This is a genomic window from Microbacterium sp. CFBP 13617, from assembly GCF_014839445.1.
GTDB lineage: Bacteria > Actinomycetota > Actinomycetes > Actinomycetales > Microbacteriaceae > Microbacterium.
Genome location: NZ_JACYNW010000001.1, coordinates 344132 through 457418, shown reverse-complemented (window position 1 = coordinate 457418; position 113287 = coordinate 344132). Strand labels below are relative to the sequence as shown.

Here is a 113287-nt window from a genome sequence, read left to right as displayed (position 1 = left end):
GCTTGAACAGGTCGACGCTCGACATGTCGCTGGCCCAGACCGTGCTTCGCGACATCATCGATCAAGACGATGCCAACGTCATCTCGCCGACCGACATCATCACGGCGACGGCGCAGTACTTCAAGCTGTCGGTCGACGATCTCTACGGCTCGAGCCGTTCGCAGGCCGTCGCCACGGCTCGACAGATCGCGATGTACCTGTGCCGCGAGCGCACGAGCCTGTCACTGCCGAAGATCGGGCAGCTCTTCGGAAACCGCGATCACACCACCGTCATGTACGCCTACAAGAAGATCAGCGACCTCATGAAGGAGCGCCGCTCTATCTTCAACCAGGTGTCGGAGATCACCAGCCAGCTCGGCCGTATGCGCTGAGCGCTCCTCTCCCGTCAGGGCTCGTCCACCATCGTGGGCGAGCCCTTCGCGCGTTTTCGGGCCGGAAAACCGCGCACACGCCTCCGTACGAGTGGTTCGCGACACAGTTCTACACAGTGTGGAAAACCTGTGGATAACTCTGATTTGCTGCGGATGACTTGTGTACGAACGGGGCTTGCCTGTGGAGGAGGGCTCGACCGCACTCCCTCCCGTCGCTGTTAACTGCCCAGGCTGTCCGCAGCGCGTCCACAGTTAACAACGGTGTAGTTCCCAGCTGTTAACACGCATGTCGGAAGTTATCCACAGTCTCCACAGTGGTTAACAAGATGAAGATCCTTTTCCCTTTGTTAAGAGAGATTCGATGACCTTGCCGTGCCAGGCCCGTCGTCGGCTCGCCGGAAGCGTGGGGCTAGCATGGGTAAGCCGTACCCGCCATCAAGGGAGCATCCGTGAAGTTCCACGTCAATCGTGATGTGTTCAGCGAAGCCGTCTCGTTCGTGGTCAAGCTCCTGCCCCAGCGAAACCCGCAGCCGATCCTGGCCGGTGTGCTCATCGAGGCCGGGGACCAGGGTCTGACCCTCGCCGCCTTCGACTACGAAGCCTCCGCGCGCACCACCATCGAAGCCACCGTCGACGAGCCGGGCACGATCCTGGTGCACGGCCGGCTTCTGAACGACATCGCCAGCCGGCTCCCCAACGCTCCGATCCAGATCACCGTCGACGACGACGGCGGCATCCTGCTCACCTGCGGCTCCGCACGATTCACTCTCGCCTCCATGCCCGTGCAGGAGTACCCGGCGATTCCCGAAGTGAGCGGAGAATCGGGCCTCGTCCCGGCCGACGAGTTCGCCACGGCCATCGCACAGGTCGCCTTCGCCGCCTCGCGCGACGACGTGACCCCGGTGCTCACGGGCGTACAGCTCGAGGTCACGGGCACCCGCCTGAGCCTCGTCGCCACCGACCGCTACCGCGTGGCCCTGCGCGAGATCCCCTGGGACGGCGGTTCGGCGGCCTCCGACGAACCCACGTCGGCCCTGGTGCCGGCCCGCACGCTGCAGGAGGTCGGAAAGACCTTCGCGCACGCCGGCGACATCTCGATCGCCTTCTCGGGCTCGGGAGATCGCGAGATCATCGCGTTCTCGTCCGGCAACAAGACGGTGACCTCGCTGCTCATCAAGGGCAACTTCCCCCCCGTGCGCCGCTTGTTCCCCGCGCAGACCGAGCACCACAGCGTGGTCAACACCGCCGAGCTCGCCGAGGCGGTGCGCCGCGTGGCGCTCGTCCTCGACCGCTCCGCTCCGCTGCGCTTCACCTTCGGTCCCGAGGGCGTCTCGATGGATGCCTCCGGCACCGAGCAGGCGCGCGCGACCGAGTCGGTCGACGCCACCCTCGTCGGCGACGAGGTCACCCTGGGTCTCAACCCCCAGTACCTGCTCGAGTCGCTCGGCGCCGTTCGCAGCGAGTTCACGCGCATCACGTTCACCTCGAGCGACAACGCGAACAAGCTCAGCCCCGTGCTGGTCACCCCGCAGACCTCGGTCGACAAGGGTGGCGAGGGTTCGTTCAAGTACCTTCTCCAGCCGAACCTGCTGCTGCGCTGAGATCGGGCTCCGGTCGTCGTGTCGGAGGCGACGGGTAGTCTGACTCGGTGATCGTGGAGCAGCTGGGACTGAAGGACTTCCGCAATTACGCGGTCGCCGATGTCTCGCTCTCCGCGGGCGCGAACGTCTTCATCGGTCGCAACGGGCAGGGCAAGACGAACCTCGTCGAGGCGGTCGCCTACCTCGCCATGCTCGGCTCGCACCGCGTGTCTCACGACGCACCGATGGTGCGCGACGGAACGGATGCTGCGATCGTGCGCGCTCGTCTGGCACACGGTGAGCGCACGGTGCTCCTCGAGCTTCAGCTCAACCGCCAGGGTGCGAACAAGGCTCGGGTCAACGGCGTCAACGTCCGCACCTCGGAGTTGCCCCGGTACGCGCAGGTGGTGCTGTTCGCCCCCGAAGATCTGCAGATCGTGCGCGGTGACCCGTCCGCCCGGCGTCGGTTCGCCGACCAGCTCATCGTGCAACGGACTCCTCGCATGGCCGCGGTGTTGGGCGACTACGACCGCGTCCTGCGGCAGCGCAGCGCCCTGCTGAAATCGGCGCGCGCCCGCGGGGTGCGCGGCGACGCCCTCAGCACCCTCGACGTATGGGACGACAAGCTCGTCACCCTGGGCACCGAGGTGATCGAAGCGCGCATCGCGCTGGCATCCGCCCTCTCCCAGCCCGTGGCGCACGCCTACGAGGCCATCGCGGGCGACGACCACCGACCGCGGCTCACGTGGGCGCTGTCGGTGGGCGGGGGTGACCCCGAAGAAGACGACGCCGTCGAGACCGCGGGCTCGGCCCTTCCTCTGGCAGAGCAGTTCCGAGCCTCGCTGGCCGCACGCCGTTCGGCCGAACTCGAGCGCGGACTCACCCTGGTCGGCCCGCACCGCGACGACCTCGTACTCGAGGTGCGCGGCCTCCCGGTGAAGGGCTACGCCTCGCACGGCGAATCCTGGTCGATCGCGTTGGCGCTCCGACTCGCCTCGGCCGAGCTCCTGCGTGCCGAGTCACGGCTCGGAGACCCCGTGTTGATCCTCGACGACGTCTTCGCCGAGCTCGACGCCGGCCGCCGCGCCCGCCTGGCCAAGTTCGCGGCGGGCTACGAACAGGTCATCGTGACGTCGGCCGTCGAAGAAGACGTCCCGCCCGAGCTGCGCGCCCACGTCGTGCGGGTCGAAGCCGGTCAGATCCGTGAGCCCGGCGATGAGTGACGAGGGCGAGCTGCCCGAGACGGTGGCGACCTACCTGCGGCTGCGCGGACTCGAGCCCTCGCCCTATCGCAAGAAGAAGCGTCGGCGCCGGGTGGACGACGGCGAGAACGCACCGTTCACGCCGGGCCGTGATCCCCGGGGACTCGGCGATGTGCTGTCGGGCCTCACTCGATCGGCGGGCTGGGAGCCCCAGCTGTCGCGAGAGGACCTCGTGCGCAAGTGGGACGAGGTCGCCGGTGCCGAGACGGCGGCGCATACCCGCCCGGTGGCTCTGGATGCCGGCACGCTCACGGTCCAGGCCGATTCGACGGCGTGGGCGAAGCAGCTCCAGTTGATGCGGGCGCACATCCTCTCGGAGATCATCCGACGCTTCCCCGACGCGGGGGTCGAAGCCATCCGGTTCGTAGGGCCGGACGTCCCCTCATGGAAATGGGGCCCCAGAGCCGTTCCAGGCCGCGGTCCGCGCGATACCTACGGCTAGGCCATGGTCGATCCCGCCTCGGTCCGATTTATCGCCGTGTAGGGGCGTACACGCCATTTTCGCGAGCCCCACGCGGTAGGATGGAGCTTCCGACGAACCGATCTGGAGCGCACGTACCCATGACGTCCGAAAACCCCGACAGCGTTTCCGAGGAACCTCCCGTCGCATCGACCAAGGTTCCCAACGAGTACGGGGCAGACGCCATCCAGGTGCTCGAGGGTCTCGAGGCCGTCCGTAAGCGCCCCGGCATGTACATCGGCTCCACCGGTGAGCGGGGTCTGCACCACCTCGTGCAAGAGATCGTCGACAACTCCGTCGACGAGGCCCTGGCCGGCTACTGCGACACGATCGACGTCACGATCATGAGCGACGGAGCCGTCCGCGTGATCGACAACGGTCGCGGCATCCCGGTCGACATGCACCGCACCGAGGGCAAGTCGACGGTCGAGGTCGTGCTCACCGTGCTGCACGCCGGTGGAAAGTTCGGTGGCGGTGGCTACGCCGTCTCGGGCGGCCTGCACGGCGTGGGCTCGTCGGTCGTGAACGCGCTGTCGACGCGCCTCGAGGTCGAGGTGCAGCGTCAGGGACACGTGTGGCGTCAGTCGTTCCGCGACGGCGGTACTCCCCTCGCCCCTCTCGCGAAGGGCGAAGAGAGCGACAAGACCGGGACGACCATCACGTTCTGGCCCGATGCGACCATCTTCGACACCGTCGACTTCGACTACGACACCCTGCGGACGCGGTTCCAGCAGATGGCGTTCCTGAACAAGGGCCTGCGCATCAGCCTGCGCGACGAGCGGCCCGACGCGGTCGTGACCGAGGGCGACCCCGGAGCAGAGGTCACCCAGGGCCGCCACGACTCGTTCCTGTACGAGCGCGGCCTGGTCGACTACGTCGAGCACCTCAATCGCGTGCGCAAGGCCGACGTCGTCAACGACGTGATCATCGAGGTCGAGTCCGAAGACACCGACCGCCACATCGCACTCGAGCTCGCGATGCAGTGGACGACGGCGTACACCGAGAACGTCTTCACCTACGCGAACACCATCAACACGCACGAGGGCGGAACGCACGAGGAGGGTTTCCGCGCGGCGCTGACCACTCTCGTGAACCGCTACGCGCGGGCGAACAACCTGCTGAAGGAAAAAGACGACAACCTGACGGGCGACGACATCCGCGAGGGTCTCACCGCCGTGATCTCGGTGAAGCTGTCGGAGCCGCAGTTCGAGGGTCAGACCAAGACCAAGCTCGGCAACACCGAGGCCAAGGCATTCGTTCAGAAGGTCGTCGGCGACAAGCTCGGCGACTGGTTCGACCGCAACCCCACCCAGGCCAAGAACATCATCCGCAAGGCGTTCGACGCGGCCACCGCCCGCCTCGCCGCGCGAAAGGCGCGCGAGACCGCGCGTCGCAAGAGCGTGTTCGAGTCGGCGGCGATGCCCGACAAGCTCAAGGACTGCACGTCGAAGGATCCGTCGATCAGCGAGATCTTCCTCGTCGAGGGCGACTCGGCCGGTGGGTCGGCCGTTCAGGGTCGCGACCCCCACACGCAGGCGATCCTGGCGCTGCGCGGCAAGATCCTCAACGTCGAGCGCGCCCGCCTGGACCGCGCGCTGGGCAACAAAGAAGTGCAGGCGATGATCCAGGCCTTCGGCACGGGCATCGGCGAAGACTTCGACATGACCAAGGCGCGGTACCACAAGATCGTGCTCATGGCCGATGCCGACGTCGACGGTCAGCACATCACGACGCTGCTGCTGACGCTGCTCTTCCGCTACATGCGTGGGCTCATCGAGGCCGGCTACGTCTACCTCGCGCAGCCGCCGCTGTACCGCCTGAAGTGGTCGAACCACGCGCACGAGTACGCGTACAGCGACCGTGAGCGCGACGCGATGCTGATCGACGGTCAGGCCTCCGGTCGCCGCATCCCCAAGGACAACGGCATCCAGCGGTACAAGGGTCTCGGTGAGATGAACGATCACGAGCTGTGGGAGACCACGATGGACCCGCAGACGCGCACGCTGAAGCAGGTCACGATCGACGACGCGGCCGCGGCCGACGAGATCTTCTCGGTCCTCATGGGCGAAGACGTCGAATCGCGCCGCAGCTTCATCCAGCGCAACGCCAAAGACGTCCGCTTCCTCGACATCTGATCTCGTCCGGCACGACGACGATCGACGACGACGCACTACGAAACTGAGAAGACATGGCTGACGACTCCACTCCCGAGCCCGACGACGTCCGCGCCGAGCCCGCCCACGACCACGGCAGGATCGACCAGGTCGACCTGCAGCTCGAGATGCAGCGGAGCTATCTCGACTATGCGATGAGCGTCATCGTCGGCCGTGCGCTGCCCGATGTGCGTGACGGCCTCAAGCCGGTGCACCGCCGTGTGATCTACGGCATGTACGACGGGGGATTCCGCCCCGACAAGTCGTTCTCGAAGTGCGCCCGCGTGGTGGGCGAGGTCATGGGGCACTACCACCCCCACGGCGACGCCCCCATCTACGACGCCCTCGTGCGTCTGGTGCAGCCGTGGTCGCTGCGATACCCGCTCGCACTCGGACAGGGCAACTTCGGTTCGCCCGGAAACCAGGGAGCGGCCGCGCCCCGGTACACCGAGACGAAGATGTCACCGCTCGCGCTCGAGATGGTGCGCGACATCGAAGAGGAGACCGTCGACTTCCAGGACAACTACGACGGCCAGACGCAGGAGCCGACGGTCCTGCCGGCGCGGTTCCCGAACCTGCTCGTGAACGGCTCGGTCGGCATCGCGGTCGGCATGGCGACGAACATCCCGCCGCACAACCTGCGTGAGGTCTCGGCCGGCGCGCTGTGGGCTCTCGAGAACCCGGATGCCACCCGCGAGGAGCTGCTCGAAGCGCTCATGGAGCGCATCCCGGGCCCCGACTTCCCGACCCGCGCGCAGATCCTCGGTACTCGCGGAATCAAAGAGGCCTACCGCACCGGTCGCGGCTCGATCACGATGCGCGCCGTGGTCAACATCGAAGAGATCCAGGGCCGCACGTGCCTGGTGATCACCGAGCTGCCGTACCAGGTCAACCCCGACAACGTCGCGGTCAAGATCGGCGACCTCGCTCGCGAGGGCAAGATCACCGGCGTGGCCGACATCCGCGACGAGAGCTCGGGCCGTACCGGTCAGCGCCTGGTCGTCGTGCTCAAGCGCGACGCCGTCGCGAAGGTCGTGCTGAACAACCTCTACAAGCACACCCAGCTGCAAGAGAACTTCGGCGCGAACATGCTGGCGATCGTCGACGGCGTGCCGCGCACGCTCGCGCTCGACGGCTTCATCAGCCTGTGGATCGACCACCAGGTCGAGGTCATCGTGCGCCGCACGCAGTACCGCCTGCGCAAGGCCGAAGAGCGCATGCACATCCTGCGCGGCTACCTCAAAGCACTCGACGCCCTCGACGACGTCATCGCGCTCATCCGTCGCTCTCCGACGGCACAGGATGCCAACGAGGGCCTGCAGAAGCTCCTCGACATCGACGATGTGCAGGCGCAGGCGATCCTCGACATGCAGCTCCGCCGCCTCGCGGCGCTCGAGCGGCAGAAGATCGTCGACGAAGCGACTGAGCTCGAAGCCCGCATCGCCGACTACAATGACATCCTCGCCACGCCCGCGCGTCAGCGCACGATCATCCGCGACGAGCTCACCGCCATCACGGACCGCTTCGGCGATGACCGCCGCACCGAGATCCTGCACGGGTTCGACGGTGACGTGTCGATCGAAGACCTCATCGCCGAGGAGGAGATGGTCGTCACCGTCACGCGCGACGGTTACATCAAGCGCACGCGCAGCGACAACTACCGCTCGCAGCACCGCGGCGGCAAGGGCGTGAAGGGCGCGCAGCTGCGCGCCGACGACGTCGTCGAGCACTTCTTCGTCACGACGACGCACCACTGGCTGCTGTTCTTCACGAACAAGGGCCGTGTGTACCGCTCCAAGGCGTACGAGGTGCCTGAGGCCGGTCGCGATGCGAAGGGCCAGCACGTCGCGAACCTGCTCGCGCTTCAGCCCGACGAAGAGATCGCCCAGATCCTCGACATCCGCGACTACTCGGTGTCGACCTATCTCGTCCTGGCCACACGCGGCGGTCTGGTCAAGAAGACCCGGCTTGCAGAGTACGACACCAACCGTCAGGGCGGTGTGATCGCCATCAAGCTGCGCGGTCAGGTCGCTGAAGACGGTGACGAGGCCGAGCAGGGCGCCGCCGACGAACTCGTGAGCGCGATGCTGGTCGATGAGGGAGACGACATCCTGCTCATCAGCCGCCTCGGCATGTCGCTGCGGTTCGCGGCCACCGACGACACCCTGCGCCCGATGGGTCGTTCGACCTCGGGTGTGAAGGGCATGGAGTTCCGCGAGGGCGACAGCCTGCTCTCGGCATCCGTCGCGCAGGACGACGAATTCGTCTTCGTCGTCACCGAGGGCGGCTACGCCAAGCGCACCGCCGTGACCGAATACCGCATGCAGAACCGCGGTGGTCTGGGCATCAAGGTCGCGCGTCTGACCGAGGATCGCGGCATCCTCGCGGGCGGAATGATGGTGTCCGAGGGCGACGAGGTCCTTGTGGTTCTTGCCAGTGGCAAGGTGGTACGCTCTGCCGTGGCTGAGGTGCCCGCCAAGGGACGCGACACGATGGGTGTCGTTTTCGCCCGCGCCGGAGGCGATGACCGCATCATCGCCATCGCGCGCAACGCCGAGCGCAACCTTGCCGAGACGACGGAGACAACCACGGAGCCCGCCGCATCCCCTGCGGACGAGGCCGATGCCTCCGCTCCCGAGACCCCCGAGGAAAGTACTGACGCATGAGCACGGTAGCCGACAAACTCGCCAAGAAGTCGACTCACAAGACCCCTGCCAAGCAGGTACGTCTGCGCCTGGTGTACATCGACTTCTGGTCGGCCGTGAAGCTGTCGTTCCTGGCAGCGGTGGCCCTGGCCATCGTCACGGTCGTGTCGTACTTCTTGATCTACCTCGTGGTGTCGGCGACCGGCCTCATCACGAAGCTCGATGAGTTCTTCACGAGCTTCACAGACGGCGGGGCGACGCTCTCGCAGTACGTCGGACTGCCGCAGGTCATGGCTTTCGCGGCCATCGTGGCGATCCTCAACCTCGTCGTGGTCACCGTTCTGGGCGCCGTCATGGCGGGGATCTACAACCTCGCCGTCAAGGTCACGGGCGGTCTGCTCGTCGGCTTCACGTCGAACTGACGTCGATTCGGAAAAACCTCGGTGATCCGGTAAAGTCTTCGAGGTTGACGTGATCACGTCACCGAGACGGGGCTATAGCTCAGGCGGTTAGAGCGCTTCACTGATAATGAAGAGGTCCCAGGTTCAAGTCCTGGTAGCCCCACCCTTCTCCCTCACGGGGCCTTAGCTCAGCTGGTAGAGCGCCTGCTTTGCAAGCAGGATGTCAGGAGTTCGAATCTCCTAGGCTCCACAACGGTGCAAGAGCCGGTCCACCAGGACCGGCTCTTCTCGTTTCCGGCCGCGGCGCTCGCGCCGGGACGTGCCGCCGCCTCGGCTTCGCTAGAGTTCGGTCATGGACATGCGGGTCGCCGCGTACGCCGTCATCACCGACGGCGAAGACCGCGTGCTGCTCGCCCACTGGGTGCACGGGCGACGCGCGGCGTGGACGCTGCCGGGCGGCGGTCTGGAAGACGGTGAGGACCCCGTGAGCGCCGTGCGTCGCGAGGTACGCGAGGAGACCGGGTACCGGGTCGGCATCGACGAGCTTCTCGGCATCCATTCGCGGGTCATCCCTGCCGAGTCGCGCGCTGCCGAGGGCAAGACCGGACCCCTCCACGCCCTGCGGATCGTCTACCGCGCGCACGTCGTGGGCGGGCGCCTGCGCAACGAGGTCGACGGCTCCACCGACCGGGCGGAGTGGTTCACCCTGCCGACCGCGCGGAAGCTGCGGCGCGTGCAGCTGGTCGACGTGGCGTTCCGGATGGCGGGCCTCGCTCGGCCGTGAGCCCGGTCAGGCGCGTTCGGCGCTGATGTCGGCGACCACGGCGCCGTACGACGAGATGAGATCGTCGGCGTCGACGAACAGGCTGTAGCCATGGGCTCCGGCGCCCATGGCGATGCGCTCGCCGACGATGCGTTCGTCGGCGTAGATGGGCCAGTCGGTGGTGCTGCCGACCGGAACGATGGTCCCACGCTCGTATCCGGTGGCCGCGAGCGCCAACTCCGGCTCGGGGAGGCGGAGTTTGTTGACGCCCACGACCGCGCGGAGCTTCGGCCACGAGATCGCCCGATCGCCGGGGATCAGCGCGAACAGGTAGGTGTCGTCGGATCGCTTGACGACGAGCGTCTTCACGATCGAGGCGGCCGGGATGCCGAGAAGCGCGGCCGCCTCGTCGAGGCTCGAGGCCGCGGGGCGTTCGCGTATGACGACAGAGAGGCCGCGCTCACGCGCGGCCTCTCTGTCTCTGATGGTGGGGTCGCTCACGCGTCCGGTGCACGCAGCGGGTCGTCGGCAACCCACAGCTCGTCGTCGGCGCGCAGCGTCTGCCAGGCGGCGTAAGCCACGCCGGCCGCGGCGACGACACCGAGGATGATGGCGATGACACCGCCGGCACCGATTCCGTCGTGCTGCGACGGCAACTTCTTGGCGAGACGCTTCGAGGCCTGCTTGCCGTACTTCTCGGCACGCTTGGCGTACTTGTGAGTGTCGAGCTCGAAGCCACGGCCCTTCGCGAGGCGGTCGCGGGTGTCGCCCGCGGCGTCCCACACGGACATGGCTCCGCCGACCACGGCACCGGCGGCCGGGACGACCTTGGTGCTGAGGAAACGGTTGCTGTACTTCACGCTCTTGTCGACGTACGGGGCGGCGTACTTGCTGTACCCGTCCTGCACGGCGGGGACGAGGTCTTCGCGGCTGAAGCGACCGAGCTGGTGGCCGGCTTCACGAGCGACCTTCCCGCTCTCGCCCAGCAGCACCTGCTGCGACTCCCACACCTTGGCGGCGTGCTTCTGGAGCTTGCGCAGTTCCTTCTTGCTCTTGCGGCTGAGGCCCACGGCTCATCCTCCCTATCGATGGGATGTACGTTGCGTTCATCTTGCCAGAAGGGGCCGCCTGCGCCGCCGACCCTTGCAGATAACTCTGAGAGAATGTACCCATGGCCAACCACACTGCCGTCGCGACCCTCCACACCAACCACGGCGACATCGTCGTCAACCTGTTCGGTGACCACGCTCCGCGTACCGTCCGCAACTTCGTCGGGCTCTCCGACGGAACCCAGGAATGGACCAACCCGGCTACGGGTGCCCCGGGCGAAGGTCCCCTGTACTCCGACGTGATCTTCCACCGCATCATCCCCAACTTCATGATCCAGGGCGGCGATCCCCTCGGCCAGGGCATCGGTGGCCCCGGGTACAACTTCGACGACGAGATCAGCCCCGAGCTCGACTTCACGGCGCCCTACAAGCTGGCCATGGCCAACGCGGGACTGCGTCGCAACGCCATCACCGGCAAGGCCGAGGGCACCAACGGGTCGCAGTTCTTCATCACCACCGACCCGACCCCGTGGCTCCAGGGCAAGCACACGATCTTCGGCGAGGTCGCCGATGACGCCTCCAAGGCCGTCGTCGACGCCATCGCCGCGGTGCCCACCGGTGCGCAGGACCGGCCGAAGGCCGACGTCGTCCTTCAGTCGGTCGACGTCGTCTCGGTCTGAGTCCCACGGGCGGCGGGGGTGTCTACGACCGACGAGTTCCGTCGCAACAGCGACAACTTCTGTTACCGGCACCCTGACCGGCAGAGCTTCGTTCTGTGCCAGCGGTGCATGCGCACCGTGTGCCCGGATTGCCGTACCCCCGCCGCCGTCGGAGTCATCTGCCCGGAGTGCATTGCGCAGCAACGCGCCTCGCAGACTCCGGCGCAGAAGAAGGCGCAGCGCCGCTGGGCTTCGCGCCCGATGGCGATCGTGTCGTCGGACCGCCCCCGCGTGACCCTGGCGATCATCGCTGTGACGGGGCTGGTCTACATCATCGGGTTGATCCCCGGTGTGGGTCCCCTGCTCACCAACCTGCTGGCGTTCAACAGCGTGTACCTGCTGCCGCAGGCCGGTGTCATCCAGCCGTGGCGGTTGCTCACCGTCGCGCTGGTGCACGGCGGGTTCTTCCACGTGGCGTTGAACATGCTCGCGCTGTGGTTCATCGGTCGCAATCTCGAGCCGCTGCTGGGTCGCGCGCGCTTCCTGACGCTCTACGTCGTCGGCGCCCTCGGCGGCTCGGTCGCTGTGGCCCTGCTCGCTCCCGGGGTGTGGACGGTCGGTGCGTCGGGGGCGATCTTCGCGCTCTTCGGTGCCCTGCTCGTGATCGGCCGCCACATCGGTGCCGACATCCGGGTGATCGGCGTCATCATCGCGATCAACTTCGCTTGGCCGTTCGTCGCGGCCGGCGTGCAGTCGATCGGGAGCGGTGACTTCGCCGGGGCACTCGCCGCGGTGGGTATCTCGTGGCAGGCGCACCTCGGTGGGCTCGCCACGGGAGCCGCCGTGGGATTGATCTACTCCCGCACGCGCGCGCCGCGCCAGCGCGGTCTGCAGATCGGTCTGCTCGTGGCGCTCACCGTGGTGCTGGTCGGCCTGCTGGCCATACCCGCGATCGCCTACGTCTGAGAGTTATCCACAGATCCATCCACAACCTGGGGATGAATTACACGGGTGTAACTTTCGGGCGAGTCAGCGCCAGCGCGTCGTCATGAGGAAGCCGACGAAGGCGATGCCGAAGCCGATGACGAGGTTCCACGGACCGATGCCCGGGATGGGGAACTGCGAGTTGCTGAGGTAGAACACCAGCACCCACACGAGGCCGACGAGCATGAGTCCGACCATGAGGGGCAGGAACCACACGGGGTTCGGTGCCGATCCGCCATCATTGCGTTCGGCGATCGGGTCGTCGCCTTTACCAGTTCGCGCCATGCGGTCAGTCTAACGGCCAGGTGACCACGGACCCACGGAACTAGACTCGCCTGGTGCAGACCGTGCAGCAACCACCGACCCGCCGCAGCCGACGTGGTGGCCGCGGCGACCGGCGACGTCTGTCTTTCGTCGGCGTGCTCGGCGACCTCCTGGTGACCGCCGGCGTGGTCGTGCTGCTGTTCGTGGTCTGGCAGCTGTGGATCGGCGACGCCATCATCGGCGCGCAGTTCAAAGACGAGGCCAGCAACCTCACCGACGAATGGGCCAACAGCGCCCCGGCCGCGCCCGCACCGTCGGTCACCCCGACGCCGGGAGCGACGGGTCCTGCCACCGCAGAGCCCCCGGCTCTGGATCAGCCCGGTGACGGCGAGGTGTTCGGTGTGCTCCGCGTGCCGCGTCTGGGCGCGGATTGGCAGTTCAAGCTGGCCGGCGGGGTGAGCGCGTCGGTGACTCTCGACCCGATCGGTCTGGGGCACTACCCCGACACCTCCATGCCGGGTCAGGTCGGCAACTTCGCGATCGCCGGCCACCGCGGCAGCCACGGCGCACCGTTCGCCGACCTCCCGTCGCTGCGCGTCGGAGACGCCGTGGTCGTCGAGACCGAGGGCGGGTGGTACACCTACCGGTTCCGTAACCTCGAGTACGTGCGCCCCGACGGTGTGGAGGTGCTGCTGCCGTTCCCCCAGGCGCCGCAGATCGAGGCGACCGACCGCGTCATCACCATGACCACGTGCAGCCCTCGCTACGGTTTCTCGGAGCGCGCCATCGCCTACGGCGTCTTCGAGTCGTTCACCCCCCGCACCGACGCCGGCCCGCCGGTGTCACTGACCTCCGGAGCCGCCTGATGTACGGAGCCCTCTGGCGCGTTCTGCCCGGTCCGTGGTGGGTACGCCTGCTCATCGTCCTCGTGCTCGCGGCCGCCGTGCTGTACGGACTGTTCTTCTACGTCTTCCCCTGGGTGAGCGACATCGTCTATCCCCAGGAGGTCACGGTCGAGTGACCGACTGGCGCGTCGTCGTCGTCGACAACCGCGACAGCTTCGTCCACACTCTCGCCGGGTACGTCCGCGACCTCGGCGCCATCACCGTGATGATGTCGGCCGATGACCCGGCCCTGCTCGAGACGACGTCGGGTGCCGACGCGATCCTGGTCTCACCCGGACCCGGTCATCCCCTCGACGCCGGTCAGTCGGTGGCGGTGGTCCGCGCCGCGTACGACACCGGGGTTCCGCTGCTCGGGGTCTGTCTCGGGCACCAGGCGATCGCCGCGGCGTTCGGCGGACGGGTGGGGCACGCACCCGAGCTGCTGCACGGCATCACGAGTGTCATCCACCACGACCGCGAGGGCGTGTTCGCCGACCTGGCCGACGGGTTCGTCGCGACGCGGTACCACTCGCTCGCGGTCGACCCGTCGTCGGTGCCGGGCGACCTCGAGATCACCGCGCGCACGGATGGCGGGGTGATCATGGGTCTGCGGCACCGTACCGCCCCGATCGAAGGCGTCCAGTTCCACCCCGAGAGCGTGCTCACCGAAGGCGGCCACGCCCTGCTGGGTCGCTGGCTCGAGAACGCCGGCCTGCGGGGCGCCGCGCTGCGCGGCGCCCGACTTCACCCGCGGCGGCTCAGGAGCCCGAGCACGTCGTGAGGGTGATCTCGCTGTGCACCGGCACTTCGCCCGGGGCCAGCGACTGCGTCTTCACCGTCGCCGGCGACGAGGCACGGCATCCGGGATCCTCGGTCACCTGCACCGTGAGCTGCTTCGCGTCGGACTCGAGCTCGCGCTTGGCCGCATCGACGGTGTAACCCGTGTAATCGACGATCACGATCTGACCGCTGGCCACGACGAGGTTCACCGTCGTGCCCTTCGCCACGTCGGAGCCCGAGGCGAGACTCGAGGAGATGACGGTCCCCCCGGCCAGGGCGGGATCGGTCTGACGACGGATGGAGCCCACCGACAGACCGGCGGCTTCGAGAGCGGTGCGGGCCTCGGTCTCGGTGATGCCGTCGAGGGTCGGGACCTTGGCCGTGTCGGGGCCCGTCGAGACGTAGAGCGTCACGAGCTGCCCCGCGGCGACCGAGGTGTCGGCCTCGGGCGTCGAGCGCGTGACGTTGCCCGCGGCGATCGTCTCGCTGGACTCGTTCACGCGGCTCGTGGTCATCTGCTCGGCCTCGAGCGTCTCGACGGCGCGTTCGTACGACATGTCGACGACGTTGGGGACGGCGAGCGAGGTGGTGGGCACGTCGTCGGTCTGCTGGATCTGCATGACCCAGATGAGGACGGCGACCAGCAGCACCGCGAGGACGGTCACGCCGGCCCAGATCCACGCGACCGGGGGCCCGGCCTGCGTGCGCCGCATGGTGGTGTCGGTGCTCAGCTGACGCAGGGAGCGCGCGGTCTCGGCGGCCTGGCGCGGGTTCGGACCGTAGAGCTCGTTCGACAGCGCCGACATCTGGCGCTTTGTCGGCGCCTTGCCGTCGACGGTCTCGTCGAGCGCTTCGCGGAAGCTGGCGGCATCTTGCGGACGCTGGAACGGATCCTTCGCCAGGGCGCGGAGCACGATGGCATCCAATGCCCGCGGGATGGTGTCGTTGATCTCGCTCGGCGGGAGCGGTGCCTCGCTCACGTGCTGATACGCGACGGCCACGGGGGTGTCGCCGCGGAACGGCGTGCGCCCCGCGAGCAGCTCGTACAGGACGACTCCGGCCGAATACAGGTCGGCGCGCGCGTCGACGGATTCGCCCTTCGCCTGCTCGGGGGAGAAGTACGCCGCGGTCCCCACGATGGCCGTGGTCTCGGCGACGGTCGACGAGGAGTCCGACACCGCGCGAGCGATGCCGAAGTCCATGACCTTCACGCGCCCGGCCTCGGTGATCATGACGTTGCCGGGCTTGATGTCACGGTGCACGACGCCGGCCCGGTGCGAGTACTCCAGAGCCTCGAGGATGCCGTCGACGTACCGCAGAGCGTCGTCGGTGGGCACCGGCCCCTCGGCGATCACGTCTTTCAGCAGGCGCCCCTGGACGAGTTCCATCACGATGTACGGGACCGGGCGATCGTTGCCGTCGAGACCCGTCTCGACGTCTTCACCCGCGTCGAACACCCGCACGATCGTCGGGTGCGCCATGCGCGACGCGGCCTGGGCCTCGAGACGGAAGCGCGTGCGGAACGCGGCGTCGCCGGCGAGATCGGTGCGCAGGATCTTGATCGCCACCGTGCGGCCGAGCGTCTGATCGTATCCGCGGTAGACGCTGGCCATGCCGCCGCGACCGATGAGGTCGTCGACGCGATAGCGCCCGGACAGGACGCGCGTCTCAGTGGTCACGAAGGAACTCCTGGCGTGGGGGGATGACGGAGGTCAGGGCTTGGTGTTGCTGCCGTTGTTGCCGCCGTTACCCGTGATCGTGGGGCTCGGGGTGTTGCCGCCGGTGATGCTCGCGGACGCTTCGCCCGAGGGCCCGGCCGTACGATCCGTGCCCGAGCAGCTGACGGTGTAAGTGACCCGCAGGGTCTGACCCACGGAGTTGCTGACCTTCAGCGATGCGGTGCGCGCGTCGGGCTCGAACGACGCCGTGGACTGCCCGTTGGTGTCGAACGTTCCGTTGACGGCGGTGAAGTTGTACGACGCGACCGATCCGGTGCCGGAGGGGCAGGTGTACTGCTGCCACGAGACCTGCACGTCGGCGCCGGCGGTCACCGTCGACCCGGGGAGGGTCGGCGTACCGGGCGCGGTCAGCGGCGTCTCGTCGGCGTACGTCGTGACGGTGATCGTCGTGCCCTCGTCGACGCGACCGGTCGGGTTGACGTCGTAGATGAGGCCGACGTCGGCCGTGGTGGTCGCGGCGTTGCCGACGCGGCAGTCGGCCACGAGACCGTTGGACTCGAGGATGGCGCGCGCGTCGTCGCAGGTCTTGCCGTTCAGGCCGAGAGACGCCACCTCGACACGCGTGGTGGTGGGGCTCGGGGCCGGCGAGGGGGTCGAGGGTGCCGGTGCGGGCGTCGACGCCGACGGTGCGGCGCTGGTGGGCGCGGGCGCCGGGGCGTCTTGGTTCGACAGCAGGCCGACGACGGTGGCGCCGAGGATCAGCGCGAGCAGGGCGATGAGGGCGACGAGCGGCCACGTCCAGCGGCTCCGCGCCTTCTTCTGCGGCTGCACGTCTTCTTCGGTGTGCTCCTCGGTGAGGAGCGACGTCGCCGCCGCTCCCGCTCCGGCTGACGGCAGCAGACGCGTCGCCGCGGAGGTCTGCCCCGCCGTGAGCAGCTGCGTCGCGTCGTCGGCGACGGCGGCACCCGCGGCGATGGCCGGGACCGCTGCGGCGGCCGCGACGAGATCGCCGCGACGGAGGGCGGTGGCTGCGCGCGAGACCGCGGCCGAGGAGGCCGGTCGGTCATCGGGCTTCTTGGCGATCATCGCCATGACGAGGTTCTGCACCGGCACGGCCACCGTGGGCGGCAGGGGTGCGGGCTGCTCGTTGATCTGCGCCATGGCGATCGCGACCTGCGACTCGCCCGTGAAGGGGCGCTTACCGGCCAGGCATTCGTACGCGACGATGCCGAGCGAGTAGGTGTCGGTCGCGGGCGACGCGGGGTGACCCGACGCCTGCTCGGGCGAGAGGTACTGCACCGTGCCCATGACCTGGCCGGTCGCGGTCAGCGGTACCTGGTCGGCGATTCGGGCGATGCCGAAATCGGTGATCTTCACGCGCCCGTCGGGCGTGATCAGCAGGTTGCCCGGCTTGATGTCGCGGTGCACGAGGCCGGCGGCGTGCGCCGCCTGCAGGGCCGCGGCCGTCTGGGCGACGATGTCGAGCGTCTTGTCGGTCGACAGGGACCCCTCGCGCTCGAGGATGGTCGAGAGGGCCTCGCCGGGGACGAGCTCCATCACGAGGAAGGCGCTGCCGTCTTCTTCGCCGTAGTCGAAGACGCTCGCGATGCCCTCGTGGTTGACGAGGGCCGCGTGACGGGCCTCGGCGCGGAAGCGCTCGAGGAACCCGGGGTCGCCCATGTATTCGTCTTTGAGGATCTTGATGGCGACGGTACGTCCGATGACGTGGTCGTTGGCTTCCCAGACCTCGCCCATCCCGCCGATCGCGATCCGCGAATCGAGCTCGTACCGCCCGCCGAAGGTCACACCTTGTGTCGGTCTCATTTACCCAGCACCGCCTCCATGACCTTCTTCGCTATCGGGGCGGCGATCTCGTTGCCGCTCCCGCTCTGCCCCTGGCCTCCACCGTTTTCGACCACCACGGCGACGGCGACCTGGGGGTCGTCCGCCGGGGCGAAACCGGTGAACCAGAGAGTGTAGGGACGGGAATCGTTCTCCGCGGTGCCGGTCTTACCCGCCACCTGAACCCCGTCTATTCTTGCATTCGATGCGGCGCCGTCCTGGACGTTCGCCGTCATCATGGTGACCATCTGCGCGGCGATGGTGCTCTCGAGGGCACGACCGAACTCGCTGCTGCTGCTCTCGTCCTTGACGGACAGGTTGGGCTCGATGACCCGGTCCACCATGCGCGGGTTCATCACGACACCGCCGTTGGCGATACCCGCCGAGACCATGGCCATCTGCAGGGGCGTCGCGCGCACGTCGCCCTGTCCGAAGCCGCTGAGCGCGGTCTGCGGGGCGTTGGGCGACGAGGGGTAGGTGGATGCCGTGGACTCCAGCGGCATCGTGAACTGCGCGTTGAAGCCGTACTTCTCGGCCTCGGCGCGGATCGCGTCATCACCCAGGTCGACGGCGAGCTCGGCGAAGGGGATGTTGCAGCTCAGGCGCAGGGCGGTCGCGATCGTGACGGTGTCCCCACCGCCGCACGTTCCGCCACCCGCGTTGCTGACGACGTTGGTCGACTGCGGCAGCGTGTACGCGGCGAGGTTGGGGAAGGCGGAGTCGGGGGTGTAGCGGCCGGATGCCAGGGCAGCCGAGGCCACGACCAGCTTGAACGTCGACCCCGGAGGGTTGAGGTTGCCGCCGATGGCGCGGTTGTCGAGGGGGCGCGACGAGTCGGCGACGAGCTGGTCGTACGCCGCGTTCACGGCATCCGTGTCGTGCGAGGCGAGGACGTTCGTGTCGTACCCGGGCTTGGACACCATGGCGAGGATGCGGCCCGTCGACGGTTCGATCGCGACGACGGCGCCCTGCTGGTCGCCGAGGGCGTCCCACGCCGCCCTCTGCACGTTCGCGTCGAGAGAGAGCTCCACGTTCGAGCCGCGCGGGGCCTGGCCCGTGATCGCGCGGTCGATCCGTGAGAAGAACTGGTTCGAGTCCGAGCCGCTCAGCACGCTGTTCTCGGCGGATTCGATCTGCGTCTTGGCGTCGAGCACGGGGTTCATGTAGCCGGTCACGGGCGCCCACATCTCGGCATCCGCGTACTGGCGCTGCCAGCTGTAGACGTCGTCGGACGGCACCGACGAGGCGATGGCCGTGCCGCTGGCGATGATCGATCCGCGCTGGATCTGGTACGAGTCGTACAGCGCGCGCGTGTTGCCGGTGGTGTTGGTCAGGTCGTTCGCCTGCACGACCTGGATGACGCTGGTCGAGGCGAACAGGGCGATGAACATCGCGAGCATCACGATGCTGAGGCGTCGGAGTTCTTTGGTCACGGTGCCTCCTTCGAGATCGGGGCGCCGGGGCGCGGGGTCATCGGGGTCATCAGCCGATCACCACTCGCGGGCGGCTGCGGACGGCATCCGAGATGCGCAGGAGGAACGCGACGATGATCCAGTTGGCGATGAGCGAGGAACCACCCGCCGCGAGGAACGGGGTGGTGAGGCCGGTGAGCGGGATGACGCGCGTCACGCCGCCGACCATTATGAACACCTGCAGGGCGATCGTGAACGAGAAGCCCGTGGCGAGCAGCTTGCCGAAGTCGTCCTGACCGGCGAGCCCCACGCGCACGCCGCGGCTGGCGAACACCATGTACAGCGCGAGGATCGCGAACAGGCCGACGAGGCCGAGTTCTTCGCCGAGGCTGGGCACGATGTAGTCGCTCTGCGACAGCGGCGTGATGTAGGGCCGCCCCTGACCGAGGCCCGTACCGAACAGTCCTCCGTGCGACAGGCCGAAGATGCCCTGCACGAGCTGGTAGCTGCCGCCGTCGCGATTGACGACCTCGGGGTCGAACGCGTTCAGCCAGTTGGCGAAGCGCCCGTTCACGTACGGGAGGAACCGGGATGCCAGGAACGCGCCGACGCCGACGAGCACGAGACCGATGAACACCCAGCTCGTCTTGCCCGTGGCGACGTAGAGCATGGCGACGAACATGCCGAAGATCAGCAGCCCCGTGCCGAGGTCGCGCTGCAGGACGATGATGCCGAGCGAGACCAGCCAGATGATCAGCACGGGTCCGAGCTCGCGGGCGCGCGGCCAGGTCATGAAGAGGAAGCGCGTGCCGGTGGAGGTGAGGCTCTCGCGGGTGCGCACGAGGTAGCCGGCGAAGAAGATCGCGAGGCAGATCTTCGCCAGCTCGCCCGGCTGGAACGACACGAAGCCGAGCGAGACCCAGACATCGGCGTTCTGGTCGGTGCCCAGGCCCGGCACGAACGGCAGCAGCAGCAGCAGGATGCCGACGAGACCGAAGAGATAGGTGTAGCGGAACAGCACGCGGTAGTTGCGCACGAAGATCAGCACGGCAAGGGCGATGACCATCGCGATGACCGCCCAGGCGATCTGGCGGTTGCCCGTGGCATCCCATCCGCTCGCCTCGTCGGCCAGGTCGATGCGGTAGATCATCGCGATGCCGAGGCCCGTGAGCACGGTCGCGATCGGCAGCACGAACGGGTCGGCGTCGCGGGCACGCAGGCGCAGGACGACGTGCATCACGAGGGCGAGGAACGCCGGAACGCCCGCCAGCAGGAGGAAGGCCGGGTCGACGGCGCCGTTCACGCCCAGCTGAACGAGGGCGACGGCCGAACCGTAGACGGCGACGGCGAAGACCAGCAGGCCCAGCTCGCGGTTGCGCTGCGTGGCGGGGACGCGGATCTTCTTCAGCGCGCGCATGACCGCGGTGTCGGTCGAGACGGCCTCGCCGCGGGTGAGCTTCTGATCGGTCATCCGCCGGCCTCCTCGGTCGGGCGCAGCCGGTCGACGATGAGCTCGGCATCGGAGAGCGATCGCGCCGAGATGGTGGCCTCGACGGTCTGCCGGTCGAAGTCGGACAGATCGGCCAGCACGATGTTGGTGTCTTCGTAGACGGTCGACAGCGAGACCGGGCCGATGGACTGCTGGATGCCGCGATAGATGACCACGGAGTTCTCATCGGCGCCGACGTAGTAGCGCGTCTGCGTCCAGTTGTACCCCGCGAACAGCGAGACGCCGATCCCCGCCAGCACGATGAGCAGGGCGGCGAGCCAGCCCAGTCGACGACGGCGGGCGCGGCGACGGTCTTCTTCGATGAGCTCCTCGAGGAACTCGGCCGCGGGTTCGAAGTGCGTGGGCTCGTTGGCCGCCTGTCGGGCGGGGTGCAGCCACCCCGAGCGACCCGGACGAGCGGCGGGAACGACGACACCGCTCGGGTTCGAGGCGGATCCGACGATCGTGGGAGTGCCGATGAACACGGGGTGCTGTCCGCCGACGTCGACGAGCACGACCGTGACGTTGTCGGGTGCTCCGCCGTCGAGCGCCTGCTTCAGCAGGGCATCGGCGGTGCGCCCCGGCGGCAGGCCCAGGCCGAGGGTGCGCGCGGTGTGCGGGTCGTCGACGACGCCCGACAGGCCGTCGGAGCACAGCAGCCACCGGTCGCCGTCCTGCGTCGGCATGATGAACGTGTCGACCTCGGGGTCGGGGTCCATGTCGCCGAGAACGCGCATGAGCACCGACCGGCGCGGGTGGTACCGCGCCTCTTCGGGCGTGATGCGGCCCGAGTCGACGAGGCGCTGCACGAAGGTGTGGTCGGCGGTGATCTGGGTGAGCGTGTCGTCACGGTAGAGGTAGATGCGCGAGTCGCCGATGTGCCCGATGACGGCGTAGGCGTCGACCATCACGAGCGCGCTGACGGTGGTTCCCATGCCGGCCAGCTCGGGTCGGCGGGCGACGGTGTCGATCAACTCGGCGGCGGTGTCGGCCAGAGCGTCGCGGATCGCGTGCTCGGCCTCGGACGGCGTCGTGAAGGGCTGATCGAGGTCGGTGAGACGGTGGATCGCGAGGCTCGAGGCGACGTCACCGCCCGCGTGGCCGCCCATACCGTCGGCGACCACGAAGAGGTTGGACCCGGCGTAGCCGGAGTCCTGGTTGTTGGAGCGCACCTTGCCCGTGTGGGAGATGGCGACGCTCGAGCCCTGGAAGACCATGGAGGAGGGTTACTTCCTCAACTCGAAGGTCGTGGCGCCCACCTTGATCGGTGCCCCGACCTTGACCTGGACCGGGGAGGCCACGCGCACACCGTCATGGGAGGTGCCGTTCGTGGAGTCGAGGTCCTGCAGCATCCACTGCTCCCCCCACAGCACGAGACGCGCGTGGTGGCTGGAGGTGTAGTCGTCGCGCACGACGAGGCCCGACTCGCTCGAGCGGCCGATCGTGAGGGGCTCGGTGCCGAGGGGCAGCTCGAGGCCGGCCTTCGGACCGCTCGTGATGACGATGCGCGAGACGCTCGCGGTGGTGGCGAGGCCCCCGGCCGGTGCGGGGACCGGGGCCGCGGGGCGCTTGACCTGAGTGGTGACCGCGTCGGGCGAGGCGGTGGGGGCCGCGGCCGCCGGAGCTGCGGCGGCGACCGGCTCGGGGAGCTTTCGCACCTTCACGCCGAACAGGTCGGCGCGCAGCGAGTAGACCACTCCGAAGACGAAGAACCACAGCAGGACGAGGAACCCGCCCTGCAGCAGGAGGAGAGTCAGCTGACTCATGAAAGGGGTCCCCGTTCCCGGACGTCGAAGATGCGCGTGGCGTCGGACGCCGAGGGGCGCCGCGGCGGTTGCGCCTGCGCCACCACTCGGAACACGATATTGGTCCGACCGATCGAGATCGTCGAATCTGGCGGCAGAGCGGCCTCGGTGACCTTGTGGCCGTTGAGCGTGGTGCCGTTGGTGGAACCCAGGTCACGGACCATCGCGCGCTCGCCGTCCCAGAGGATCTCGACGTGCTTGCGGCTCGTGCCGGCGTCGGGGATGGTGATGTCGGCGTCGCTCCCGCGCCCGATGACCGTGCGGGCCGAGGAGAGCGGATGACGCTTGCCGTCGATGTCGACGACGCCGCGCCACGCGACCTGGCCCTCGGTGGTCTGCGAGTCGACGCGCAGGGTGCCGGTGGACAGCGACCCGTCGCGCTCGATCGAGATGGCGACGGGACCGGCGAAGGAGTACCCCTGCGTGCGCGCGTGCTTCTTGACCAGGGTGTCGAGTTCGGTGACCAGGGTCGACCCGAGCGCGCTCATCTTCTCGTCGTCGGCGGGAGAGAGGCGCACCGAGAACGAGTTGGGCGCGAGGATGCGGTCGCGGGTGACCACGACGGCCTTCTTGTCGAGCTCGCTGCGGAGGGCGGATGCGATCTCCACCGGCTGGATGCCGCTGCGGAAGGTCTTCGCGAACGCACCGTTGACGGCGCGTTCGAGACCCTTCTCGAAACTGTCGAGTAGTCCCACAAGACTCCTTCAGGCAGGCAGACCAGTAGGCACATCGTAGCCAGGGCTGCTGTGCAGGTCATGGACGCGCCTCTCGGGGCCTGCGTTTCGTCGTGCGGGCGCGACCGTGATATTCTCGGGAAGTTGGTCGCGTGGCATCCTCGATGCCGCGCACGCGCGAGTGGCGGAATAGGTAGACGCGCTGGCTTCAGGTGCCAGTGCCTTCACGGGCGTGGGGGTTCAAGTCCCCCCTCGCGCACACAACACAGAAGGCCCCGGGTTCATCCCGGGGCCTTTCTCGTTCTCGGGGGCGGGTCGGCCCATTCGACCCCGGCGCCACGCGACAGCGTGAAAATGCGGGAAACCCCGGTGCGAGGCATGACGATGGAGTCATGGTGGGGGAAACGCAGACGGTGCAGGAATCCGCGGGTACCGGGCAGGTGATCCAGGCGATGCGCTCGCCCGTCTTCACGGCGGTGGTGTTCCTCGCGACCGTCGTGCAGGTGTGCGCAGACCCGCTGGTCGCCCTGTGGACGGGCGCGGGGGAGTGGGGGCACCAGCTGCCGCCGGCCGTCGTCATCGGCCTCGCCGCCCTCGGATGCCTCGCCCAGGCGCTCTGCGTCACACAAGCGGCCCACCGCCCCGTATCGGCCATGCTGGGGGCCCTGGCCTGCTACCTCGCGATCGCTCTGTGGTTGGGGGTTCCGACGTGGGCGTCTCCGATGCAGTTGGTCGTCGCGGTGGCGATGTTCGCCGTCGGCAGCGCGCGGTCGATTCCCGTCGCCGCGGCGTGGGCGGGGGCGAGCGTGCTCGTGGCCGTGGTGGGGCTGGGCCTCTGGGCCGCGGCGGCCGGAGCGCCGACCGGCGCCGTCGTCAGCTTCGTCCTCACGGAGGGCACCGCCCTGGCATCCGTGTGCTTCGCCGGCGTGGCCCTGGGGATGCTGTGGGCGGTGCTCGAGCGGCGCACGCAGCGCGCCCGTCGACGCGCACTCGCCTTCAAGGCTCAGCAGGCCGAAGCCGTCGAGGCGTCGCGCAACGCCGAACGCGGCCGCATCGCCCAGGAACTGCACGACGTCGCCGGTCAGCACCTGGCGGGGCTCGTCTCGCTGTGCGACGCGTCGGTGGAACTCGCGCCGGAGCACCCGCAGCAGGCACTGCACCTCATCGAAGAGGTGCGCGCCGAGGGACGCTATGCCGCCGCGAGCCTCTACGGCGCGCTCGGCGACCTGCGGGCCGTCGACTCCTCGGCCCAGACGCCCACGCCGGATCTGCGGAGCCTCTCCGTGCTCGTCGCGTTCTGGCGCGAGCGCGGCATGGACGTGCGGGTGACGACGACCGGGGATCTGCAGTCGCCGCCCGTGGTCGTCTCGACCACCGCGTACCGGGCCATCTCGGAGGGGCTCTCGAACGCCGCCAAGCACGCGGCGGGAGCCGCCGTCGACATCGGGGTGCACGTCGACGCCGACCGGCTGACCGCGACGGTCGCGAACGGACCGGCGAGACGGGTGAGGGCCGACGAGGACGACCTCGGACTCGGCTGGGGGTTGGATAGCCTGCGCCAGAAGCTCACTCTCGTCGACGGGTCCGTCGACGCGTCGGCAGACGACCAGGGGGGCTGGCACCTGGGGGTGGAGATCCCCTTCCCGAGGACGACGGAGGCGGAACGTGATTGACAGTGCACCCATCCGGGTTCTCATCGCCGACGACAACCGCCCCTTCCGACGCGGCGTGCGCCTGCGCCTCGAGCACGCCGACGGGATCTCGGTCGTCGGAGAGGCCGCCACCGGTCGCGACGCGCTCGCCGGGGCGCTCGCCGCGCACGCCGACGTCGTGCTGATGGACCTCGAGATGCCCGAGATGAACGGCATCGACGCGACGCGCGCCGTCGTCGAGGAGTCGGGGGGCTCCACCCGCGTGATCGTGCTCACCAGCCACGGCGAGGACCGCCTCGTGATGCGGGCTCTGCGCAACGGAGCGGCGGGCTACCTGCTCAAGACGCACGACAGCGCCCAGCTCATCGACGCCATCCACGCCGCGCACCGCGGTGACGCCCTCGTGTCGACGCACGTGACGGCCCCCCTGCTGCGCGACATCGCCGAGCGCCGCCTGAGCGCCGACGACCGGGCCAAGGTCGCCTCGCTCAGCGCGTCGGAGAGCCGCGTGGTGCGGCTGCTCAGCGAGGGAGTCACGTCGAACGAGCAGCTGGCGGCGCAGTTGGTGGTCTCGGTGAACACCGTGCGCACCCACATCCAGTCCTCGCTGCGCAAGGTCGACGTCTCGGATCGCACGCAGCTCGCGCTGTGGGGAGTGCGGGTGGGCTCCGAGCTCACCGCTCGTCCGGATGGACGAATCTGATCGTCGTCATCTGACGCCCCCGGTCGCGCTCGGAGCGTGGCTCGACCCCCGGGATTGCGCGCGTGACCGGCGCGAATCCCCCCGCGAAACACCCTCGATCCCGCCGTCGGCCCCTCCGCGGTGAGGAGCCGCTCCGCTCGCGCGAGAACACCATGGCTTCGCGCCGCGTCAGTCCGGCGTCTCAGGCGGCGTGGGCGGGGGCATGGACGCGATCTATCCGGTGTTCGCCCGCGCGGACCAGACCTTCTACGACCATCCCTCGCGACGCCCGCCGGCAGCGGACGACCGCCGATTCGTGGTCGACGCGACCGAGGGCTGGAGCCGCGTCGACGACGGGATCTGGACGTACCTCGAGCCGGCCGGGGTCGTGCTTCCCGAGCAGGGCTGGAAGATCCACCTCAGCAGCACGGCGGACACCGCCGACACGGTGCTGCGCGAGGTCGCCGCCCACTGCCTGCGCGCGGGAATCGCCTTCAAACACCTCTCGACCGAGGGCGTGCGGGCGTCGTCGAACGCGAAGGACGCCGGTCGTGAGGGCTCCGGCAAGTTCGTCACGATCTACCCGACGTCGATCGATCAGCTGCACCGCACGTTGACGCACCTCGGGCGGCGCACCGCGCGCCTCGCGGGACCGCACGTGCTCTCGGACCTGCGATGGCGGGAGGGGCCGGTGTTCGTGCGGTACGGGGGCTTCCACCGGATGTTCGTGGACGTCGAGGGAACCGCGGTGCCGGCGATCCGGCATCCGTCGGGGCACCTCGTCGCCGACGTGCGGCGGCCGGGGTTCGACCCGCCGGCCTGGGCACCCGTTCCGCCTTTCCTGCGGAACTTGATCGATGAGCTGCGTGACCGCCAGCCGCCCCCGGGCTTCCCCGAGATCACCGGGGTCGTGCAGTTCTCGAACGCCGGCGGCGTCTACACCGCGCGCGATGACGGGCGCGAGGTGATCGTGAAAGAGGCGCGCCCCCACGCCGGGGTGACCCCCGATGGTCTCAGCGCGGTGCAACGCGCGGATCGCGAAGCCCGGACGCTGCGGCGACTCCAGGGAACCGGCACCGCGACCCTGCTGCGCGAGTTCACCGTTCTCGAACATCGCTACCTCGTTCTGGAACGCGCACGCGGCCTGCCGCTGCACCAGGCGGTCGTGGCCCGGCATCCGCTCGTGTCGGCCGAGGTCGACGCCGACGCCGTCGACGCCTACCGGACCTGGGCCCTCAAGGTCGCGCGACGTGTCGAGCGGGCGCTGACCGCGGTGCACGCGGCGGGCCTCGCGCACGGCGACGTGCATCCGGGCAACTTCCTCGTCGACGACGACGACGAGGTCACCCTGATCGACTTCGAGATGGCGCGCCCCGCGGCCGACGACGTCCCCGCGGTGATCGGCGCGCCGGGCTTCGTCGCCTCCGACGGTCGCGGCGGGGTGGCGGCGGACGTCTTCGCGCTGCGGCGCGTGCAGCTCTTTTTGTTCGCGCCGATGACGCCCGTCTTCGACCTGCACGCGGGGAAAGAGGCCGAGGTGCGCGCCTGGGTGAGCGAGAGGTTCGAGCTGAGAGACGAGGACGAACGCGCGCTCGGGTTCGCCCGCGTGTCGCCTTCGGCGCCCGACGACCTCGCGGATCCCCTCGCCGCCGTCGCCCGCCAGCTGATCGCGGATGCCACGCCCGAACGCACCGATCGCCTCTGGCCGGGCGACCCGGCGCAATTCGACGAGCCCCCGTACGCCCTCGCGCACGGAGCGCTCGGCCCGCTGATCGCGCTGCACGCGGCCGGGGGTCGGGTGCCGCCCCCGCTCGCGGAGTGGTGCGAGCGCGCGGTCGAGGCGGCCTCCGCCCGCTCAGGACTGTTCGACGGGTTGGCGGGGGCCGCCGCGGCGTTGCAGGCACTCGGGCGGGTCGACGCGGCCGACCGCGCCGCCGAGCGATGTCTCGACGCTCCGCTGCGGTGGGACGCCCCGGGGCTGTACGGGGGACCGGCGGGAACCGCGCTCGGACTGCTCCGCCTGGCGGACCGACACCCCGAGCTGGTCGGCCGGGCGCGCGGCATCCTGGACGAGATCGCCGATCGCGCGAACGGGTGGAGCGAGCGTTCGACCGACCCCGTCGCCACGGGGGCGGGCGGTCTGCTGCGCGGCCCCAGCGGGATCGCCCTGCTGGCGATGGCCCTCTTCGACCGCGACGGCGACTCGGCGCTGCTGCAACTGGCCGATGCGGCGATCCGGGCCGACCTCGCACGGTGCACCGAGGCCGCCGACGGCTCGCTGCAGATGAACGAGGGATGGCGGCTCCTGCCGTACCTCGGCTCGGGATCGGCCGGCGTCGCCCTCGCCCTCGCCGCGCTCGTGGAGCGGGACCCCGCGCACCCGCTCACCGCCACTCTCTCGGCCCTCGAGCGCGCGAGTCTGCCCGAGTTCGTGCTGGAGTCGGGTCTGTTCCAGGGGCGCGCGGGTCTCATGCTCCTGCTGGCGCGAACACCGACACCCGAGAAGAGCCGCGCGCTGCAGCGCCATCGGCGGCTGCTGCGTCTGCACGAGATCCCCCGCCCCGACGGCGTGGGGTATGCGGGTCGCGCCTTGCTGCGTCTGTCGTGCGACCTGGCCACCGGCTCGGCCGGCGTGCTGTGGATGCTCGCGAGTCTTCGTGACGGTCAGCGGTTGGCGCTGCCGTTCCTCGACCTCCCCCCGGTCGACTCCGCCCGACACCGGGCGCCGAGCCCCGGGGGGAGGTGACATCAATGGGATACCTGCTTTCTCTGCAGACGCTCGAGCGCGGTGAGACCGAGCGCAGCGCGGTCTTCGCCAGCTCCTGGAGCACGTCGATCTGCTACAGCAGCACGTCGACCGGCCTCTGCCGCTAGGCGGTGGCACTCGACCGGTGCGGGTGGGACCAGGGGGTTGGGGCTCCTGCCCGCACCGCCGTCTGATCCCCGGGGAGGAGGCTGGGCGGAAGCCGCCCCCAATTGCGGCATCCGCCCAGCATCGGTGTGCAGACCCGAACTGACACCGAGAGCGAGACGGGGAGCGCGAGCCCCACGCGAGCGCGAACGTCTCGCTTCTGCCGACGCTAATCGCCCCCGTCGCCGCAGATTCCGCGCCGACGGCGTGCTTTCTCGCGCCATACCTCGTCGGCCGCCGTGAACAAGCGGATAAGTGCCGCGGGGCCTCGACGAAGTCGCCGTGTTTTCTCGTCTGAAAAGACGACGGCTCCCCGGGACCGCCCCGTCAGACCGATTTCATCGACCCCGAACACCATGTTCGGCTCGAACGCAACCCACCCCCCGAGAATCGAACCTGGGAGCAAGCTGGATGAATCGAGGGACCCGCGAGAGCGGTCTTCGGTTCACACTCGCGAAAGGGACACATCATGGGATTCTTCGGATTTCTTCTTCTCGGCCTGCTGGCCGGCGCCATCGCCAAGCTCATCCTCCCCGGCAAGCAGGGTGGCGGCTGGCTCATCACGCTGCTCCTCGGCGTCGTCGGCGCGCTGCTCGGTGGTTTCCTGGGTGGCCTGATCTTCAACGCGCCCCTGCAGGACTTCTTCTCGATCCAGACCTGGCTGCTGGCCATCGGTGGGTCCATCATCGTGCTGCTGATCTACGGCTTCATCACGAGCCGCCGCTCCGCACGCTGAGGTGAAACGAAGGGCCCGGGGCGGTGGAACCGCGCCCCGGGCCCTTCTGCGTGCACGGGGATCCGCTTTACTGTCCGGATGCCGAACACCCGACGCCGCCCCTTCGTCATCGCGCTGGTGATCGGGGTGCTGCTGGCGGTGATCTGCGTGTGGCCGCAGGCCCTCGGTCTGCACCGGCTGCCCCTCGTGTCGAATGCGATCCCGTTCCGCGGCATCCTGGCCCTCGTTCTCGGTGCTCTTGCGCTCGTGGCCACCGTGGTGGCGGTGCTGCGGCGACGATGGAGCGTGGCAGCGGCCCTCGCGATCGCGCTCGCCGCGGCGACGGTCGGTCACGGTGCCGTCCTGCTCGCGCGGGGCGGAGGCAGTGCGATCGCGGAGGGTGATCTGACCGTCGTCGCGTGGAACACCTACGGCGGCGGCGCGTCGCCCGAGAGCATCGCGCGGCTCGTGCGCGAGACGGGGGCCGACGTGGCGAGCCTGCCCGAGACCGATGCGATCGCGGCGGCCGCGGTGGTCGGCATCCTGGCTCGGGATGGTATCGAGATGACGCACGACACCGTCGTGTCGGAGCCGGGCGATGATCCCGTGCCGACCTCGATCCTGATCGCGACCTCGCTCGGCCCGTACGAACGCGACGCGTCGGCGGGATCGACTCCCGGCGTACCGAGCGGCGTGTGGCGGCCGAGCGATGGCGACGGCCCCGTGCTGGTGGCCGCTCACCCTCTGCCCCCGTTGACGCTGATCATGACCGAGTGGGTCGAGGGGCTGGACTGGGTCGCCGCGCGATGCGCGGAGCCCGACGTCATCGTGGCGGGGGACCTGAACGCGACGCTGGACCACTTCTCGGGGCTGGGTCGCGACGGAGGGGTGATCGGCGGATGCCGCGACGCCGCCGCCGACCGGGGTGCCGCGGCCGTGGGCACCTGGCCCGTGCGGTTGCCAGCCGCGCTCGCCGCACCGATCGACCACGTGCTCACCGGTGGCGACTGGGAGGCACGCGGATTCGCGGTCGTCACCGGCTTCGACGACGCCGGGAGCGACCACCGCCCGGTCGTGGCGACGGTGTCGCGTCGGTGAGGGATCTTCCGCCGCGGGATCGTCGACCCTAGGTTGGTCGGACGATCGATCACCGAGGGGACGTTCATGTCGGAGAAGCGCCGCGTCGAAGAGGCCTACGCCCGGGCCGAGCAGCAGGCGGAGCGAGCCGAACAGGCCAGCGCCACCGACGACTCGTCGATCGAGGTCGACGAGTCACTCGAGGAGTCGGAAGAGCCGAACTAGCGGGCGCGGCGAACGTCCGCGGCGGGCGACGGCGGGTTCTGGCCGCGGGAGGTAGAAGCGCGCTCCGGGGCGGGGGAGTCGGGTGCGCCGATCGCGGTGATCCGGCGATTGTGCGCGGCGATGGCGACCACGTAGGGCACCCAGATGAGGACGATGATCGCGCCGCCGGCCACGAGGGCCGCGGCCCATGGCTCGGTCTCGACGAGCCGAGGCATCATGCCGACCCCGAAGACCGTCAGCCCGATTCCCACGGCGCGCGACGCGACGGCTCGACGGGGCGCCTTTCGCGGGTTCGCCCAGTACGACACACGCTCCCGCGGGTACGCACCCAGGGTCAGGTGGATCGACCACCACCACAGCGCGGCTCCGACGACCGCGAAGGCGGCCCACCACCATTCGCTCACCATGACTCCAGCCGAACACGGATGCCACGGGAGGTCAACGTCCCGGCCTACTCCAGGGTCGGCGGCAGGACGTAGACGATGTCGGCGCCGTCGCGCTCGTGCTCGACGAAACCGAGGCGGGCGAGAACGGCGTGCGAAGGATCGTCGTCGGCGGACACGCAGGCGTACAGCGGGCGCTCCGGTTCGCGGACGGTGAGCAGACGCAGCGCCTCGGTGGCGGCATCGTCGCCCGCGTGCGGCGACACCGCGAGCAGGATCTCACGGTCTTCGTCGACGTCGAGTGCGGCGGCGACCCCCACGACCGCGGCGTCTTCGACGATGGCGTGCACACTCGCGCCGTCGCCGTCGACCCACCGGTCGAACGAGGCGCGGTCGTCGATCGACACCCGTGGCCACGTCGAGGTACTGTCGCGGAGCGCCGCGAAGGCGGCATCCCGATCCTCGTCACGAAGGTCGCGCAGCTCGATGTGGGGCATGGCGCCACGCTAGCGAAGGGCTCCCTGTGCCCCGCCGGCCTTGCGCCGTCAGGCGAAGCCGTGCAGGGCGAGGAACGTCCAGGTGGCACCGTTCGCGTCGCGCGCCGACACCTGCCCGCGCAGGTGTCGGAACAGGGGGCCGCGGGTGTCCCCGTCGATGCTCGTCCAACCGTCGAGATTGCGGCGGAGCACCAGCTGGGTCTGGGCGAGTGCTCTTGCGAAGACGATATTGCGCGAACCGGCCACCACGTGGGCGTACAGGGCGAGCACGGCCGTCACGTACGACGGCGAGGTCTCCGCGTCGCGCATGGCGTCGACGTGCCGGACGGCGGTGTCCATATCGGTGGCGGTGAGGCGGGGGAGGGCCACCCGCATCGCCCCCGCGATGGTGTGCGCGGCGTACTCCCGCATGTCGATCCGCGCGCGGTCTGTCAGCTCCGAGACGCGGGTGTAACGGTTGGCGGCGACCTCCACGAGGCCGATGCGCTCGAGTTTCTGCAGGGCCTCGCGCACGGGGGTGCGGGAGATGCCCATGAGCTCCGCCAATTCGACGTCGCGCAAACGGTCACCGGGTCGCAGGCGCCCGTCGACGATCGCCTCGCCGAGGGCGGAATACGCCTCCTCGACGAGCGCAGAAGCGCGTCTCCGGGTGTCCATCACGCGGATCATACGACTCCCGGATATCACAGAACATCGCCATAACTACCTGATTCTTCGTTTTCTTGTCGCGCAGAGGCTCGCGCGACCGGTAATGTCATCACGTCACGCCTCGCGTGACATATCCGGGGGGATCCGTCGACGCCCGGGCTTTGAGCAATGCTCAGCCCGGGCGTCGTATGGGCTCCGGAGCGATTCCCTCTCGCGCACCGGCCGGTCTACCGCGCATGGGGACACCACCACCCCGGCGATCGACGCAACGTTTGTGTCACGGACCTGTGCGCCGGGCGATCCCGCCCGTTACCGTGGGGGCACAGTCCGGCGCGCACGGTGCCGGCTCAAGCGGAAAACGGCATGACGATGAGCACGCAGGGCACGGTCAAGTGGTTCAACTCGGAAAAGGGCTTCGGCTTCATCGCCCCCGATGACGGCGGTCAGGATGTCTTCGCGCACTACAGTGCGATCCAGTCGGGCGGCTACCGCTCGCTCGAAGAGAACCAGCGCGTCGAGTTCGAGGTCGCCCAGGGCCCCAAGGGCCTTCAGGCCGAGGACATCCGCGTCATCTGATCTTCTCGGGCACGTCCCGGATCGGCCTCGGCCGCGCTCGCGTCACTCGACGATCGTGCGCGGCCGGGGCCTTCACTGTTCGTGGCGCACGAGATCGACGCCCGCGGAGGCGAACTGCCGGATCGTGGCGTGCGGCAGGAACGCCCGCGTCAGAGCGGCACCGATGCGCGCGAGGTCGGCCTCGTCGCGGTAGAGGAGCGAGAGCGTCTCGTACCGCGGGTGGAACTTCTGCTTGAAGCGGTGCAGCGAGGCGAACCCGTACACGGGCTCCAGCATGCTCGCCATGCGCGCCTGCAGGTCGACGATGGCCCCGGCGTCGGCGGGGTACTCGTGCGCCAGCGGCGCGCCGGACAGCGACATCACGGCCGCCCCCTCCGTGGAGAACTGCTGCGCCGACGAGCCGATCAGGTACTCCATCACCGGCCCGAACCCGCCTTCGCGTCGGCGCATGAGATCGAGCGTCCACCCGCGCACCGCCCCATCGCCGTAGATCGGCAGCCACGACAGGAAGCCGTCGACGTCGCCGTGCGGCGAGACGGCGAGGGCGATGCGGACCTCGGGGTCGGCCGCCTCGTGCAGGGTGCCGAGCGTGAACCCCATCTCGGGCAGGTCCTTCTCGTCGACCCAGCTCTCGGAGATGGCACGCAGCTGTTGACGCACGCCCCAGGTCTCGTCGGCGAGGCGCGAGAGACGGAACGTCATCCCCTCGCGCTGTGCGCGGTTGAGCGACGTGCGCACGTCGCCCCAGGCCTTGCCGGTGAAAGCCAGACCCGGCAGGTCGACGACGGTGTCGTCGGCCACCACGATGCTGCGCCAGTCCGAGGGCACCGCCGCACGCGTCGCGTCGTCGGCGCTGAAGAAGCAGGGCGCGAGCCCGGCGGCCTCGGCGCTCTCGATGAACGCCCGCACGGTGGCGGCGCGCGTCTCGACCGGACCGAGCGGATCGGCCAGGGCGAGCGCCACGCCCGAGCGCCGCTGGTAAGCGACGATCCCCCGGCCGAATCGCGCGTACGACATCCCCTCCCACGTGGTCATCCACGACAGGGTCCCGCCGCCCGAGGCCCGCAGCTCGGTCTTCACGTCTTCGACCCCGGGGGCGGGCGCGTCGCCGAGGGCCGCGCGCGGGCGGGCGCGGAAAGCGGCGCGCACGAGCACGAAATACGCCGCCGCCAGGATCCACAGCGTCGACGAGGCGAGGATGCTGGTGAGGTCGGCATCCAGGTCGGCTTCGAGCTCGGTCACGCCCACGAGCAGGGCGAGGAGCAGCGTGAGCAGAACGAGCACGAGGTTCAGGGCGCTGTAGGTCAGGAGCACGATCCACGCCCAGCGCCGACCGCGGTGGAGCGCCAGGGCGACGACGAGCACGAGCACGGTGTTGACGGCGACGTCGAGCCACGAGCCGTCGGCGGGGCCCGACGAGCCGAACGGGCCCGTCATGGGAGCGACGTAGCCGATGATCTCCATCGCCCCGAGGGTGCACACCAGAGCGAACGCGATCAGTCGCTGCTCGCGCACACTCACGCGTTGCGGGCGCAGGGAGCGGTCGACGCCCAGCACCAGCGTGGCGGCGAACACGTGCTGCAGGTCGGACAACGTTCCCCAGTACAGGAATGTCACCGACAGGACGGCGATCAGCGTCGTGCCGGCCCGCAGGCGCCAGGGTGAGGGCAGGACCCCGACGGCGGCCGCGAGGCAGGCGACGATGCCGCCGGAGGGTCCCACGCCGAGGGCCATCGCCTGCTCCTGGGCCCACGCCCACGGGAGCAGGGCGGCGCCCCACAGGAACGCGGCCGCGGCGAGAACGGAGAAGAGCTGGCCGGTGCCGAAGTAGGCCAGTGCCACGCGACTGCCCCGACGGAACTCCAGCAGCGCCATGCCGGCCAGACCCGGAACGACGAGCGCGTAGACCCAGGGGGCGCCGATGAAGAACGAGCCGGTGAGCGGCGTCCACCAGCGGCCCGCCTCGAGCGCCGGCAGGCCGTAGGCCACGCTCGAAAACAGGGGAGACGCGGTGAACGGCTGCCACAGCGCACCCACCGCGACGCCGACGAGGATCAGGATGCCGACGAGTGCGAGCGTGGCCGGGATGCGGCGCGCGACCGCGCTCACGCGGCGGGTCGTGGTGTTCTCCCTCATGCCGCTAAAGATAGGGCACGGCCGCTCTCGGCCTCTCGCTCAGAGCTCGGCCGAGGATACGGCGTGCCAGGCGGCGCGCGCGTTGGCCAGGGCGACGACCGCGTCGGTGGCCGCCCGGGCCGCTGCCAACTCGCGACGCGCGGTCTCGAGGCGCAGTCGGGCGTCGATGGCCAGAACGCCCTCGCGCGCGTCGGCCGCGGCGAGGGCGGCACGCGCGCAGGCGAGGGTTCCGGGCAGGGCCGTGCGGGCGACCTCGAGCCGATTCCGGGTGCTCGGCGCCTCGCCGAGGGCGTCGTCGCGCATCTCGCGCACCCGCGCCACGGTTTCGACGGCGGTGCGCGGGCGACGGGGAGCGTGGGCGGCCGCGTCGTCGAGGTCGCGGACCGCGGAGCGCAGACGCGCCTGCGCGCCGGGCGCGCACGCGTCGGCGCGGGCGGTCGCGAGCTCGATCGCCGCGCCCAGTTCGGCGCGGGCCGCAGCCAGCTCGGCGGTGACGTTGTCGGCGGCCTGCAGGGCGATGCGGTGGGAGTCCTCCACGGCACGCAGGTGGCGTCCGGCTCGGCGGGTGGCGTCGGTCGAACGGTGCAGGTGCATCATCACGGTTGCGACATCGGCGGCGCGTGCCGCAGCGCGGTCGATCTCGGTATCGGCCTCGATCAGCGCGGCATGGCCGGCCCGCGCCGAGAGGGCGGCGTCGCGCCAATCGTCGGCGTCGAAGCGGTCGCCCAGTGCCGCGAGCAGCGGGGCCGGGTCGCCCGCTGAGGTGACGGCCTCGTCGCGGCGCCGACGTGCGGCTGCGACGAGTGCGGCCGGGGTGCGATGCGCCGTCGACCAGGCGGCGAGCTGCGTGCGCGTCGCCTCGACGCGGGCGAGCTGCGACACGAGCCCGGCGCGCAGCCGCTCGGCCTCGACACGTCGTCGCGCGGGGACGACCGCGCCCCGTCGCAGCGACGAGACGTCGGAGAACCCGCGGTCGCGAGCGCGTTGGGCGGCGGTGTACGCCCGACGCAGATCTGCCGGGGCATCGCCCGCGGGCAGGGCGTCGGCCGCTTCGAAGGCGATGTCGAGGGAGTTCACCGCATCGTCGAGGTCGAGCAGGGCGGCTTCGGCGGCGATGACGGCCTCGGCCGCCGCCGCCTGCGCACGCGGTGAGCGATGACGCACCCGAACGACCAGCACGACGATCGCCGCGACGAGCAGACCGCCGGTGAGCGCGATCGCCGCGGGGATCGCCCAGGCGACGTCAGTCACGGTCGGCGGGGGCGTCGTCGACGAGCAGCAGGGCCCGCAACTGGTCGACGTCGTCGACGGCGGCCTGCGCGCCCTCGGACTCGTGCGGCCAGCTGAACCCCCAGCGCACGAAGATCACGGGCACCTCGGCATCCCGACCGCCCTCGACGTCGTGGTGACGATCGCCGATCAGCACGGGGCGCGAGACGTCGACACCCTGTGCCTCCAGTCGCCGCAGGGCCTCGCGGACGACGTCGGACTTCGTGCTCAGGGTGCGTTCGTCGAGCGACGCGCCGACCACGGCCTGGAGGTCGGGGGCGAGACCGAAGTGGTCCATCAGGGCCACGACCTGCACCTCGGGCTTCGAGCTGGCCGTCGACTGCGGCACACCGGCGGCGTGCAGGTCGTGCACGATCTCGCCCACGCCGGGATACAGCCGTGCGCTGACGGTGTAGCCCTCGCTGCGGTTGAGACCGCGATAGAACGTGACGGCCTCGGTGGCCTGCTCGGGCGTCATTCCGACGTTCACCTGGAAGGACTCGAACATGGGCGGCCCGATCCAGTGCGACAGTTCTCCCCGCGTCGGCGGAGTGCGTCCGAAGTGCTCGAGGGTGATCGTCAGGCGACGGAGGATCCCCTCGGACGCGTCGACGAGAGTGCCGTCGACGTCCCACAGGACACACGAGAAGGGGGAGCGTACGGGCATGTTCCCACGCTACCGGCGCGGCATCGGCCCGGCTCGCTCCCCACGCGTGGAGTGCGTCAGAACAGCCGCGGCGCCCCCGACTGCACGCCCTTCATCTCGTCGTAGTCGAGGGTGAGGCAGCGGATGCCGCGGTCGGTGGCGAGCACGCGGGCCTGGGGCTTGATCTCCTGGGCCGCGAAGATGCCGGTGACCGGAGCGAGCAGGGGGTCGCGGTTGAGCAGCTCGAGGTAACGCGTGAGCTGTTCGACGCCGTCGATGTCGCCGCGGCGCTTGACCTCGATCGCGACGGTGCCGCCGGCGTCGTCGCGCAGCAGCAGATCGACCGGACCGATCGCCGTGGGGTATTCGCGACGCACGAGTCGCAGGCCCTCGCCGACGACCGAGACCTGCTCGGCCAGCAGACGTTGCAGGTCGGCCTCGACGCCGTCCTTGATGAGGCCGGGGTCGACGCCGAGCTCGTGCGAGGAATCGTGGACGACCTCGTGGATGCGCACCAGCAGCGCGTCGCCCGTCTTGGCGTGGGTGACACGCCACCGCTCGATCACGCCGTCTTCGACGTCGGCCTCATCGGGCTGCTCGAGCGTGAGACTGCACGGCGGGCTCATCCAGTTGAGCGGCTTGTACGAGCCGCCGTCGGAGTGCACGAGCAGGCTGCCGTCGCCCTTGTGCACGAGCAGGCGGGTGGCGAGGGGGAGATGCGCGTTGAGTCGGCCGGTGTAATCGACGGAGCAACGGGCGATGACGAGACGCACCCGTCGAGCCTAATCGCGCTCGCCGCCGGGTGTCAGCGACGGGCCTTCTCGGCCTCGGCGCTCTCGACGACGAGCGGCTTGGCCGCGCCAGAGAAGAGACCGGATGCCACGATCAGGCCGACCACGATGAGCAGCGTGTTGAGCAGCCCGATGTGGTCGCCGATCCACCCGAGGATCGGGGGACCGCAGAGGAATGCGACATACCCGATGGTCGCCGCGGCGGCCACGCGCGAGGCGGCCTTGGCGGGGTCGTCGGCGGCGGCCGACATGCCGATCGGGAAGCCGAGGGAGGCACCGAGACCCCACAGTGCCGCGCCCACGAACACCCACGGGCCGAACGGCGCGAGGATGAACAGCAGCAGGCCCGCGGCCGCGGTGGCCGCCAGCACCCGCAGCACCAGCACGCGACCGAGACGATCGACCACCGGTCCGCCGGCGATGCGTCCGACGGTCATCGCGACCGAGAACACCGCGAGCACGGCGGGGCCGGCCTCTTCGGGTGCTCCGTGACCGTACACGACGGCCGAGGGGAGCCAGTCGTTCGCGCTGCCCTCGGCGAACGCCATGCCCAGCATGATGACGCCGAGCGTGTAGGTGCGCGGCTCGCGCCAGGCCTGCAGCGAGACCGCGAGGCGCTCGCGCCAGTGAGCGCGCTCCTCGGCGACGGGGGCGTCCATCGCGGCCTCGGCGCGGGGAACGTTGGCGACCGAGACGAACGCCACCACGACGATGACCACGCCCATGGCCACGCAGTGCGCGACGACCGGGATGTCGAAGCGCACGGCGACGAAGCCGAGGGCGGCGCCGATCACCGTTCCGAAGCTGAAGAAGGCGTGCAGCAGGGGCATGATCGTGCGGCCCGTGGCCTTTTCGAGGGCGGCGCCCTCGACGTTCATCATCACGTCGACGGCGCCGTTGCCGAACCCGAACAGGGCGAGGCCCACGAGCGCGACGGCGAAGAGCTGCAGGGAGTCGGTGCCGAAGCCGATGATGGCCAGGCCCACGCCCACGAGCACCAGCGCGACGAGCATTCCCGTGCGGGCGCCGATGCGGGCCATGACGGCGGGGGCGATGGAGAGTCCGATGATGGATGCCACGCCCATGCCGAGCAGCAGGAGCCCGACGCCGGAGTTCTCGATGCCGAGCGACTCGCGGATCGCCGGCACGCGGGAGGCCCAGGTCGAGATGCTGAGTCCGCTCGCGAGGAAGATGGCGCAGATCGCGACGTGCCAACGCACGAGTTGGGACCGGGTCAGCGTGGAATGCATGGCGCCACTGTACCGAATCGATTCGACGTCGATCGAATCGATTCGGAAGCGCGCGTGTCGCGGGTTACGATCGGCCCGTGAGCACCCGACGCGCCACCATCAGCGACGTCGCCCGCGAGGCGGGCGTCTCGCCGTCGACCGCCTCGGTGGTCTTCAGCGGCAAGACCCCCACCTCGGAGGCCACCCGGGCACGCGTGCTCGCCGCGGCGCAGAGTCTCGGGTACACCGGGCCCGACCCGCGCGCGGCCTCTCTGCGGCGCGGACGGTCGGGCATCGTCGGCGTCGTCTTCGACCAGCACCTCGGAACCGCCTTCCTCGACCCGGTGACCACGCACATGATGGACGGCCTCGCCGACGGGGTCTCGCGCCTGGGTGCGGCCTTGCTCCTGCTGCGCGACGACGGTGAGACGGTGAGCGAGCCGTCGCTGCACACCGCGCCCATCGACGCCGCCGTGCTGATCGGGTGCAGCCCCCGCATGCGCGACTCGCTCGAGATCGTCCGCGGACGCGGCATCCCGGTCGTCGTCGTCGAGGGCGACGCCGGCGAGGGGATCCCGCGCGTGCTGCTCGACAACATCGAGGCGCAGTCCGCCGCCGCCGAACACCTGGCCGGCCTCGGGCACAGCGACGTCGTTCTCGTCACCCTGCCGATCGACACGTCGCGGCGGCGGGGCTGGATCGCGTCCGACGAGGTCGTTCGCGTCGACGTCACCGCCGATCGACTGGCCGGGGCCCGTCGCGTGTTCCCCGACGCGCCCGCTCTGGCCGCGGCCACCAGCTCGATCGACGAGGGCGCGATCGCCGGGCGCACGCTCTTCGCCGACCCCGCGAATCGCCCCACCGCGGTGATCGCGCAGAGCGACCTGCTGGCGGCCGGGGTCATCCGCGCCGCCGAAGAGGCGGGCCTCCGGGTTCCCGACGACGTCAGCGTGACGGGGTTCGACGGCGTCGTCGTCGACGGCCTGGCGCCGCACGTCCTCACGACGCTGGTGCAGCCGGCCACCGCCAAGGGCCGCGCGGCCGGCGAGGCCGTCGCCGCGATGCTCGAGGATGCCGTGCCCTCGGGTCTGCGGTTGTCGTGCACGTTCCGCGAGGGCACGACGACCGCGCCGCCGCGTACCACATGAGGTCGCGGGCAGCGACGAGTCTCATGCTCCGCATAGAATAGTCACGACACCCCGAGAGCCCGGGCACTCCGCCCGTCGACACCCGAGGAGGCCCGACCATGCTGATATTCCTCGGCGCCTTCGCGGCTCTCCCGCTCCTGCTCCCGTGGCTCGTCTCACGCATCGGAGCTCGGGCGTTCTACGTCGCGGCGGTGCTTCCGGCACTCGCCTTCGCCTTCGCCATCGTGCAGGCCGCGTCGGTCTTCGGCGGAGACATTCCGTTTGAGGAATACCAGTGGATTCCCGCGCTGGGCGTCTCGCTCTCGATGCGCATGGACGTGCTGGGCTGGCTGCTCACCCTCGTCGTCACGGGCGTCGGCGCGCTCGTCATGCTCTACTGCCGCTGGTACTTCCGCGGCAAGACGCAGGGCGTCGGGCAGTTCTCGGCCGTGCTGCTGGCCTTCGCCGGCGCGATGTACGGCCTCGTGCTCACCGACGACATCGTCGTGCTCGTCATGCTGTGGGAAGCCACGAGCGTGCTGTCGTACCTGCTCATCGGCTACTACCACGGTCGTGCGGCGAGTCGCCGTGCCGCCCTCCAGGCGCTGCTCGTGACGACCCTCGGCGGCCTGGTCATGCTGATCGGCGTGGTGCTGCTGGTGGTGCAGGCGGGCACCTCGAGCCTGTCGGCGATCCTCGCCGATCCCCCCGTGGGGACGGTCGTCGACATCGCCGTGCTGCTGCTGCTCGTGGGCGCGCTGAGCAAATCGGCCATCTTCCCCTTCCACTTCTGGCTCCCCGGCGCCATGGCCGCTCCCACCCCGGTGAGCGCCTACCTCCACGCCGCCGCCATGGTGAAGGCCGGCATCTACCTCATCGCGCGGCTCGCCCCCGGCTTCGCCGACACCCCGTTCTGGCGCCCGACGCTGATCACCCTCGGTGTCTTCACCATGCTGCTGGGCGGTTTCCAGGCGCTGCGCGAACGCGACCTGAAGCGCATCCTGGCCTTCGGTACGGTCAGCCAGCTCGGCTTCCTCACCGTCATGCTGGGCTACGGAACGCGCGATGCCGCCCTCGCCGGCGTCGCCCTGCTGCTCAGTCACGCTCTGTTCAAGTCGTGCCTGTTCCTCGTGGTCGGCGTCATCGACCGTCAGCTCTCCACGCGTGACATCGGCGAGCTCTCGGGTGTCGGACGCCAGGCCCCGGTCATGGCCACGGCTTCGTTCATCGCGATCGCGTCGATGGCCGGCGTCATCCCCACGTTGGGCTTCGTCGCGAAAGAGACTGCTCTCACCGCCCTGCTGCACGAGGCCGAGGGCGGCGCCGGATGGGGTCTCGTCGCCCTGATCGGCATCGTGTTGGGTTCCGCTCTGACGGCGGCGTACGGCATCCGGTTCCTCTGGGGTGCGTACTGGACCAAGCGCGACGTCGAGAAGACCGAGTGGCCCGACCCGCCCATCGGCTTCCTCTCGGCCCCTGTGCTGCTGTCGGCGGCCTCGCTCGCGCTCGGTTTCCTCGCTCCGATCGTCGACCACTGGCTCGCGCCCTACGCCGACGAGCTGCCCGAGGCGACGGCCGGCGTTCCCGCGCCCGAGTACCCGTACCACCTCGCGCTCTGGCACGGTCTGGAGCCGGCGCTGTTCATCTCGCTGGGCACGCTCGCGCTCGGCGCCGGGGTGTTCTGGGTCGTGCGCAAGACGCAGCTGCACAAGCGCCGCCGCGTGCTGCCGTTCACGGCGAACGACGTCTACAACGCCACCCTGCGCGGCATCGACCACACGTCGGAGTGGGTCACCGCGCGCTTCCAGCGCGGCTCGCTGCCGTTCTACGTGGGCACGATCTTCGTCGTTCTCGTGGTGGCCGAGGGCACCGCGTTGCTCGCCTCGAGCGAGTGGCGCGCGCAGCTCGACGCGTGGCAGTCGCCGGCGCAGCTGATCTCGGCGCCGATCATGATCGCCGCGGGCATCCTCGCCGTGCGGGCGCGCAAGCGCTACACCGGCGTCGCGCTCGTGTCGGTCACCGGCCTCGGCATGGTCGTGCTCTTCGCCACCAGCGGTGCCCCCGACCTCGCCCTCACGCAGGTGCTCATCGAAACCGTGACCCTGGTCGTGTTCGCGCTCGTGCTTCGGCGTCTGCCGGCCCGCATGGGCGAGCAGAACGAATCGGTCGCCCCCCTCGCGCGCGCCGTGCTCGGCGCCGGCGTGGGTCTCACCATGGCCCTGGTCGCCGTCGTCGCGACCGGCGCGCGGCAAGACCTCCCCATCTCGCTCGAGTGGCCGGCGCTGGCGTACGAGATCGGCCACGGGCGCAACGTCGTCAACGTCGCGCTGGTCGACCTGCGCGGGTGGGACACCATGGGCGAGCTCTCGGTGCTCGTGCTCGCGGCCACGGGCGTGGCATCGCTCGTCTTCATCACCGACCGCAGCGACAACCTGTCGCGGCGCTCGGGCACGGCCCGCAGTCGCACGGGTCTCGGTCGCCGTCGCCCGCTCGTCGAGACCGACAGCGGAGTGCGGGCCCAGCGCGTGGGCGAGACCGATGCTCCGCGGGCCTGGCTCATCTCGGGCTCGAAGGTGCAGCCCGAGAACCGGTCGATCCTGCTCGAGATCATCATCCGGGTGCTCTTCCACTCGATCATGATCGTGTCGCTGTACCTGCTGTTCGCCGGGCACAACCTCCCCGGCGGCGGCTTCGCCGGCGGTCTCGTCGCCGGCATGGGCCTGGTCATGCGCTACATCGCCGGGGGGCGATGGGAGCTCGGCGCCGCCGCCCCCACCGACGCCGGCCGGCTGCTGGGCGCGGGCATGGCGATCGCCGTGCTGTGCGCGCTGGTGCCGATGGCCTTCGGGTTCGCGCCTCTGCAGAGCTTCACGTTCGAGGGCGAGCTGCCGCTCATCGGTCACTGGGAGTTCGTCACCAGCACGATCTTCGACGTGGGCGTCTACCTCGTCGTCATCGGCCTGGTGCTCGATGTGCTGCGCAGCCTCGGCGCCGAGGTCGACCGGCAGTCCCTGCATCCCGAAGACGCGGAGGTGGTGGGCCCGTGACCATCTCTCTCGTCCTCGTCATCGTGATGGCCGTGCTCTTCGCGTGCGGCGTGTACGCCATGCTCGAGCGCAGCCTGACCCGCGTGCTCATCGGCTTCCTTCTGCTGGGCAACGCCGCCAATCTGCTGCTTCTCATCGTCATGGGCGCCCCGGGTAGGGCGCCGTTCTACGACGGGCAGACCGACCCCGCCGACATGTCCGACGCGCTGCCGCAGGCGCTGACCCTGACGGCCATCGTCATCACGTTCGGCATCTCGGCGTTCCTGCTCGCGTTGATCTACCGCTCCTGGCAGCTGGGTCAGGCCGACACGGTCATCGACGACGCCGACGATGTGGCTCTTCGCACGCGCACGGCGACCGAGCCCGAAGACGCCATGGACGAAGAGTCGCGTTCCGACGACGACGACGTCACCACCGACTTCGTGGGCGACGTGGCCTCGCCCATCCGGGTGCTGCACCAGGGCGACCTGTCGCAGCTCGTCGACGACGCACCGGTCGACCGCGTCGCCGTGCAGCGCGACGACGACGACGCTCCCACCCCCGACTCCCGCGACCCCCAGGATGGTGATCGCGCGTGAGCGCCCTCGTTCCCCTGCTCGTCGGCATCCCGCTCATCGGCGCCGCGATCAACCTCGTGTTCGGCCGTCGCAAGAAGACGCAGATCGTCGTGTCGGTGGCCTCTCTCGCGGCCGTGCTCGTGCTGGGCGCCGTGCTGCTCGTCGAGGTCGACACGAACGGCCCCCTCGCCGTGGCCATCGCCGCGTGGGACATCCCGTTCGGCATCGTGCTGTACGTCGACGTGCTCGCCGCGCTCCTGGTGGTGGTCACCAGCATCGTGCTGCTCGCCGTGCTGCTGTTCTCGATCGGTCAGGGAGCCGCCGACAACGACGAGGACACCCCGGTCTCGATCTTCTACCCGGCCTACCTCATCCTCGGCGCGGGCATCTTCAACGCCTTCATCGCGGGCGACCTGTTCAACCTCTACGTGGGCTTCGAGATCCTGCTGGTCGCCTCGTACGTGCTCATCACCCTCGGCGGTACCGAGTCGCGCATCCGCACAGGGGTCGTCTACATCGTCGTCTCGCTGGTGTCGTCGATCCTCTTCCTCGCCGCGATCGCGATGGTCTACGGCGCGCTCGGCACGGTCAACATGGTGCAGATCAGCGAGCGCATGGCGCTGCTGCCGCAGGACACCCAGACGATCCTGCATCTCATGCTGCTTCTCGCGTTCGCCATCAAGGCGGCCGTGTTCCCCCTGTCGTTCTGGCTGCCCGACTCGTACCCCACGGCTCCGGCGCCGGTGACCGCGGTGTTCGCCGGGTTGCTGACCAAGGTGGGCGTCTACGCGATCATCCGCACCGAGACGCAGCTGTTCGTCGACAACGACCTCAACTTCCTGCTGATGATGGTGGCGCTGTCGACGATGATCGTCGGCATCCTGGGCGCCGTCGCGCAGGCCGAACTCAAACGCATCCTGTCGTTCACGCTCGTGAGCCACATCGGCTACATGATCTTCGGCCTGGCCATCAACACGCCGCTGGCGGTGGGGGCGACGATCTACTACATCGTCCACCACATCATCGTGCAGACCACGCTGTTCCTCGCGGTGGGCCTCATCGAGCGCCGCGCGGGCAGCACCTCGATCCTCAAGGTGAAGGGCCTCATGCGGGCCGCGCCCCTTCTGGCGGTGCTGTACTTCATCCCGGCCATCAACCTCGGCGGTCTGCCGCCCTTCTCGGGCTTCATCGGCAAGTACGCGCTGTTCGACGCGGCGGCCCAGGTGGGGACGCCGGTGATGATGGTGCTGATCGTGGGCGGGATCGCGACGTCGATCCTGACGCTCTACGCGCTGATGCGCGCGTGGAATCTGTCGTTCTGGCGCGAGAACGAGGATTCGCCCGAGACGATGGAGCGCGTCGCCTACCTCGGCAACGCCCCCGCCGCGACGATCTCGACCGAGCGTCGCGCGATCCCGCGCATCATGACCTCGGCGACCGTCGGCATGGTGGCCGTCACCCTGGCGCTGACGGTGTTCGCGGGCCCGCTGCTCGACATGTGCCTGCGGGCGGGCGTCACCATCACCGACGGCGTGAGTCTCGTGCAGGTGCGGGAACAGGCGGGTCAGCAATGAGCCCGTCGCGCCGGTCCCAGGTGGGGCTGTTCCTGCACCAGCTGCCGTTCCTGGTGTGGCTGGTCGCCCTGTGGATGCTGCTGTGGGGCCAGTTCACGTGGCTGGCGTTCCTCACCGGTCTGGTGGCGGCGATCTTCGTCACGCGGGTGTTCCGCCTGCCCCCGGTCGAGCTGTCCGGCCGCATCAACCTCTGGTACGGGCTCGTCTTCGTCGTCACCTTCCTCGGCGCGGTGATCCGCGGCTCGCTCATCGTGGCGTGGCAGGTCGTCGATCTCCGGCGGCAGCCGGGGGCCGCGATCATCGCGGTGCCGCTGCGTGTCGACGACGACGTGATCATGGCGCACACCGCCGTCACGGCATCCCTCATTCCCGGCTCGCTCATCGTCGACGTCGATCGCGAGAACCGCACCCTGTTCCTGCACACCATCGGCGTGCGAAGCGATGCGGATGCCGAGCATCAGCGCCGCGTCGTGCTCGGCTGGGAAGCCCGCATCACGCGGGCCGTCGGCTCGAAGGAAGAGCTGCAGGAGCTGCGGGCCAAGATCGCCGAGTCCGATGCCGATGCCCGGCACGGAGCCGAGACCCCGCGCGACGGGAGGACCCTGCTGTGAACCCGCTCGTCGTCGTCATCGTCGCCGTCTTCGCCGCCGCCGCGGTGCTGGCGCTGATCCGCCTCGTGATCGGCCCGTCGATCCTCGACCGCGCCGTGGCCGCCGACGTGCTGCTCACCGAGGTGCTCTGCATCCTGGGCGCCGACATGGTGATCAACAAGCACACCCAGTCGCTGCCCGCGATGCTCATCATCGCCGCGGTCGGCGTGTTCGGCTCGATCGCGGTCGCCCGTTTCGTCGCGCGCAAGGAGAACCCGAGATGACCCTCGACTCCGTTCTCGACACCGTCGCGCTCGTGCTCGTGCTCATCGGCGCGGTTCTGTGCCTGACCGCGACGATTGGCCTGCTGCGCTGGCGCGACGTGCCGACCCGTCTGCACGCGGCCACCAAGCCGCAGGTGCTCGGCGTACTGCTCATCGTGTCGGCGGTCGCGCTGTCGCTGCGCACGTGGGAGGCCCTCGCCTTCGGCATCCCGATCGTGCTCATCCAGTTCGCGACCGCTCCTCTGGCCGCCCACATGGTCGGACGCGCCGCGTACCGCAACCGCACGACCGACGAGAAGAACCTGTACATCGACGAACTGCACCACAGCACCGAGCAGCCCGGAGCGACGGGCGCGCAGTCGCGCCCCGAGAGCTGAGGTCAGACGCCGGCGTCGCGCACGTCTTCGCGTGCCTGCGGCGACGGGGTGCCGTCCTGCGGGTCGGGCGTCTCGGTGCGGTGATCGAGTTCGCGTGCCTCGCGCTCTTCGCGGCGGCCTTCGGCCAGGAACGCCAGGCGGTTGAGGCACTCGTGGTTGCGCAGGACGAGCATCGGTTTCCACAGGGCCGCGGGCAGCAGTGACGCTGCGCCCGAGACGGGCTCCTCGAGGATCGTGACCGCGGTGCCGTCGGCGTGCGGACGGGCGTCGATGCGGATCACCCCGCGACCCAGGATGCCGGCCTTCGGCCGCAGCCGCAGCCGGTGCGGCGGAGACCACTCGACGATCTCGGTCTCGTCGTGCATCATGACCGGCCAGATGCCGAGGGAGTGGTGGATGCGCGCGCCCTCGCGCGGCCAGTGCTCGTCGACGTCGCGCATGCGCGCCGCCCCGACGACCCACACGGGGTACAGCCAGCCGTCGGACAGCACGGCGAACAGGTCGTCGGGCGTGCAGCGCATCAAGCGAGTGTTTCGGGCGGCCATGGTGTCCCCTCGGTCGTCGTGACTCGACTTTACGGCGCGGGCGGCTCGGCGGCCTCGGGACTTGACGAGGGGGGAGCTGCGGAGCCGTCGACGGGGACGGCGAAGCGACCGGGCGTCGAGGAACGCCCGGTCGCTTCGGTGGGCTCAGCGGCCTCGGGGTACCGAGGTCGAGCCTGGCCGAGTCAGCCGGCCGTGATGTCGGTCACCACGCCCTTCGCCAGGCGCAGGCGGCGGCGGGCTCGCCGCGCGACGGCGGAGTCGTGGGTCACAACCACGAGCGTCAGGCCCTCGGCGTTCAGTCCCTCGAGCACCTCGAGGATCTCGTCGCGCATGCTCTCGTCGAGGTTGCCCGTCGGCTCATCGGCCAGCAGCACCCGGGGCTGCTTGGCGATCGCCCGCGCGATCGCGACGCGCTGCTGCTGCCCGCCCGACAGCTCGCCCGGGCGGTGGTCGCGGCGATCGGCGAGCCCCACGCGTTCCAGGGCCTCGGTCACGCGCCGTCGCCGCTCGTCGCCGTCGAGACCGAGCGGTTCGAGGCCCATGTCGACGTTCTCGGCGGCGGTGAGCGTGGGAATGAGGTTGAAGCCCTGGAACACGAAGCCGATCTCGGCGGCGCGCACGCGGTTCAGGTCGGCGTTCGAGGCGCGCGCGATGTCGAGGTCGCCGAGCGTCACCGACCCGGCGGAGGGGCGATCGAGAGCGCCGAGCATCTGCAGCAGCGTCGACTTGCCGCCGCCGGTGGGGCCCTGGATGGTGACGAAGTCGCCCGCGGCGATGTCGAGGTCGACACCGGCCAACGCCTGCACCGTGGTGTCGCGTTGGCGGTAGGTGCGGGTGACGCCCCGCAGGCGGTAGGCGGTCGTCGTGTCGGTGGGGGCGGTGAGGGTCATGATGTCTCCTTCGAAACGGGATGCCGGTCACGCGACCGAGCGGAGGGCGGCGGCGGGGCTGAGGCGCGCGGCACGCCACCCGCCGAAGGCACCGGCGAGCACGCCGCCCAGCACGGCGATGCCGACGGCCGCCACCACGACCACGGGGGTCACGGGAGCGCTGAGCACGATGTCGGTGGCCTGCGCGGCCGCCTGGCCGAAGCCGCCGCCACCGCCGGGACCGCCCTGACCGCCGGGGCCACTCGTGGGGGTGCTCGACGTCACCGAGACGGTGGGCGAGATGACGTTGATCAGCAGGATGCCGCCGAGGCCGAGGATCAGACCTGCGACGCCGCCGATGAGCCCCTGCGCGAGCGATTCCCCGGCGACCTGGCGGACGATCCGGCCGTTGGACCAGCCGATGGCCTTGAGGGTGCCGAACTCCCGCGTGCGGCGTGCGACGCCGGAGATCGTGAACAGCACCGCGAGCGACAGAGCCACCAGCAGGACCACGATCGACAGCCAGGTGCCGAGGTTCGAGATGAGCGATGACGCGCTGGACAGCGAGCCCGAGACGGTCGAGGCGAGCTCCGACTGCGAGCTGACCGTGGCGTCGGGCAGCGCGGTCGAGACCTCGCTCTGCACCGTGTCGATGGCATCCGCGGAATCGGCCTGCACGTAGACGGTCGAGACCACGTCGCCGACGCCCGCGAGACTCTGGGCGACGTCGAGCGGCAGGTACACGTTCGCCGCGGTGTCGGCATCGGACGACGCCGAGGCGACGACGCCGACGATCTGCATCGTCGTTCCGCCCAGGTCGATCGTTCCGCCCACGGCCAGCCCGGCGCTCGCCGCGTACGTGGCGTCGATCACGGCGACGTCGGTGCCGGCGTCGGCAGCGGTGAGGCCCCGGCCGTCGGTGACCGTCACCGACGACAGCGGACCGACGGTGGCGGCGGGGTCGACGCCCAGCACGCTGAACGAGTCGACGCCGAAGGCACTGCCGCCGTCGCCGCCGGGGCCGCCGGACGGCGGCTGGCCCGCGCCGCCGCCCATGCCGCCTCCGGTGCCCGTGCCCGCGTCGGTGGTGGCGCTGCGGTCGGGCATCTGACCCGAGAACGTCGTGTTCGTCAGGGCCAGGGCCCCGGTGGCGGCGGACACGCCGTCGAGACCGGTGACGGTGGTGACGGTCGAGGCGTCGAGGGTCGCGCGCATCCTGTCGGTCATGAGACGCGACTGGCTGAGGGTGGTCGTGCCGTCCTGCGTCGAACCGGCGTCGGCGCCGAAGTCGAACCGCGGCCCGCCCCCGTCTTCGCCGGGCTGGGCCTGCGCCCCGGTGACGGTGAGGTCGGTGCCGACCCCGTACACCGACGAGAGGGCCTGCGACTGCGCGTCGCGCACGCCCGCCGAGAGCGCGTTGACGATGATGACGAGCGCGATGGCGATCGCGAGTCCGACCGCGACGATCACGGTCTGTTTGGTGCGGCCGGCGAGTTCGCGCCGCAGGTAGGTGCCGTACATGTCTCTCCTCTCGGACGCGGGGTGCGGCCGTGTTCCCGAAGGTAGGAACGACGCCCTCACCGTTCCCTCACCGTTGCTATGAAGCGGGTATGTCGCGTGACTCCGGGGCCCGTGAGGCTGCATGCTGGCTCTCGTGACCTCCCGCCCCGCACCCCTGGCCCGCCCCGACGGCTCTCCCATCCGTGCCGTCGTCGTCGACGACGAAGCGAACCTCAGCGAGCTGCTGCGCATGGCGCTGCAGAACGAGGGCTGGGACGTGCGCACGGCCGCGAACGGACAGGAGGCGTGGGGTGTCATCCGCGAGTTCTCGCCCGATCTGCTCGTGCTCGACATCATGATGCCGGGCGTCGACGGCAGGGAACTGCTGTCGCGTCTGCGCGCGGCCGGCAACGACGCCCCTGTTCTGTTCCTCACCGCGAAGGACGCGGTGGAGGACCGCATCGCGGGGATCTCGGCCGGGGCCGACGACTACGTCACGAAGCCCTTCAACCTCGAGGAGGTCATCGTGCGTCTGCGCGGGATGGCCCGGCGCCACGTCGCCGCCGTCGCCGACGCCGACCCGCGGCTGCGCGTGGGCGACCTGTCGCTCGACGAGGAGTCCTACGAGGTCGAGCGCGGCGGCATCCCGATCAAGCTCACCGCGAGGGAGTTCGAACTGCTGCGCTACCTCATGCAGAATCCGCGGCGGGTGCTGAGCAAGGCGCAGATCCTCGACCAGGTGTGGAGCTACGACTTCGGCGGCAACGGCAGCGTGGTCGAGATCTACATCTCGTACCTGCGGAAGAAGATCGACACCCTCGGCGAGCCCCTCATCCACACGGTCCGCGGGGTCGGCTACACGATCAAGACGCCATGACGCACGGGCGATGGACCCGGCGCCGCTGGACGCTGCGGCGCACGCTCGTGGCGGGGACGAGTGTGCTCGTGGCCCTCGCCTTCGTCGTGATGAGCGTCGCGACGATCCTGTCGCTGCGCTCCTTCGCGTTCGACCGCCTCGACGAACAGGTGCGCGAGGGACTGTCGTTCGCGGCCGGACGGGGCGGCTTCGACGGGCGGAGCGATGCCGACCGGCCCCCGGGAATGGATGCCGCGAGCCCCGCGCCGCGGGTCGGCACCCTGCTGGTGGTGATCGCCGGCGACGGCTCGGTGCAGACCTCGGAGTACACGCGCGCCGACGGCACCGAGGTCACGGTGAGCGACGATCAGGTCGCCCAGCTGCGCTCTTCGGTCGCGACCGACCGCACACCGACGACCGTGGATCTGGGGGGAGACCTCGGCGCCTTCCGCATCGCGGCGGCCGAGAACGACGGCATCACGGTCATCGCCGGCAACTCGGAGGCCGATGTGACGGCGACCACCTCGGCGCTGACGGGGATCCTCGTCGCGGTCTCGGCGGTCACCCTGCTCATCGCGGTGCTCACCCTGTCGCTCTTCGTGCGGAGGAGCCTACGGCCGCTCGACCGGGTCGCCGACGTCGCCCAGCGCGTGTCGACGCTGTCGCTCGACGCGGGGAGCGTCGACATCCCCGACCGGGTCGCCGCGGCCGACACCGACGCCGATACGGAGGTGGGCCGGGTGGGCTCCTCGCTCAACGATCTGCTGGGGCACGTGCAGTCGTCGCTGGCCGCGCGTCAGCACAGCGAGGAGCAGCTGCGGCGGTTCATCGCGGATGCCAGTCACGAACTGCGCACGCCGCTGTCGAGCATCCGCGGCTACGCGCAGCTGTCGCTGGGCGAAGCCGGTCCGATGACCCCGACGCAGGCCCGCTCGTTCGACCGGATCGAGTCGGAGGCCGAGCGCATGGCATCCCTCGTCGACGACCTGTTGCTGCTGGCGCGTCTGGACGCCGGCCAGCCGCTGCGCCGCGAAGAGGTGGAACTGACCCTTCTCGCCGTCGACGCCGTAAGCGACGCGCAGGCGGCGGACGCCACGCACGAGTGGCGCCTCGACGTCACCGACGACCTCATATCGGTGCCCGGCGACGAGAACCGCCTGCGCCAGGTCGTCGCGAACCTGCTGCGCAACGCCCAGACGCACACGCCGGCCGGAACGGTGGTGACGCTGTCGCTCGCACGCGCGGGCGGCGAGGCCGTTTTGCGCGTCGCCGACACCGGCCCGGGGATCGACCCCGGCATCGCGGAGCGGCTGTTCGAGCGCTTCGCCCGCGGCGACGACTCGCGCAACCGCGACGCCGGCAGCACGGGCCTGGGCTTGTCGATCGCCCAGGCGATCACGGCGGCGCACGGGGGCTCGATCGCGGTCGAGAGCGCGCCGGGCCGGACGGTGTTCGAGGTGCGGCTGCCTGCGGCGTGAGTGGCCAGAGTTCGTCGCCGTCGCGCTGTTCCCCGCGACGAATTCTGGCACCTCACGCGATCGCGGGTCAGCCGATCAGGCTCGGCTGCAGATCCCGCAGCGTGCGGTGATGCGTCATGCGCGTCACGCCGATCGCGGCGAGCAGCACCCCGCCGACCATCCACGCGCCGAGCACGAGCAGGTCGTAGCCGACGCGGCCGACGTCTCCTCCGTACATGACCTGCCGCATGGCATCCACCACGTATCCCATGGGCAGCACGTGGTGCAGCGCCGCGAGGGGAGCGGGGAGGGTCTGCCAGGGGAACGTGCCGCCGGCCGTCACGAGCTGCAGCACCATCAGCACGAGGCCGAGGAACTGTCCCACCGATCCGAGCCACACGTTCAGCGCCAGCACGATGGCCGCGTACGTCGCCGAGGCGAAGATCAGGATGCCGAGGGCCGCCCACGGGTTCGCGAACGAGAACTGCAGCGCGACGGCGAGCACCGTGAACAACCCGACCATCTGCAGGGCGCCGAGGCCCGCCGGTGTCAGCCACCCGGCGAGGGTCACGCGCACGGGGGAGCGCAGCGCCGTCACCGCGCGCTTGGACACGGGCTTGACGATGAGGAACAGCGCGTAGATGCCGATCCAGCCGGCCAGGGCGGCGAAGAACGGGGCGAGACCGGCACCGTAGTTCTGCGCCTTCGTGACCGCGCTGGTGCCCACGGCGACCGGGTCGGAGATGGCCGAGGCCTGCGCCTGCCGCGTCGTCTGATCGTTGTCGGGGATCTGCTGCACCCCCGAGGCCAGCCCGTCGCGCAGCTGCGTGGCGCCGGTCGCGAGCTGGGCGAGGCCGGCGTCGAGCTGGCTCGCGCCGTCGCGCACCTGCGCGGAGCCGTCGCGCAGCGAGGCGGCTCCGGATGCCGCCGAGCCCGCGCCGTCGGCGAGGGCCGAGGCTCCGTCGGCCGCGGTCGCCGCGCCCGAGGCCACGGACGCACTGCCCGAGGCGACCTGTCGGGCGCCATCGTCGAGCTGATCGATCTGATTCACCGTGTTCTGGACGCGACCGTTGGCCTCGGTGAGCCGCTGACCCACGGGGTCGAGTCGCGACAGGATCTCGTCGATGCGGGCCTGGTCGAGCCCGGCGTCGGCGAGGGCCTTCGCGATGTCGGCTCGCGCCTCGGGCAGGCGGGCGGCGGCGTCGGAGGCGACCGAGCCGACCTCGCGCGCGGCGGCGTCGATGCGATCGACACCCCCGGCGACCTGCTGCGCACCGTCGGCCACCTGCGCGGCCCCATCGCGCAGCTGGGCGGTTCCGTCGCGCAGCTGGCTCGCCCCGCTCGAGAGCTGAGCGGTGCCGTCGGCGAGCTGCGACGAGCCGTCCGCGAGCTGCGACGAGCCCGAGACGAGCTGCGACGAGCCCGCCTTCGCCGAGTTCAGACCGTCGACGACCTGCGTCGCCCCGGTCGTGGCATCCACGAGACTGACCCGAACCGTGTGCAGGGCGTCGAGCAGCGTGAGTCCCGCCTCGTCGACGACCTTCTTCGCCACCGACGCCTGGATGCGGGCCACGGCCTGCGTGCCGATGGTCGAGGCGAGGTAGTTGTTGGCGTCGTTGGTGCGCAGCTCGATGTCGGCCTGGCGCGGGGTCGCGCTCGACAGCGACGCGACCGCCTCGGTGAAGTCGGCCGGAAGCGTCACGATGAAGTCGAAGTCGCCCGCCTGCAGCCCGGCGTCGGCGGCGTCGGAGCTGACCCGGTGCCACTCGAACGTGTCGCTGTCGAGCAGTTGATCGGCCGCCTCGTCGCCGAGGTTGCGTTGCTGTCCGTTGACGTCGGCGCCCTGATCGTCGACGACGAGCGCGACGGGGACGCTGGACAGGTTGCCGTAGGGGTCCTGGTTGGCCCAGAGGTACAGGCCGCCGTAGAGGATGGGCACGGCGAGCAGCGCCACCAGGGCGATCACCGACATGCGAGTGGAGGTCAGTCGGCGCAACTCCGCCGCGATCATCTGCGGGATCTTCATCGGACCTGTTCTCCTGCGTTCTCGATCGCGTCGATGGCCGTGCGAGAGGCCTGTCCCGCGATCACGAGCACCGCGTAGCCGCGCTCGGCGAACTCGCGGGCGATGGCCCACCAGGCCGTGGGCTCGCCGCCGTGACGGTCGGGGGCGACGAGCACCAGCGCCTCGACGTCCTTGCGCAGGGCGGCGAGTTCCAGCAGCAGGCGGATGCGGGCGGCCGGCTCCACGTTGCCGATCGGCAGCCCGGCGATCTCGTCGAGCCCGATGCCCTCCAGCCAGCGCGCGGCGGCGAACGGCGTCGGCGCGTGGCCGGCGAACATCAGTTCCTCGGCGACGACGCCGGTGACCGTGACGTTCGGTTCGGGTTCCGAGACGACCGGCGCATCGACCAGGGCGACGCGACGGCGCAGGGTCCTGGCATCGGCGTGCCCGTCCACCAGTACCGAACCGCTGTCGATGTTCATGCGGCCGGATGCCACGAGGCCCAGCACCGTGGGACGCTGCTCGGTCTCGGCGACGACCAGGGTCGCGCGCCCGGTCTCGTAGGCGGTCGACGTCGCGGGCAGCGCGCGCTCGGCGCGACCCTTCGCGACCGCGTTCAGGACGATTCTCACTGCGCCTCCAGTTCGGGGTACTGCGCCACCAGGTCGCGTGCTTCTGTCCACGAGAGTCCCGCGATGCCGAGCACGGCGCGCACGGCGATGGACCGGGCGGTGCTCGATCCGGCATCGACGCGGGCGACCACGGTGCGCCCGGTCTCTTCGAGCAGGCGCGAGAGCGTGGGCGCGGGAAGGTCGGTGCGCAACTCGCCCGACTCCTGGCCGCGACGCACGATCGCGTCGATGCGGCGGCGGAGCGGCGCGAGGGCGGCCGAGGTCTCGGGCAGGTGCGCGTCGTCGAGCGCGAGGGCTGCGGCGGCCTGCACGTGCGCGGCCTCGGCCCACAGCTCGGATGCCAGACGGGCGAGCGCGACGCGGGAATCGGCGTCGTCGACACGATCGGCGATGGCGTTGAAGCGGGCGGCGCCCGCGGCGATGACCTCGCGCACGATGGCGTTGCGGTCGTCGAAGTGTCCGTACAGGGCGCGCCGCGAGAGACCGGCGCGCCGCGCGATCGTGTCGATCGACGCGCGAGGGTCGTGGCCGATGACCGCGGTGGCGGCGTCGACGATACCGGCGCGGTTCTCGACGGCGTCGCGGCGGGTGGAAGTGGTCACGGTGCCTCAGTGTACGCCGAAAGTGCACGGTCGTGTGCAACTTCTTGAGCGGCGGCACCCCGCCCCCCGAATACACGAGAGCCCGCGACGTCGAACGCCGCGGGCTCTCGGGAGGACGTGCGGTCAGTCGGTGCCGGAGTCGAACGCGGCGGCTTCGCCCGCGGCATCCGTCGCCTCGGCGAGCCGCTCGCCGGCGGCGTCGAGGGGCGAGGCCGACTCGATGATCTCGTTCGCGCCGCCCGCGGCGACGTCGCCGACGAGCTCGCCGGTCGGACCGCCGAGCAGGCCCATGCTCGCGTACTGCTCGAGGCGGGCGCGCGAGTCGGCGATGTCGAGGTTGCGCATGGTGAGCTGGCCGATGCGGTCGACCGGGCCGAAGGCCGCGTCGCCGACGCGCTCCATCGACAGCTTCTCGGGCGAGTACGACATGCCCGAGGCCACCGTGTCGAGGATCGTGTAGTCCTCGCCGCGGCGCAGGCGTACCGTGACCGAACCGGTGATGGTCGAACCGACCCACTTCTGGATCGACTCGCGCAGCATGAGCGACTGCGGCTCGAGCCACCGGCCCTCGTACATCAGGCGGCCCAGGCGGCGACCCTGCTCGTGGTAGGTCGCGAGGGTGTCCTCGTTCAGGATGCTGTTGACCAGGCGCTCGTACGTGAGGAACAGCAGCGCCATGCCCGGGGCCTCGTAGATGCCGCGCGACTTGGCCTCGATGATGCGGTTCTCGATCTGGTCGCTCATGCCCAGACCGTGGCGGCCGCCGATGGTGTTGGCCTCGCGGACGAGCTCGACCGGGTCGTCGAAGCGCGTGCCGTTGATGGCGACGGGGCGACCGGCCGCGAACTCGACCGTGACGTCTTCGGTCTCGATCTCGACCGCGGGGTCCCAGAAGCGCACGCCCATGATCGGCTCGACGATCTCGAGCGAGACGTCGAGGTGCTCGAGGGTCTTGGCCTCGTGCGTGGCGCCCCAGATGTTGGCGTCGGTCGAGTACGCCTTCTCGACGCTGTCGCGGTACGGGAAGTCGTGGGCGACGAGCCACTCGCTCATCTCTTTGCGCCCGCCGAGCTCGGTGACGAAGTCGGCGTCGAGCCACGGCTTGTAGATGCGCAGCGACGGGTTGGCGAGCAGGCCGTAGCGGTAGAACCGCTCGATGTCGTTGCCCTTGTAGGTGGAGCCGTCGCCCCAGATGTCGACGCCGTCTTCTTTCATCGCGCGCACGAGCAGGGTGCCGGTGACGGCGCGGCCCAGCGGCGTGGTGTTGAAGTAGGTGCGCCCGCCCGAGCGGATGTGGAACGCGCCGCACGCGAGGGCGACGAAGCCCTCTTCGACCAAGGCCGTCTTGCAGTCGACCAGGCGCGAGACCTCGGCGCCGTACTGCGTGGCGCGGCCGGGGATCGAGGCGATGTCGTCTTCGTCGTACTGGCCGAGATCGCCGGTGTACGTGCAGGGGACGGCGCCCTTGTCGCGCATCCACGCGACGGCCACCGAGGTGTCGAGACCACCCGAGAAGGCGATGCCGACGCGCTCGCCGACGGGAAGGGACTGCAAGACCTTGGACATGCCCTCGATTCTATTGCGCCCCGCCCGCACACCCCGATTCGTGGGCGCCGCGGCGCGCGGGCGGCGCGGGTCAGCCGACCGTGACGTCGGAGATCGTGACGGGGGTGGCGGGGGCGCCGTCGCCGGCTCCGCCGGCCGTGCCCGCGGCGGCGATCGACTTCACCACGTCGAGGCCCTCGGGCGACATGGTGCCGAAGACCGTGTAGTCGGGCGCGAGCTGCGTGTCCTCGTAGACGAGGAAGAACTGCGAGCCGTTGGTGCCGGGGCCCGCGTTGGCCATGGCGACGGTGCCCGCGGGGTAGGTCTCGCTGCCGTCGAGCTCGTCGGCGAAGCGGTACCCGGGGCCGCCGCGGCCGGTGCCCGTGGGATCGCCGCACTGCAGCACGAAGATGCCCGACGTCGTGAGGCGGTGGCACTCCGTATTGGAGAAGTACTGCTGCTGCGCGAGCGAGACGAAGCTCTCGACGGTGCACGGGGCGCTCTCGCCGTCGAGGGCGATGGGGATGTCGCCGGCGGAGGTCGACAGGACGACGTCGACCTGCCCCGTCGGGCGGTCGGTGCCCGCGGCGGGCGGCGTGACGTCGACCGCCGGCTGACCCGAGGCGGCATAGGAGCATTCCCCGGCGGAGGCGCCCGCCGACGGAGCGGCCCCGTCGGACGCGCCTCCGGAGCAACCGGCGAGCAGGAGCAGGGCGGCAGCGGCCAGGGCCGCGGACATCGATCGCATACGCACGCTCCCAGGGTAGGTCGTCGGCGCGGCCCGCCCTGCGAGAACGCGTCGGTCTAGTTCGGGCGGATGCCGCGCGCCCGACCGATCGCCACGACGCCGACGGCGAGAGCGACGATGGCGACGGCGATGACCACGATGTACCCCGCGACGCTGCCCCACCCGCCGGTGCTGGGGTCGAGGAAGGGGTACGGATACCAGAACGGGGCGCCGGTGGTCGGGTTCGTCACCAGCGGCGCCCGCAGGAGCGTGTAGACGATCCAGGCGATCGGGAAGACGGCGGCGCCCAGGGCGGCGGTCCAGCGGAGACGGCGCCGGTTCGGCCCGAGGCACACGTCGAGGAGCAGGAAGAGCGGCCCCCACACGTGCAGGATCTCGTTGGACCAGCCCACCGTCTCGGGCTGCAGGGGGAGGCCGCGCAACAGCAGGTTGTAGACGATGCCCGTGACGATCATGTAGGTCGACACCCACGCCAGCACCGTCGCGAGCGCGGGCGGATCGACCTCGAGACGGCGACCGCGCACGAGGAAGCGCACGCCCAGCAGCACGAGCACGACCGCGGCCGAGACGTTGGAGAGGATCGTGAAGAAGCTGAAGAAGTTCGCGATCACGGTCGTGGTGTCGCGGCCGCGGGCGACGGCCTCGCCGAGCGTCGAGACGAATTGCGCGACGACGGCGACGACGATGAGCACGGCCACGGCGATCCGTGCGAGGTTCCATCCGGTGGCCCACCCGCGCGATCGTTGCATCGCCCCAGGCTAGCGGCGGTCCCCGTCGGTCGAGGGGGCTTGCGAGGGCGGTGTCGGACCCGCTCGGTAGGATGGGGTGACCGCCGGAATCAGACGCGAGGAGCGCACATGCCCGGAATTGTGATCGTCGGAGTCCAGTGGGGCGACGAGGGCAAGGGCAAGGCCACCGATCTGCTCGGTGAGCGCACCGACTGGGTGGTGAAGTTCAACGGCGGCAACAACGCCGGCCACACCGTCGTCATCGGCGACGAGAAGTACGCGCTGCACCTGCTGCCCAGCGGCATCTTGTCTCCCGGGGTGAACGCGGTGATCGGCAACGGCGTCGTCGTCGACCTCGAGGTGCTCTTCGCCGAGCTCGAGGCGCTGAACGCTCGAGGCCTCGACACCAGCCGACTGAAGATCAGCGCCAACGCGCACCTCATCACGCAGTACCACCGCACGCTCGACAAGGTCACCGAGCGCTTCCTCGGAAAGCGCATGATCGGTACGACCGGTCGCGGCATCGGCCCCGCCTACGCCGACAAGATCAACCGCGTCGGCATCCGCGTGCAAGACCTCTTCGACGAGAACATCCTGCGCCAGAAGGTCGAGGGCGCCCTCGACCAGAAGAACCACCTGCTGGTGAAGGTCTTCAACCGTCGCTCGATCACCGTCGATGAGATCGTCGACGACCTGCTCTCGTACGCCGAGCGCGTGCGCCCCATGGTCGCCGACACCTCGCTGCTGCTGAACGAGGCACTGGATGCCGGTGACGTCGTCGTCTTCGAGGGCGGCCAGGCCACCATGCTCGACGTCGATCACGGCACCTACCCCTTCGTCACCTCGTCGTCGGCGACCGCGGGCGGTGCCTCCACCGGATCGGGCGTGGGGCCGAACCGCCTCGACCGCATCGTCGGCATCGTCAAGGCGTACACGACGCGCGTCGGCTCGGGGCCCTTCCCCACCGAGCTGTTCGATGAGAGCGGCGACTGGCTGCGCTCGCGCGGATTCGAGTTCGGCACGACCACGGGCCGTCCCCGCCGCGTCGGCTGGTACGACGCGCCCATCACCCGCTACGCCACGCGCATCAACGGCATCACCGACCTGGTGCTGACCAAGCTCGACATCCTGGGCGGTCTCGACGAGATCCCCGTCTGCGTCGCGTACGACGTCGACGGTGTGCGCTACGACGACCTGCCGGTCAATCAGACCGACTTCCACCACGCGAAGCCGATCTACGAGACCTACCCCGGCTGGAGCGAGGACATCTCGACGGCCCGTACGTTCGACGATCTGCCGCAGACCGCGCAGGAGTACGTGCTCGCCCTCGAGAAGATGAGCGGCACCCGCATCTCGGTCATCGGCGTCGGCCCGGCGCGCGACCAGGTGATCGTGCGGCACCCCCTGGTCGACTGACGTGCGGTTCTGGGTCGGGGCCTACGCCGCCGACAGCGGAGCGGCCGAGGGCATCGGCCTGCTCCAGGCCGGCGAGGCCGACTCGCCGGCGGCCTCGGGCCCTCTCGGCATGGTCGGGACGGCCGTCGCCGCGCCCGGTTCGCCCTCGTGGGTCGCCGCCCACCCCACCCTCGACGTGCTCTATGCCGCGCTGGAGTCCGACGGCACGGTGCAGGCCTACCGCCGCAGCGCCGAGACGCGGCTGGCGCCGCTCGGCAGGCCGATCGACGCGGGAGCGGCGGTCTGCCACGTGGCGGTCGCCCCCGACGCCTCGCACCTGGTCGCCAGCTGCTGGGGCGACGGCCGGGTCGTGAGGATCGACCTCGATGCCGCGGGTCGTCCGTCGCGCCCCGTGATCGCCGCCGACGCGTCGGACCCCTACGGCGCCGGTCCGACGGGCGAGACGATCTCGACCGGCGCACGCGTTTCGGGTGCGGCGGTGCCCGATCTGGCTGCGGCCGCCCGGGCGCTGCGCGAGGCCGTGGGTGAGCAGTACGCGCACTTCGTGCCCGCGTACGACGACGTGCCCGTGACCGACGCCGAGTCCGAGGAAGCCGCGGCGGGCGAGCGCGTGTCGCGCGCGCACCAGGCCATCTTCCTTCCGGGCGGCCTGGTCGCGACGACCGACATGGGCCTCGACCTGGTGCGCTTCTGGCGCTCGGGCGCGGCGGGCCTGCGACCCGTGCAAGAGGTCGTTCTGCCCCAGGGCAGCGGCCCCCGGCACGGGCTGTGGCACCCCTCCGGGCACCTCTACGTCGTGACGGAGCTCAGCCGGGAGGTCTTCGTGCTGGCCGCCGACGTCTCGGGACGGTGGAGCATCGTGTCGGGGCAGCCCCTGATCGGCACCCTCGACGCCGACACGGCCGCCGAGCTGTGCGCGAGCCGCGACGGGGCGACGCTGTACGCCGGGGTGCGCGGGAGCGACACCGTCGGCGTGCTGTCGGTGCGCGGCGCCGGTGAGCAGCTGCAGCTCCTCGCGCTCGCCGACACCGGCACGCACTGGCCGCGCCACCACGTCGTAGTCGCCGACACGCTGCTGGTCGCCGGCCAGCTCGCCGACGAGATCGTCTCGCTCCCGCTCGATGTGCGCACCGGCATCCCGGGCCGCGTCCGTCACCGCACCCCGTCGCCCTCGCCGACCCGGCTGCTGCCGCTGCGCTGAGCCGCCCCAGCGGTCCGGCCCGCGTGCCGGTCCCGCCCGCTCAGAACGATTGCGCGGCGGGCTTGAGCGCCCACGCCTCGCGGTAGGCCTCGGCCTGCGTCAGCTTCTGCGCGGCGCCCTCGTCGGCCAGCACCGTGACGTGCGGGTGCAGCTGAATGGCCGAGCCGGGCAGGCTCGCCGACACGGGACCCTCGACGGCGCCGGCCAGCGCGGTGCTCTTGTCAGCACCGAACGCCAGCAGGATGAGGTGCCGTGCCTCGCGGATGGTGCCGATCCCCTGGGTGATGCAGTGGACGGGGACGTCGCGGGGGTCGGCGAAGAACCGCGCGTTGGCATCCCGGGTCGAGGCGGCCAGCGTCTTGACCCGCGTGCGCGACCCGAGCGACGAACCCGGCTCGTTGAAGCCGATGTGTCCGTTGCGCCCGATGCCGAGGATCTGGATGTCGACGCCGCCGGCCGCGTCGATGGCGCGGTCGTACGCCGCCGCGGCCGCGAACGGATCGGCGGCGCGGCCGTCGGGCACGTGCACGTGCGCCGGGTCGAGACCGAGCGGCACCGTCACGGTGCGGTCGATGACGGCGGCGTAGGACTCGGGGTGGTCGGCGGGCAGCCCCACGTACTCGTCGAGCGCGAAGGCCCGGACGCCCGACGTGTCGGTGCCCTCTGCGGCGAGGCATCGGGCCAGGTGACGGTAGAAGCCCTCGGGGGTGGAACCCGTCGCGACCCCCAGCACGAGCCGTGGCCGGGCCGCGATCTCGCGTGCGACGTGGGCGGCGGCGAGGGCCGAGGCCTCGTCGGCGGTTCGGGTGAGCACGACCTCGGCCATCAGACCATCTCCGTTCGCTCGAGGCGGCGTTCGCCGCTCGTCCGGTGCCCCGCGGTGACCGCCGCGCCCCACGCCCCCGCCCAGGAGCCCAGCTGCGCCCGGACGATGGGGGGAACGGAGTGGAAGGTCGCCTGGCGGTGGGCCTTGTCGACCGCGGGGTCGATGATCCAGGTCGGCGAGTTCGACAGACCGCCGCCGATGACGATCACGCCGGGGTCGATCATGGCCATCACGCTCAGCAGGCCGTTGGCCAGGGCCGTCGTCGCCTCGTCGAGGATCGCGCGGGCGGTGCCGTCACCCCGCTCGGCGGCGAGCACCACGTCGAGGGCGGTCGATGCCGCACCGACCCCGCGGGCGCGATCCCAGCGTGCGCCGAGGCGCGTGCCGCCCAGCACCGATTCCAGGCAGCCCGACTGTCCGCACGTGCACCTCTCCCCGCGCCCGGTGGCGAGGTGTCCGATCTCTCCCGCGCCGCCGTGGGCGCCCTTGCGGACCGCCCCGTCGACGACGTGGGCACCGGCGATGCCCGTGCCGAGGGCGAGCACGAACACGTCGTCGGCTCCGCGTCCGGCGCCGAGGACGGCCTCCGCGATCGCGGTGGCGACCCCGTCCTGCACGGCCTCGCCGGGGAGGTCGAGGCGGTCGGCCAGCTCGCGGGCGGGCGCGAGCCCCTCGAGCCAGCGCATGTTCGCACTGGTCGCCACGACGCCGGACGCCTCGTCGAGGATCCCGGCGACCGTGATGCCGAAGGCGTCCGCGCGGTCGTCGGCGAGGAACGCCCGGGTGAGGGCGGCCAGTTCGTCCATCGCGGCGGGTCCGCGGGGGGTCGGCGCATCGTCCGTGCGCACGTGCTCGAGCCTCCCGCCCACCTCGCGCGCGAGCAGCAGCTTGACCCGCGTGCCCCCGTTGTCCACACCCAGAAGAAGCGTCATCTCGCCCCCTCGGTCGACCGCAGGATGCCGAACAGGCGACGAGCCTCGTCGGGATCGACGGTCTCGTACCCACCGCCGTCGATCGCGGCGGAACCGAGCGCGACGCCCGGACGGCCGGTCACGGACCGCTTGGCCGACGCGTGGACGGCGTCGACGCCGGTCGCGGCGATCCGCGCAACGTTGTCGGAGCGCACGCCGCTGCCCGCCATGATCTCGATCCCGCCCCCCGCGCGGCCCACCAGCCGCCGCAGAACGTCGAGCGCCTCGTGCGCCCGAGCCGCGCCGCCCGAGGTCAGCACGCGCGTGACGCCGAGCTCGGCGAGGCGGTCGAGACCGGCATCGAGGTCGGACAGGTTGTCGAACGCGCGATGGAACGTGACGTCCGCGCCGCCGGCGACGGCGACGACGCGGTCGACGAGCTCCTCGTCGATCCCGCCGTCGCGCAGACCGCCCACGACGACACCCGCCGCGCCCAGGGAGTGCGCCCACCGCACGTCGTCGACGATGAGGGCTCGCTCGGCGTCGTCGTACTCGAAGTCGCCCCCGCGCGGGCGCACGAGGACGTGCGTCGGGATGCCGGAGGCGGCCGCCGCCTCGATGAGTCCGACCGAGGGGGTCAGCCCGCCGAGCGACAGGGCGGCGCACAGCTCGATGCGGTCGACGCCGAGCTCGGCCGCGACGGCGATGCCCGCGGCATCCTGGACCGCCATCTCGAACGCGGTCATCGCAGCACCGTCGCGCTCAGGTCGGGAGCGGCGTCGAACGCGTCGAAGGGGAACATCGGTCGCTCGATGCGGCGGTGACCCAGCCGGCCCAGGTCTTGATCGACCGGGCCGGGGGTGAGGGCGAGCGTCCAGCCCGCGGCGATGTCGTACAGGGTGGGCTCGAGGTAGCCGATCTTGGTCACGACGATGTCGGTGGCGAGCGGGTCGATGCCGACCGCCCGGAAGTGGTCGGCGGCGTGGAACGCCTTGCGCCGCTCGGTGACGATCACCCGCAGGGCGCCGACGCCGATGACGACGACGCGGCCCGCGACCGGATCGTCGTACCGCCCACGCAGCACCCCGGCGATGCGCACCGGTCCGCTCACGCGGTCGTCGACGCGGGCACCGGCCTCGACCTCGACCGACGAGCCCACTTCGGCGCCGTCGAGCGAGGCGACGGCCGAGGCGTCGAAGATCGAGGCCACGGCCACCGTGAGGTCGTCGTCGGCGCCGGTGAGACGCTGGTCGCGCAGCAGTTCGTGCAGGGTCCACGTGACGTCGCCGGAGCCGCCCGCGCCCGGATTGTCGCCGGAGTCGCTCACGAGATACGGCCGAGCGCCGCCGGCGGCTCGATGCGCGAGACCCGCCGACACGCCCTCGGCCAGCGAGCCGGGCGGTCCGACGAACGAGAAGTCGTCGCGGGCGTCCCACAGTGTTTGGGCGAGCGTCTCGGCCTGCTCGACGATCGTCGACGCGTCGGCGCCGCTGACGATCACCGTCGCGTGACAGCGGGGTTCATCGGCCCACGCGTAGCCGATCCAGATCGACGCGTCGGTGACGCCCGGCATCCGCTCCACCTGATCGAGACGCGCATAGAGGCTCCGGGCGGGCTCCACACGGGTGGACGTCTTCTCGCCGGGGAGCAGGATCGGCACCCGCACCCAGGCGCGTGCCGGGCGTTCGTCGCGCCCCACCCACTCCAGAAGCGTCCGCGCCGCGCGCTCGCGGGTGTCGTCGGCGTCCTCGTGCGGGGCCAGGCGGAAGCACGTCGGCAGGTCGACCGCGCGTGCGAAGCGCTCCGAGACGTTCCCGTGCAGATCCATGGGTGCGGCGATCAGGGGCTCGGCCCCGACCACCGCGCGGACGGCCTCGACGAGGTCGCCCTCGGCGTCGTCCATCCCCTCGACGCCCATCGCTCCGTGCACGTCGAGGTACACGGCATCCACCTCGCCCGCGTCGGCGAGGCCGGAGACGATGCGAGCGCGGAAGTCGTCGTACACGTCGCGGCGCACCCGGCCGCCGGGGATCGAGCGGGCGTAGAAGACGCCGATCCAGTCGGCCGCATCGCCCAGGGGCCTGCCCGCCGCGAGGAACGGGTACCGCGTGAGGACCTCGTCGCCGCGCAGCACGACGAAGTCGTCGTGGCCGGCCCGGTGGGCAGCGTACGCGCTGGACTCGATGGCCATGCCGGCGATGACGATCCGGGGGAGTCGCGCGGTCATCGCCCGCCCAGACCCGACGTCGCGATGCCCTTGACGAGGTGCTTCTGCAGCGCGATGACGAGGATCGTGGTGGGGATCATCGAGATGATCGTGGCCGCCATCTGCAGGTCCCACCGCGTTCCGCTCTGCGTGGCGAAGCTCGCGAGGCCGATCGGCAGGGTGCCCAGGGCGTTGTAGTCGTTGACGGTCACGAGGGGCCAGAGGTAGCTGTTCCAGTAGTTGAGGAAGGTGAACACGGCCAGCACCGCGAGCGCCGAGCCGGCGAGGGGCAGGATCACCTGCAGGAACGTGCGCACGGGGCCCGCGCCGTCCATGCGCGCGGCTTCTTCGAGCTCGAACGGGATGCCGCGGAAGAACTGCCGCATGAGGAACGTGCCGAAGGCGGTGAAGGCCCAGGGCAGGACGAGCGACTGGTACGTGTCGACCCACCCGAACCACTGCATGACGACGAACATGGGGATGACCAGCACCTCCTGCGGCACCATCAGCGTGCCGAGGAACAGCACGAACACGACGTCGCGCCCGGGCCAGCGCAGGCGCCCGAAGGCGTAGCCGGCCGTCGCCGACACCGCGAGCACGACGAGCACGCCGGCGACCGAGACGATGAACGAGTTCGCGATGTAGGTCGTGAACGGCGCGAAGCTGAAGACCTCGACGAAGTTCTGCCAGCGCACCTCGCTGCCGATCAGCGTCGGCGGCGCCAGCAGCACCTCGTTCGAGGGCTTGAGGGCCGAGAAGAACGCGTAGATCAACGGGGCCGCGAAGATCACGGCCGCGACGATCACCGCGAGGTACGCGGCGATCAGGCCGACGCGCTCGCCGCGGGAGACCGGCTGGCTGCGCCGGCGACCGCGTCGGCCGCCGCGGGGACCCTCGACGGCGGTCGCGGGCGACAGCGGCGTGGGGCGGTGGGTCTGTCGTAGGGTCTCAGTGCTCATAGTGCACCCACCTCTTCTGCGCCCGGAACTGCAGCGCCGTGATGCCGATGATGATGACGAACAGGATCCACGCGCCCGCGGCGGCGAGACCGAGGTCTTGGAACTTGAAGCCGGTGTTGTAGATGAACATCACCAGCGGCACCGTGGAGGTGCCGGGGCCGCCGCCGGTGAGCAGCTGCGGCTGCGCGAACACCTGCATCGACGAGATGATCGTCATCACCGCGGCGAAGAAGATCGCCGGGGAGATGAGCGGGATGATCACCTGGGCGACGAGGCGGATGCCGCGGGCCCCGTCGATCTGGGCGGCTTCCACCACCGAGGTGGGGACCTGCTCGAGCGCCGCGGTCAGCACGAGCATGTTGTAGCCCATGCCCGCCCACACGCTCATCGCGACGACGGCGAGCATGGCCCAGTTCTGGTCGACGAGGAAGTTCGGCAGCTCCCACCCGAAGAGCGAGACCGTCATGCCGTTGAGCAGCCCGTCGGGCTGCAGCACCAGACGCCAGATGAGCGCGCTCGCCACGATCGGCGTGACGACGGGGATGAAGAACAGCACGCGGAACAAGGCGCGACCGCGGATGCGGGGTCCGAGGAGCAGCGAGAGCCCGAGCGCCACGATGAGGTTCAGCGGCACGTAGAGCAGCGTGAACACCGCGGAGTTGCGCAGCGCGGGCCAGAAGTCGGGCGACGAGGTCAGCAGCGTCACGTAGTTGTCGATGCCGACGAACGCGCGCTTGCCGAAGATCGGCCAGTCGAACAGGCTCATCACGATTGCGAGTCCCACGGGGAGGACGGTGAAGACCGCGAGACCGAGCACGGCCGGGGTGATGAAGCCGAGCGCCTGGCGGCGTTCCCTCGTCTCGATCGTGCTGCGGCGCCGTCGCCGCGGGGCGATGGAGGATTCGGTGACCATCCGGTGGCCTTTCGTCAGGAGGAGGCCCGCAGTCGCAGCTCGATCACGGGGAGTGCGACCGACGGCGGCTGGACGGGGAGCTTGAGCGTCAGGGTTCCGGGCGCGGGCGCCGCGGGCAGGAGGTTGAAGGCCTGCTGATCGGCGGGGATGCTCTCGAACAGCACCTCGGACCCGTCGTCGAGGAAGCGCGCGAACTCGACCCGGTCGGCGAGGTCGGGCAGGTGCAGCAGGCCGAAGGGCCAGTCGAAGAGGTGGGCGTAGAGGCGGTCGCCGCGCTGGGTGTAGACGACGCCCGACGGTGCGACGAAGCGCGAAGCGCCGGCCCCGCGGATGGCATCCGCGTGTCGGGTCATCCACTCACCCACTTCCGACAGCAGGGCGGCGTCGCGCGGCGCGATCTCGCCGCGGCCGGTCGGGCCCACGTTGAGCAGCAGATTCCCGCCGAGCGCGACGGAGCTCGCGAGCATGCGCACGAGCAGGGCCGCGCTCTTGCCGTCGTGGTTGTCGCGGTGGTAGCCCCAGCTGCCGTTGATCGTCTGGCAGGCCTCCCACACGAGCGGGACACCGTCGCGCTCGAACGGGCGGACCGGCTGGTACTGCTCGGGGGTGACGAGATCGGCGGGAATGCCGAGGCGATCGTTCACCACCATGTCGGGCTGCAGCTCGCGGCACATCGCCAGCAGGGTCTCGGCATCCCAGTCCTCGGGCGACTTGCCGGGCAGGCCGTCTTCTTCGGCGGGCTCGGTGAAGTCGAAGAAGAGGTAGTCGAGCGGACCGTAGTCCGTGAGCAGCTCCCGCACCTGAGCGTGCAGGTACTCGCGGTAGATCGCCATGTTGCGCTCGGCGTTGCGCTCGGCGACGTCGGCGGCGCCGCGCTGGGGGTGGTGCCGGTCGATCGTGTAGTGCGGGTGCGACCAGTCCAGCAGCGAGAAGTAGATCCCGACGCGCAGGCCCTCGGCGCGCAGCGCGTCGACGTACTCGCGCACCAGGTCGCGGCCGCAGGCCTCGACCGCGTTGAAGCCGGTCGTTGCGGTGTTCCACAGGCAGAAGCCCTCGTGGTGCTTGGCGGTGAGCACGACGTAGCGGGCGCCGGCCTCGCGGGCCTGGCGCGCCAGGGTCGGGGCGTCGAAGAGGTCGGGCTCGAAGAACCGCGCGTAGCGGGCGTAGTCCGCGGCCTCGATGCGCTCGTAATTCTGCACCCACTCGTGGCGGGCGGCCACGCTGTACAGACCGAAGTGGACGAACATCCCGAAGCGATCGTGGACGAACCAGTCGGTGCGGTCGTCGGTCATGGCGGTGCTCCTGCGTGACGAGGGGGACGGGATGAGAGGGAGGCGGCGCCCGGCGGACGCCCCCTCCCGGGGGACTCAGTTGCCGAAGCGCGACTCGAGGTTCTCGAGCACCGACGACATGGTCGCCTGGCCGGTGTAGACGCTCACGAGCTCGTTCGGCGTCGCGGTCGCCACCTGCGTCCACTGGTCGGTCACGCGCTGCGACACGGCGCCCTCGAACGCGGCGGTGAAGGCCTGCGTGAGGTTGTCGCGGGTGGCATCCGGAAGGGCCGTGAAGAACTCCGGCTGGCTGGCGAGCTGGGCCGGGTAGCCGCCCTGCTCCGCGATCACCGACTGCACGTCGGGGCTCGACAGGGCGCCGAGCACCTTGAGTGCGGCCTCCTTGTCCTCGCAGTTGGCGGCGATGCCGTAACCGGAGCCGAGGGCCACGCCGTACGCGCCGTCGTCGCCGCGCGGGATCCGCACCGCACCGGCCGAGAATCCGAGGTCGGGACCGGTGAGGGTGGATGCCATCCAGGTCCCCTCGATGATCATCGCGGCCTTGCCGTTCTCGAACTGCGTGGTGGTCCACGCCGAGTCGGAGGCGGAGGGGACGGCGTCGGAGACTCCGAGCTTGGTGACGAGGTCGCCGTAGCGGGTGGCCGCCTCGACGAAGCTCGGGTTCGTGAGGTCGAGTGCGCCGGAGTCGTCGACGGGCTGCAGCCCCGTCTCGGCCATCGGGAGCGAGAGCCACTGGAACTCGTCGACCGAGACGGCGAAGCCCTTCGCGCCGGCTTTCGCGGTGATCTCGCTCGCCGCCTTCTCGAAGTCGTCGATCGTCCAGTCGTTGGTGGGGAGCGGGGCGCCGGCCTGGGCGAACAGATCGGCGTTGTAGAAGAGCAGCATCGCGGCGGTGTCGTAGGGAAGGCCGTAGAGCGTGCCGCCGTTCTCCATGACGCTCAGTGCGCCCGGGTTGTACGCGTCGCGCGAGATCCCCATCGTCGACAGGTCGTCGTCGGTGAGCTCGTCGAACACCTCGGTGTATCCGGCGAGGCGCTGGCCGTTCATGCCCGTGACGCAGGCGACCTTGCCCGACGCCATGTTGGTGTTCAACTTGGTGAAGTAGTCGGCCCAGGGAGCGGTCTGCAGCTCGATGGTGATGTCATCGCCGACGAGCTTCTGGGCGACGGCCATCTGGTCCTTGAGCTTCTGCTCCGAGGCGGTGTCACCCGCCCACATGTTCCAGACGATGGTGGTCTTGCCGCCGTCGGCCGCGCCGCCGCCGGAGGCGCAGGCGGTGAAGCCCATCGCCGTGACGGCGACGAGGCCCGCGAAGGCGATCCGTTTCGTGTGCATGGGGGTTCCTCTCGGGTGCGGGCTGCGGAGTTCGGGTCCGGCGAATCAGCCCGGGACATCGGATGATTAGGTCTTGGGGGGAGGCTAGCGGCGCGGACGAGCACCGCTTCATTCCTTAATCGACCTGTTACATACATCGGATGAAGTCACCATTTCGACTTCAATCCGTGAAATAAGTCAGGCGTTCGACCGCGTCAGGTTGTCGATGGAGGCGGCCGAGAGCAGCTCGTCGCGCACGAGAAGAGCGGCTCCGCGCGCTCCGATGTCCCAGCCCTCTTCCGACGCCGAGACCTCCAGAGACGAGGTCGACAGGGGGAGGCACAGGTCGTAGATGCTCGAGCGCACGCCGGCGACGAAGGCGTCGGTCGTGGCGATGATGCCGCCGAGCACGAGCCGCTCGGGGTTGAAGAAGCCCACGACGGTGGCCAGCACGCTGCCCGTGCGCAGACCCGCTTCGCGCAGCAGACGCGTGGCGAGGGGGTGCCCGTCGTGAGCGAGCTCCGACAGCTGCGCCACGTCGTCGATGCGGATGCCGCCCGCCGTCATGGCCTCGCCGATGGCGCGCCCGCCCGCGATGGCGTCGAGGCAGCCCACGCGACCGCAGACGCAGGCCACGGTGGAGCCGGCCACGGCGATATGGGTGATGTCGCCCGCCACCCCCGTCGCTCCGCGGTAGAGCGCGCCGTCGACGATGATGCCGACGCCGATGCTCGAGCCCGCTTTGACGACGAGCATGTTGCGCGATCTCCGGCCTCCGGCGATGTGCTCGCCGAGAGCCATCGCGTTCGCGTCGTTCTCGCAGCGCACGGGAACGCCGGCGATGCCGCCGAGGATCGCCGAGGCATCGATGCCGTTCCATCCCGGCATCCGCGAGGGCGAGATGATGCGGCCGTCCGGCACGCCGACGGGTCCGGGAACCGCCAGGCCGATGCCCGCCAGGGTCACGGGCTCGGCGGCCGCCTCGACGAGCGAGAGCACCTCGCGATGGATGCCGCGCAGCACCACCTCGGGCGCCCGCGAGATGTCGAGGGTCATGCGATGACGGGCCACGCGGGTGCCGCGCAGGTCTTCGAGGATGATGGTGGCGTGCGCGGCGCCGAGGTCGATCCCGGCGACGACGCGTCCATCGCGTGCGAGGGCGAGGTTGCGCGGGCGACGGCCCCCACGCGACGCGGTCTCGCCGGCCTCTTCGACGACGCCGAGGGTGAGCAGTTCGTCGACGCGCAGCGTGATGGTCGAGGGCGCCAGCCCGGTCAGTCGCGAGAGGTCCGACCGGGAACGAGCCAGGCCGTCGCGGATGAGCGAGAAGACACCGCCCGTCGAGGCGAGGTGGCGATAGGGGGCGCTCATGGGTGTGCTCCGGTCATGTCGACGTCGGTGACGAGATCATCGCACGCGTCGGCGCCGACGGCGCGCACGTTCCGGAGCCGGGTGAGCGCGCAGACGTCGGACATCTCCGCCCGCCGGGGATGGGTGCGCGCCGGCTTCGACCGGGTCAGCGACGGACCGGCTCGGGATGCCGCTATCCCCGCGCACCCGTCATGCGCACGCTCGCGAGCACCGGGGCACGCCCCGGCGGCGACCCCCGTCGGTGCCTACTTCTTGGCATCCTGACGCGGGATGACGATCTGCTTGATGATGAGCAGCACCGAGGCCGTGACGGGGATCGCGACCAGCGCACCGAGGAGCCCCAGGAGGGTGCCGCCGACGAGCGCGCCGATCACCACGAGCGAGCCGGGAACCGAGATCGTGCGGTTCATCACGCGGGGGGTCAGCAGATATGCCTCGACCTGCATGTACACGAGGTACACGATCGCGAAGATGAGGCCGGCGCTCGGGCTGACGATGAGCGTGAAGACCGTGGCGGTCGCCCAGAAGAGCACCGAGCCGACGAGCGGGATGAGCGTGATCCCGAACGCGAGGGCCGCCAGCAGCGCGGCGAAGGGCTGCTGCAGGATCGTCAGCACGATGAACGCGAAGACGGCGTTGCACAGCGCCAGCACGACCATGCCCGCGAGGTACCCACCGACCGAGTCGGTGATCTGGCCCGTCATGTCCGAGACGGTCGCGCGGCTGCGCGCGGGCGTCAGACGCACGAGGCTGTTCTTCATCTTGGGCAGGGACGCGAGGAAGTACAGGCTCAGCACCAGCACGATGATCGCTCCCGAGACGAACGTGCCGATGGTGATGCCGACCTGAAGAAGACCGCCGCCGATCGCCGCGATGTTCGTGGGGTTGGTGGCGAAGCCCTGCACCTCTTTGAGCACGTCGCCCAGGCTGTCGCCGAAGTTCGACTCGACCCAGTGCACGGCGTCGCTGTCGATGAGGTCGTTGACGAAGTTCGGGATGTCGCGGACGAACTGCTCGACCTGACGGACGACGGGCGGGATCAGCAACCACAGGGCACCGGCGAGGATGACGGCGAGGCCGCCGAACACGATGACGATCGACCACGCGCGCGACAGGCCGCGGCGCACCAGCAGGCGCACGAGGGGGTCGAGGGCGAGGGCCACGAAGAGGGCGATCGCGATGTAGATGAGCACCGTGGAGATGTTCGAGAGCGCAGCACCCAGCAGGAGCGCGGTGAGACCGCCGAGGGTGAGGAAGAAGCCGGCGGCGTAGGGTCGCGAGACCGCGGACCAGACCGGCTTGTCGCGGGAGGTGGGGGTCCCCGCCTCGGCGCCCTCGGAGGTGGGGTCGGGGCGCGTCGATCGGCTCATGCTCAACACTGTAAGGGTCTGCGGGGAGCGCGTTACGTCGACCCTCGCGCGCGGTATCCTCGGAGCGATCTGGGAGGACATATGACCGACGCCGACCCCACCACGATCCTGCAGGGCCTGCGGGGCAGCATCGACAACATCGACGCCGCGCTGATCTTCCTGCTCGCCGAGCGATTCCGCTGCACCAAGCAGGTGGGTGTGCTCAAGGCCCAGCACGGCATGCCGGCGTCCGATCCCTCGCGCGAAGAGCAGCAGATCGCCCGGCTCATGCGGTTGGCGGAAGACGCCGACCTCGATCCCGCGTTCGCCGAGAAGTGGTTCAACTTCGTCGTCGCCGAGGTCATCCGTCACCACCGGTCCGCCGCCGCGCACCCCGGGACCGACTGAGCGGCAGTCGCCTCGGCGCGACGGTTTCGGGATGCCGGAACGCCTCCGCCGACGTTGTGCGACACGCCCGGGCTCGCTTTCAGGGATGCCCGCGGGGGAGCGCCCGTGAAGCATCGGGCACGCGCACGCGCGTGCCACAGGGTGCTCGAGAGCGCAATGCGGCGGGCGATTTGCCAGCCGATCCATCACCGTGAAACCTTGGTGGAGGCCCGAATTCGGGCCGCCCACCCGACCAGTCCGCGGTCGCCGGTGACGACTCGGGGGAGTCGACGCCGCGAGCGTACGGTCGGCGGCCTGGGCGTCGGATCCGACATTCGACGCCGACGCACTCCACCCCCCGAAGAGTGCTGACGGCTGCCACCCGGGCGTGACCGCTGCGGCCACCCGAGGCCGCTGAGGTGCACACAGTGACCCATCCGCCTGCGTTCGAGGCGCCTGCCCTCGCGGCGAAGAACCTGTTCAAGGTCTTCGGCCGCGCCCCCCAGGCTGCCGTCGAGAAGCTCCGCTCCGGCGCCCGTCGCGACGAGATCGCCGACCACGGGACCGCCGCCGTCATCGACGCGAGCTTCGAGGTCCACCCCGGTGAGATCTTCGTCATCATGGGGCTCTCCGGCTCCGGCAAGTCCACCATCATCCGCATGCTGAACGGCCTCCATGAGGCCAGCGCCGGCACCGTCGAGGTGCAGGGCGACCCCCTCACGGGCGTCGGCACCGCGCGACTCCGGTCACTGCGGCGCGATCGTCTCGCGATGGTGTTCCAGCACTTCGCGCTCCTGCCGCACCGGACGGTCGCGGCCAACGTGGCCTACCCGCTCGAGATCCGCGGCGTCGGCAAGGCCGAGCGCCTGGCCAAGGCCGACGAGATCCTCGCCCTCGTCGGACTCGAGGGGTGGGGCGACAAGCTCCCCTCCGCGCTGTCGGGCGGTATGCAGCAGCGCGTCGGCATCGCCCGCGCTCTCGCCGCCGCCACCGACATCCTGCTCATGGACGAGGCCTTCAGCGCCCTCGATCCCCTCATCCGTCGTGAGATGCAGGAGCAGCTGCTCGAACTGCAGCGGACGCTGAAGAAGACGATCGTCTTCATCACCCACGACCTCAACGAGGCCATGTTCCTCGGCGACCGCATCGCGGTCATGCGCGACGGGCGCATCGTGCAGATCGGCACGCCCGAAGACATCCTCACCGACCCGGCCAACGACTACGTCGAGCAGTTCGTGCAGGACGTCGACCGCGCCCGCGTGCTCACGGCCGGCAACGTCATGGAGCGTCCCCGACCGCGCGTCGACGCGTCGGCGGGCCCCCGGACGGCGCTGCGCCAGATGCGCGACGCGTACATGTCGGCCGCCTACGTCACCGACCGCGACCGCAAGCCGCTCGGGATCATCACCGACCGCGACGCCATCAAGCTCGTGCGCGCGGGAGAGAACTCGCTGCTCGGCATGCTCCGGCCGCTGCCGCAGAGCGTGCGCGAAGAGGACGTACTCATGAACCTCTTCGTGCCGTCGGTCGAGTCGCCGCTTCCGCTGGCCGTGCTCGACGCCGAGGGACGCCTGGCCGGCGTCATCCCGCGCGTCACCCTGCTGGCCGCTCTCGGCCCCGGCCCCACCGCCACCGAGGAGATCACCGTGCTTCCGAACCCGCTCCCGTCGGCAGAGATCGACGCGGTGCTCGACGCGACCTCCGCCGACCCCGGGGTCCCGGCATCCGAGACCGGAGGGATGCGCTGATGGATGGTTTCCGCATTCCGGTCGGCCAGTGGGTCGACGCCGGCGTGGACTGGCTCCGCGACAACCTCTCGGGTCTCTTCGGCGTCATCGCCGTGACCGTGCGCTTTCTCGTCGGTGGCCTCAGCGATGTGCTGCTGGCCGCCCCGATCATCGTCGTGATCGTCGTCGCGGCGCTGCTGGCGTGGCTCCTGCGCTCGTGGAAGCTCGCCCTCGGCACGGTGATCGGCTTCGCCCTCATCCTGGGCATGGGTCAGTGGGTCACGGCGATGCAGACGCTCGCGCTCGTGCTCGTGGCGACGATCGTGGCCGTGGCGATCTCGGTGCCGCTCGGCATCTGGTCGGCGCGCAATCCCACCGTGCGCGCCGTCATGAAGCCGATCCTCGACTTCATGCAGACGATGCCCGCCTTTGTCTACCTGATCCCCGCGATCACGTTCTTCAGCATCGGGGTGGTGCCCGGTGTCGTCTCGACCGTCATCTTCGCGCTGCCCCCGGGCGTGCGTCTGACCGAGCTCGGCATCCGCGGGGTCGACTCCGAGACCGTGGAGGCCGGGCACGCGTTCGGCGCGACGCCCGGACAGATCCTGCGTGGCATCCAACTGCCGCTCGCGATGCCCACCATCATGGCGGGCGTCAACCAGGTCATCATGCTCGCCCTGTCGATGGCGGTCGTCGCCGGCATCGTCGGCGCCGACGGCCTGGGCAAGGAGGTCGTGCAGTCGATCTCGACCGTCAACCTGCCCAAGGGCGTCGAGGCGGGCCTCAGCGTGGTCGTGCTGGCGGTGTACCTCGACCGCCTCACCGCCGCTCTCGGCAACCGGTCCGACAACGCCTCGTCGCTGCTCGCGGCGCTGGGCCGACGTCGCGCCCCCGCCGCCCCCACCCCCGCGTGAGTCTTGGCGCCTCACGCGCGCGCACACACGGAAACGCATACGAAAAGGAAGAGAACACAGCGATGAACAAGCGACACCTCACCACCACCCTGGCCCTCGGGGCCGTCAGCGCCCTCGCGCTCGCCGGCTGCGCGAGCGGCAACCAGGCCGAGGGCGGAGACGGCGGCGGCGGCGACAAGGGCACGATCACGCTCGGGTTCCTGCCGTCGTGGACCGACGGTCTCAGCACCGCCTACCTGCTCGAGGACCAGCTCGAGAAGCTCGGCTACACCGTCGAGATGCAGACCCTCACTGAGGCGGGCCCGCTCTACGCCGGCCTCGCCCAGGGCGACGTCGACATCTACCCGTCGGCGTGGCCCGAGCTGACGCACGCCGACTACATGAACACCTACGGCGACAAGATCGAAGACCTCGGCGCGTACTACGACAACGCCAAGCTCACGATCGCGGTGCCCAGCTACGTCGACATCGACTCGATCGAGCAGCTGCAGGCCAACGCCGACCGCTTCGAGGGGCGCATCTACGGCATCGAGCCGGGTGCCGGCCTGACGAAGCAGACGCAGGAGACCATGCTGCCCGGCTACGGCCTCGACGGCGACTTCGAACTCGTCACCTCGTCGACCGCGGCGATGCTCACCGAACTCGACAACGCCATCGCGGCGCAGAAGGACATCGCGGTCACCCTGTGGCGTCCCTTCTGGGCGAACGACGCCTACGACGTGAAGGACCTCGAGGACCCCCAGGGTCTGATGGGCGACCCCGAGGCGCTGCACTTCCTCGCCACCTCCGGCTTCGCCGAGAAGTACCCGGATGCCGCCGAGCTCATCGCCGGCATCCAGCTCGACGACGAGCAGTACGGCTCGCTCGAAGACCTCGTGGTCAACGAGTACGGCGAGGGCAAGGAGCCCGAGGCCGTGCAGGCGTGGCTCGAGCAGTACCCCGACGCGTTCCCGACGCAGCGCGACTGACATTTCTCACGCCAGAAGGGTCCCTCCGTGCGCGGAGGGACCCTTCTGGCGTCGGTCGCGCTCGTCGTCTCTCAGCCGACGACGACGGCGTCGTCGATGAAGGATCGCTCGAACACGAGAGCGAGGATCTGCCCGGCGATCTGCACGCCTACGATGGCGCCGACCACGACAACGACGGCCGCCGCGATCGATCGAGCCGCTCGACCCCGGACCACGCACAGCACCACTACGCCGAAGACGAGGGTCAAGATCTGGACCGTGAGCCTCCATTCGTTCGGCAGCGGCGCGGCCAGTGCGACGGCGGCTGCCGCGACGGCCCACCAGTGGAGAGAGGAAGCCCGCGATCGGGCCCGCGTGTGTGAAGGGATCGTCATGCCGAGCCGCTCATGAATAGTCCTTTCGGCGCAAGCGCCGTGGGGTGGAACGACGTTGGTCACGCCCACTCGCAAGGTAAACATGAGCACGCATACATGAAAAGATGAAATCGCACCGCATTCGGGTGAGCGGTGTCTTCGGCGCACCGGCGGCTCTTCTTGGCGAGACGGACCGCATCCTCCGCCCGACTCAGGCGATCGCGCGCGCCGTCGTGAAGCGCGTGATAAAGCCGGGGTGGCCCGCGGGCATCGCCAGCACCGAGTCGGGCGTGCGGCCGGCGAGCTGGGGGAAGCCGGCGTCGGCGACGAGGTCGTCGTCGAGCACGTCGAGCTGCGCCTCGACCAGGGGCCACGGTTCGTGGCTGTTCGCGGCCCAGATCGTGCGGCCCAGGTGACGCTCGTGGAAGCCCCATCGCGCGGTCAGGAACCGCGAGAGGGGGGTGTCGACCGTGTCGGTGCCGAGGGTGGCACGCACGTGGGTTCCCGGATGCCGACCCCCGTGACGCCGCGAGCGGTACTCGATGCGCGCCCCGTCGGTGCGGACTCCGGCTCGAGCCCATCGGTAGGGCAGGCCGAACAGCGCGCGGGCCCCGAGGACGGGGGCCAGATGCTCGGCCTCGAGCGTGCGGAACACGACGCCGCGGCGGCCCTCGTCGTCGATCGCGTAGGTGCGCACGTTGATCTCGGTGAACGTGCCGACGAAGGGCACGGGCGGCAGGGGCAGGAAGCGGAACTCACTGAGCACGAAGGGCACGAGCCCCACCCACGCGGAGCCGTCGTGCACGTCGGGACGGGTACCGGCCGGGAGCAGCGGCGCGACGTCGGCCGCGTCCACCCGCCAGTGCACGAAGACGGCGCGGTTCCACCGCTGCTCGATGACGGCGCGTCCGGGCAGATCGGGGGCATGGCGGTCGGTGATCACCGGCTCATTCTGACCCCGGCACCGCCGCGCGGAGGGACACTGGACAGATGACCCCGGCATCTGGTGCGGATCCTCGGCTCGTGGCATCCATTCGCGAACTGCTCGCCGCGCGCGACGCCGACAAGACGATCTGCCCGTCGGAGGCGGCTCGCGCCGTCGGCGGCGACGACTGGCGAGACCTCATGCAGCCGGCACGCGACGCCGCGCACGAACTCGTCGGCCTGGGCGAGGTCGAGGTGACGCAGAAGGGTCGCGTCGTCGACGTGACGACGGCGCGGGGGCCGGTGCGGATCCGCCGCAAGAGCTGACGACTCCGCGCGGGAGCCGTCGCGTCAGACCGCGGGCTCGGGCGGGATGAGCGGAGTGCGGGGTGTGTCGCCGCCGCCGCGGGGCAGTTCGAGCGCGACCTTCTTCTCGAGCACGTCGACGGCCTCGTCGGACAGCCAGATCAGACCGTTCAACTCCTCGCGCACGCGGCGGTAGGCGACCTGCCGCTCGTTGGGGGTGGCGGCCTGGTCGGTGGCGACACTGAGCAGCTGCTTCGCGGTGTCGAGGCGCTTGCGCTCGTCGGCGGTGAACGCGGCGTCTTTGACCCGTCGGGCATCGCGCTCGGCGACCTCGAAGGCCACTTCGTAGTCGGTGACGGCCTCGCGGTACTCCTTGAGCCGATCGGGCGACAACACCTCATCGGTGCGGGGGCGCAGATTGTCGGCGACCTTCTTCGCGCGCAGGAACGCCGCCGTGAGCGGCTGGCGGCCGTCGCTCATCGCCGGGTAGGTGATGAGCTTCGACGCGTCGAGCTCGTACTCGAGCCAGCGGTGGGTGACGGCGTCGTGCGCGTCCACGGCGCGCAGCTGGGCGTCGGCGACCGGGGCGCCCACGGTCGGAGCGGAGATCGACGCCGGAACGGCCCCGCCCTGCGCGCGGATCAGCTCGATCTGCTCGCGGTGGCGCCGACGGGCGGCGACCTCGCGGTGCTTCACGCGCGCGTTGACCGCCCCCATGGTCATTCCGAAGACGGGGAAGACCAACCACCAGTACTGGCCGGCGAAATTCCAGAACTCCTGCACGGCGCCATGCTACGCCGCTCGCCCGACGGCGGCTCAGGATGCCGGCGGTCGCGGCTTCTCGCGCGCGGGCGGCGGCCACACGGGGCGCTCGTTCGGCGTCGGGGGAGCGGCGTCGGGGCCCTTCTTCTGCGCGCGCTTCGCGCCCCGTTCGCTCCAGTTGCGGGCCGCTGCACGGCCCATCGACTCCATCGAACGGGCCAGCGCGCGCTGAGCCGTCTCGGCGAGATCGGAGGCCACGCGACCCCACGCGTCGGTGCCCTCGACGCTGGGCTGCTCGCCGCCGCGCCGCGCGGCGCGCTCCGCGCGGTCGAACGCGTGCGAGACGTGACGCACGGCATCGCGGTACGCGAGGAACTCGGCGGGCTCGAGACGCGTCGTGGTCGAGGCCGGACGCAGCCACTGCGCGCGTTCGTGCGCGCGCAGGAAGTCGGCGAGCAGGGGGGAGCGCGAGTCGGTCATGGCGGGGTAGTCGATCGCCAGCGCGGGGTCGGTCTCGTACGACATCCAGCGGGCGAGGATGGCGTCGTGCTCGGCCAGCAGGCGCGCGACCGGAAGGGGCGCGCCACCGGAGCGGATCGCCGGGAGCATGGCCTTCGCCGCTTTCACTCCGGCGCGGCTGGCCCGCACCTCGGCGGTCGCGGCGCGCAGGTCGCGTTGGGCGTCGACGAGTCGACCGCGGGCGGCGGCGACCACGTCGGCCGGAACGCGGGACGCCGCGCGCTCGGCCTGAGCGCGCACCACCTCGGCGTCGGCGACCTTCACCTCGGCGCGTCCGCGCATGACGGCGTGCCGTGCGCTCTGCAGATCGAGCTGCGCGGCGTCGAGCTCGAGACGACGGGCGGCGTTCTTGCTCAGCGGACGAGAAGCCCAGGCCCGGGCCGCTCGGTCGCCGGTGGTCGTGGTTCCCGCGGGGAGCGCGCGTTGCCGTGTGCGGCGCACGCCGACCCACCCGAGTGTGCCGGCACCGGCCGCTGCGGGGCCGATCCACCACCACTCGGTGAGAAAGATCACCAGCGGTTCCACACCCCCATGCTACGGGCGGTGTCTGACATCACGCCGGGCATTCGGCCGGAACGCGCAGGGGAAGCACCCCCGACGCCCGAGTCGGTTCGACGCGAGAGGGGCCGCGCCGTCGCCGGGACGCACCCTCGGCGACGTGGAACGACCCCTCGCGCGGGACGCGCGTCAGCCCAGAATCAACGTCAGCACGGTCGCGCCGCCACCGGTGAGGATGAGCGCACCGATCACGACCCACGCGGTGAGCTTCACCCGCCGCTGGCGCTTGTCGCTGAACACCGTCATGTCGTCGTCGTCGCTCATCGCACTTCTCCTCTGGGCGGGCGGGGTGTCGGGGCCGAGGGCCCGAACCCTCAGGCCACGGGCTCCGCGACGGTGGGACCGAAGACGGCGGGCAGGGTCTCGTTCGACAGGCGGCGCAGCTCCGGAACCGTGACGGTGAAGACGTCCTGGATCTCGAGGGATGCCACCGTGCCGGGCTCGACGTCGGTCACACCGATGCGCAGCACCGGGTAGCCGCGGCCGTTGCACAGGCCTCGGAACTTGACGTCTTCTTCGCGGGGGACGCTGACCAGGACGCGGCCGGTCGACTCGCTGAACAGGGCCGCCGTGGCATCGACGCCGTCGCGCTCCATGAGCTCGGTGAGCCAGACGCGCGCACCCACGCCGAAGCGCATGACGCCCTCGGCGAGGGTCTGCGCGAGCCCGCCCGACGACAGGTCGTGCGCGCTCGACACGAGCGACTGCGAACCGGCGGCCTTGAGCAGCTCGGCGAGCTTGCGCTCCTGCGCCAGGTCGACCCGGGGCGGGCGGCCGCCGAGGTGGTCGTGGATCGTGCCGGCCCACTGCGAACCGTCGAGCTCGTCGGCGGTGGTGCCGAGCAGGTAGAGGTTCTCACCGGCATCCTGCCAGCCGCTGGGAATGCGAGCCGCGACGTCGTCGATGATGCCCAGGACGCCCACGACGGGGGTCGGGTGGATCGGCTGGTCACCGGTCTGGTTGTAGAACGAGACGTTGCCGCCCGTGACCGGGATGCCGAGCTCGAGGCATCCGTCGCTCAGACCCTCGACGGCCCGGCTGAACTGCCACATGACCTCGGGGTTCTCGGGGCTGCCGAAGTTGAGGCAGTCGGTGACGGCGGTGGGCACGGCGCCCGTGACCGCGACGTTGCGATAGGCCTCGGCGAGGGCGAGCTTGGCGCCCTCGTACGGGTCGAGCTGGTTGTAGCGGCCGTTGCAGTCGGTCGCGATCGCGAAGCCGAGGCCGGTCTCTTCGTCGACGCGGATCATGCCGGCGTCGTCGGGGAAGCTCAGGGCCGTGTTGCCGAGCACGTAGTAGTCGTACTGGTTCGTGATCCACGAGGTGTCGGCGAGGTTGGGGCTCGCGACCAGGGTGGTGAACTGCTGGCGGAGGGTCTCGGCATCCGTCGCCCGCGCGAGGGTCGTCGCCGTGTCGTCGTTCAGCGCGTCGATCCACGTGGGGTACGCGACGGGACGCTCGTACACGGGGCCGTCGACCGCGACGGTCGAGGGGTCGACGTCGACGATGCGCTCGCCGTACCAGTCGATGACGAGGCGACCGTCTCCGGTGACCTCGCCGAGCACGCTGGTCTCGACGTCCCACTTGCCGACGACAGCGAGGAACGCGTCGAGCTTCTCGGGCGCGACGATCGCCATCATGCGCTCCTGCGACTCCGACATGAGGATCTCTTCGGGCGTGAGCGAGGGGTCGCGCAGCAGCACCTTGGAGAGCTCGACCTTCATGCCGCTGTCGCCGTTGGCGGCGAGCTCGCTCGTGGCGCACGAGATGCCGGCGGCCCCGAGGTCTTGGATGGCCTCGACGAGGTCGTCTTTGTACAGCTCGAGGCAGCACTCGATGAGCACCTTCTCGGCGAACGGGTCGCCCACCTGCACCGCGGGGCGCTTGGTGGGGCCGCCGTCGGCGAAGGTGTCGGATGCCAGGATGCTGGCGCCGCCGATACCGTCGCCGCCCGTGCGGGCACCGAACAGCACGACCTTGTTGCCCACCCCGGTCGCGTTGGCGAGCTTGATGTCTTCGTGGCGCATGACGCCCACCGCGAGGGCGTTGACCAGCGGGTTGCCCTGGTAGACGGCGTCGAAGACGGTCTCGCCGCCGATGTTCGGCAGGCCCAGGCAGTTGCCGTAGAACGAGATGCCGCTGGTGACGCCGTGCACCACGCGCGGGGTGTCGGGGTGGTCGATGGCGCCGAAGCGCAGCTGATCCATGATGGCGACGGGGCGCGCGCCCATCGAGATGATGTCGCGGACGATCCCGCCGACGCCGGTGGCCGCGCCCTGGAACGGCTCGATGTAGCTGGGGTGGTTGTGCGACTCGACCTTGAAGGTGACCGCCCAGCCGTCGCCGACGTCGACGACGCCGGCGTTCTGGCCCATGCCCACCATGAGGCGGGTCTTCATCTCGTCACTGACCTTCTGGCCGAACTGGCGCAGGTAGATCTTGCTGGACTTGTAGGAGCAGTGCTCGCTCCACATGACCGAGTACATCGCCAGCTCACCGCTGGTGGGGCGGCGGCCCAGGATCTCGCGGATTCGGGCGTACTCGTCGCTCTTGAGACCGAGGGCGCCGTAGGGCTGCTCTTTCTCGGGCGTCGAGATGGCGTTCTCGACGGTGTCGGCGAGTGCCGTACGGGCGGCGGATTCGGGTGAAGTGGTCACGCGGCTGAGCTCCAGAAATCGCAGGGGCCGGACGGAGTCAGTCTAGTTGGGTGGTCGGACATCGCCGGGGCCGTCGGCGGGCGGCCCGCTCGGGGCGTTCGGGCGCACGGTCAGTGATTCTCACAACGTCGGTTCGATTCGGGCTCGATCGGCTGAGGTTGCGCGAATCGCTGAGGTTTCGTGCGGGCGGGGGCTCGTGGCATCCGGGCTGAGGGTGCGCGGATCGCTGAGGGCGTGCGGCGGCCGCCCGGCCTCGCGATGCCCGGCGGTAGGGTGCAGACACCCGCCCCGACCGAAGGTGCCCATGCGCGTCGTGATCGCCCCCGACAAGTTCAAGGGCACGCTCACCGCCCAGGAGGCGGCGGATGCCATGGCCTCGGCGGTCCGCGAGCGGTGGGCCGCGGCCGAGATCGTCGTCCTCCCCATGGCGGACGGCGGTGACGGCACGCTCGACGCCCTCGGCGGCCCGACCCGTCACGACACCGTCACGGGGCCGCTCGGTCTGCCGGTCGCCGCCGCCTGGCGTCTCGACGGTGACAGTGCCGTGATCGAGTCGGCCGCGGCATCCGGGCTCGTCCTCGCCGGAGGTGCGCGAGGCAACGACCCGTGGGGCGCGACGAGCCGCGGCGTCGGCGAGTTGCTGGCTCTCGCCCTCGACGCCGGGGCGACGCGGATCGTCGTGGGAATGGGCGGATCGGCGATGACCGACGGCGGGCGCGGGGCGCTCGACGCGCTGGGCGCTCGCGTTCCTTTCCCGCCCGGAGTCATCGTGCTGACCGACGTCACCGCCGCGTTCGGCGATGCCGCGCGCGTGTTCGGCCCGCAGAAGGGGGCCGACCCGGCGATGGTCGAGCGCCTTACGGCTCGACTCGCGACGGATGCCGCGGAGTGGACCGCACGGTTCGGTCGCTCGCTCGACGGGGTGGCGCGGACGGGCGCGGCCGGGGGTCTGTCGGGCGCACTGTTCGCCGCCGGCGCGGAGCTCGTCGACGGCGCCGCCTTCGTCGCCGCCGCGCGGGGGCTCGACGCGGCGATCGCCGGAGCCGACCTCGTGCTGACGGGGGAGGGCGCGTTCGACGCGACCACCCTCGAGGGCAAGGGGCCGGGTCACGTGCTCGCGCTCGCCGCAGGGCACGGCGTGCCTTCGGCCCTGATCGCCGGGAACGTGGCCCCGGGAGTCGACGGCCCCCACGTCTTCTCGATGACCCGGATCGTGGGGGCGGACCTGGCCTGGCGCGACCCGGTCGTCGCCCTCCGCGCGGCGACCGCGGAGGCCCTGTCGCGGCTCGATCGCTGACCGCCCTGGAGCGGATGGCGGGCGGAACGCGGCACCGACCCGGGTGTCGGGGAGGGGGCCCGCCGTCGTACCCGGCGGGCCCGGCGGTCAGGACGCGGTTTTCGCGATCCGCACCCGGATGTCCTTCATCAGCGGCTGGTCGCTCTGGCGGCTGTAGTCGTCGGGACCGAGCAGCACGTTCAGCTCGGGGAAGTAGCCGGCGGCGCTGCCGCGCGGGGTGTCGTACTCGAGCGCGCGGAACGCCGTGACGCTGCGGACCGACCCGTCGCGCGAGGTGGCGACGATGTCGACCAGGTCTCCCTCGGCGATGCCGCGCTCCTTCATGTCGCGACGGTGCATGAACACCAGCTCGCGGATGTTGCGGACGCCGCGGTACCGGTCGTCGGCCGAGTAGATCGTGGTGTTCCACTGATCGTGCGAGCGCATGGTCTGCAGCACCAGCACGTCGGCTTCTTCGGGGATGACGTCGGGCAGCTCGGCATCCGAGAACTCCGCCTTGCCCGACGGGGTCTGGAAGTCGCGCTCGCGAGCGGGCTGCGGAATGCGGAAGCCGTACTGCTGGCGGACGAGCTCGTTGAAGCCCTCGAAGCCCGGCAGGACCTTCGCCATGGTGTCGCGGATGCGGTCGTAGTCGCCGACGTACCACTCCCACGGCGTCGCCGACTCGGGCATGGTCGCGCGGGCCATGCGCGCGATGATCTCGGGCTCGCTGAGCAGGTGCGACGATGCCGGGCGGCGGGAGCCGAGCGACAGCATGACCGAGCTCATGGCATCCTCGGTCGAGATCGACTGGGGGCCCGCCTCTTGCACGTCGCGTTCGGTGCGGCCGAGGCAGGGGAGGATCAGCGCGTCCTTGCCGTGGGTCAGGTGGCTGCGGTTGAGCTTGGTGCTCACGTGCACCGTCAGTTCGCACCGGCTCATCCCCTCGGCGGTGAGGGCGGTGTCGGGGGCTGCCCGCACGAAGTTGCCGCCCATACCGACGAACACCTTGACGTCGCCGCGGTGCAGGCCCGCGACCGTGTGCACGGTGTCGAGGCCGGGCTCGCGGGGCGAGACGATGCCGCAGACCTCGTCGAGCTTGGCGAGCCATTTCTCGGTGGGCTTGTGATTGATGCCGCAGGTGCGGTTGCCCTGCACGTTGCTGTGACCGCGCACGGGCGAGGGGCCGGTGCCGATGCGGCCGACGTTGCCGCGCAGCAGCAGCAGGTTGACGATCTCGCGCACCGTGTCGACGCCGTGCTGGTGCTGGCTGACGCCCAGGCACCAGCTGATGACCGTGCGCTCCGCGCTCAGGTAGACGTCGGCGGCTCCTCGGATCTCGGCCTCGGTGAGACCGGCCTGCTCGACGAGCTCGTCCCAGCCGGTCGCCTCGACCAGGGCGCGGTAGGCGTCGAGGCCCGTCGTGTACTCGTCGAGGAAGGCCTGGTCGAGCGCGGTGGGGTCGGTCTCGGACGCCTCGAACACGACCTTGGCCATGCCGCGGATGAGGGCGAGGTCGCCGCCGGGGCGCACCTGCAGGTTCATCGTGCTGGTGGGGGTGGACTGGAACGTCGCCATGTCGACGATCTCGTGGGGCACGATCGTGCGGGTCGCCGCCGCTTCGCGCAGCGGGTTCACGTGCACGACCTGGGCGCCGCGGTCGACGGCCTCGGCGAGGCTCGTGAGCATGCGCGGAGCGTTCGAGGCGGCGTTGACGCCGAGCACGAAGAGGGCGTCGCAGCTCTCCCAGTCTTCGAGGTCGGCGGTGCCCTTCGGGGTGGCGAGCGAGGCCGTGAGGCCGCGGCCCGAGCCCTCGTGGCACATGTTGGAGCAGTCGGGGAGGTTGTTCGTGCCGAGCTCGCGCGCGAACAGCTGGTACAGGAACGACGCCTCGTTGCTCAGGCGCCCCGAGGTGTAGAACGCCGCCTGGTCGGGCGAGTCGAGCGCGGTGAGGTGCTGCGCGATCATGCGGAAGGCGTCGTTCCACGAGATCGGCACGTAGTGATCGGATGCCGCGTCGTAGGCCAGGGGGCCGACGAGGCGACCGGCGTCTTCGAGGTCGAAGTCGGTCCACTGCGACAGCTCGGTCACGGAGTGCTCGGCGAAGAACTCCTTGCCGACGCGCTTGTGCGTCATCTCCCACGTGACGTGCTTGATGCCGTTCTCGCAGATGTCGAGGGCGACGCCCTTGTCGTCGGGCCACGCGCAGCCGGGGCAGTCGAACCCGCTCTTGGGGTGGTTCATCGTGAACATCGCGCGCGTCCCCGCGACGGGCTGGCGCTGCTCGAGCAGCACCTTGCCCACCGAGAGGGCGGCGCCCCAACCGGCGGCCGGGTGCTCGTACTCACCGGTGCTCGACCACTCGGTCGTGACCGCCGGGCCGAGCCCGCCCTGTCGCGGCTTCTCGGCCATCAATCCGAACGACTCACCCATGTTCACCCTCCGAAGTCTTCCGCGCCGGGGCGGTGGCATCCACCCTCACCCCCGTGCGCGTTCGTCAGCGTACGCTCGCGACCTCGTCCGTCGCGGGGGTTGTGGACGGCGCCTGGATGCGATCCGCCCGCGTGTACAGGTTCATGCTGCCGCCGCGGACGAACGCGGCCAGCGTGAGCCCCGCGCGCTCGGACAGCTCGACGGCGAGAGATGAGGGCGCCGACACCGCCGACAGGATCGGGATGCCGGCCATCACGGCCTTCTGCACCAGCTCGAAGCTCACGCGGCCCGAGACCTGCAGCACCGTCCCCCGCAGCGGCAGGCGGTCGTTCAGCAGCGCCCACCCGACGACCTTGTCGACGGCGTTGTGCCGACCGACGTCTTCGCGGGCCACGAGCATCGCACCGCTCGCGACGTCGAAGAGGGCCGCGCCGTGCAGCCCGCCGGTCTTGTCGAACGTCTTCTGCTGCTCGCGCAGGCGGTCGGGGAAGGCCGCGACATCGTGCGCAGACACCCGGATGCCGTCGGATGAGACGTCGTAGGACGACACCTTCTCGACCGCCTCGATGGAGGCCGTGCCGCAGACGCCGCACGAGCTCGTCGTATAGAACGAGCGGGCGATGTCGGGCGAGGGGAGGGCGACGCCCGGTGCGAGCGTGAGATCGAGCACGTTGTACGTGTTGCCGTCGGCGCCGCCGGTGCCGGGGCCGCCGCAGTGGATCGCCCGGGCGAACTCGTCGCCGCGGCTGATCACGCCCTCCGACACGAGAAAACCGGCGGCCAGTTCGACGTCATGACCCGGGGTGCGCATCGTGACGGCCAACGGCGACCCGGCGACGCGGATCTCGAGCGGCTCCTCGACGGCGATGGCATCCGGTCGCTCGCGACGGACCCCGTCGAGGGTGAGGCGGGTGACGCGGCGGGAGGCGGTGAGGCGGCCCACGTCAGGACCGGACGAACGCACGGAGGGGGCTCATGGATCGAGCGTACGCCCGGCGGCGCCGACGGGATCGGGAGGGGCGGGGAGGGGGGATCCGGGGGCGGGGACTACGGGGATCCGCTTCGTCGGGCGTCCGGGGCCGCCGACGCGGGACGCGTCGTGGGAGCGCATCCACCCGCGGAATCACGCGGAAGGCGGTCATTCGCATTCATGCGAATACAGATTTCGGAGTTTTTTTCAATCCCGACGTGACGATTCCTGCACCCGGTACGTCTTATCCATGTAGGCCAAAGCGCCCACCCCGGAACGACCGGGTCACGACTGTTGAAAGGCACGGACATGGCTGAGAACGCCCCCACCACCCCCGCCGCGCAGAACGTCCCCCAGACGGCGTCGCGCGTGAACCGCCCGCTGAGCGCCCGCGGACAGGACGCCCACACCGAGGGCAAGACCACGATCGCCGAGGGCGTCGTCGCCAAGGTCGCCGGGATCGCTGCCCGCGAGGTCGCCGGTGTGTACGCGCTCGGCGGCGGCGGAGCCCGCGCGCTGGGTGCCATCCGTGACGCGATCAACGCCACCGACCTGACGCAGGGCGTCAAGGTCGAGGTCGGCGAGACCCAGGCCGCCGCCGACATCACCATCGTCGTCGAGTACGGCGCCCCCATCCAGGAAGTCGCCGACCAGGTCCGCGGCCGCGTCGCCGGTGCCATCAACCGTCTCGTCGGCCTCGAGGTCGTCGAGGTCAACGTCGACGTGAACGACGTCCACATCCCGGGCGACGACAACAACGACGACGACAGCAACGAAAAGCGCGTCCAGTGAGCGCCACGACGAAGGGCGCCCTGGTCGGGCTCGTCCTGGCCCTCAGCGCCCTGATCTTCGGCTTCTGGGGATTCATCCTCGTCGCCCTGTTCATGGCGATCGGAATCGTCGTCGCCCGCATCACGGCGGGTGAGATCGACTTCGGCAACATCGTCAACGCCTTCAAGGGTCGGAGCACATCGTGACCACCGTCACCGCTTCTCCCGGGGTCGGCAACCGCAGCTCGGTTGCCGGCCCCGGCCTCCCCGCGGGCCGCGTCGCCATCTCGGACCGCGTGCTGCAGAAGACCGCGGAGCGGGCCGCCGCCGACATCATCGGCGTGGATGCCAAGAACGTCCGCGTCGAGATCGTCTCGTCCCGCGACACGGCCGTGGTCCGCGTGACCTCGGCCTTCCCCGTGCCGCGCCTCGACGACACCGAGGCCGTGCGCGCCGCCACCCCCGTGCTGGAAGCCGCCCGCGTCGCCCAGAGCGAGCTGCGGTCGCGTCTGACCCGCCTGTTCGGCCGCGAGGTCTCGCGCGTCGACCTGACCATCTCGGGCGCCTCCGCCCCCCAGCGAAAGCGAGTGCTGTGATGACCGACGCCGTGCTCCGCACCGTCGTGCGCCGCGAGACCCACTCGCCGCGCACCGTGGCCATGATCGTCGTGGCCGTGCTGCTCCTGCTCGTCCTGGCCTACGCCGCGGTCGAGATCATCCTCAACCTGGTCGGGCAGCCCGCTCTGCTCGTCGCCCCCGGCGAAGCGCTGAACGCCGTCGTCGCGGCCCCCACCGCCCTGCTTCCCGTCGCGTTCATCGTCGGCGGCATCGTGCTCGCCCTCGTGGGCGTGCTCGTTCTCGTCCTCGCGCTCAAGCCCGGACGCCTGTCGCGTCACGAAATGGCGTGGGGTGAGCGTGCCGTCGTCGTCGACAACGGCGTCGTGGCCTCTGCCGTCGCCCAGCACCTGAGCAACGAGTCGGGCATCGCCCGTGACGACATCGTCGTGGGCGTGGCCCATCGCTCGGTCGACGTGACCGTGCGGCCCCCGGTCGGCATCCCCGTCGACGAAGCCGAGCTGCGCCGCCTCGTCGAAGAAGAGGTCACCTCGTACAAGCTCTCGCCCGCCGTGCGCACCCACCTGCGCGTGCAGCGTCCCGACACCAAGGAGTCCCGATGAATGCGACGCGTCGCGGCCTGAACCGCTTCCTGCTCTTCCTGGTCGCCGTCGTGCTGCTGGCCGCCGGTGCCCTCGCTCTGCTCGTCGGGCTCGCCCCCGGCGGAGCCGACACCTGGACCTCGGTCATGGGCGGCTTCCAGGGCTGGCTCGTGGGCCTCGGTCGCGAGTCCGCCGGCTGGGGAGCGGTCGCCGCCTTCGTGGTGCTGGCCGTCATCCTCATCGTCATCGCCTCGTCCGCCGTGCGCGGTCGTCGTCAGGCACCCCTGCAGTCCACCGGCAGCGCGAGCGACGAAGGCCGCATCACGGTCACCGACAACTTCGCCTCCGAAGCGCTGAAGAACGCCCTGGCCGAGCGCGACGAGATCCTCTCGGCCCGCATCACGGCCGGCGAGATCAACAAGGAGTCGGTGCTGCACGTCGCGGTGACCCCGCGACAGAACACCTCTCCCCGCCAGGTGGCCGAGCACGTCGACACCCTCGTGTCGAACCTCGCCGCCCTGACGGGTCAGAACCTGCGCGCCTACATCTCGATCCACTCGGGTCTGCGCGCGAAGCTCGCGCACGACAACACCCGCGTGCGCTGACACCCCACAAGGAGACGTCATGACCACCATCGACCCCGCCATCGACCCCCCGGCCCTGGACGCCGCGGCCGCACTCGCCGCGACCGCCGCCGGATCCGTCACGGGCGTCCACTCCCTCGGCAGCCTGCTGGGGCGTGCGTCGGATGCCGTCCGGGAGCGCGTGGGACTCGCGAGCACCGCGCCCGGTGTGAAGATCGACACCGATCGCGCCGACTCCGTCACCGCCACCATCTCGCTCGTCGTGGACTACCCGCACAAGCTGCGCGAGGTGTCGGATGCCGTGCGGACCGCCGTCCGCGATGCGCTCGAGCCCCTCGGTCGCGGTCGGATCGACGTCGACGTGGTCGTGACGGGCGTCTTCGGCCCGTTCGACCGTGACGTCGTCGACGAGGCGGAGCAGAAGGCGGATGCCGTCTCGGCCCGCGCCCGTGACGTCGCCGGCGAGGTGAAGGAGCGCACGGATGCCGTCGCCGCCCGCGCATCGGTGGCGGTCGACGACATGAAGGCGAAGTCGATGGACGTCGCGGCCGGCGCCTCGGCTGCCGTCGATGACGCGGTGGCGAAGTCGAAGGACCTCGCCGCCAGCGCGTCGGAGACCGTCGACGTCGCGGTGGCCAGGTCGAGAGACGTCGCCGCCGGTGCCGCAGCCGCTGTCGAGCAGACGGTGCAGGCGGCACGCGAGCGGGTGGCCTCCGCCGATGCGGATGCGGACATCGCTGCGGCGGACCGCGTCACGGAGGGCCTCGAGCCCGAGAGCCCCGTCACGAGCACGCCCGCCGACGACCGCGGAGACGTGCGCGACGTGGTCGCCGAGGCCCTCGAAGACGCCGCGGTCGACCTCGCGATCGCTGCCGACGAGGTACGCGCCGACGACGAGACGCCGGCGACGGACAGCGTGCAGTCGGTCGTGGAAGACGACCGTCCCCGCTCCTGACCCCAGGCACGACGAAAGGGCGCTCCGGCTTCGGCCGGGGCGCCCTTCGCGTCGCCGTCGGCGATCTCGGTGCCCGAGCCGTCGCCGACCGCCCGTGCACAACTCCGGAGGATCGGGCGGTGCGCGGGGGCCGACACGCGGATTTCCGCCCCCGGGTGGTCGGGTGCCGCGAGAACTCAGGAGTTGTGCATGCCGCGGCGCCCCGACGCCGCGCTGCGGGGCGAGCGCGGCGCTCGGCCTGCCGCCGCGTCGTCGGGGGCCCGAGTTCATCTGACACGGGGCATCCCGGGTCAGCGCGCGTCGAGTGCCCGCAGATACCGCCGCGTCATCCACGCCTGCACGACGCGGCCGAGCGGTGCGCCCACGCGTGTGAACCAGCGGCCCGGTGCCGAGAAGGCCGCGATGTCGAACGCCACCTCGCCCGATGGGCGCAGCGTCAGCGTGAAGCGTTCCTCGCCGCGTTCGGGATGGCCCGCACGCGTGCCGTAGGCGAAGCCGGCCGAGGTGTCGGTGCGCTCAGCCCAGACGACGAGGCAGGGGATGCGGAACGCCAGGATGCCGAGACCCAGCCGCATCGTGACGCGCGTGCCCTCGCGCATCGGCGTCTCGGACAGCTCGACCCGGGCGCCGGCGCGCCGCTGGGCCTCGCCCGCGAGCAGGGCGTCGGCCGCGCGCTCGAAATCGCCGCGGCCGTGCCCGATCACGCGGTGGGCGCGGACGTGGTGGTACCCCGGGGGCATCTCGCCGGCCGTCGCGCCGACCTCGTCGTAGGTCAGGTCGTCCATGTCTTCACGGTAGACCGGGCGCGTCCGGGGCTCCGGGGGTTGCGGCGAGTGATGAGCGGAGGGGGTGGGGCGAGCGGAGGGCGAGGGACCGCTCTCGCGTCCTCCGCTCGTCCCACATCCTCCGCCGGCCCCGCTGTCGGCCGCCCGCGCGCCGCCCCGCGCCCGGCGCAGCCTAGCCCCGCGCCGAGGCCTCGGTATGCCCAGCCCGCCCGCAGCTCCGACCGCTCGCGGGCCGTCCCCCGCCCCGCAGCCCCGCCCCGCCCCGCCCCGCCCCGCCCGCGCAGCGCCCGCCCTCACACCCCCCGCGCCTACGCTGGAACCATGCCCGTCCCCTCCGCACGGACCCCCGCGTGATCGACGTCGCCGACCACCTCGCCGCCGTCCTCGACGCGGTCGAGCCCCTCGACCCCGAGTCCCGCGACGTGGCGGCGGCCCGCGGCCGGGTACTGCGGCATCCGGTGCGGGCAGCCGTCGACGTGCCGGCCTTCGACTGCTCGGCGATGGACGGCTTCGCCGTCCGCGACCTCGCGCCCGCGACCCTGCGCGTGGTCGCCGATCTGCCCGCGGGGACCGACCTCGACCCGCGGATGGATGCCGGCGACGCGGCCCGCATCATGACGGGGGCGCCCGTGCCCACCGATGCCCTCGCCGTCGTCCCGTTCGAGGACACCGCGCACGGACTCGCCGGCGGCGTCGAGTCGGTCACGATCGTCGTGCCGCCGCGAGGACCCGGTGCCCACGTCCGCCGCCGCGGTTCCGACGTGCGCGCGGGCGACCTCGTCGTCGCCGACGGGCTGCGGGTCACCGCGGCGCGGGCGGGTGCCATCGCGGCATCCGGAGTCGGCACGGTCACCGTGTCGCGCGCCGCTCGCGTCGCGGTCGTGTCGACCGGCTCTGAGCTCGTCGCCCCGGGCGTGCCGCTGGCGCGCGGTCGGATCCCCGAGTCGAACAGCGTGCTGCTCGCCGGGCTCGCTGAGGAGGCGGGTGCCGAGGTCGTGCTGCGCACGAGCGTGGGCGACGAGGGCGACGGACCGCGCCGCGCGATCGCCGCGGCGGAGGCGGCCGGGGCCGACGTCGTCGTGTTCTCGGGCGGGGTCAGCGCCGGGGCGTACGAGGTCGTGAAGAACACCCTCGGCGACCTGATGCGCTTCGACCGCGTGCGCATGCAGCCCGGCAAGCCGCAGGGTTTCGGGCGCACCCCCGCGGGAACCCTGCTGTTCGGCCTCCCCGGCAACCCCGTCAGCGCGGCGGTGTCGTTCGAGCTGTTCGTGCGGCCCGCGCTGCGCGCGCTCGAGGGCGATGTCGACCTCGGTCGCGCCGCCGTGCGCGTGGCGCTCGCCGCGGGGTGGCGTGCGCGTCCCGAGCGGGTGCAGTACGTGCCGGTCGCCCTCGACCGTCGTGACCCGTCACGCTGGCTCGCCCGCCCGGTCGAGCGCGGCACCCGCGGCTTCGGCGATGCCGACGGCCTGGCGGTCGTCCCCCCGGGCGAGACCGACCTCGTCGCGGGCGATCTCGTGAGCGTGACGCTGTGGTGAGGGCCGACGCCATCCTGCTGGCCGGGGGGCGTGGATCGCGGGTCGGCGGGGCGGTGAAGCCCCTGTTCGAGGTGAACGGCACGACGCTCCTCGCCGCGGCGATCACCGCCGTCCGTGCGGCGGGCGTGGAGCGCATCGTGGTCGCCGCGCCCGAGCTCGCCCCCGGCCTCGACGTCCAGTGGGTGCGCGAGGAGCCCCCGTTCGGCGGCCCGGTGGCGGGGATTATCGCTGCCCTGTCGTCGGTGGATGCCGATGAGGTCTACGTCGTCGCCTGTGACCTGCCGACCGTGGGGCAGGCGGTGGCGCTGCTGCCCGATGCGCTCCCGTCGGGCGTCGACGGCGTCTGCCTCGACGACGGCCGACGCCAGTGGCTGATCGGCCGGTACCGGACGGCGGCGCTGCGCGCAGCGGCATCCCCTCTCCCCGACCGCGGACGCGATGCGTCGATGCGTGCCCTGCTCGGGGGGATGACGGTGACCCCGGTGTCGGTCGACCCGGCCCTGACGCACGACGTCGACACGTGGGACGATCTTCGAGCAGCCCGAGGAGGAGCAGCCATGACCGAATCCCGCACCCTGCCGCCCGAGGCGCTCAACGACTGGAGCGCGGCGCTCGCCGAGCGCTTCGACCTGGGCAAGGGCGACATCCCCATCTCGCTGATCCTCGACCTCGCTCGCGACGTCGCGAACGGCGTGGCGCGGCCCGCGGCGCCGTTGAGCGCCTTCGTCGCGGGGCTCGTCGCCGGTCGCGCGGGCGGCTCACCGGCCGACACCGAGGCCGCGGTGGCGGCGGTCGTGGAACTCGCGCGCGGGTGGGAGAACCGCGGAGACGCCGGGGCTCGGGCGGCACGGGCCGTGAACGCCGGAGGGGCTGCAGAGCACGCGGACGCGGGTGGGGGTGCTAGCGAGGGCGGCCGATGACGTCGACCGCGAAGCCCCCCGACGCCGTCTCGAGACGCGAGTCGTTCGTCCAGAGAGCGCGGCACCCGGCCCGCCGGGCGACGGCGAGATGCAGGGCATCCGCCGTCTGCAGGCCTCGATAGCGGGCACGCAGCAACGCCGCGTCGAGAAAGGCGTCGGGGTCCACCGGCAGCAGTTCGAGAGCATCGAAGGCGCTCCACATGGTCGACTGCGCCTGGGCGTCGGCATCCCGCATCGGTTTCACGAGCGCCTCGAGCATGACCAGGGGGCTCGTCGCGAGCGGCTCGTCGGCAGCCGCGAGTGCGGTGCGCGTGCGCTCGCCGATGTCGTCGTCGCGCTCGACCGCGTAGATGACGAGGCAGCTGTCGACGTAGATCACGCCCCGGCGGCCCGATTCTCGGCGACGATCGCATCGATCTCGTCGACCGGTCGTGCTCGCTCCGGAGTGAGGGGGTTCGCAGTCAACCACTCGGCGAAAGCGTTGCGCGTGCGTGACGGGGCGCCCTCGATGGGCACGATCCGCGCCACGGGCACCCCGCGGCGCGCGATCGTGACCTCGATCCCCGACTCGGCGTCGGCGATCAGCTTCGACAGGTTGTTCCGCGCGTCCAAGACGTTGTACATCATGGCGGCATCCTAGCCAGGAAACTGGCTAGGTGTCGTTCTCGGCGAAGACGACATCACCGCAGTGACAAACGCGACGCGGAGGTTCCGCAGATCAGCGGCGTTCTCATCGTCGGTCCACCATGGTGCATGTCGTGAGGAAGGAGATCAGCCGGGTCCCGTCGTCCGTGCGGAACACCTCGTCCAGCGCGACGTTGAACTCCTCGTGCCGCGCGTAGGGGATGTTGATGGGCTCGAAGCCCGACTGGACCAGCGCGCCCGTCATCATGATTCTGGCGGTGCGTTTGTTCCCGTCGAAGTAGAACTGGGACCGGGTTGCCGAGGCGAAGTACACCAGGGCGCGGGCTCTCGGATCGCCGAGTGCGCCGAGCCCGGCGAGCAGGTTCGTGTAGTCCTCCCGGAGCTGCTCCCCGTTCTTCCCTGTCGGGTCACCGTCGACGGTCCCACCGCTGGCGAGCGTGACGGAACCGCCGCCGTGCACGCTCCCCTCGCCACGGAAGTTGCCCGACTCGATCGCTTCGTATCTGGCGATCACACCGTGGATGCGGTCACTCATCTCTTTGCGCAGCGAGAAGGAGCCGTCACGCACCGCGCTGATCATCAGGCCCATGCCCTCGCTCAGGGCGAGGATCTGCTCCGCCTCCTCGAGCTTCTTCCCACCGACGGTGACACCATCCAGCAGGGTCTGCACCTGCGGCAGCGTGAAGGTGTTGCCCTCCAGGGCGGCCGCGTTCCAGACGAGTTCGGGCAGCGACTTCTCTAGGCGGAAGAGCGACCGCTGCACCGCAGACGCCTCGACGAGTTCGAAGTTGATCGCACCCGGTCGCCAGGTGATCCGGCCCGTGCGCTGCTCACGGGTGGCGTCGCCGACGAACGGATCACGGATCGAGGCCCCCGCCTGGTGTCGGTCACGGTTCTCCTGCGCACGCTTGGCGAAGTCCGCCGCGGTCATACCCCACTTCTTCGGAGACCGCTCCTCCGTGGTCTCTTCGCTCATCGTTCACCACCCTTCGGTGATCTCGTCGGCCAGCTGGTCGTAGCCCAGTCCGTACAGGTCGATCGCCGCCTGGATCGGCGAGACGATCTGCTGCTCCCAGTCCGGCGGGATCATCATGTCGACCAGGTAAGCCTGCATCGTAGGCGCGACCAGAACACCGGCCGGCTGATACTCGTCGACCTCGCGCATCGTCGCCGACAGCCGCTCGGCCACCGCGTCGGTATCCGTCGACCAGACCACCACGGGACCGGGGTCCGGGGCGTGGCCGAGGTAGGCGCGAGCAGCCGCAACTCCCGAAAGTGCCCCACTCAGCGGACGCAGTGCACTGTTGGCCACCTCGATCGTCTGCTGCTGCGTGAGCCCCGGCTTCGGGGCGAAGAACCGGGCACCCTTCCGGTGCTGCGCGGCCGAGTACCGGCCCGCCAATTCGAGCAGTCGATTCCGGTCGGGGCCGGCGTGACGCTCGAGGCGAGCCATCCATTCGTCGATCTGCTGGACTTCCTCAGGTGACGTCATCCCCCAGCCCTCAAGATCTTCCCGGGTCGGGATGGCCGGGTCGGCGACTACTCGCGCCGCCACGGCGGCTGCCGGGTCGCTCACGGGCACCAGCTGCACGTCGATGTCGTACCCGGCCGCCAGCGCGAGCTCGCGTAGCGTCTCGATCGTCGGCGCGGACACTCCATCGCGCACCCGGCGCACGGTCATACGAGAGAGCCCGGTCGCGCGCGCCGTTGCGGTCGGCGTGCGCCCGAGGAGCTCGATCAGAGACGGAACATCCATGTGTCTAGGGTAACAAGTATGTGTCGTGTGACACAAGGATGTGCCAGACACTGACGGGCGAGGGGGCGGTGCTTTGCCATGACCCCGCCCCGGGCGAGCGAGTCGCAGACCCGGTTGCTTCGTGCGGGGTCACGGCCCGACGTACTCCCCGCGCGGTCGCAGGCGCATCGGCGCTTCGGCGTATTCCGCGGCGATGTGCGCGATCCACCCCGCCAGCCGGCCCACGACGAAGATCGAGCTCGCCGCGTCGTCGGGCAAGCGGGCCCCGGATGCCAGGGCGGCCAGCGCGAGATCCACGTTGGGCCGCGCGTGCGCACGGGCGGCGACGGTGTCGCTGAGCCGGGTCACGGCATCCATCGTTCCTTCTCCGTCGGGGAGCTGCGCCAGCAGCGGGAAGAGCGCGTCGGCGCGGTCGTCGACACCGCTGTACAGGGGATGCCCGAAGCCCGGGATGCCGTTGCCGTCCTGCACCGCGTCGGCCAGCGCGCGCTCGGGCTCCCTGCCCCGGCGCACCTGCGTGAGCAGGCGGGAGGTGCGGGTGGCGGCGGCGATGTGCAGGGGCGAGTCGGCGGCTCCCAGCGCCGCGCCGACCGCCGCGTACCCGTCGGCGCGGGCCGAGGCCGCCACCCGCGCGGCGAAGGTCGACACGGCCAGGTCGTGATCGATGAGCAGGATGAGCGCCGCGTTGATCGCGCGGACGGTGGGACCGTCGCTCACGCCCCAGGCGCCGGCCAGGGAGCGCGCCACGTCGAGCTGCGCGTCGCCGCCGAGAGCGACGGGGAGCCCGGTGAGCAGGGTCCAGCCGATGCGGTGAAGGGTCGTGGGGGCGGTGTCGTGGCGGAGCGGGTCGTCGGCGGCGAACCCGGTGAGGGCGGCACGCAGGCGATCCATGGCCCCCGCGTGCGGGGGAAGGGCCTCGACCATGGCGCGGGCGCTGCCGATCGCGGTGTCGGGGGCGTCGATCCGCTCCGCGCCCCACAGCCACGCGACGACCTCGGCGAATGGCTGGTCGATGAGGTCGCGGGCGCGCCGACCCCGGTACAGCAGCTCGCCGTCTTCGATGTCGGCGATGTCGGTCTGCACGATGCCCAGCGGCATCCCCGTCGTGGGGTGGGTCGGGGTGCGCCCGGCCGTGCGTCGCCGCCCGGCCGCGAAGGCCTCGAGCTCGAGGGCGTCGAACGTCGAGCCGCGCGCGTCGCGTTCGCGCGTCACGAGGCCGCGCGAGACGTAGGCGTAGAGGGTCTGTGGTTTCACCCCGAGACGGGCGGCAGCCTGCGCGGCCGTGAGGCGGGGGAGCGGGGCGGTCATGGTGATCCGATCAACGTTGACGCTGGGTTCGTCATGTTCGCACACTGGGCGCATGAGCGAGCTGATCGACGTACCCCGCGGTCTGAACGGCGTCGTCGCCGCCGAGACCACCATCGGCGACGTGAACGGAGAGGCCGGGTACTTCCACTACCGCGGGCACTCCGCCGTCGAGCTGGCGCGCGAGCGGTCGTTCGAGGAGGTCTGGCATCTGCTCGTCGTCGGCGAGCTTCCCGACGCCGGCCGCCGCGCCGCGTTCGCGGAACGCATCACCGCGGCTCAGGCGGATCCTCGGATGCCGGAACTGATCGCCGCCGTCGCGATGCACACCGACCAGCCGCTCGCGGCGCTGCGCGCGGTGTGGACGGTCGCGGCATCGGTCCGCCGATCCGCGGCGCTCTACGACCTCGACCCCGATGCGCGGCTCGACGAGGCGATCCGGTTCGCGGCGATCGCCCCGCTCGCCCTCGCGCCGCACCGCGGGGCAGCGGGAGCCGGGGTGGTCGCCGACTACCTCGAGCGCGTCACGGGTGCGATGCCCGACGCGGCGCACGTGCGGGCGCTGTCGGCGTACCTGATCGCGGCGATGGACCACGGCTTCAACGCCTCGACGTTCACGGCCCGGGTCATCGCGTCGACGGGGGCAGACATGGCATCCTGTCTCACCGGCGCGCTCGGCGCGCTCTCGGGTCCGCTGCACGGGGGAGCCCCGGCGCGGGCGCTCGACAGCCTGGACCGCGCGGGCGACGATCCGTCGGCCTGGATCGCCGGGGAGCTCGCCGCCGGGCGCCGGTTGATGGGCTTCGGGCACGCGGTGTACCGCACGGCCGACCCGCGCTCGGAGCTGCTGCGTGGCGTCGCCCGCGACCTCGGCGGTCCGCGCGTGGCGCAGGCGCTGGCCTTCCAAGAAGAGGCGGAGCGGCAGCTGGCGGCCCGGCACCCCGAACGCCCGCTGCACGCGAACGTCGAGTTCTACGCCGCGGTGGTGATGGAGCAGTGCGGCATCGCGCGCGACATGTTCACGCCCACCTTCGCTCTCGCGCGCACGATCGGCTGGACGGCCCACGTGCTCGAACAGGCGCGCGACCCCAAGATCATCCGCCCGTCGGCGCGGTACGTTGGGCCGGCTTTCGCGGGGTGAGGCGATAGCCGCGGTTCTGGGGCGGCGACACCCCGGAAGAAGGATGCCGTGGGGCGGTGTGCATGCGGGGCTCAGCCGCGTTGGCGGCGTCCCGCCCTCTCGGCGAACGCGTCGATGGCGTGCAGGATCTCTTCGCTACGCCAGAACGGGCCGAGCTTGTGCTCCGCTTTCGAGCGCACGATGCCGGCGTCGACGAGCGCCTTCAGTGGCGGGTACGCGTTGGGCTGTGCGATCCCCAGCTCTTCGGCGGCGGTCGCCGAGTCGAGAACGGGCCGGGAAGCGAAGACGTCGAGCAGTCGCCAGGCGTTGGAGTCGCGACGGGCGGTCAGTCGATCGTTCCAGGATGCGCGGATGTCGTCGATGTCGGAAACGAGCTCGCGACTGTTCGCGACCGCGCGAAATGCTGCGGCTGCGAAGGCGCGAACGATGTCGTTCAGGTCTCCGTTTCGGTAGGCGGTCAGCGCAGCGTGGTAGCCATCGACGTCGGCCAGGAGGCCGGCGGAAACCGGGATGGCGACGTTCCTGGTGACACCTCGGTAGCGGAGCATCGACTGTGCCAGGGCTCGCCCCGTTCGGCCGTTGCCGTCGGTGTAGGGGTGGATGGTCTCGAACTGCGCGTGGGCGATCGCGACGGAGACGAGGGACGGCACGTCCCAGCGGGCCGCGAAGTCAGCGAGGTCTTCGACGAGAGACGCAACGCGTTCGTGGTGCGGCGGGACGAACTCGGCACCGACGGGTGAGTCGCCTCGGGTTCCGATCCACACCTGTTCCGTCCGGTACTCACCGGGGGCGTGCCTCGGCTGCGACTCCATCAGGGCGCGGTGCATCGCAGCGATGCTGGCCGGCGTGATCTGCTCCGCGAGATCGAGGGCTGCGTGCAGCGAGCGGGTGTTCGCGGCGATCAGTTCGGCGTTCCGGGATCCTTTCGCGCCGAGTTCCGCGGAGAAGATCGCACGAGCAGACGCGGTGAGGTTCTCGATCTGCGACGAGGAAGCGGCCTCCGACCGCAAGAGGACCGGGGCGAAGCCCGCGACCCGGCTACCGAGTTCAGCATCGAAGCGTGCGAGTTCCGCCGCCGCTTCCTCCGCCTCCGCAGCGACCTCGGGGCTCAGGGAGGGATGGAGCGAGGCGATCGTCGGCGGCACGGAGGCCTCGTAGCGAACGCTGGCATGACCCTCGCGTGCGGCGCGGATTCCCATGGCCGCCGCGGGTACCCAGTCGCGCGTCTCATAGCCGACGGCTGGCCAGGACGTGTCGCGCGGCTCGCCCGCGGGTTTTCGAGGCGGATTGGAATTCATAAGGGGCGCTCTCATTTTTATGACTTACGGCACTATTTCATAAAAAGCCCGTCCCCGAATACGACCTCCGCCTACCCGAACACCACCGTCCACGACACCGCGCGCGGCCAGAGGGCGTATCGCGGCAGCACGTCGGGTCCGCAGGCGCGCGACCCCAACCCGTGCTGCGCGGCGTCGAGGTAGAGCCACAGTCCGCGCGACGGCGGCAGCTCGTGCGCGTGACCGACGCCGGTGCGCTCCTGCGCGGTGTGACGATCGAGCTGGAACCCGGGCAAGCCCGTCGCCCCCGCGTCGATCGCGCGCAGGTGCAACGGGCCGAGGTCGAGGGCGCGCAGGCCGGGGCGGTGGCCGGTCTCCTGCGGCCGGCCGTACGCGACGCCGAGGTCGTCGACGGCGGCCTCGAAGCGTCCGACGTACGCGGCCTCGCCGCTGTCGGCGTACGACTCCGCCGGTCCCGTGCCGAACCACTCCACCCGTTCGTCGGCCAGCGCGCCCGGCAACCCGATGCGCGCGCCGACCCGCGGCCACGTGCAGTCCCAGGGGCCGAACGGGCGGATGTCGGTGTGCAGTCGCAGGCCGTCGCCGTCGAGGCGCCAGGCGAAGGTCGTCTCGATGCCCTGCGCGCTGTGCGCGGCCATCGACCGCACCCGCTGCACCAGGCCGTCGTCGGTGCGCTCGACCGACAGCACGCGGTGCTGCAGGCGGTCGAGGCCGCGCTCGAGCCACCGCACCGACGACGCCGGCGTGCTCTCATCGCCGCGGCCGTGCGTGAGGGCCGGGTCGGCCGTCTCGTACGAGCCCTGCCCGTCGAGCTGGTCGTTCTCGGTGGGCGCGCGCCACAGTTCGGGCAGCGGTCCGGAGATGTCGAGGTCGCGCCAGCGCAGCAGACCGCCGCGGCGGTCGAACACCGCCTCACCCAGGGCGTCGCCGTCCCATGTGGCGCGGCCGCGGCGCGGCGGGCAGGGGGGAGCGGTGCGGAGCGGGCGCTGTGCGCGCGAGACGATGTGCCCGGCATCGCCCCACGGCGGAGCGTCGCGCCACCTCACCTCGAGGGTGAGCCAGCGCTCGGTCGCGGCATCCGGCAGCCCGTCGAGGGGGACCTCGACGGTGCCCTCCTCGCCCGGGGCGAGCGCGGGCAGGGCGACGATCCCGTAGGTCAGACGGATGCCGTCGTCCTCGATGCGCCAGTGCAGCTGGAGGTGGTCGGTGCCGAGCGTGTGCTGCCGGTTGCGCACCCGCCAGGAGCGCTCGCCGAGGTGTTCCAGCGTCACGGGGGCCCACACCGCGGCCAGTTCGCCGAGACCGGGAGAGGGCGTGCCGTCGGAGAGCACGAGACCGTCCATCAGGTAGACGCCGTCGTGCACGGGCTCGCCGAAGTCACCCCCGTACGCGAAGAACTCGGTGCCGTCGGCGGCGCGGGTGCGGATGCCGTGATCGCGCCACTCCCACACGAAGCCGCCGTGCAGGCGCGGGTACTGCTCCACGAGCGCCTCGTAGTCGGCGAGCGAGCCGGGGCCGTTGCCCATCGCGTGCGCGAACTCGCACAGCACGAAGGGCTTCGCGCGCTGACGGGCGCCCTCGGCGGGACCGATCTCGTGCACGGGCATCGTCTGCTCGCCGCAGACCGAGGCGATCTCCTCGATCGTCGGGTACATGCGCGAGTACACGTCGGTGTACGCCCCGCCGTAGTCGCCCTCGTAGTGGATCGGGCGGGAGTCGTCACGTTCGCGGATCCACCCGGCCATCTCGGCGAGGTTGCGGCCGGTCCCCGACTCGTTGCCGAGCGACCACATCACCACGCTCGCGTGGTTCTTGTCTCGCTCGACGGTGCGGCGCACGCGGTCGAGGCAGGCGTCGCGCCAGGCGGGGTCGTCGGCGGGGTTGCCCGTCCACTCGACGTCCCAGAACCCGTGCGTCTCGAGGTCGCACTCGAGCACGACCCAGAACCCGAGCTCGTCGGCGAGCTCCAGCATCCGCGGGTGCGGGGGCTGGTGCGCCGTGCGGATGGCGGTGATGTTGTGCCGGCGCATGAGTGCGAGCTCGCCGCGTACGTAGTCCTCGTCGAACACGCGGCCGCGGTCGGGGTCGGTCTCGTGGCGGTTGACGCCGCGGAAGATCAGCGGTCGCCCGTCGGCGAGCAACCGGTCGCCGATGATCTCGATGCGGCGGAAGCCCACGCGCAGCCGCACGGTCTCGGCCTCCGTCGACACCTCCACGTCGTATAGGCGGGGTGTCTCCGCCGTCCACGCGTCGACGGCGTCGAGGGGGAGCACCGCCACCTCGGTGGCATCCGCCCACGTCTCGTCGATGCCGAGTTCGGGCACCCGCACGGTCACGGGCCAGCCACCGCGGGGGCGCACGTCGAGGGTGCCGGCGCCGGTCGCGGGGTCGCGGTCGCCGCGCACGAAGACGTCGTCGAGGCCGTTCGCGGGGCGGCCCTGCAGCGAGACGCTGCGGAAGATGCCCGGGAGCCACCACTGGTCCTGATCCTCCAGGTAGCTCGCGGCCGACCACTGGTGCACGCGCACGGCGAGCACGTTCTCGCCGTCGACCAGGTGGTCGGTGACGTCGAATTCCGTCATCAGGCGGCTGCCGGTGAACCAGCCGATCTCGGTGCCGTTCAGCCAGACCGTCGCGAGCGACTCCACGCCCTCGAAGCGCAGAAGCGTGCGGCCGCCCGCGCAGAAGTCCGGATGCCACTCGAACACGCGCCGGTGGTCGCCGGTGGGGTTGGCATCGGGCACGTGCGGGGGGTCGAGGGGGAACGGGTACCGGATGTTCGTGTACGTCGGGTGTCCGTGCCCCCGCAGTCCCCAATGCGAGGGCACCGGGATGCGGTCCCACCCGGAGGCATCGGCGTCGACGGCGGCGAACGGCGGCGGGCCATCGAGGTCGTCGCCGGGATCGGCGTCGTGCAGAAGAAAGGCCCAGTCGCCGTCGAGGCTCTGGACCGGGGCGTCGGAGCGCAGCCAGGCGCGCGGGGGAAGGCGGGTGTCGGATCCGGGGGTGGGATCGCCGAGGTGGGTCATCGGTCCTCACGGAGGGCGTCGGGGTCGGCCACGACGGTGACGTCGGGATGCCGTTGCAGGAAGGAAGCGGGGTTGTCGGCGGTGACGGGGCCGGTGAGGGCCGCGCGCAGGGCGGCGGCCTTCGCGGCACCGGATGCCACGAGCACGATACGCCGGGCCGACAGGATCGTGGCGACCCCCTGCGTCATGGCGTGCGTCGGTACGCGGGAGAGCTCGCCGTCGAAGTGCTCGGCATTGGCGCGACGCGTGCTCTCGTCGAGCTCGACGACACGGGTGCGGGTCCCGGCATCCGATCCGGGTTCGTTGAAGCCGATGTGGCCGTTACGGCCGATGCCGACGATCTGCACGTCGACCCCGCCCGCGGCGGCGATGGCCCGTTCGTAGGCCGCGCCGTCGCCGGCGGTGGAACCGTGCGGCACACGCACGTTCTCGGCCGGGATGCCGAGGGGCTGGGCGATCATCGACCGCACGTAGGCCGCGTACGAGCGGGGGTCGGAGGCTTCGAGCCCGACGTACTCGTCGAGGGCGAAGAGGTGCAGCCCCTCGGTGGCGAGACCGTCGGCTCTGCGACGGACGAGCGCGGCGTAGAGCGCGAGAGGGGAGGATCCCGTCGCCACGCCGAGGACGCCGTCGGGGGCGACGGTCGCCACGACGCCCGCCGCCACGTCGCCGATCGCATCGGCGTCGACCATGACGACCCGCGTCGAGGGCGAGATCGGCGTGAGAGGGGCGCGGAGCGCGGTCCCGCTCACTTGATCGCGCCCTTGGCGATGTCGCCGATGAACTGGCGTGCACCGATGAGGAAGACGATCAGCAGCGGCAGCACGGCGAGAAGTGCCCCGGCCATCACCATGCCGTAGTCCTGACCGAAGGCGGTGTTCAGCTGGGCCGTCGCGACCTGAAGGGTCACCTGGTTGGGGTTGGTCAGCACGACCAGCGGCCACAGGTAGTCGTTCCACGCGGCGATGAAGGTGAAGATGCCGAGGAAGCCCAGACCTGGGCGGATGAGCGGCAGGCACACCGTGAACCACTGGCGGAAGAAGCCCGCGCCGTCGAGCACCGAGGCATCCATCAGCTCGTCGGGGATGGACGAGACCATGTACTGGCGCAGCCAGAAGATGCCGAACGCGTTGGCCGCGGCCGGCACGATGAGCGCCTGCAGCTGGCCGACCCAGCCCAGGTTGGTCATCGTGATGAACTGCGGGATGACCGCGAGCTGCATCGGCAGCATGAACGTCACGAGGGTGATCGTGAAGAGCGTGCGGCGCAGCGGGAACTCGAACTTCGCGAACGCGAACGCGGCGAGCGAGTCGAAGACCAGCACCAGGAAGGTCACGCTGCAGGCCACGATCACCGTGTTCAGCAGGGAGCCGGCGAAGTCGATGCGCGCGAAGACCGCGCCGATGTTGTCGAACAGTCGCGGCCCCGGGATGAACGTGGGCGGGGTCGTGTAGATGTCGCTCGTGGAGTTGCTGGCCATCACGACGAGCCAGTACAGCGGGAAGAGCGAGATGAACGCGCCGACGGAGAGGATGCCGTACAGCAGGACGCGTCCGGGTGTCGCCTTGCGGCGACGGCGCATCGGTACCCCGGCGGTGGTGATGTGCTCGGTGACCGTGGCGGTGGGGGGCGTGGTGACGGTCATGCGCGGGCCTTGTCTTCCTTCTTGCCGGCGGTGAAGCGCCAGCTGATGATGGTGAAGATCACGACGATGAGGAACACGCCCCACGCGATCGCGGCGCCGTAGCCGAAGCGGTTGTAGCTGAAGGCCTGCTGGTAGAAGTACAGGACCATGGTCAGCCCGCCCTGGCCCGCGCCGCCGCTGTTCGGGTTCGTCGTGCTCGAGCTCGCGGTGAGCACCTGCGCTTCGGTGAAGCTCTGCATGCCCGTGACCGTCGAGACGACGAGCACGAAGATGATCGTCGGGCGCAACAGCGGCAGCGTGATGGAGAAGAAGCTGCGAATGGGGCCCGCGCCGTCGAGCTTCGCGGCCTCGTAGACCTCGCCGCCGATGGACTGCATCCCGGCGAGGAAGATGATCGCGTTGTACCCGGTCCACTGGTAGGTGATGAGGATCGAGATCGTGAGCTGGATGCCGAAGGGCGTCGACAGCCACTGCACACCCGGCAGGCCCAGCGAGTTGAGGGCCGCGTTGGCCAGTCCGAAGTTCTCGCCGAAGATCGAGCCGAACAGCACCGCCATGGCCACCACCGAGGTGATGTTGGGCACGAAGTAGGCGATGCGGAACGCGGTGCTGAAGCGCACGGCGTTGTTGAGCAGGGCGGCGACCGCGATGGCGATGGCGAGCATCGGGAACGTCGACAGCGCGAAGATGACGAAGGTGTTGCGCACCGACAGCCAGAACGTGCCGTCGGTGAACAAGCGCGTGTAGTTGTCGATCCCGGTCCACTCCGCCGTGCCGAGGCCGTTCCAGTCCTGGAACGACAGCACGAGCGAGTAGGCGGTGGGAAAGAGGCCGAAGCCCAGGAAGAGCAGGAAGAAGGGGGCGATGGCCACGTACATCGGCCAGTGCCGGATGAGGCCCCGGCCCCGGGGGCGCGCGCTGGGGCGCACCCCCGAGGCCGTCATGACACGCGTGGCGGATGTCACTTAGAGCGCTCCCACACCTGCTGGGCGGCGGTCAGCGCGTCGTTCCACGCCTGCTGCGGGTCCTTGCCCTGCGACTGCACGTTGGCGAGCTCCGTGATGAAGGGCGCCGCCACCTCGTTGTCGATGGGGCTGGTGTAGCTGACCGGCATCTTCTCGGACGCCGCCTTGAAGACGTCGGTCGTGACCTGTCCGCCGAAGAAGGCGTCGGGCTCCTGCAGCGCCGGCTGGCTCAGCGCCTCGGTCGACGAGGGGAAGTTGCCGACCTCGGTGTAGGTGGTGGCCTGGTTCTCGGCGTCGAGCAGGTACTCGACGATCTTCACGGCCTCGTCCTTGTTGGCGGTGGCCGCGGGGATCGTCAGGAACGATCCGCCGATGTTGGCGGGCCCGCCGGGCATCGCCGTGACGTTCCACTTGCCCGAGGTGTCGGGGGCGTTGCTCTTCAGGTCGCCCTGGTACCAGGCGGCGCCGAGCAGCGTCGGCAGGGAGCCGTTGTTGACGGCGGCGGCCCAGTCGGGGCTGCCGTCCTGGATGCCGGCGACCAGGCCGCGTTCGTTGGCTTCGATCGCGGTGTCCCAGGCCTTCTTCACCTGGTCGCTCTCGCCGAGGAACTCCCCGTCCTCCGACACGAACTTCGTCTCGCCCTGGCCCATGACCTTGGTGAAGACGTCTTCGAGCGACACCTCGAGGTAGGCGCCCGTGGCGGCCTTGAGCTTCTCGCCGAAGGCGAAGTAGTCCTCCCACGTGGAGGTGGCGGCGGCGACCTCGGCCGGATCGGTCGGAAGGCCGGCCGCGGCGAGCACGTCGGTGCGGTAATACAGCGCGGTCGGGCCGATGTCGGTGGGGAGGCCGATGAGCTTGCCGTCCGAGGTGGTGGCCTCGGCGAGCTTCCACTGCGGGAAGTCGGCGAGCTTGTCGTCGATGCCGAGGGTCGAGAAGTCGGTGAAGAGGTCGGCCTGCTGCAGGAAGTAGGGCATGTCCTCGCCCTTGATCCCGGTGAGCGAGGGGATGCCGCTGCGTCCGGTGAAGACGGTGACGAGCTTCTGCTTGACGTCGTCACCGATGGTGGTGACCTCGAGCTTCGCGTCGGGGAACTCGGTCTTGGCCGAGTCGACGACGCTCTCGCCGATGCCGCCGGGCCAGGTCCAGAGGGTCATCGGGCCGTCGGACGACCCGCCGGCACCGCCGGAGCAGGCCGAGAGGGACACGGCGGCGACAGCGGCGACGGCGACGGTGCCGAGCGCGCGTCGGTGACGCGGGGTGAAAGTCATCATGGGCGGGTCACTCCTTGATTCGGGTGGGGCGTGAGGAAGAGGCGGTGCGGGATGCCGCCGAGGCGGCGAAGGGCGATGCGCCGTCGTGCAGCGCAGCGCGGAGGAAGGCGAAGCGCGCCGGGTCGGCGGCCGCCGGGTGGGAGTCGAGCCAGGGGAGGAGCTCGTCGAGGCGGGGAGCGGCGGCCGCGCCGCCGGGACGGGAGACGGTGATCGCGGCCACGAGAGCGGCGAATTCGACACGCTCGCGCAGCGACCAGGCCGTGAGCTCGGCAGCCGCGAGCGCTCCGCCGAACACGTCGCCCGCACCCGTGGCATCCACGAAGTCGATCGCGACGGCGTCGACCTCGACCTCTTCGCCCGCGGCCGAGTCGACCGCGATGGCGCCGTGGCCGCCGCGGGTGACGACCGCGAGGGGGACGCGATCGGCGAGGGCGCGGGCGGCGGAGCGGGCGTCGTCGGTGCGCGTGTAGGCGCGGGCCTCGGCCTCGTTGGGGAGGAAGGCGTGGCATCCGTCGAGCACGTCGAGCGCCGAGGGGTTCCACTGCTCGTCGGCGTCCCAGCCGATGTCGGCGAAGATCTTTGTGCCCTGCGCGGCGCGTGCGCGCACCCACTCCGACACGGAGTCGTCGAGGTGGAGGGCGGCGACGGGCGTGAGGGGCGCACTCTCGAGCAGAGAGGCGAGGGCCGCGGCGGGGCGGCCACCGGTGACCAGGGCGCGGTCGCCGCCGTAGTTCATCGCCGCCGTGACCGGCAGGCTCCAGTCTGCGCGCTCGCGGATGCCGTCGAAGATGCCCTCGTCGCGCAGCCGGTCGCGCACGAGCCGGGAGAGGGCATCGGTGCCGGCGTCGGCGCAGAGCACCGTGGGCACCCCGAGTCGGGAGGCGGCGATCGCGTAGTTGGCGATTCCACCGGGGCCCCAGCCGAAGGCAGGGGTCCAGTGCTCCTCGCCCAGTCGGGGAGCTGCGTCGAGCTCGGCGAAGACCAGATCGAGGAAAAGCTGCCCGGCCGTCAGGAGGCGGGGCGTGGGACCGGATGCGACTGTCATCGGCCCCTCCTCTCTTCGGTGACGACCGGGGCGTTGCACCGTTTATAGCATTCGTCGCTCAGGAACGCGCAAATTTTTGCGTGTAAATATTTTGTTACTGAGCGATTTTGAGCGATAAGGTGATCGCATCATGAAAGACGTCAGAGACCGCGAGATCCTCCAGCACCTCCGTTCCGCCCGCGCGGCGACGGTCGCGGAGCTCGCCGAGGCCACCGGTTCGAGCATCGCCACGATCCGTCGTGATCTGCAGCGCCTCGACGACGCCGGACTCCTGCGACGCACGCACGGCGGCGCCGTGATGGGCGAGGGCGACGCGCCCTTCGCCACCGTCGAGCCCGTCAATCGCGACGGCAAGGAGCGCATCGCCCGCGCCGCCGCCGAGACGATCCGCGACGGCCAGGCCGTCATCCTCGACGTCGGGACCACGACCCTGCAGCTCGCGCGACTGCTCCGCGGCCGCGCGGTCACCGTCATCACCAACAACATGGCCATCTACGACGTGCTGCGCGACGAGCGCGACACGCACCTCGTCGTGCTCCCGGGCGACTACGACCCGGTGTACCGCAGCGTCGCGGGCCACCTCACGACCGAGTCGCTGCGGCTGATCCGCGCCGACCACGCCTTCCTGGGCGTCAGCGGCATGTCGCCCGAGGGCGATCTGCGCGACACCACGCTGGCGCAGGTGCCGATCAAGCAGGCGATGCTCGCGGCATGCGACGCGGCGACCGTGCTCGCCGACCACAGCAAGTTCCCCGGCAGCGGCGCCGGACGTATCGCTCTGCCCCTCGCCCTGCGGCGGCTCATCACCGATGCGCCGCTCGAGGGCCCGATCGTCGAGTCCCTGGGCCGACGGAATGTCGAGATTGTGACCGCATGAAGCTTGCCATGATCGGTGGCGGAGGATTCCGCACCCCCTTGGTGTACCGAGCCCTGCTGCTGGACCGCGACGCCGGACGCGTCGACGAGGTCGCCCTCGTCGACACCGACGCCGCGCGGCTGCGCACGATGGCCCGCATCCTCGAGGACCAGGCGCGCGACTTTCCCGATGCCCCGCGCGTGAGCGTGCACACGGATGCCGAAGAAGGTCTGCGCGGCGCGGACTTCGTGTTCTCGGCCATCCGCGTCGGCGGCATGGCCGGCCGTGCCGCCGACGAGCGCATCGGCCTGTCGCACGGGGTCATCGGGCAGGAGACCGTCGGGTTCGGCGGCATCTCCTACGCGTTGCGGACGCTGCCGGTCGCGATGCAGCTCGCCGAGCTCATCCGGCGCGTCGCCCCCGACGCGTGGGTCATCAACTTCACCAACCCCGCCGGCGTGGTGACCGAGGCCATGGGCCGCGTGCTGGGCAATCGTGTCATCGGCATCTGCGACTCGCCCATCGGCCTCGCCCGCCGCGCGCTCGGGGCCCTCGGCATCCGGGACGCAGCCGACGTCGAGATCGAGTACGCCGGCCTCAACCACCTCGGGTGGCTGACGGCGCTCCGCCGCGACGGCGTCGACCTGCTGCCCGAACTGCTCGCCTCGCCCGAGCGCATCGAGTCGTTCGAAGAGGGAGCGCTGTTCGGCGCCGACTGGATCCAGACGCTCGGAGCTCTTCCCAACGAGTACCTGCACTACTACTCGTACCGTCGCGACGTGCTCCAGGCCGACCAGTACGCCGCGACCACGCGCGGGCGCTACCTGCTCGACCAGCAGGCCGGCTTCTGGGAGACGGCGGCGACCGCGCCGCGTCCCCACGCGGCCTGGGAGGCCTGCAGGCACGAGCGCGAGGTCACCTACATGGCGACCAACCGGGACTCCGCCGGCATGGGCGACCGCGATGAGGAAGACCTCGTCTCGGGCGGCTACGAGAACGTCGCGATCGCGCTGATGCGCGCGATCGCCTACGACCAGTCGGCGCGGCTCATCCTCAACGTCCCCGGCGGGGGCGTACTGGCGGGCCTCGACGCCGAGGCCGTGGTCGAGGTGCCCTGCATCGTCGGCGCCGACGGCCCGCGCCCGCTCGAGAGCGCGGCCGTGCCCGCGTTCGGGCAGGGCCTCATCGCCACCGTCAAGTACGTCGAGCGCCAGACGATCGAGGCCGCTCTCACCGGCTCGCGCGCTGCGGCGCTGCGGGCCCTGGCCCACCACCCGCTGATCGACTCGGTCCGCGTCGCGCGGGCCTTGCTCGACGACGCGAGCTCCAGCTTCGCCGACCTGTCGTACCTCCGCTGAGCCCGGGGGCGCGACCTCGACCCGAACGTCGGCCGCGCCCCCGCACCAGCCCGCCGCCCCGGCATCCCTCCCCGCCGCCCCTCCCGACGCATCCCGACCCCGCCTCCCGCGCTGACCCCGAAACCGGAGACACCGTGCACCAGAACCTCACGCTCGTCGAAGAGCGCATCCACCGCGTGCTCACCGAGCGCATCGTCCCCGCCGTGTACTCCGCGCGGGTGCCCGTCGCGCTGAAGGCCTGGATGGTCCCCGACGAGCCGGTCCCGGCCTCCGAGGCCCTCGCCGCCGATTACGCCCCCTTCGCCGTCGGCGACAGCTGGGGGCGGGCGTGGTCGACCTGGTGGTTCGAGGTCACCGGTGAGATCCCGGCCGACTGGGCCGGCCGCACCGTCGAGCTGCTGCTCGACCCCGGCTTCCAGGGCGACTGGCCCGGCAACCAGGCCGAGGCGCTCGTGCACACCCCCGACGGCGTGCAGGTCAAGGGCATCCACCCCCGCAACCACTACGTGCGCCTGACCGACGAGGCCGCGGGCGGCGAGCCCGTGCACTTCTTCGTCGAGGCCGCCGCCAACCCCGACATCCTCGTGAACGACTTCGTCCCCACGAAGTTCGGCTCCAAGAAGACCGCTCCCGAGACGCCGATCTACACCTTCCGCACCGCCGAGCTCGCGGTCTTCGAACCCGAGGTGTGGGCGCTGCAGTTCGACGTCGAGGTGCTGTACCAGCTGCTGAAGGAGCTGCCCGAGACCGAGCCCCGCCGGCACGAGGTCATGCGGGCGCTCGAGCGCGCGCTGAACGTGCTCCGCCTCGACGACATCGTCGGTACCGCAGCCGTCGCGCGCGCCGAGCTCGTCGACGTGCTGTCGCGCCCGGCCTCCGCCTCGGCCCACCGCCTCTCGGGCATCGGCCACGCGCACATCGACACCGCGTGGCTCTGGCCCATCCGCGAGACCAAGCGCAAGACCGCCCGCACCTTCTCGAACGTCCTCGCGCTCGCCGAGCAGTACCCCGACTTCCGCTTCGCCGCCTCGTCGGCGCAGCAGTACGCGTGGGTCAAGGAGCGCTACCCGCACGTGTGGGAGGGCATCAAGGCCGCGATCGCGAACGGACAGTGGATCGTGGTCGGCTCGCAGTGGGTCGAGCCCGACGGCAACCTGCCCGGAGGCGAGGCCATGGTGCGCCAGGTCACGCAGGGGATGCGGTTCTTCCGCGACGAGCTCGACGTCGAGACGCACGGCATCTGGCTGCCCGACTCGTTCGGCTACACCGCCGCGTTCCCGCAGATCGCGAAGCTCGCGGGCCTGGACTGGTTCCTCACGCAGAAGATCTCGTGGAGCCAGACCAACAAGTTCCCCCACCACACCTTCTGGTGGGAGGGCATCGACGGCTCACGCATCTTCACGCACTTCCCGCCCATCGACACCTACAACTCCACGCTCGAGGGCGAGGAGCTGCACCACGCCGTGCGCCAATTCCGCGACAAGGGCAGGGCGACGACCTCGCTCGTGCCCTTCGGCTACGGTGACGGCGGCGGCGGACCCATCCGCGAGATGATGGAGCGCCAGCGCCGGGTGGAGTCGCTCGAGGGATCGCCGCGCGTCGAGATCGAGCACCCCGACGACTTCTTCGCCGCAGCCCGGGCCGAGTACCCCGACGCTCCCGTCTGGGTGGGCGAGCTCTACCTCGAACTGCACCGCGGCACCTTCACCTCGCACGCCCGCGAGAAGCGCGGCAACCGCGAGGCCGAGCACCGCCTGCGCGAGGCCGAGCTGTGGTGGACCGCCGCCGCACTGAAGGGCGCCGAGTACCCGTACGCCGCGCTCGATCGCCTCTGGCAGGGCGTGCTGCTGCAGCAGTTCCACGACATCCTGCCCGGATCCTCGATCCAGTGGGTGCACGAGCAGAACGAAGAGGACTACGCCGTCGCCCTCGCCGAGCTGGACCGCTCGATCGCCGAGGCCCTGGATGCCGCGGGGCTCTCGGCCGCGGTCGTGAACTCGGCCGACCACGCCCGTCGGTCGTTGGCCCTGGATGCCACCGGCACCCCGCTCGCGCTGGTCGAGACGCCCGCGCTGGGCGTGGCATCCCTCGTTCCGGTGGCGCCCGCGCACCCGGTGCGGGCGGAGCGATCCGGCGCGGACATCGTGCTCGACAACGGTCTCGTGCGGGTCACCGTCGACGCCCGGGGCCTCGTGACCTCGATCGTCGACCTCGCCGCGGGCCGCGAGCTCGTGCCCGCCGACCGTGTCGCGAACCTGCTGCAGCTGCACCAGGACCTCCCCAACGCCTGGGATGCCTGGGACATCGACGCCCACTACCGCTACACGTTCGACGACCTCGACACCGCCGACGCCGTCGAGCTCGCGGTCGACGACGAGCTGCGCGCCCGCGTGATCGTCACGCGCACCTTCGGCACATCGCGGCTGACGCAGACCATCGCCGTGCACGCCGATGACGTGCGCGTGCACTTCGCGGTCGACCTCGACTGGAACGAGCGCGAGAAGCTGCTCAAGGCCTCGCTGCCGTTCGTCGTGCACGCCCACCACCACAGCGCCGAGATCCAGTACGGCCACGTGCGCCGCGCGACCCACACGAACACCTCGTGGGAAGACGCGAAGTTCGAGGTCATGGCCCACCGCTGGGTGCACGTCGAGGAGCCGGGCTACGGCATCGGCGTCACCAACGACGCCACCTACGGCCACGACATCACCCGCACGGTCGGGGCCTCGGGCGAGGTCGAGACCGAGGTGCGCCTGAGCCTGGTGCGCGCGGCGAACTCGCCCGACCCGGTCCAGGATGCCGGCCACCACACGTTCGCGTACGCGGTGCACCCCGGGGCCGACATCGCCGCCGTCGTGGCCTCCGGGTACGAGCAGAACCTGCCGCTGCGCCGCCCCGCGGCCGAGGGCACGGTCGAGCCGTGGAGCGTGCTGCGCTCGTCGAACGAGGGCGTGCGCATCGAGGCCGTGAAGCTCGCCGACGACCGCTCGGGTGACGTGATCGTGCGCGTGTACGAGGCACTCGGGCGCCGCGCGGCGACGACCCTCACGCCCGGGTTCGCCGTGGCATCCGCCTCCGAGGTCGACCTGCTCGAACGTCCGCTCGGCGACGACATGGCGCGCTCGCGCCGCCTCGCGGTCGAGGGCGAGGGCATCGCGCTCGAGCTGCGTCCGTTCCAGGTCGTGACGCTGCGACTCTCGCGCGGATGACCCGCACCGTCTCGCAGAGCTCCCCCGCGGCGCGCGCGGGGAGCCTGCGGATCGGCGTGCTCGTCGTGTGGCTGGTCGGGGTCATCGCCTACGTCGTCTCGATCGTCAACCGCACCTCGCTCGCCGCCCTCGGGCTCGAGGCGGCCGACCGGTTCGCGATCACCGCGGCGACGCTGTCTCTGCTGGCCGTCGTGCAGCTCGCCGTCTACGGCGCGTTGCAGCTGCCCGTCGGGCTGCTGCTCGACCGGTTCGGCGTGCGAACCGTGTTGACGGTCGGCATGCTCGTGATGGCGGGGGCGCAGGTCGTGCTCGCCCTGGCACCCGACATCGGCGTCGCCATCGCGGGGCGTCTGCTCATGGGGGCCGGTGAGGCCGCCATCTTCCCCGGACTGCTGCGCGTGATCGGCATGCGCTTCCCGCCGCGGCTCGCACCGACGGCCGTGCAGGTCACGGGTCTGACCGGCCAGTTCGGGCAGATCGTCAGCGTCGTGCCCTTCGCCGCGCTCGTCGGCGTGGCGGGGTGGGTCTCGGCCTTCCTCTCGCTGGCGGGGGTCACGGCGCTGGTGGCGGTGCTGGTCGCCGTGGTCGTCCGCGAGCGCCGGCCCGTCGCCGTCGAGCGGGCGAGCGTCTCGCGCGCCGTGCGCGAGGCGTGGAGATCACCGGGAACGCGGCTGGCGTTCTGGGTGCACTTCGTCACCTCGTTCTCGGGCAACGCCTTCGCCCTGCTGTGGGGCTTCCCGTTCCTCGTGGCGGGCCAGGGTCTGGATGCCGCGACCGCGGGCGGCCTGTTCTCGGTCTACGTCGTGTGCGGCATCGCCTTCGGGCCGATCGTGGGCGCGATCTCGGGTCGCTTCCCCCGGGCCCGCACGGCTCTCGTGCTCTCGCTGGTCGGCGCGCAGGCGGTGTCGTGG

At 70.7% G+C, this 113287-nt stretch carries 109 protein-coding genes and 3 tRNA genes (2 of these 112 cut by a window edge); 54 read left to right on the top strand and 58 right to left on the bottom strand.

The genetic code is table 11. The annotated features are described in order from the left end of the window. From dnaA to IFU40_RS01910, 10 genes are all read left to right on the top strand, one after another. Window positions 1-371 carry the final stretch of a chromosomal replication initiator protein DnaA gene (gene dnaA / locus IFU40_RS01955; protein WP_070408910.1) on the top strand. 1057 nt of this gene lie to the left of the window's left edge, so the window shows 371 of its 1428 coding nt (coding positions 1058-1428); its start codon lies off the left edge, out of view; it ends in the stop codon at window positions 369-371. 449 nt (window positions 372-820) lie between these two features. Beyond that, on the top strand, window positions 821-1972 hold the full coding sequence (gene dnaN / locus IFU40_RS01950; RefSeq protein ID WP_055832327.1) for a DNA polymerase III subunit beta: 1152 nt from the start codon (window positions 821-823) through the stop codon (window positions 1970-1972). A 47-nt stretch (window positions 1973-2019) separates the two neighbouring features. Beyond that, window positions 2020-3174: a DNA replication/repair protein RecF gene (gene recF / locus IFU40_RS01945; RefSeq protein WP_191925190.1), complete on the top strand. Its 1155-nt coding sequence runs from the start codon at window positions 2020-2022 to the stop codon at window positions 3172-3174. Further along, on the top strand, window positions 3167-3655 hold the full coding sequence (locus tag IFU40_RS01940) for a DUF721 domain-containing protein (protein ID WP_055832323.1): 489 nt from the start codon (window positions 3167-3169) through the stop codon (window positions 3653-3655). Before recF ends, IFU40_RS01940 begins: the two co-directional genes overlap by 8 nt. Window positions 3656-3774: 119 nt before the next feature. Beyond that, window positions 3775-5808, top strand: coding sequence for a DNA topoisomerase (ATP-hydrolyzing) subunit B (gene gyrB / locus IFU40_RS01935; protein WP_055832321.1), 2034 nt, complete (start codon window positions 3775-3777; stop codon window positions 5806-5808). A gap of 53 nt (window positions 5809-5861) precedes the next feature. Then, on the top strand, window positions 5862-8492 hold the full coding sequence (gene gyrA, locus IFU40_RS01930; protein WP_070408908.1) for a DNA gyrase subunit A: 2631 nt from the start codon (window positions 5862-5864) through the stop codon (window positions 8490-8492). After that, entirely contained in the window at window positions 8489-8893 is a 405-nt protein-coding gene (locus IFU40_RS01925) for a DUF3566 domain-containing protein (RefSeq protein WP_055832316.1), read from the top strand. The genes gyrA and IFU40_RS01925 overlap by 4 nt, the downstream gene beginning before the upstream one ends. Window positions 8894-8961: 68 nt before the next feature. Continuing rightward, window positions 8962-9035 (top strand) — tRNA-Ile (locus IFU40_RS01920). Window positions 9036-9049: 14 nt separating this feature from the next. Next, window positions 9050-9122, top strand: a tRNA-Ala gene (locus tag IFU40_RS01915). A 102-nt stretch (window positions 9123-9224) separates the two neighbouring features. Next, window positions 9225-9656 (top strand): NUDIX hydrolase, encoded by a 432-nt coding sequence (locus IFU40_RS01910; RefSeq protein ID WP_191925189.1) that lies wholly within the window; start codon window positions 9225-9227, stop codon window positions 9654-9656. A 6-nt stretch (window positions 9657-9662) separates the two neighbouring features. Here the strand turns inward: IFU40_RS01910 and IFU40_RS01905 are convergent, their stop codons facing one another. After that, window positions 9663-10136: a YbaK/EbsC family protein gene (locus tag IFU40_RS01905; protein ID WP_191925188.1), complete on the bottom strand. Its 474-nt coding sequence runs from the start codon at window positions 10134-10136 to the stop codon at window positions 9663-9665. Continuing rightward, window positions 10133-10705 (bottom strand): hypothetical protein, encoded by a 573-nt coding sequence (locus IFU40_RS01900; protein WP_055832313.1) that lies wholly within the window; start codon window positions 10703-10705, stop codon window positions 10133-10135. The genes IFU40_RS01905 and IFU40_RS01900 overlap by 4 nt, the downstream gene beginning before the upstream one ends. 101 nt (window positions 10706-10806) lie before the next feature. Between IFU40_RS01900 and IFU40_RS01895 the strand changes: the two genes are divergently transcribed. Beyond that, window positions 10807-11364 (top strand): peptidylprolyl isomerase, encoded by a 558-nt coding sequence (locus IFU40_RS01895; RefSeq protein WP_191925187.1) that lies wholly within the window; start codon window positions 10807-10809, stop codon window positions 11362-11364. 18 nt (window positions 11365-11382) lie between these two features. Beyond that, window positions 11383-12309 carry a rhomboid family intramembrane serine protease gene (locus IFU40_RS01890; protein ID WP_342343459.1) on the top strand — a complete coding sequence of 309 codons (927 nt, stop codon included), beginning with the start codon at window positions 11383-11385 and terminating at the stop codon, window positions 12307-12309. Between the two features lie 63 nt (window positions 12310-12372). Here IFU40_RS01890 and IFU40_RS01885 read toward each other — a convergent pair whose 3' ends face one another. After that, entirely contained in the window at window positions 12373-12612 is a 240-nt protein-coding gene (locus tag IFU40_RS01885) for a cell division protein CrgA (protein WP_055832306.1), read from the bottom strand. Window positions 12613-12665: 53 nt separating this feature from the next. On the opposite strand from IFU40_RS01885, the gene IFU40_RS01880 reads away from it, so the two are divergent. From IFU40_RS01880 to IFU40_RS01870, 3 genes are read left to right on the top strand one after another with little or no spacing between them, the layout of a single operon-like run. Next, the gene (locus IFU40_RS01880; RefSeq protein WP_191925186.1) at window positions 12666-13457 is read left to right on the top strand and encodes a class E sortase; all 792 of its coding nucleotides are present in this window, start codon (window positions 12666-12668) and stop codon (window positions 13455-13457) included. Then, the gene (locus tag IFU40_RS01875; protein ID WP_162239381.1) at window positions 13457-13612 is read left to right on the top strand and encodes a DUF4175 domain-containing protein; all 156 of its coding nucleotides are present in this window, start codon (window positions 13457-13459) and stop codon (window positions 13610-13612) included. The genes IFU40_RS01880 and IFU40_RS01875 overlap by 1 nt, the downstream gene beginning before the upstream one ends. Next, window positions 13609-14256 carry a glutamine amidotransferase-related protein gene (locus tag IFU40_RS01870; RefSeq protein WP_191925185.1) on the top strand — a complete coding sequence of 216 codons (648 nt, stop codon included), beginning with the start codon at window positions 13609-13611 and terminating at the stop codon, window positions 14254-14256. Before IFU40_RS01875 ends, IFU40_RS01870 begins: the two co-directional genes overlap by 4 nt. On the opposite strand, the gene pknB is transcribed toward IFU40_RS01870, so the two are convergent. From pknB to IFU40_RS01835, 7 genes are read right to left on the bottom strand one after another with little or no spacing between them, the layout of a single operon-like run. Continuing rightward, window positions 14234-15934: a Stk1 family PASTA domain-containing Ser/Thr kinase gene (pknB, locus tag IFU40_RS01865; protein ID WP_055832300.1), complete on the bottom strand. Its 1701-nt coding sequence runs from the start codon at window positions 15932-15934 to the stop codon at window positions 14234-14236. The two genes, IFU40_RS01870 and pknB, sit on opposite strands and share 23 nt — an antisense overlap. Window positions 15935-15967: 33 nt before the next feature. Continuing rightward, window positions 15968-17758: a serine/threonine protein kinase gene (locus IFU40_RS01860; RefSeq protein ID WP_191925184.1), complete on the bottom strand. Its 1791-nt coding sequence runs from the start codon at window positions 17756-17758 to the stop codon at window positions 15968-15970. Beyond that, window positions 17755-19209, bottom strand: coding sequence for a peptidoglycan D,D-transpeptidase FtsI family protein (locus IFU40_RS01855; RefSeq protein ID WP_070408901.1), 1455 nt, complete (start codon window positions 19207-19209; stop codon window positions 17755-17757). The genes IFU40_RS01860 and IFU40_RS01855 overlap by 4 nt, the downstream gene beginning before the upstream one ends. Window positions 19210-19258: 49 nt before the next feature. Beyond that, entirely contained in the window at window positions 19259-20659 is a 1401-nt protein-coding gene (locus tag IFU40_RS01850; protein ID WP_191925183.1) for an FtsW/RodA/SpoVE family cell cycle protein, read from the bottom strand. After that, on the bottom strand, window positions 20656-21894 hold the full coding sequence (locus IFU40_RS01845) for a PP2C family protein-serine/threonine phosphatase (RefSeq protein ID WP_055832291.1): 1239 nt from the start codon (window positions 21892-21894) through the stop codon (window positions 20656-20658). The genes IFU40_RS01850 and IFU40_RS01845 overlap by 4 nt, the downstream gene beginning before the upstream one ends. A gap of 9 nt (window positions 21895-21903) precedes the next feature. Continuing rightward, entirely contained in the window at window positions 21904-22443 is a 540-nt protein-coding gene (locus tag IFU40_RS01840) for an FHA domain-containing protein FhaB/FipA (RefSeq protein WP_055935212.1), read from the bottom strand. Beyond that, window positions 22440-23177 (bottom strand): FhaA domain-containing protein, encoded by a 738-nt coding sequence (locus IFU40_RS01835; RefSeq protein WP_055832287.1) that lies wholly within the window; start codon window positions 23175-23177, stop codon window positions 22440-22442. The genes IFU40_RS01840 and IFU40_RS01835 overlap by 4 nt, the downstream gene beginning before the upstream one ends. A 154-nt stretch (window positions 23178-23331) precedes the next feature. Here IFU40_RS01835 and IFU40_RS01830 point away from each other — a divergent pair. The 8 genes from IFU40_RS01830 (at window position 23332) to IFU40_RS01800 (ending at window position 30418) form a co-directional block, all read left to right on the top strand. Further along, window positions 23332-23415 (top strand) — tRNA-Leu (locus IFU40_RS01830). Window positions 23416-23548: 133 nt separating this feature from the next. Then, window positions 23549-24829 (top strand): sensor histidine kinase, encoded by a 1281-nt coding sequence (locus IFU40_RS01825; RefSeq protein ID WP_191925182.1) that lies wholly within the window; start codon window positions 23549-23551, stop codon window positions 24827-24829. Next, a complete protein-coding gene (locus tag IFU40_RS17135; protein WP_055935218.1) occupies window positions 24822-25511 on the top strand; it encodes a response regulator in 690 nt (229 codons plus the stop codon). Before IFU40_RS01825 ends, IFU40_RS17135 begins: the two co-directional genes overlap by 8 nt. Window positions 25512-25713: 202 nt before the next feature. Further along, window positions 25714-28236, top strand: a complete 2523-nt coding sequence (gene lanKC / locus IFU40_RS01815; RefSeq protein ID WP_191925181.1) for a class III lanthionine synthetase LanKC — start codon at window positions 25714-25716, stop codon at window positions 28234-28236. 5 nt (window positions 28237-28241) lie between these two features. Continuing rightward, window positions 28242-28364 carry a hypothetical protein gene (locus IFU40_RS16975; RefSeq protein WP_258027444.1) on the top strand — a complete coding sequence of 41 codons (123 nt, stop codon included), beginning with the start codon at window positions 28242-28244 and terminating at the stop codon, window positions 28362-28364. 506 nt (window positions 28365-28870) lie between these two features. Next, on the top strand, window positions 28871-29137 hold the full coding sequence (locus IFU40_RS01810; protein ID WP_055832279.1) for a GlsB/YeaQ/YmgE family stress response membrane protein: 267 nt from the start codon (window positions 28871-28873) through the stop codon (window positions 29135-29137). Window positions 29138-29215: 78 nt separating this feature from the next. Continuing rightward, window positions 29216-30214 carry an endonuclease/exonuclease/phosphatase family protein gene (locus IFU40_RS01805; RefSeq protein ID WP_191925180.1) on the top strand — a complete coding sequence of 333 codons (999 nt, stop codon included), beginning with the start codon at window positions 29216-29218 and terminating at the stop codon, window positions 30212-30214. A 66-nt stretch (window positions 30215-30280) separates the two neighbouring features. Continuing rightward, entirely contained in the window at window positions 30281-30418 is a 138-nt protein-coding gene (locus IFU40_RS01800) for a hypothetical protein (RefSeq protein ID WP_181015909.1), read from the top strand. Here the strand turns inward: IFU40_RS01800 and IFU40_RS01795 are convergent. Genes IFU40_RS01795 through IFU40_RS16645 form a run of 3 tightly spaced genes read right to left on the bottom strand, consistent with a single transcriptional unit; the run spans window position 30415 to window position 31955 of the window. Further along, window positions 30415-30825 (bottom strand): hypothetical protein, encoded by a 411-nt coding sequence (locus IFU40_RS01795; protein WP_191925179.1) that lies wholly within the window; start codon window positions 30823-30825, stop codon window positions 30415-30417. The genes IFU40_RS01800 and IFU40_RS01795 overlap by 4 nt on opposite strands. A gap of 44 nt (window positions 30826-30869) precedes the next feature. Next, the gene (locus IFU40_RS01790; protein ID WP_191925178.1) at window positions 30870-31298 is read right to left on the bottom strand and encodes a GNAT family N-acetyltransferase; all 429 of its coding nucleotides are present in this window, start codon (window positions 31296-31298) and stop codon (window positions 30870-30872) included. A gap of 48 nt (window positions 31299-31346) precedes the next feature. Then, entirely contained in the window at window positions 31347-31955 is a 609-nt protein-coding gene (locus IFU40_RS16645; protein WP_249404020.1) for a GntR family transcriptional regulator, read from the bottom strand. 360 nt (window positions 31956-32315) lie between these two features. Here IFU40_RS16645 and IFU40_RS01780 point away from each other — a divergent pair, with 360 nt between their 5' ends. Beyond that, window positions 32316-32522: a cold-shock protein gene (locus tag IFU40_RS01780; RefSeq protein ID WP_055833134.1), complete on the top strand. Its 207-nt coding sequence runs from the start codon at window positions 32316-32318 to the stop codon at window positions 32520-32522. 72 nt (window positions 32523-32594) lie between these two features. Here the strand turns inward: IFU40_RS01780 and IFU40_RS01775 are convergent, their stop codons facing one another. The 5 genes from IFU40_RS01775 to IFU40_RS01755 are packed head-to-tail and all read right to left on the bottom strand — an operon-like array spanning window position 32595 to window position 38614. After that, window positions 32595-34658 (bottom strand): bifunctional lysylphosphatidylglycerol flippase/synthetase MprF, encoded by a 2064-nt coding sequence (locus IFU40_RS01775; protein ID WP_191925177.1) that lies wholly within the window; start codon window positions 34656-34658, stop codon window positions 32595-32597. A 39-nt stretch (window positions 34659-34697) separates the two neighbouring features. Continuing rightward, window positions 34698-35909 carry a hypothetical protein gene (locus tag IFU40_RS01770; RefSeq protein WP_191925176.1) on the bottom strand — a complete coding sequence of 404 codons (1212 nt, stop codon included), beginning with the start codon at window positions 35907-35909 and terminating at the stop codon, window positions 34698-34700. Next, the gene (locus IFU40_RS01765) at window positions 35902-36594 is read right to left on the bottom strand and encodes an HAD hydrolase-like protein (RefSeq protein WP_191925175.1); all 693 of its coding nucleotides are present in this window, start codon (window positions 36592-36594) and stop codon (window positions 35902-35904) included. The genes IFU40_RS01770 and IFU40_RS01765 overlap by 8 nt, the downstream gene beginning before the upstream one ends. Before the next feature lie 56 nt (window positions 36595-36650). Continuing rightward, complete coding sequence (gene nucS / locus IFU40_RS01760) at window positions 36651-37346, bottom strand: endonuclease NucS (RefSeq protein ID WP_055832263.1); 696 nt, start codon at window positions 37344-37346, stop codon at window positions 36651-36653. Between the two features lie 32 nt (window positions 37347-37378). Beyond that, the gene (locus IFU40_RS01755; RefSeq protein WP_191925174.1) at window positions 37379-38614 is read right to left on the bottom strand and encodes an MFS transporter; all 1236 of its coding nucleotides are present in this window, start codon (window positions 38612-38614) and stop codon (window positions 37379-37381) included. A gap of 77 nt (window positions 38615-38691) precedes the next feature. Here IFU40_RS01755 and IFU40_RS01750 point away from each other — a divergent pair, with 77 nt between their 5' ends. The 7 genes from IFU40_RS01750 to mnhG all read left to right on the top strand — a co-directional run bounded on the left by IFU40_RS01750 (window position 38692) and on the right by mnhG (window position 46149). Further along, window positions 38692-39741, top strand: coding sequence for a substrate-binding domain-containing protein (locus IFU40_RS01750; RefSeq protein ID WP_191925173.1), 1050 nt, complete (start codon window positions 38692-38694; stop codon window positions 39739-39741). Between the two features lie 98 nt (window positions 39742-39839). Next, the gene (locus IFU40_RS01745; protein ID WP_055832257.1) at window positions 39840-42767 is read left to right on the top strand and encodes a Na+/H+ antiporter subunit A; all 2928 of its coding nucleotides are present in this window, start codon (window positions 39840-39842) and stop codon (window positions 42765-42767) included. Continuing rightward, window positions 42764-43345, top strand: a complete 582-nt coding sequence (locus IFU40_RS01740) for a Na(+)/H(+) antiporter subunit C (protein ID WP_191916523.1) — start codon at window positions 42764-42766, stop codon at window positions 43343-43345. The genes IFU40_RS01745 and IFU40_RS01740 overlap by 4 nt, the downstream gene beginning before the upstream one ends. Further along, the gene (locus IFU40_RS01735) at window positions 43342-44898 is read left to right on the top strand and encodes a Na+/H+ antiporter subunit D (protein ID WP_055935241.1); all 1557 of its coding nucleotides are present in this window, start codon (window positions 43342-43344) and stop codon (window positions 44896-44898) included. Before IFU40_RS01740 ends, IFU40_RS01735 begins: the two co-directional genes overlap by 4 nt. Further along, the gene (locus IFU40_RS01730; protein WP_055832244.1) at window positions 44895-45509 is read left to right on the top strand and encodes a Na+/H+ antiporter subunit E; all 615 of its coding nucleotides are present in this window, start codon (window positions 44895-44897) and stop codon (window positions 45507-45509) included. Before IFU40_RS01735 ends, IFU40_RS01730 begins: the two co-directional genes overlap by 4 nt. Then, on the top strand, window positions 45506-45772 hold the full coding sequence (locus tag IFU40_RS01725; protein WP_191925172.1) for a monovalent cation/H+ antiporter complex subunit F: 267 nt from the start codon (window positions 45506-45508) through the stop codon (window positions 45770-45772). Before IFU40_RS01730 ends, IFU40_RS01725 begins: the two co-directional genes overlap by 4 nt. Then, complete coding sequence (gene mnhG / locus IFU40_RS01720) at window positions 45769-46149, top strand: monovalent cation/H(+) antiporter subunit G (protein WP_055832240.1); 381 nt, start codon at window positions 45769-45771, stop codon at window positions 46147-46149. The genes IFU40_RS01725 and mnhG overlap by 4 nt, the downstream gene beginning before the upstream one ends. Before the next feature lie 2 nt (window positions 46150-46151). Here mnhG and IFU40_RS01715 read toward each other — a convergent pair whose 3' ends face one another. The 3 genes from IFU40_RS01715 to IFU40_RS01705 form a co-directional block, all read right to left on the bottom strand. Beyond that, window positions 46152-46670 (bottom strand): SRPBCC family protein, encoded by a 519-nt coding sequence (locus tag IFU40_RS01715; protein ID WP_235560500.1) that lies wholly within the window; start codon window positions 46668-46670, stop codon window positions 46152-46154. 206 nt (window positions 46671-46876) lie between these two features. Further along, a complete protein-coding gene (locus IFU40_RS01710; protein ID WP_191925171.1) occupies window positions 46877-47584 on the bottom strand; it encodes an ABC transporter ATP-binding protein in 708 nt (235 codons plus the stop codon). Between the two features lie 27 nt (window positions 47585-47611). Further along, window positions 47612-49084: an ABC transporter permease gene (locus IFU40_RS01705; protein ID WP_191925170.1), complete on the bottom strand. Its 1473-nt coding sequence runs from the start codon at window positions 49082-49084 to the stop codon at window positions 47612-47614. 121 nt (window positions 49085-49205) lie between these two features. Between IFU40_RS01705 and IFU40_RS01700 the strand changes: the two genes are divergently transcribed. Continuing rightward, window positions 49206-49940 carry a response regulator transcription factor gene (locus tag IFU40_RS01700; protein WP_055832233.1) on the top strand — a complete coding sequence of 245 codons (735 nt, stop codon included), beginning with the start codon at window positions 49206-49208 and terminating at the stop codon, window positions 49938-49940. Continuing rightward, window positions 49937-51397: a sensor histidine kinase gene (locus IFU40_RS01695; RefSeq protein ID WP_191925169.1), complete on the top strand. Its 1461-nt coding sequence runs from the start codon at window positions 49937-49939 to the stop codon at window positions 51395-51397. Before IFU40_RS01700 ends, IFU40_RS01695 begins: the two co-directional genes overlap by 4 nt. A gap of 67 nt (window positions 51398-51464) precedes the next feature. On the opposite strand, the gene IFU40_RS01690 is transcribed toward IFU40_RS01695, so the two are convergent. The 6 genes from IFU40_RS01690 to IFU40_RS01665 form a co-directional block, all read right to left on the bottom strand. Continuing rightward, complete coding sequence (locus IFU40_RS01690) at window positions 51465-53402, bottom strand: YhgE/Pip domain-containing protein (protein ID WP_191925168.1); 1938 nt, start codon at window positions 53400-53402, stop codon at window positions 51465-51467. Continuing rightward, entirely contained in the window at window positions 53399-54013 is a 615-nt protein-coding gene (locus IFU40_RS01685; RefSeq protein WP_191916613.1) for a hypothetical protein, read from the bottom strand. Before IFU40_RS01685 ends, IFU40_RS01690 begins: the two co-directional genes overlap by 4 nt. Beyond that, a complete protein-coding gene (locus tag IFU40_RS01680) occupies window positions 54010-54615 on the bottom strand; it encodes a TetR/AcrR family transcriptional regulator (RefSeq protein WP_055832225.1) in 606 nt (201 codons plus the stop codon). The genes IFU40_RS01685 and IFU40_RS01680 overlap by 4 nt, the downstream gene beginning before the upstream one ends. A 123-nt stretch (window positions 54616-54738) precedes the next feature. After that, a complete protein-coding gene (argG, locus tag IFU40_RS01675; RefSeq protein WP_055832223.1) occupies window positions 54739-56181 on the bottom strand; it encodes an argininosuccinate synthase in 1443 nt (480 codons plus the stop codon). Between the two features lie 70 nt (window positions 56182-56251). After that, window positions 56252-56908, bottom strand: a complete 657-nt coding sequence (locus tag IFU40_RS01670; protein WP_191925541.1) for a peptidylprolyl isomerase — start codon at window positions 56906-56908, stop codon at window positions 56252-56254. A 56-nt stretch (window positions 56909-56964) separates the two neighbouring features. Beyond that, window positions 56965-57657, bottom strand: a complete 693-nt coding sequence (locus tag IFU40_RS01665; protein WP_191925167.1) for a Pr6Pr family membrane protein — start codon at window positions 57655-57657, stop codon at window positions 56965-56967. 108 nt (window positions 57658-57765) lie between these two features. On the opposite strand from IFU40_RS01665, the gene IFU40_RS01660 reads away from it, so the two are divergent. Then, window positions 57766-59052 carry an adenylosuccinate synthase gene (locus IFU40_RS01660; protein WP_055832218.1) on the top strand — a complete coding sequence of 429 codons (1287 nt, stop codon included), beginning with the start codon at window positions 57766-57768 and terminating at the stop codon, window positions 59050-59052. Between the two features lies 1 nt (window position 59053). Further along, entirely contained in the window at window positions 59054-60253 is a 1200-nt protein-coding gene (locus IFU40_RS01655) for a beta-propeller fold lactonase family protein (RefSeq protein ID WP_191925166.1), read from the top strand. Window positions 60254-60293: 40 nt separating this feature from the next. Here the strand turns inward: IFU40_RS01655 and IFU40_RS01650 are convergent, their stop codons facing one another. The 10 genes from IFU40_RS01650 to IFU40_RS01605 all read right to left on the bottom strand — a co-directional run bounded on the left by IFU40_RS01650 (window position 60294) and on the right by IFU40_RS01605 (window position 71415). Further along, a complete protein-coding gene (locus IFU40_RS01650) occupies window positions 60294-61079 on the bottom strand; it encodes a glucosamine-6-phosphate deaminase (protein WP_191925165.1) in 786 nt (261 codons plus the stop codon). Then, window positions 61079-62011: an ROK family protein gene (locus tag IFU40_RS01645; protein ID WP_191925164.1), complete on the bottom strand. Its 933-nt coding sequence runs from the start codon at window positions 62009-62011 to the stop codon at window positions 61079-61081. The genes IFU40_RS01650 and IFU40_RS01645 overlap by 1 nt, the downstream gene beginning before the upstream one ends. Continuing rightward, window positions 62008-62736: a copper homeostasis protein CutC gene (locus IFU40_RS01640; RefSeq protein WP_191925163.1), complete on the bottom strand. Its 729-nt coding sequence runs from the start codon at window positions 62734-62736 to the stop codon at window positions 62008-62010. Before IFU40_RS01640 ends, IFU40_RS01645 begins: the two co-directional genes overlap by 4 nt. Then, on the bottom strand, window positions 62733-64217 hold the full coding sequence (locus IFU40_RS01635) for a M81 family metallopeptidase (protein WP_191925162.1): 1485 nt from the start codon (window positions 64215-64217) through the stop codon (window positions 62733-62735). Before IFU40_RS01635 ends, IFU40_RS01640 begins: the two co-directional genes overlap by 4 nt. Then, entirely contained in the window at window positions 64214-65155 is a 942-nt protein-coding gene (locus tag IFU40_RS01630) for a carbohydrate ABC transporter permease (protein ID WP_191925161.1), read from the bottom strand. Before IFU40_RS01630 ends, IFU40_RS01635 begins: the two co-directional genes overlap by 4 nt. Further along, window positions 65145-66068 carry a carbohydrate ABC transporter permease gene (locus IFU40_RS01625; RefSeq protein WP_191925160.1) on the bottom strand — a complete coding sequence of 308 codons (924 nt, stop codon included), beginning with the start codon at window positions 66066-66068 and terminating at the stop codon, window positions 65145-65147. Before IFU40_RS01625 ends, IFU40_RS01630 begins: the two co-directional genes overlap by 11 nt. Before the next feature lie 14 nt (window positions 66069-66082). Further along, window positions 66083-67360 (bottom strand): alpha-L-fucosidase, encoded by a 1278-nt coding sequence (locus IFU40_RS01620; protein ID WP_191925159.1) that lies wholly within the window; start codon window positions 67358-67360, stop codon window positions 66083-66085. Between the two features lie 75 nt (window positions 67361-67435). After that, window positions 67436-68695: an ABC transporter substrate-binding protein gene (locus tag IFU40_RS01615; protein WP_191925158.1), complete on the bottom strand. Its 1260-nt coding sequence runs from the start codon at window positions 68693-68695 to the stop codon at window positions 67436-67438. A gap of 177 nt (window positions 68696-68872) precedes the next feature. Further along, window positions 68873-70045: an ROK family transcriptional regulator gene (locus IFU40_RS01610; RefSeq protein ID WP_070408841.1), complete on the bottom strand. Its 1173-nt coding sequence runs from the start codon at window positions 70043-70045 to the stop codon at window positions 68873-68875. Between the two features lie 245 nt (window positions 70046-70290). Continuing rightward, window positions 70291-71415 carry an AI-2E family transporter gene (locus tag IFU40_RS01605; protein ID WP_156458672.1) on the bottom strand — a complete coding sequence of 375 codons (1125 nt, stop codon included), beginning with the start codon at window positions 71413-71415 and terminating at the stop codon, window positions 70291-70293. An 81-nt stretch (window positions 71416-71496) separates the two neighbouring features. Here IFU40_RS01605 and IFU40_RS01600 point away from each other — a divergent pair, with 81 nt between their 5' ends. From IFU40_RS01600 to IFU40_RS01585, 4 genes are all read left to right on the top strand, one after another. Continuing rightward, entirely contained in the window at window positions 71497-71802 is a 306-nt protein-coding gene (locus IFU40_RS01600; RefSeq protein WP_055832214.1) for a chorismate mutase, read from the top strand. Window positions 71803-72209: 407 nt separating this feature from the next. After that, window positions 72210-73529 carry a betaine/proline/choline family ABC transporter ATP-binding protein gene (locus IFU40_RS01595; RefSeq protein WP_191925157.1) on the top strand — a complete coding sequence of 440 codons (1320 nt, stop codon included), beginning with the start codon at window positions 72210-72212 and terminating at the stop codon, window positions 73527-73529. Beyond that, window positions 73529-74422 (top strand): ABC transporter permease, encoded by an 894-nt coding sequence (locus tag IFU40_RS01590; protein ID WP_191925156.1) that lies wholly within the window; start codon window positions 73529-73531, stop codon window positions 74420-74422. The genes IFU40_RS01595 and IFU40_RS01590 overlap by 1 nt, the downstream gene beginning before the upstream one ends. 62 nt (window positions 74423-74484) lie before the next feature. Next, a complete protein-coding gene (locus IFU40_RS01585; RefSeq protein ID WP_055832208.1) occupies window positions 74485-75390 on the top strand; it encodes a glycine betaine ABC transporter substrate-binding protein in 906 nt (301 codons plus the stop codon). Window positions 75391-75461: 71 nt separating this feature from the next. On the opposite strand, the gene IFU40_RS01580 is transcribed toward IFU40_RS01585, so the two are convergent. Together IFU40_RS01580 and IFU40_RS01575 are read right to left on the bottom strand one after the other, a co-directional pair. Continuing rightward, on the bottom strand, window positions 75462-75827 hold the full coding sequence (locus tag IFU40_RS01580; protein WP_191925155.1) for a hypothetical protein: 366 nt from the start codon (window positions 75825-75827) through the stop codon (window positions 75462-75464). Between the two features lie 127 nt (window positions 75828-75954). Beyond that, complete coding sequence (locus IFU40_RS01575) at window positions 75955-76686, bottom strand: DUF2071 domain-containing protein (RefSeq protein ID WP_191925154.1); 732 nt, start codon at window positions 76684-76686, stop codon at window positions 75955-75957. A 47-nt stretch (window positions 76687-76733) separates the two neighbouring features. Here IFU40_RS01575 and IFU40_RS01570 point away from each other — a divergent pair, with 47 nt between their 5' ends. Next, window positions 76734-76994 (top strand): DUF3253 domain-containing protein, encoded by a 261-nt coding sequence (locus tag IFU40_RS01570; protein WP_055832205.1) that lies wholly within the window; start codon window positions 76734-76736, stop codon window positions 76992-76994. 24 nt (window positions 76995-77018) lie between these two features. On the opposite strand, the gene IFU40_RS01565 is transcribed toward IFU40_RS01570, so the two are convergent. The 4 genes from IFU40_RS01565 to purL form a co-directional block, all read right to left on the bottom strand. Next, window positions 77019-77756 (bottom strand): hypothetical protein, encoded by a 738-nt coding sequence (locus tag IFU40_RS01565; RefSeq protein WP_191925153.1) that lies wholly within the window; start codon window positions 77754-77756, stop codon window positions 77019-77021. 33 nt (window positions 77757-77789) lie between these two features. Next, window positions 77790-78779, bottom strand: a complete 990-nt coding sequence (locus IFU40_RS01560) for a hypothetical protein (protein WP_156784853.1) — start codon at window positions 78777-78779, stop codon at window positions 77790-77792. A 162-nt stretch (window positions 78780-78941) separates the two neighbouring features. Then, window positions 78942-79076, bottom strand: a complete 135-nt coding sequence (locus tag IFU40_RS16970; RefSeq protein ID WP_258027439.1) for a hypothetical protein — start codon at window positions 79074-79076, stop codon at window positions 78942-78944. A 50-nt stretch (window positions 79077-79126) separates the two neighbouring features. Further along, entirely contained in the window at window positions 79127-81469 is a 2343-nt protein-coding gene (gene purL / locus IFU40_RS01555) for a phosphoribosylformylglycinamidine synthase subunit PurL (protein ID WP_070408833.1), read from the bottom strand. Window positions 81470-81773: 304 nt separating this feature from the next. Between purL and IFU40_RS01550 the strand changes: the two genes are divergently transcribed. Continuing rightward, the gene (locus IFU40_RS01550; protein WP_191925152.1) at window positions 81774-82766 is read left to right on the top strand and encodes a glycerate kinase; all 993 of its coding nucleotides are present in this window, start codon (window positions 81774-81776) and stop codon (window positions 82764-82766) included. A gap of 87 nt (window positions 82767-82853) precedes the next feature. Here IFU40_RS01550 and IFU40_RS01545 read toward each other — a convergent pair whose 3' ends face one another. After that, entirely contained in the window at window positions 82854-85178 is a 2325-nt protein-coding gene (locus tag IFU40_RS01545) for an FdhF/YdeP family oxidoreductase (protein WP_191925151.1), read from the bottom strand. Window positions 85179-85242: 64 nt separating this feature from the next. After that, the gene (gene fdhD, locus IFU40_RS01540; RefSeq protein ID WP_191925150.1) at window positions 85243-86121 is read right to left on the bottom strand and encodes a formate dehydrogenase accessory sulfurtransferase FdhD; all 879 of its coding nucleotides are present in this window, start codon (window positions 86119-86121) and stop codon (window positions 85243-85245) included. 336 nt (window positions 86122-86457) lie between these two features. Between fdhD and IFU40_RS01535 the strand changes: the two genes are divergently transcribed. The 6 genes from IFU40_RS01535 to IFU40_RS01510 are packed head-to-tail and all read left to right on the top strand — an operon-like array spanning window position 86458 to window position 89613. Continuing rightward, on the top strand, window positions 86458-86940 hold the full coding sequence (locus tag IFU40_RS01535) for an Asp23/Gls24 family envelope stress response protein (protein WP_055832194.1): 483 nt from the start codon (window positions 86458-86460) through the stop codon (window positions 86938-86940). Then, window positions 86937-87125, top strand: a complete 189-nt coding sequence (locus IFU40_RS01530) for a DUF2273 domain-containing protein (protein ID WP_055832192.1) — start codon at window positions 86937-86939, stop codon at window positions 87123-87125. Before IFU40_RS01535 ends, IFU40_RS01530 begins: the two co-directional genes overlap by 4 nt. After that, complete coding sequence (locus IFU40_RS01525) at window positions 87122-87514, top strand: hypothetical protein (protein ID WP_055832190.1); 393 nt, start codon at window positions 87122-87124, stop codon at window positions 87512-87514. Before IFU40_RS01530 ends, IFU40_RS01525 begins: the two co-directional genes overlap by 4 nt. Beyond that, entirely contained in the window at window positions 87514-88095 is a 582-nt protein-coding gene (locus tag IFU40_RS01520) for a DNA/RNA endonuclease G (protein WP_191916598.1), read from the top strand. Before IFU40_RS01525 ends, IFU40_RS01520 begins: the two co-directional genes overlap by 1 nt. Then, window positions 88092-88679: a hypothetical protein gene (locus IFU40_RS01515; RefSeq protein WP_055832186.1), complete on the top strand. Its 588-nt coding sequence runs from the start codon at window positions 88092-88094 to the stop codon at window positions 88677-88679. Before IFU40_RS01520 ends, IFU40_RS01515 begins: the two co-directional genes overlap by 4 nt. Window positions 88680-88698: 19 nt before the next feature. Continuing rightward, a complete protein-coding gene (locus IFU40_RS01510) occupies window positions 88699-89613 on the top strand; it encodes an Asp23/Gls24 family envelope stress response protein (RefSeq protein ID WP_191925149.1) in 915 nt (304 codons plus the stop codon). 290 nt (window positions 89614-89903) lie between these two features. On the opposite strand, the gene IFU40_RS01505 is transcribed toward IFU40_RS01510, so the two are convergent. Continuing rightward, on the bottom strand, window positions 89904-90398 hold the full coding sequence (locus tag IFU40_RS01505) for a DUF1990 family protein (RefSeq protein WP_191916595.1): 495 nt from the start codon (window positions 90396-90398) through the stop codon (window positions 89904-89906). 350 nt (window positions 90399-90748) lie between these two features. On the opposite strand from IFU40_RS01505, the gene IFU40_RS16965 reads away from it, so the two are divergent. Both IFU40_RS16965 and IFU40_RS16715 read left to right on the top strand, forming a co-directional pair. After that, a complete protein-coding gene (locus tag IFU40_RS16965) occupies window positions 90749-91933 on the top strand; it encodes a molybdopterin-binding protein (protein WP_191925148.1) in 1185 nt (394 codons plus the stop codon). Beyond that, a complete protein-coding gene (locus IFU40_RS16715) occupies window positions 91927-92853 on the top strand; it encodes an NTP transferase domain-containing protein (protein WP_191925147.1) in 927 nt (308 codons plus the stop codon). Before IFU40_RS16965 ends, IFU40_RS16715 begins: the two co-directional genes overlap by 7 nt. Here IFU40_RS16715 and IFU40_RS01490 read toward each other — a convergent pair. From IFU40_RS01490 to IFU40_RS01470, 5 genes are all read right to left on the bottom strand, one after another. Then, on the bottom strand, window positions 92834-93232 hold the full coding sequence (locus tag IFU40_RS01490) for a PIN domain-containing protein (protein WP_191925146.1): 399 nt from the start codon (window positions 93230-93232) through the stop codon (window positions 92834-92836). The genes IFU40_RS16715 and IFU40_RS01490 overlap by 20 nt on opposite strands. Then, the gene (locus IFU40_RS01485; RefSeq protein WP_191925145.1) at window positions 93229-93480 is read right to left on the bottom strand and encodes a type II toxin-antitoxin system Phd/YefM family antitoxin; all 252 of its coding nucleotides are present in this window, start codon (window positions 93478-93480) and stop codon (window positions 93229-93231) included. The genes IFU40_RS01490 and IFU40_RS01485 overlap by 4 nt, the downstream gene beginning before the upstream one ends. Before the next feature lie 103 nt (window positions 93481-93583). Then, window positions 93584-94474, bottom strand: a complete 891-nt coding sequence (locus tag IFU40_RS01480; RefSeq protein ID WP_198424667.1) for a hypothetical protein — start codon at window positions 94472-94474, stop codon at window positions 93584-93586. Window positions 94475-94477: 3 nt separating this feature from the next. After that, window positions 94478-95254 (bottom strand): helix-turn-helix domain-containing protein, encoded by a 777-nt coding sequence (locus tag IFU40_RS01475; RefSeq protein ID WP_055832174.1) that lies wholly within the window; start codon window positions 95252-95254, stop codon window positions 94478-94480. A 129-nt stretch (window positions 95255-95383) separates the two neighbouring features. Beyond that, on the bottom strand, window positions 95384-96562 hold the full coding sequence (locus IFU40_RS01470; RefSeq protein ID WP_191925144.1) for a citrate synthase: 1179 nt from the start codon (window positions 96560-96562) through the stop codon (window positions 95384-95386). 52 nt (window positions 96563-96614) lie between these two features. Here IFU40_RS01470 and IFU40_RS01465 point away from each other — a divergent pair, with 52 nt between their 5' ends. After that, the gene (locus IFU40_RS01465; RefSeq protein ID WP_191925143.1) at window positions 96615-97700 is read left to right on the top strand and encodes a citrate/2-methylcitrate synthase; all 1086 of its coding nucleotides are present in this window, start codon (window positions 96615-96617) and stop codon (window positions 97698-97700) included. A 71-nt stretch (window positions 97701-97771) separates the two neighbouring features. On the opposite strand, the gene IFU40_RS01460 is transcribed toward IFU40_RS01465, so the two are convergent. From IFU40_RS01460 to IFU40_RS01430, 7 genes are all read right to left on the bottom strand, one after another. Then, window positions 97772-98845: a Fic family protein gene (locus tag IFU40_RS01460; protein ID WP_342343457.1), complete on the bottom strand. Its 1074-nt coding sequence runs from the start codon at window positions 98843-98845 to the stop codon at window positions 97772-97774. 224 nt (window positions 98846-99069) lie between these two features. After that, window positions 99070-102027: a glycoside hydrolase family 2 TIM barrel-domain containing protein gene (locus IFU40_RS01455; protein WP_191925141.1), complete on the bottom strand. Its 2958-nt coding sequence runs from the start codon at window positions 102025-102027 to the stop codon at window positions 99070-99072. After that, window positions 102024-102779: a glucosamine-6-phosphate deaminase gene (locus IFU40_RS01450; RefSeq protein WP_342343456.1), complete on the bottom strand. Its 756-nt coding sequence runs from the start codon at window positions 102777-102779 to the stop codon at window positions 102024-102026. Before IFU40_RS01450 ends, IFU40_RS01455 begins: the two co-directional genes overlap by 4 nt. Beyond that, window positions 102776-103672, bottom strand: coding sequence for a carbohydrate ABC transporter permease (locus IFU40_RS01445; protein WP_197978726.1), 897 nt, complete (start codon window positions 103670-103672; stop codon window positions 102776-102778). Before IFU40_RS01445 ends, IFU40_RS01450 begins: the two co-directional genes overlap by 4 nt. After that, window positions 103669-104637 carry a carbohydrate ABC transporter permease gene (locus IFU40_RS01440; RefSeq protein ID WP_258027437.1) on the bottom strand — a complete coding sequence of 323 codons (969 nt, stop codon included), beginning with the start codon at window positions 104635-104637 and terminating at the stop codon, window positions 103669-103671. Before IFU40_RS01440 ends, IFU40_RS01445 begins: the two co-directional genes overlap by 4 nt. After that, window positions 104634-105908, bottom strand: coding sequence for an ABC transporter substrate-binding protein (locus IFU40_RS01435; protein ID WP_235560507.1), 1275 nt, complete (start codon window positions 105906-105908; stop codon window positions 104634-104636). Before IFU40_RS01435 ends, IFU40_RS01440 begins: the two co-directional genes overlap by 4 nt. Window positions 105909-105915: 7 nt before the next feature. After that, window positions 105916-106953 (bottom strand): carbohydrate kinase family protein, encoded by a 1038-nt coding sequence (locus tag IFU40_RS01430; protein WP_191925140.1) that lies wholly within the window; start codon window positions 106951-106953, stop codon window positions 105916-105918. Window positions 106954-107083: 130 nt separating this feature from the next. Here IFU40_RS01430 and IFU40_RS01425 point away from each other — a divergent pair, with 130 nt between their 5' ends. The 4 genes from IFU40_RS01425 to IFU40_RS01410 all read left to right on the top strand — a co-directional run. Beyond that, window positions 107084-107830 carry a DeoR/GlpR family DNA-binding transcription regulator gene (locus IFU40_RS01425; RefSeq protein WP_083285778.1) on the top strand — a complete coding sequence of 249 codons (747 nt, stop codon included), beginning with the start codon at window positions 107084-107086 and terminating at the stop codon, window positions 107828-107830. Beyond that, entirely contained in the window at window positions 107827-109167 is a 1341-nt protein-coding gene (locus tag IFU40_RS01420) for a 6-phospho-beta-glucosidase (protein WP_070408813.1), read from the top strand. Before IFU40_RS01425 ends, IFU40_RS01420 begins: the two co-directional genes overlap by 4 nt. Before the next feature lie 134 nt (window positions 109168-109301). Continuing rightward, entirely contained in the window at window positions 109302-112376 is a 3075-nt protein-coding gene (locus tag IFU40_RS01415) for a glycoside hydrolase family 38 N-terminal domain-containing protein (protein ID WP_191925139.1), read from the top strand. Continuing rightward, on the top strand, window positions 112373-113287 hold the 5' portion of the coding sequence (locus IFU40_RS01410) for an MFS transporter (protein WP_191925138.1). 351 nt of this gene lie beyond the right edge of the window; 915 of the gene's 1266 nt are visible here — the first part of the coding sequence; its start codon is at window positions 112373-112375; its stop codon lies beyond the right edge, outside the window. Before IFU40_RS01415 ends, IFU40_RS01410 begins: the two co-directional genes overlap by 4 nt.

Bases quoted from the DNA above. Each gene is read 5' to 3' on its own strand.
- IFU40_RS01660 (WP_055832218.1), top strand. From the start codon at position 57,766: ATGCCCGGAATTGTGATCGTCGGAGTCCAGTGGGGCGACGAGGGCAAG.
- IFU40_RS01860 (WP_191925184.1), bottom strand. From the start codon at position 17,758: ATGAGACCGACACAAGGTGTGACCTTCGGCGGGCGGTACGAGCTCGAT.
- IFU40_RS01430 (WP_191925140.1), bottom strand. From the start codon at position 106,953: ATGACAGTCGCATCCGGTCCCACGCCCCGCCTCCTGACGGCCGGGCAG.
- mnhG (WP_055832240.1), top strand. From the start codon at position 45,769: ATGACCCTCGACTCCGTTCTCGACACCGTCGCGCTCGTGCTCGTGCTC.
- lanKC (WP_191925181.1), top strand. From the start codon at position 25,714: ATGGACGCGATCTATCCGGTGTTCGCCCGCGCGGACCAGACCTTCTAC.
- IFU40_RS01425 (WP_083285778.1), top strand. From the start codon at position 107,084: ATGAAAGACGTCAGAGACCGCGAGATCCTCCAGCACCTCCGTTCCGCC.
- IFU40_RS01510 (WP_191925149.1), top strand. From the start codon at position 88,699: ATGACCACCATCGACCCCGCCATCGACCCCCCGGCCCTGGACGCCGCG.
- IFU40_RS01805 (WP_191925180.1), top strand. From the start codon at position 29,216: ATGCCGAACACCCGACGCCGCCCCTTCGTCATCGCGCTGGTGATCGGG.
- IFU40_RS01700 (WP_055832233.1), top strand. From the start codon at position 49,206: ATGCTGGCTCTCGTGACCTCCCGCCCCGCACCCCTGGCCCGCCCCGAC.
- IFU40_RS01570 (WP_055832205.1), top strand. From the start codon at position 76,734: ATGACCCCGGCATCTGGTGCGGATCCTCGGCTCGTGGCATCCATTCGC.
- IFU40_RS01715 (WP_235560500.1), bottom strand. From the start codon at position 46,670: ATGCGCTGCACGCCCGACGACCTGTTCGCCGTGCTGTCCGACGGCTGG.
- IFU40_RS01710 (WP_191925171.1), bottom strand. From the start codon at position 47,584: ATGACCCTCACCGCCCCCACCGACACGACGACCGCCTACCGCCTGCGG.
- IFU40_RS01885 (WP_055832306.1), bottom strand. From the start codon at position 12,612: ATGGCGCGAACTGGTAAAGGCGACGACCCGATCGCCGAACGCAATGAT.
- gyrB (WP_055832321.1), top strand. From the start codon at position 3,775: ATGACGTCCGAAAACCCCGACAGCGTTTCCGAGGAACCTCCCGTCGCA.
- IFU40_RS01755 (WP_191925174.1), bottom strand. From the start codon at position 38,614: ATGCATTCCACGCTGACCCGGTCCCAACTCGTGCGTTGGCACGTCGCG.
- IFU40_RS16645 (WP_249404020.1), bottom strand. From the start codon at position 31,955: ATGGACACCCGGAGACGCGCTTCTGCGCTCGTCGAGGAGGCGTATTCC.
- IFU40_RS01610 (WP_070408841.1), bottom strand. From the start codon at position 70,045: ATGAGCGCCCCCTATCGCCACCTCGCCTCGACGGGCGGTGTCTTCTCG.
- IFU40_RS01795 (WP_191925179.1), bottom strand. From the start codon at position 30,825: ATGGTGAGCGAATGGTGGTGGGCCGCCTTCGCGGTCGTCGGAGCCGCG.
- IFU40_RS01910 (WP_191925189.1), top strand. From the start codon at position 9,225: ATGGACATGCGGGTCGCCGCGTACGCCGTCATCACCGACGGCGAAGAC.
- IFU40_RS01445 (WP_197978726.1), bottom strand. From the start codon at position 103,672: ATGACCGTCACCACGCCCCCCACCGCCACGGTCACCGAGCACATCACC.
- IFU40_RS01505 (WP_191916595.1), bottom strand. From the start codon at position 90,398: ATGGACGACCTGACCTACGACGAGGTCGGCGCGACGGCCGGCGAGATG.
- IFU40_RS01605 (WP_156458672.1), bottom strand. From the start codon at position 71,415: ATGAGCCGATCGACGCGCCCCGACCCCACCTCCGAGGGCGCCGAGGCG.
- IFU40_RS01940 (WP_055832323.1), top strand. From the start codon at position 3,167: ATGAGTGACGAGGGCGAGCTGCCCGAGACGGTGGCGACCTACCTGCGG.
- gyrA (WP_070408908.1), top strand. From the start codon at position 5,862: ATGGCTGACGACTCCACTCCCGAGCCCGACGACGTCCGCGCCGAGCCC.
- IFU40_RS01475 (WP_055832174.1), bottom strand. From the start codon at position 95,254: ATGGATGTTCCGTCTCTGATCGAGCTCCTCGGGCGCACGCCGACCGCA.
- IFU40_RS01485 (WP_191925145.1), bottom strand. From the start codon at position 93,480: ATGATGTACAACGTCTTGGACGCGCGGAACAACCTGTCGAAGCTGATC.
- IFU40_RS01800 (WP_181015909.1), top strand. From the start codon at position 30,281: ATGTCGGAGAAGCGCCGCGTCGAAGAGGCCTACGCCCGGGCCGAGCAG.
- IFU40_RS01470 (WP_191925144.1), bottom strand. From the start codon at position 96,562: ATGACCGCCCCGCTCCCCCGCCTCACGGCCGCGCAGGCTGCCGCCCGT.
- IFU40_RS01615 (WP_191925158.1), bottom strand. From the start codon at position 68,695: ATGCACACGAAACGGATCGCCTTCGCGGGCCTCGTCGCCGTCACGGCG.
- IFU40_RS01585 (WP_055832208.1), top strand. From the start codon at position 74,485: ATGAACAAGCGACACCTCACCACCACCCTGGCCCTCGGGGCCGTCAGC.
- IFU40_RS01665 (WP_191925167.1), bottom strand. From the start codon at position 57,657: ATGCAACGATCGCGCGGGTGGGCCACCGGATGGAACCTCGCACGGATC.
- IFU40_RS01640 (WP_191925163.1), bottom strand. From the start codon at position 62,736: ATGACCGCGTTCGAGATGGCGGTCCAGGATGCCGCGGGCATCGCCGTC.
- IFU40_RS01670 (WP_191925541.1), bottom strand. From the start codon at position 56,908: ATGCGATCGATGTCCGCGGCCCTGGCCGCTGCCGCCCTGCTCCTGCTC.
- IFU40_RS01535 (WP_055832194.1), top strand. From the start codon at position 86,458: ATGGCTGAGAACGCCCCCACCACCCCCGCCGCGCAGAACGTCCCCCAG.
- IFU40_RS01765 (WP_191925175.1), bottom strand. From the start codon at position 36,594: ATGCCCGTACGCTCCCCCTTCTCGTGTGTCCTGTGGGACGTCGACGGC.
- IFU40_RS01810 (WP_055832279.1), top strand. From the start codon at position 28,871: ATGGGATTCTTCGGATTTCTTCTTCTCGGCCTGCTGGCCGGCGCCATC.
- IFU40_RS01455 (WP_191925141.1), bottom strand. From the start codon at position 102,027: ATGACCCACCTCGGCGATCCCACCCCCGGATCCGACACCCGCCTTCCC.
- IFU40_RS01745 (WP_055832257.1), top strand. From the start codon at position 39,840: ATGCTGATATTCCTCGGCGCCTTCGCGGCTCTCCCGCTCCTGCTCCCG.
- IFU40_RS01590 (WP_191925156.1), top strand. From the start codon at position 73,529: ATGGATGGTTTCCGCATTCCGGTCGGCCAGTGGGTCGACGCCGGCGTG.
- argG (WP_055832223.1), bottom strand. From the start codon at position 56,181: ATGTCCAAGGTCTTGCAGTCCCTTCCCGTCGGCGAGCGCGTCGGCATC.
- IFU40_RS01620 (WP_191925159.1), bottom strand. From the start codon at position 67,360: ATGACCGACGACCGCACCGACTGGTTCGTCCACGATCGCTTCGGGATG.
- IFU40_RS01730 (WP_055832244.1), top strand. From the start codon at position 44,895: ATGAGCCCGTCGCGCCGGTCCCAGGTGGGGCTGTTCCTGCACCAGCTG.
- IFU40_RS01515 (WP_055832186.1), top strand. From the start codon at position 88,092: ATGAATGCGACGCGTCGCGGCCTGAACCGCTTCCTGCTCTTCCTGGTC.
- IFU40_RS16975 (WP_258027444.1), top strand. From the start codon at position 28,242: ATGGGATACCTGCTTTCTCTGCAGACGCTCGAGCGCGGTGAGACCGAG.
- IFU40_RS01550 (WP_191925152.1), top strand. From the start codon at position 81,774: ATGCGCGTCGTGATCGCCCCCGACAAGTTCAAGGGCACGCTCACCGCC.
- IFU40_RS01780 (WP_055833134.1), top strand. From the start codon at position 32,316: ATGAGCACGCAGGGCACGGTCAAGTGGTTCAACTCGGAAAAGGGCTTC.
- IFU40_RS01895 (WP_191925187.1), top strand. From the start codon at position 10,807: ATGGCCAACCACACTGCCGTCGCGACCCTCCACACCAACCACGGCGAC.
- IFU40_RS01875 (WP_162239381.1), top strand. From the start codon at position 13,457: ATGTACGGAGCCCTCTGGCGCGTTCTGCCCGGTCCGTGGTGGGTACGC.
- IFU40_RS01650 (WP_191925165.1), bottom strand. From the start codon at position 61,079: ATGGCCGAGGTCGTGCTCACCCGAACCGCCGACGAGGCCTCGGCCCTC.
- IFU40_RS01775 (WP_191925177.1), bottom strand. From the start codon at position 34,658: ATGAGGGAGAACACCACGACCCGCCGCGTGAGCGCGGTCGCGCGCCGC.
- IFU40_RS01840 (WP_055935212.1), bottom strand. From the start codon at position 22,443: ATGAGTCAGCTGACTCTCCTCCTGCTGCAGGGCGGGTTCCTCGTCCTG.
- IFU40_RS01520 (WP_191916598.1), top strand. From the start codon at position 87,514: ATGACCGACGCCGTGCTCCGCACCGTCGTGCGCCGCGAGACCCACTCG.
- IFU40_RS01645 (WP_191925164.1), bottom strand. From the start codon at position 62,011: ATGACGCTTCTTCTGGGTGTGGACAACGGGGGCACGCGGGTCAAGCTG.
- IFU40_RS01600 (WP_055832214.1), top strand. From the start codon at position 71,497: ATGACCGACGCCGACCCCACCACGATCCTGCAGGGCCTGCGGGGCAGC.
- IFU40_RS01825 (WP_191925182.1), top strand. From the start codon at position 23,549: ATGGTGGGGGAAACGCAGACGGTGCAGGAATCCGCGGGTACCGGGCAG.
- IFU40_RS01690 (WP_191925168.1), bottom strand. From the start codon at position 53,402: ATGAAGATCCCGCAGATGATCGCGGCGGAGTTGCGCCGACTGACCTCC.
- IFU40_RS01545 (WP_191925151.1), bottom strand. From the start codon at position 85,178: ATGGGTGAGTCGTTCGGATTGATGGCCGAGAAGCCGCGACAGGGCGGG.
- IFU40_RS01435 (WP_235560507.1), bottom strand. From the start codon at position 105,908: ATGATGACTTTCACCCCGCGTCACCGACGCGCGCTCGGCACCGTCGCC.
- IFU40_RS01695 (WP_191925169.1), top strand. From the start codon at position 49,937: ATGACGCACGGGCGATGGACCCGGCGCCGCTGGACGCTGCGGCGCACG.
- IFU40_RS01630 (WP_191925161.1), bottom strand. From the start codon at position 65,155: ATGAGCACTGAGACCCTACGACAGACCCACCGCCCCACGCCGCTGTCG.
- IFU40_RS01850 (WP_191925183.1), bottom strand. From the start codon at position 20,659: ATGACCGATCAGAAGCTCACCCGCGGCGAGGCCGTCTCGACCGACACC.
- IFU40_RS01925 (WP_055832316.1), top strand. From the start codon at position 8,489: ATGAGCACGGTAGCCGACAAACTCGCCAAGAAGTCGACTCACAAGACC.
- IFU40_RS01790 (WP_191925178.1), bottom strand. From the start codon at position 31,298: ATGCCCCACATCGAGCTGCGCGACCTTCGTGACGAGGATCGGGATGCC.
- IFU40_RS01465 (WP_191925143.1), top strand. From the start codon at position 96,615: ATGAGCGAGCTGATCGACGTACCCCGCGGTCTGAACGGCGTCGTCGCC.
- IFU40_RS01420 (WP_070408813.1), top strand. From the start codon at position 107,827: ATGAAGCTTGCCATGATCGGTGGCGGAGGATTCCGCACCCCCTTGGTG.
- IFU40_RS01845 (WP_055832291.1), bottom strand. From the start codon at position 21,894: ATGGTCTTCCAGGGCTCGAGCGTCGCCATCTCCCACACGGGCAAGGTG.
- IFU40_RS16970 (WP_258027439.1), bottom strand. From the start codon at position 79,076: ATGAGCGACGACGACGACATGACGGTGTTCAGCGACAAGCGCCAGCGG.
- IFU40_RS01705 (WP_191925170.1), bottom strand. From the start codon at position 49,084: ATGTACGGCACCTACCTGCGGCGCGAACTCGCCGGCCGCACCAAACAG.
- IFU40_RS01625 (WP_191925160.1), bottom strand. From the start codon at position 66,068: ATGGTCACCGAATCCTCCATCGCCCCGCGGCGACGGCGCCGCAGCACG.
- IFU40_RS01480 (WP_198424667.1), bottom strand. From the start codon at position 94,474: ATGAGCGAAGAGACCACGGAGGAGCGGTCTCCGAAGAAGTGGGGTATG.
- IFU40_RS01635 (WP_191925162.1), bottom strand. From the start codon at position 64,217: ATGACCGCGCGACTCCCCCGGATCGTCATCGCCGGCATGGCCATCGAG.